Source organism: uncultured Streptococcus sp., assembly GCF_963536705.1.
Classification (GTDB): domain Bacteria; phylum Bacillota; class Bacilli; order Lactobacillales; family Streptococcaceae; genus Streptococcus.
In genome coordinates this window covers 1-103,906 of record NZ_CAUTAP010000006.1, presented here as the reverse complement: position 1 = coordinate 103,906, position 103,906 = coordinate 1, and the positions used below count along the sequence as shown (strand labels likewise).

Genomic DNA, 103,906 nt, shown 5'->3' with positions numbered 1-103,906 from the left:
ATATTAGTATATCACCTATACCCACCAACTGTCAATACCTTTTTTAATCTTTTTTCGTTTTTTTCTTGATAAAAAAACTTGATAGTCGAACCTGTTCTATTAAAACAGATTGTGACTCATCAAGTTTGTTCATTATAAAATCGTATTATCTTGAAAATCTTTTAAGTGATTTTTCAAATCTTTGAGCATAGCTCTTCTTCCTTTGAAGCGCTCATTGCTAATCAATCTCTGATAATTATCCAATCCAACATCATCAAGAGTCCTTTTATAATTACCAATTGCCTCTCTAAAAGCAACTAACTCATCTAGAAACAATTCTTTTGATTTCAAACGATGTCCAATCTCACTCACTTCTTCATAAGGCTGACGGTCCAATTTGCGCTTTTGGCTTTCTTGTTTACGAATTTTATCATGTATATGATTTCTGAATTTTGTTTTGAAATAACGATAGAGTTTTTCCTCATCGTTTTCAATTCCTTTTTCTTTAAGCAGAAGTTCGTATAAAACCAACATTCCTTCTTGCTCCCAATCACTATGTTCCCACAAATGAATATAATAGTCTTTCTTACACTTCCAAACTATCCATTTCACCTTCTCATAAGTAGTTCTAAAATCCATAGTTCCTCCTTAAATTTTACTTGGCTTAATTCTACTGTAAATAGAAAGCGAGGTGGGCTTTTTCTTCTAAAAAGCATCTTTCAGGAGCTCTTCTGACTCGAATAACTGTTTTTAAGTCATTTCAGGCGTACATTTAGTCATTTGGGAGGATTGTGCGAAGTATGAAAGCAAGAAAAAAATCAAATGCTTACACATTTGATTTTTTAAACCTAGCTCCGCCAGTAGGACTCGAACCTACGACATCATGATTAACAGTCATGCGCTACTACCAACTGAGCTATGGCGGATTATATAGTCCGTACGGGATTCGAACCCGTGTTACCGCCGTGAAAAGGCGGTGTCTTAACCCCTTGACCAACGGACCATTTTTTGTCCTTCTGCAGAACATATTCCATTATATCAGCTTTTCTTCCTTTGTCAATAATTATTTCAGAAAAAGAGAAAAAAGTTGGAATTTCTCCAACTTCTTCTACTCGGAACTTTTTTCTTCCATTTTCGTTTTAATTTCATCATAAGAAAGCGCATGAGCTTCTTTGTCTAATTCAAGTTCAGACTCTTCTGGCATTTTGCCAGTTTCATACAATGATTTAATCTGATTGCTATCCAAAGTTTCATATTTAAGAAGCGCTTCGGCAATCAATTTATGAGTTTCACGATGGGACTGAATAATCTCTGCAGCTTTGTTACGTGCTTCATTAAGAAGTTCTCTTACTTCTTCGTCAATCTCATATGCTGTCTGTTCTGAAATTGATTTTTGAGGACTGGCTGCACCAAACATAGCATGGTTTCCTTCGTATTGAACCGGACCAAGTTTTTCGCTCATTCCATACTCTGTTACCATACTGCGGGCCATCTGAGTTGCCTGTTCAAAGTCATTAGAAGCACCCGTTGTCTGCACATTAAATATAATTTCTTCAGCCACACGACCACCCATAAGACCAGCTAATTGCTCTTTCATATCTTCTTTAGATAGAAGCATTTGGTCTTCCTTGGGTAGGGCAATCATATATCCGCCAGCGCGCCCACGAGGTACGATGGTTACCTTATGTACGACACGCGCATTTGACAATACCAAACCAACAATAGTATGTCCAGCTTCATGATAAGCAACCATCTGACGATCACGTTCAGACACCATCTTATCTTTCTTAGAAGGTCCTGCGATTACCCGGTCTTCTGCTTCATCAATATCATCTGCGTCAATGACTTTCTTGTTACGACGAGCAGCAACCAAAGCAGCTTCATTCAAGACATTTTCCAAATCAGCACCAACAAAACCTGGTGTCTGCTGAGCGACTAATTTCAAATCAACATTTTTAGCCAGCGGCTTATTCTTAGCATGAACACGAAGAATAGCTTCCCGACCTTTAACATCAGGACGGCCGACCAAGACTTTTCTGTCAAAACGGCCAGCACGCAGCAAGGCTGGATCCAATACATCCGAACGGTTAGTAGCTGCAATGATAATGATTCCTTCATTGCCTTCAAAACCATCCATTTCAATCAAGAGCTGATTGAGGGTTTGCTCCCGCTCATCGTTACCACCGCCAAGGCCAACACCACGCTGACGACCGACTGCATCAATTTCATCGATGAAGATAATGGCAGGAGCTGCTTTTTTCGCATCTTCGAACAAAGAACGAACCCGGCTTGCTCCGACCCCAACAAACATTTCTACAAAGTCGGAACCTGAGATACTGAAGAAAGGAACACCTGCTTCTCCAGCAACTGCCTTAGCAAGCAAGGTTTTACCAGTTCCTGGAGGGCCTTCTAGAAGAACACCAGCAGGAATACGAGCACCTAGTTTGGTGTAACGTTTCCGATCTTTCAAAAACTCAACAACTTCTACTAGCTCTTGTTTTTCTTCTTCGGCACCAGCTACATCTGAAAAACGAACCTTAATATCTTCTTTGTTAGCAGCACGCGCCTTATTGCGGCCGAAATTCATGGCACCGCGAGCACCGCCACCACCACCTTGATTCATCATGGACATAAAGAAGAAGATGACAATCACAAAAGGAACGATGGAAGTGAGGATTGTAATCCACATTCCGCTTGAACTTTCGCGCTTTATGCTGATTTCAGTGTTATGCTCAGAGGCTAATTTTTGTAAATCAGAAATTGTAATATCTGACGGTAAAATAATACTTGTGAATTTCTCTACTTTAGAAATGTTTGGAGTGAAAAATAAAATCCCTGTATCTTCTTTTGATTCCTGAGGTGTTTTGTAAGTACCTGAAATCTCTACGACACTACCATTGGGCTGGTAGCTCATCTCTGTGACATTATTTTCCTTAATTTCCTTCACTAATTCTGTGTAATTGATTTGCTGACTGCGACCGCCAGTATCTCCTGAGAAGAAATACTGAAACCCTGTCACTAGGACAACGATAATCAGAATATAGAGAAATGGATTTTTTATAAAACCATTGTTTTGCTTATTTTTCATCTATTATATAGTAAACCTTTATTTTGTATAAACTTCTTCTTTCAAAATACCAATATATGGAATATTACGATAGTTCTCATTATAATCTAATCCATATCCAACAACAAATTCATTTGGAATTGTGAAACATGTATAATCTGCATCAATCTCAACAACACGGCCTTCTGGCTTATCCAAAAGTGTAGCAATTTTTACTGATGCAGCATTTCTTTCCTTAAACAAATTGCACAGATTTTTCAAAGTCTGACCAGTATCAATAATATCCTCAACAAATAGGATATCACGTCCTGTGATGTCTTGATCAATGTCCTTAATAACATTAATGACACCTGAGCTAGCAGTACCACCATGATAGCTGGAGACCAACATAAAATCAAGCTCAATATGTGTGTCAATATGCTTGATTAACTCAGCCATAAAAGGCACGGAACCTTTTAAAATTCCAACAAAAATTGGATTTTTACCTTGGTAGTCTTTGGTTAATTGCTGACCAAGCTTTTTTGCAGCATCCACGATTTCATCATGGGAAATCAATATTTTTTTGATATCTTGTTCTAGCATAATTTTACCCATCTATTTTCTGAATATAAAGTACAGTACTCATTATATCACTTTTTAATGCCTTACTCAAATCACTGATAGCAATATTTAAGATCGCTAAAATTTGATGATTTTGTTCAACTACTACAGATGAATTCCGTTCTTCAAAAGAAACCTTCTTATCAATAAAAAGACGACTAAGTTTCTTGTGATGATCATTCAGCAAAATACTATCTCCCTCTTTTCGGAAGCGAAGTGTCAGAGAAGTTTCACGCGAAACAAAAATTTTCTGAATATTTTCACCACTCAAAGGAATCCCAAATGAAAATCGATAATGCCCAAACTCAATCAGGTTCTCAAATTCTAACAAAATTGAATCCATTTTTAAATCGGGCTTACGACTGATTTTTCTAATTTCAAAACGCTGGTAATCTTTAACAAGCTCATAGTCTTTTTTCAAAGTGTGCTGATAATTGGCCTTAGTCCGCAGGATGTTTAAAACCTCCTCAAACTGCTTCTTGCTCAGATTCAGATCAGGAAAGTTTTCCAGATAGTTCTGCAATAGAAAACGTTGAACCTGAGGGATTTGCTGATGAAAAACTTGTACATTTTCTATATCTAAATCCCTGGTCAAGTGAGACAAAGCGGTCTGCCAATCTTCAATTTCCTTTCCCAGATACCGCAAAGAATCCTTAAATTGTGGATTTTCTTTTTCTAGATCCGGCAGATAAAGATTGCGAATTCGATTTCTGAGATAATCATTTTGAAAATTACTGCTATCTTCAAAATGCTGAATATCTGGAAAGTCTGACTTATGAAAAGTAAGCAAAGGACGAATCAGCTCCCCACAATCAAAAGGCTGAACAGCTTTTATACCAGACAGATGACGAAGTCTAGCTCCACGCAGCAGCCGCATAAAAACAGTCTCAGCTTGATCATCCGCGTGGTGGGCAGTTACCAGAGCTGTATAGTGCTCCTCTTGCATCACTTTCCCGAAAAAATCATAACGAAACTGCCGAGCAGCATTTTCTGAAAAATTACCAGAAAAACTTGATGTAAAAATCTTTACACCAAGCTGTTCCGCAATCTTTACTAATGCCTTTTCTTCTTGATCTGACTCTGGCCGCTGTTTGTGATTGACATGAGCAATCGCAAGCTCGATAGCCAGTTCTTTTTGAGAATGAATCAACAGCTGCAGCAACGTCATAGAATCCAGTCCACCTGATACAGCAACCAAAACTTTTTGATGGTCTTGGAAATACTTTTTCTCCTGCATTTTTTTAAGAAATTCTTGCTTAATCATTTCAGGACTCCATAGACATCATCTGCTATCTGAGAAATGTTATCGTAGTTTGAATTATTAGTAAAAATGACAATGATAAAAGGGGAATCTGCATAGACAATCGCTGCATCGTGCTTAAAATCATAAGCGTCACCAATTTTATGAGCTACTTTAACATCAATATTTTTAGAAATCCGCTGATTATCATAATTTGTCTGAGATAAGGCATCGATAATCATGCCATTTTGCTCATAGATAGCTTCCAAAACATTTCCAGCCATACGTGAAGATGCTTGTCTTTCTTCCACATCCCATTTCTTTCCAGCTATTTTGTTAATCGTCTGCTGAAAATTTTTATCAGATTGATTGGTCGCATAATAGCCTAAAATATTGTGGGCGACATTATCTGATTCTTTGGCCACTCGATTTATCAAATCCTGAACCGAATATTCCTTATCATCAGCCGATTTAGCAATACTGCCACTTCCTTCTGGTTCGTAAGCACCTGCAAAATCATTGACTGCTCCAATATACTTGAACTTCTGATCTAACGAAAGTTTTTTCTGATCCAGCTGTTCCTGCACATAGTAGAGATAAGGCAGTTTGGTAACGCTAGCCGAATACATCTCTTGATCTTGATTAATGCCTGCTTCTTTGCCTGTGTCCAGCTGTTTGACATAGATAGAGTAGTCTGCCTTGTTGTACTTACTGCTCAAAATTTCTTGAACCTTGTCCATTCGATTGTCAGTTTCATCCAGAAATTCCATAGAAACCCAGCCCTGTCCTTCAATCTGGGCATAAGTTCCTTTGACTGTCTGAACAATTTGGACAATGTTTACTTTTGTATATGGAGCTACCGTTGTATTGATTTTTTTAGCTCCGTTGATATTGGCTTTATCATAAAGAGTAAAGCCGGGTTTCAGCCACATTTCTTGATGGATATCTTGAATTGACTGGACAGTATCTTCGTAAATTGTATTTTTATCCGCTATCACAAACTGCCCATTTTTCAGTTTGAAAATCGGGACTTCTTCTTCATTTACATAAAATCCAGTTATCTGGATAGGCTGGTCTGGAACTAGCTTTCCAGCAGTCTTACTCAGAGTAGAATCTGTAAATGTAGGAGTTTCTTCATAAACATTAGGATTTGTCGGGATACTATCATAATAGCGTCCATACGTAGTGCTTGTAAAATGATATTTTTCATCCTCGTCTAATACGAAATCTTTTTCGGTACTAATAACTGTGATACTGCTAAATAAAGCTGGTAGCAAAAATATCAGTAACAAAAACTTACGCATGTTTTCCCCTTTCATCTTGATTTTCTTGAAGTTTCAAAGCTTGATTTTTTTTAGACAGTTCTTCCAATTTCTCATCTGAAAATTCCAAGAACTGCTCAATGGTTTTTAGTAAATCTTCCATAACTACTGTGGTAATAAATCTGGGATAGTATAAATGTACTCGCCCTCTTTTGAAAAAGAGTATTTAGCGCGTGCATACTTAGCAGCATAGCTGTCATCTTTTAACTTTGTTGCTATATCAGATTGATAGACCTTTTCTTCGCTGAGTGTCTGATATTTCTCCTGGAGTTTAGAATATTGTTCACGACGCTGCAGCAAGGTTTGATAACTCTGGTACAAATTATAGGTAGGTAAAATAAATAAGAGAATCACCAAAATCAGAACCCAGCCCATAAAACGGTTGCGTTTTCGCCGTTCCTGATCCACATATCTGCGGCGTTGATTTTCATCTTGAATAAAACGATTATTGAGTTGGACGATATTTTTAGGCATCTTCTTCTATCCTTGTTTCACTGACGATTTCGTACATTTTAGCTGCATCTTCTTTTTTGGTACTATCTTTCATCTCCAGAACCTTTACAGTCAAGAGTTTATTACCAAAGCGTACTTCAACCAAGTCATCTACTTTCAAATCTGTTGAGCTCTTAGCCAAGATACCGTTCACTTTTATCCGGCCCTTGTCAGCTACTTCTTTAGCCACTGGACGTCGCTTGATAATCCGTGACACTTTCAAATATTTATCTAATCTCATCCCATTACCTCATTTTCTCTTAATTTATTATTCTACCATTTTTTGAGAAAAATAGAGCTTAAAAAGCCAAACTTCACTGAATTGTAACCTTTATTCTGCCTTGCGCTGTTTAATTTCCAGCATCTTTTCTCCAAAATTAACTAGACCTTCTAAAATCTCATAATCTTTTTTGTTCCTCACATCAAAAATCACTTCAATCAAGCCATTTTTTTCACCAATTCGAGCCTTTAAATTCGTCATCGAAAGTGCTTCAAAATAGTCCTGCGTCAGATAAAGCTGCTGCGAAATTTTCTCAAAATGAATACTTACTGCATTCTGCTGGCGTTCCACTGACTTTACAAATACCTGATCTAAATAAGACTTAGCAAGTCCAATCTCCAACAGATAGGCTACAACATCAGGGTATTCACCAAAGCGATCAATCAATTCATTTTGCAGATTTTCATAGTTTACACGGCTGTCAATCTCACGAATTCTCTTGTAAATTTCAATTTTCTGTCTTTCATCAGAAATATAGTCACTAGGCAGATAGGCATCAATCTGCAGATTAATCTCTGCATTGCTCTTTTGACGCTTGTTTTCTCTACCCTGCTTTTTAGCAATGGCTTCTTCTAGAAGCTGTGAATACATTTCAAAACCAACAGAATCAATAAAGCCAGATTGCATACTTCCTAAAATATTGCCAGCCCCTCGAATAGACAAATCTCGCATGGCAATCTTAAATCCAGAACCTAACTCTGTAAATCCCTTAATAGCCTCTAGACGCTTTTCAGAAACTTCTGTTAGGATCTTATCTGGTCTGTACATCAGATAAGCGTAGGCAATCCGATTACTGCGGCCAACCCGTCCACGAAGTTGATACAAGGTTGACAGCCCCATATGGTCAGCATTTTCTACAAACAAAGTATTGGCATTTGGGATATCAACTCCAGTTTCAATAATGGTTGTGGTCACCAAAATATCGTATTCTCCATTGATGAAATCCAGTAAAGTATTTTCTAAACGAATCTCACTCATTTGACCATGAACATAGCCTATAGAAGCTTCTGGGATTAACTCTCTTAACTCTGAAACTTTCTGTTCAATTGTGTCAACCTTGTTGTAAAGATAGTAAACCTGTCCACCTCGGTCTATTTCACGTAAGACAGCTTCTCGAATTACTGTAGGATTGCTTTCTAAAACATAGGTCTGAACAGGATAGCGATTGGTAGGCGGGGTCTCAATGACTGACAAATCGCGAATCCCCAGCATAGACATATGAAGAGTTCGAGGAATAGGAGTTGCTGTCAAAGTTAAGACATCAACTTTCTTTTTCAATTCTTTTAATGTTTCCTTATGTTTAACTCCAAAACGCTGCTCCTCATCAATGATGATTAAACCTAAATCCGCAAATTCTACATCTTTTGATAAGAGTCGGTGGGTTCCGATGATAATATCAACTTGTCCCTTCTGCAGCTTCTCCAGAGTCTGTTTTTGTTCTGCTTTACTCCTGAAACGGCTGAGTACCTCGACATTAACCGCAAAATCATTAAAGCGTTCTTTAAAGTTAGTATAGTGCTGCTGGGCTAAAACCGTTGTTGGTACTAATACAGCCACCTGTTTATGATCGTTGACAGCCTTAAAAGCAGCCCGCATAGCTACTTCTGTTTTTCCAAAGCCTACATCACCAACTAAGAGCCGGTCCATTGGACGACTGCTTTCCATATCCTTCTTCACTTCCTGAATACTTCTTAGCTGGTCCTCTGTTTCAACATAAGGAAAATCATTATCAAATTCCTCTTGATTAGAATCATCCGCTGAGAAAGCAAAACCTTTTAGCTGGCTACGTTCAGCATATAGTTTAATCAAATCATCCGCAATATCCTGAACCTGATGCTGAACTTTTTGCTTACTCTTCTGGAAACGTCCGTCATTTAGCTTATTTACCTTAGGTGTTTTTCCATCGCTGGCAACATACTTTGATAGGAGATCAATCTGGTCAACTGGAATCGAAATACGATCAGAATTTTGATATTGAATCGTCAGATAATCACGGTGGACACCAGAAATTTCAATCGTTTCAATCCCCAGATAACGTCCTATCCCATGAATATTATGGACAACATAATCCCCTTTTTCTAGCTCATTATAATCTTTCAATCGTTCGGCATTTAAGATATTCTGTCGCCGGATTTTTCGTTTTATTTTCTTGTGAATAATTTCGTACTCTGTAATAAGAACAATTTTCTCATCTACGAAATTAAAACCCTGAACAAGATTTCCTTCTATAAGCTGAACTGCATTTTTGTGAATCTCAGCCTCTTTTATATAGTCTAAATGAATATCATATTCCTGTAAATTTTTATGTAAACTTTGTAAACCTGCCGAAGAATTTGCTTGTAAAATTATTGTATAGCCAGATTTTTTATAACGATTAATCTCTTCCTTGAGCAAGGGAAACTGACTGAAAAATTCTTGCATTGGGTACTGATTGAATTGATACAAAGCATCAAATTTCAGATTTCCCAAACCTTTTTGAAAGCTTGAAAAGAAGGTTGCTGGTTTATATTGACGATAATCTTGGTACTTATCTGCAAAATATTTCTGACTTGATAAAGCTTTACAATTTTGTAAATCATCTGTCAATAAACTAGCTGTTTCCAGTTCAAATTGAGCATGTCGATCCACAATTTTTTGAAAATCATCAAAAAACACAGGACTATGAACAGGCAAGTAGTCTAAAATAGTCCATTCTTTCTGATAAAAATAAGAAAGGAATTTACGAATATCTGCATGATGGAACTCCTCTTTGGCACTTATTAGTAGCTCTTCTAAGTAAGATTTCAAAGCAGGATCAACAGCTTTTTCTAAAATAGCTTCCAGATTTTCCCGTCCTCGAGCATAATCTTTCTCAGAAAGCAGGATATCAGAAGCAGGTTTAATCAAAATACTTTCTATGTTATCAATTGAAGTTTGATTTTCTGGATTGAAAATCCGAATACCATCAATTTCATCGCCAAAAAACTCCAGGCGATAAGGTGCCTCTGCTGAGCGCTCAAAAATGTCTAAGATATCTCCTCTTAGACTATATTCTCCCTGACTTAAAACTTGAGATACCTTCTTGTATCCTGATCTTGACAACATTTTTACAAGATTATTTAAGTCATATTCTTGTCCAACTGTCAAATTTATGTTGGTATATTTAAAATCAATAGGATCAGGCAAGAGTAATTTACTAGCCGCAACATTAGTAACTAGAATTCCAGACTTTTGATGGTCTATTAAAAAGTTCAGAGCATCTAATCTTGAAAATATTTTTTCCTGTGAGGCAAAAACAAATTCTGCTATAGGAGTATCATCTGCTAAGAAAGTATAGACCTTGTTTTCTCCCAGCAAAGAAATCAAATCGCTAGCCAAACGATCTGCTTCATTTTGACTAGAAGTCAGCACAAGGATTTTATCAGCTTCTTCTAATCCAGCCGCTATAGTAATCGCTTTTGTTGATGCAGACAATCCCATTATCAACTGTCTGCTGTTTTTATGGAGATTTTTCTTCCAATCTGAAATTTGCTGGTTTTGACAAAATAAGTCAATCAGGTTCATTTTATTATCCATTGTATTTCTGCATTGTTTGTTCAAAATTGCCTGACTGTAAATAATAATTTACAGCATTGTCAACTTTATCAAGAGTATTCAGAATCATTATATAATCATCTTTATCAAATTTTCCTAGAACGTGGTGGACCACTGTCATACCTTCTTTTGGACGGCCAATACCTATCTTTATCCGTTTAAACTCTTGACTTCCAATATGTTTGATAATAGATTTAATTCCGTTATGGCCGCCAGCTGAACCCTTGCTGCGCAAACGAATCTTACCAACTTCCATATCCAAATCATCATAGATGACCAATAAATCCTCTATATCTAAACCATAGTATGCCAGTAAAGCTTGAACAGCCTTTCCGCTCTCATTCATAAATGTAGTTGGTTTGACAAAATAAACTTTTTCACCATTTAGAAAAGTAGAGGCGATATCTGCTTGAAAGATTTTATCAGCTGTAAACTTTAAATCAAGGTCTTTACAAATCTTGTCAACTAGCATAAAACCAACATTATGCTTGGTTTCGATATATTTTTCTCCTGGATTTCCCAGACCGACTATTAACTTTACCATTTTTCTCCTTTATAAAAGCCAAAAGGGCTGGAAAAAATTTTCCAACCTAGAATTTTTAAACTTTACAAATACTTTACACATTAAATCTAAATTCCATAATATCGCCATCTTGAACGATATATTCTTTTCCTTCTTCGCGCAAACGTCCAGCTTCTTTAACTGCTTTTTCGCTACCATAGTGCACTAGGTCATCATAAGACATAGTGACTGCTCGAATAAAGCCTTTTTCAAAGTCTGAGTGAATAATGCCAGCTGCTTGCGGAGCTTTCATTCCACGCTTAAAGGTCCAAGCACGCACTTCCTTTTCACCAGCTGTAAAGTAGGTTCCAAGTCCCAACAGATGGTAAGCTGCTCTGGTCAGTTTATCCACACCTGATTCTGTCAAGCCGATAGCTTCCAGAAATTCTGACTTATCTTCATCGTCCAATTCAGAAATCTCTTCCTCTGCACGCGCTGAAATGACAACAACTTCAGCATTTTCTGTAGCTGCAAATTCACGAATCTGCTTCACATAGTCAATATTATCTGGATCTGCTACCTCATCTTCACTGACATTGGCCACATAGAGAACCGGCTTAGTCGTTAAAAGAAAGAGTCCTTTAACGATTTTTTGTTCTTCTTCTGTGAATTCAATTGTGCGAGCTGACAGACCATCTTCCAAGACAGGCTTAATTTTCTGTAAAACATTAAATTCTGCCACTGAATCCTTATCTTTTTGGGTCCGAGCCATCTTCTCTACACGCGCATAGCGTTTGTTAATACTTTCTAAGTCTGCTAAAATCAATTCTAAATTAATGGTCTCAATATCAGCCATTGGATCTACAAATTCAGACTCACGGCCCTGTTCCCGCATGACATTTTCATCATCAAAGGCACGTACTACGTGGACGATAGCATCTACTTCACGGATATTGGCCAAGAATTTATTCCCTAGTCCTTCTCCTTTTGAAGCACCTTTCACAATTCCAGCAATATCAGTAAATTCGAAGGTTGTTGGGACTTTCTTCTGTGGTTTGATGAGTTCTGTTAATTTATCCAGACGAGCATCCGGAACTTCTACCCGCCCGACATTTGGATCAATTGTCGCAAAAGGGTAATTAGCTGCTTCTGCACCTGCTTTTGTAATTGCATTAAATAAAGTTGACTTACCAACATTGGGTAAACCAACGATTCCTGCTGTCAAAGCCATTTTTATCTTCTCCATTCATCTTTTCAATCCAAACCATTATACCATAAATCCTTATCCTAAACAGCGGATTTAAGTTATTTTTTCTAGCTTTCTTTACAAAAATGTAAAATAAATTGAAGAAAAAAATGGTATAATATAGCTAATATTCTTATTAAAGGAGTCCCTAATGAAAAAGAATACTTTCAAAACACTTTTTCTTTCCTTCCTTGCGGTTTCCGCTTTGTTTGTTTTAGCTGCCTGCAGCAGTCCTAAAAAAGCTTATTTCCAGCTGATTGACCAAAATACTAAGCAAGATAGCCGCATCACTGTTGAATACAAAGGTGATGAGCTTCTTATAAACGAAACAAACAACACCTTCTACTATAAACCAGTTGGCTTGACAAAAGACACTGCTAAAGAGCAGACAGAAGCCTATGCTAAATCTATTGAGGGTATCAAAGGATTAACTCATAAAATCGAGTACAAAGATGATTATTTAACTGAAAAACTGACAATTGATTTCAGTAAAGCTGATATTGAAGAACTACAAAGTAAACAGCTTCTTCAAACATCTGGTAATCAAAAAGCAGATTATATCAGCTATAAAGAAACTGCTAAATTACTTGAAAAAGCAGGCTATAAAGAAGTTAAAGACGGTAAATTTGAAGAACTTAAATAAAAGCAAAATGGATAGGACTTAAAAAGTCCTATCCATTTTTGCTTGAAAAATTAAATCTAAATCTGATCTTCAGCAATGCAAATTAGTTTTCCACAATAGCATTTACGATGATTTTTAGTTCAATCAATTATTTTCTTCATTTTTCTTTCAAAATCGTGACGACTCATCATCACAAGATGTTCACAATTGGTGCAACGGATTTTGATATCTGCACCAATCCTTGTGATTTCCCAACGATTCGCCTTTTTCCCAGTCGCTTTAATGGTGCAGGCATGTGGCTTTTTCATTTCTACAAAATGACCAATTTCATACATTTTCTTTCTCCTTTCAAGGAACTATCATAGTCCAGGAAGAAATATTAAGCATCTATCATACTTTGTAAATGAAAAGACCTTAGGACCAAGAAGTAAAAATCTTTAACTTGGCCCACTGCTTTTCATCTTAATTAGTTCTGACAGGTGTAATTAGCTGAATAAAGTTTTCTGTGTCTTCACTCGGTACCAAGGTGAAAGGACGAACGGATGAGATAAAACTAATCGTTACTTTTTCACTGTCAATGGCCTTCAAAGCATCGATTAGATAAGTTGGATTAAAGCTAATGGTCAAATCTTCGCCAGTTACACTTTCTGTATCAATTTCTTCGTTAACACGGCCGACCTCTGGTGAATTTACATGGGCACTGACAACACCACCTGCAATCTCCAGTTTAACTGTTCCATTCTGTGTAGCATTAGACAAGAGACGAGCGCGTTCCATAGCTGCACGTAAATCAGAAGTATTAAAAGTAAGGACACTCGTAAATTCAGTCGGAATCAAACGATCTGTATCTGGATAATTTCCTTCTAAGAGACGGGTGTAAAAGCTGATATTTTCGCTTCTGAAAAGAATTTGATTGTTAGCAAAGAAAACCTCTACCGTTTCAATTTCATCGGTAAAAACAGCCGTAAATTCACGTAAAGAGCGACTTGGAATGACTACGTCAAAATTATCTCCGTTTTTCTCCAGAGTAATTTTCTTTTGACTCATTCTATGGGAGTCTGTCGCAACTGTTTTCAAAAACTGGTTATTTGTCAAAACAAAGTGAACACCAGTTAAAATTGGACGGCTTTCCTGAACACTGGCTGCAAAGGCTGTTTCGTTAATGACATCTTTTAGAATTTTTGTTTCAAGAACCAAGGGATTGCTGGCAGAAATTTCCTGAATTCGTGGATACTGGTCAGCGTCTTTTCCTTTCAGGGTAATCTCTGATTTGCCGCTCGTCAAGACGATTTGTTTTTGTTCAATTTCTTTAAAATCCAAAATAATATCTGGCAAGCTGGAAACAACATTAATAAAGAAGGTCGCTTCTAATAAAATTGAACCTGTTGAGTTGACAAGCAAGCCTGCATTTTCATTTTGAGTAGAAATAAAGTTTTCAATCGACACTTGACCATTCGAGCCGATTAAGGTGATTCCTTCTTTGGTAACATCGATTTTTACAGTAGAAAGAATAGGAATTGCATTTTTATGGCTGATAGCCCTTTTAGTGGTATTTAAAGCTTGTAAGAAGAGATTTTTATTAATAGAAAAATGAATCATGGGATCTCCTTTTTATTTATTTATGATTATAAGATTAATAGTAATAGTAGTTTGTGTGAATTATGTGGAAAAATAGCTTCATCCTTATTCTAACAAGTTTTGAGACCTGTTCACAAAGTGTGGATAAGTTTTGAAAAAATTCTGTAGTTTTCCACAAACTATTTAATTTTATTCTTGATGCTTTCAATTTCTAAACGTAAATTGTCGTCTGATTCAATCATGGTTTTGATTTTTCCATGTGCATGGATAACAGTCGTATGGTCTTTCCCGCCAAACTCACGACCAATTTTAGGTAGACTGTTGTCAGTCAGCTCACGAGTCAGATACATAGCTACCTGTCTAGCTAAAACGATATTTTGCACTCGACGGCTGCCTTTCATCTCTTTGACACTAACACCATAGAATTTCCCAACTTCAGACTGAATCTTATCAATCGGGATAACTGTTACCTGGCTTGAATCCTGTTTGCGTGCTCGAATGGCTTCCGCAGCGATATCAATAGTAATTTCCTTTAGATGACGAACTCTAGCGATGAGACTGATGTCATTCAAAGCACCTTCCAAGTCGCGGACATTAGAGTCGAACTGTCCTGCAAGGTATTCCAAGGTATCATTCGGGAAAATATAATCCAAATCTTCAATTTTGTTTCTTAGAATTGCAATTCGTGTTTCAAAATCTGGCGGTGTAATATTCTGAGTTAATCCCCATTTGAACCGTGTCACTAAGCGTTCTTCCAAATTATCCAGATGATCAGGACTGCGGTCGCTGGTTAAAACAATCTGTTTATTTTCACCATGAAGAGCATTGAAAGTGTTGAAAAATTCTTCCTGAGTTGAAACCTTTTTTCCTCCCAAAGATTGAATGTCATCAATTAGCAGAAGATCCAGACTACGATAGATTTTTTTAAAGCTATCCATCTCTCCCAATCTTAAATGTTCAAGGAAGTCGTTAATAAAGGTTTCAGCCGGTATATACTTGACACGCGCATCTGGAATATTTTCTAAAATTTGATTGCCAATAGCATTTAATAAATGAGTTTTGCCCAGGCCAGGTCCTCCGTAGATAAAAAGAGGATTATAGGTTGTGGCTAGATTCTCAGATACCGCTAAGGCAGCAGCTTTAGCCCAGATATTTCCGTCTCCCTGAACAAAATTATCAAAGGTATATTTTGACTTTAAGCCAGTATCAATAGGTGGCAAGCTTGGCTGAACAGTGCTGATTTGAGGACTGGTTACTGCAGATTTCGGAGTTTCAGTGTTAGTTTCTTCTTCAAAAATATATTTTCCAGCAATCTGATCATTAAAAATCTCAAATCCTGCAGTAAGAATAACCCCTACTAAGTTTTGCTCCCAAAATAGTTGTTTCACCGGACTATCCAAGAAAATAACAGCTTGCTTTTCTTCAACTTTGACAAGCTTGGCTTCAGCAACAAAGAAATCATAAGTTGTCTGTTTTAGCTGAGCATGAGCCAATTCTAAAATACGATTCCAAAAGTCCTGTTCTTTGGTCATAACTTCCCTCCTTTTCTATAATTTTCTGATTCATACGCATCTTATTTTATCATAAAGGTTCAAAGTTTTCCACAAGAACTGGAAAAGAATTCACATTGTTAGCTAAAGTTATCCACAGAATGTGAATAAAGCTAAAATTTCTTATTTTAATAGGCTTCCTAATTGATTTAACAGTGGATAATTTTGTTATTTTAAAAAAAGAAAATAACAGTTTTATTTAAAACTGTTTATAATTCTTTGATATTCTTCTTCGCTTTCAAAAGGAATAATCAGCTTTCCTTTACTCTGGCTTTTTAACTGAATAGAAACTTCCAGACCGAGAATTTTTTTAATTTTTTCCTCTTCAGATTTAGCAAACAGTTCTTTATTAGGTTTCTTTTTGAGACTCTTTTTTTGCTGGAGAAGCTTTTCAACTGCTCGAACCGATAAATCTTCTCGACAGATCTTGTTCAGCCATAGTAACTGTTCTTCTTCTTTTAAGGGGACTAGCAGGCGAGCATGTCCTTGAGATATCTCTTCTTCCTTGATAGCTTGGCGAACTTCTTTAGCCAGCTGTAAAAGTCTGACAATATTGCTGATATAGGGTCTAGATTTTCCCATGATTTTAGCAATTTCATCATGTGTCAAGCCTTTGTCAATCAAATTTTGATAAGACTCAGCCTCTTCTATAGGATTCAAGTCTTCTCTTTGAAGATTTTCGATAATGGCCTGTTTCAGCATTTCATCATCAGATAATTCTTTGACGACAGCTGGGATTGTTTCTAGGCCAAGAAAAGAGGTAGCTCTAAATCTCCGTTCTCCTGCTAAAATTTCATAACCAAAAAGTGAAGATTTCCGAAGAATGATTGGCTGAATGAGACCATTTTCTTTGATTGATGCTGCCAATTCTTCAATCTTTTTTTGTGAAAATTGTTTACGAGGCTGATAAGGATTGGTTCGAATGTCTTTAAGTGCAATATATTGAAAGTTTTCCATTTGTATATAGAATAACACACCTTTACGATTGTGTAAAGGTGTGTTGACAATCTTGTAAATAGGTTAATTTGAGCTTAACTCTTTTGTTGATTTAGTGAGTTTGATTTTGACTGTTTGAGATTTACCATCTCGATAATAAGTAATCTCTACCTCATCTCCAATGCTATGCTTGTAGAGAGCAGACTGAAGGTCACTAGTGGATTCCACATCTGTGTTATCTACTTTTGTAATGACATCATTTTTTTGAAGTTTGCCATCAGCAGGCATCCCTTGCTGAACAGAGCGAACAAGAATACCTGATTTCACTGAAGAAGGAAGATTTAATTTAGAAAAATCAGAAGTTGTCAGATTAGATAAATCCATCATTTGAATTCCTAAAGCAGGACGTGTGACTGTTCCATTTTTTTCAAGTTGATTGATAATATTTACGACATCATTAGACGGAATCGCAAATCCCATCCCTTCAACAGAGGTTTGCCCATTTGTTGAAATCTTACTTGAAGTAATCCCAATAACTTGTCCTTGGATGTTAATCAACGGGCCGCCAGAGTTACCAGGATTGATTGCAGCATCTGTTTGCAATGCAGTTGTTGAAATATTTTCACCATTTTCAGATTGTAACGTAACGTTTCTGCCTAAACTAGAAATAATTCCTTGTGTTACAGAGTTAGCGTATTCTGTTCCAAGAGGGCTTCCGATGGCGATTGCTGTTTCACCAACTGTCAGAGAACCAGAATCTCCAAATTCTGCGACATCAGTTACTTTTTCAGAGCTAATTTTAACAACAGAGATATCTGAATAAACATCTGATCCAACTACTTCACCTGGAACCTTGTTTCCATCAGCTAGCAAGATATCTACATTGGTTGATCCGTTAAGAACGTGGGTGTTGGTTACCAGATAGGCTGATTTTCCGTCTTTTTTATAAATTACGCCAGAACCTTCACTGGAGATTTGTGATTCATCGTTGGAAGATTCATCATTGATAACGCTGCTAGAAGATTCAGCATAAGTAATTACTGAAACAACCGCATTTTGAACCTTTTTCACAGCTTCTGAAATGTCTGTAGAGTTTTTATATGAATTAGATACACTAGTTGGTGAATTTCCATTCATTTTTACACGTGAAGTTACTAATGTAGTAACATAATTCCCTAAACTTCCGCCGATAAAACCTACAATTAACACTGCAAAAAGCAATAAAGCCTTTTTGATGGCATTTGAAGAGTTTTTCATGTTTTCCTCCTTGAATTACAATTGATGAAATTATAGTTAGCTAAACTTAATTATAACTTAAATCCTCTAAGTTTTCCACACCTTGTGGAAAACTTAGAAAAACTGTTGATAGGCATTAGAAAATACACAGATTAACCGATTCCCAGATAAATTTTACTTGTTAATAAAGTGTGAAGTATAGATGAATATGATAGAATAAACTTATGAAAATAAAACTTGTAACAGTTGGAAAACTGAAAGAAAAATATTTAAAGGATGGAATTGCTGAATACATGAAGCGTCTCAATCGATTCTGCAAGGTGGAAATGATTGAGCTAGCGGATGAAAAAACACCTGATAAAGCTAGTGATTTAGAAAATCAGCAGATTCTTGAAAAAGAAGGAAATAAAATTCTGGCTAAAATCAATGAGCGTGAATTTGTTATTGCTTTGGCAATTGAAGGAAAGCAATTTCCGTCAGAAAAGTTTAGTCAGCTCATGATGGATACTACAGTGCATGGCTTTTCTGATATCACTTTTGTTATTGGCGGAAGTTTAGGTTTATCTCCTGCAGTAAAAAAACGGGCAAATCTTCTGATGAGTTTTGGCAAATTAACGCTACCTCATCAACTGATGCGCCTTGTTTTAATAGAGCAAATCTATCGAGCTTTTATGATTCAGCAGGGGAGTCCTTATCATAAGTAATCTTGACGGCAATCCTATTTTCTGATAGAATGAGATAGTATTGGTCTCATAGCTCAGCTGGATAGAGCATTCGCCTTCTAAGCGAACGGTCGCAGGTTCGAATCCTGCTGAGATCAGAAAGGTAAAAAAATGCGAAGTATTTTACAATATTTCGTGTTTTTTTCTTCTATTTTTTTGGTATAATGTCATTTTGGGGATAAAAAATGACATTTCAGGGAAAATTGTCACTAACTCTTTCTATTTTTCTATAATGATAAATGTAAGGTGACTTACAAGATAAAAAGATAGGAGATATTTATGAAAATCTATTCTTTTCAAATTGCTGCAAATAGCAATTCACTTGTTCAAACCTTTTGGGATATAAGAGGTATTCCAAATCCATGGGATTGGATTTTTGGAAGATAAGAATTTTAAAGTTTAGGGGAGAAATTTATGTCACTTGAAATAATAGGATTAATTGTTCATCCTTTTATTAATGTAGCTGCATTTTTAGTGATTTTATCAAAAATCACTAAAATTAAGCATACTTACTTTTTTGTAGGTGTTTGCTTTGGTCTTGAGATTATAATTCCGTTTATAATTGCTTTTTTAGGGCATGTGTTTTCATTTGAAATCTCATTTCCATCATATGCACTGTCATTTTTTCTCCCTCTATTTATAGTTTGGTATTTTTGTAGAGTTGAAAAAATTAAAAAATATCAATCTTTCTTACTTTCCTTCTTTTTATGTCTGTCAATTGATAGTTCTACTACTTTCTTTTCAGTTATTATTTCATCTGTTTTAGGAGATGATTTTGTAGCTCAGTACATGGGCTTGTTTCTGACATGTATCAACTTAATATCCTTGTTCTTTATGGTAAAGGTTATTGATATTTTTGATTTCAGAATAGATTATCTTAAAAGAAGTTTCTTTAAATCTCAGATCCTGATGATTAGTAGTTTATATGCAATGAATTGGCTGATTTTAAATCTCTCTCACTGGATTAGTAATATAAAGCATTTCAACAGTTTTAGCAGTATGATTGCTACTATTTGTTTCTTGGCCTTTCTTTCTACCTTGGTGACATTCAAGGACAGCCGTGAGAAATACGAAAAAGAAGAGCGTTTGCATCAAAAAGAGTCTGAACAGCTTCGACTTCAGGAATATACTGATGAAATTGTGAGATTGTACTATGAAATCAAAGGATTCCGTCATGATTATGCTAGCATGTTGACAAGTATGCAAGTGGCTATTCAAACTGGAGATATCAAGGAAATTGAGCATATTTATCAAGAGGTCTTGGCTGATGCAAATTTGAACCTGCGTTCAGATAAATATACAGTTTTTGATTTGAATAATGTAGGAGATTCAGCTTTAAGAAGTGTCATGACTGAGACAATCTTTCTAGCGCGTGAACATCAGATTCAGCTGACTTTTGAAGTTAAGGATAAAGTAGAACGCCTTCCAATCAAGTTGTTAGATCTTGTGAGAATTTCTAGTATTTTATTAAATAATGCTATTGAGAGTGCTATTGACAGCCTGGAAAAAATTGTCCATGTTTCTCTGGTTCAACTGGATGATAGAACCATTTTTGTTGTTCAAAATTCTCGTAAAGAAGGAAAATTGGATTTGGAAGAACTCTATCAGCCAGAATTTTCAACTAAAGGAGAAAATAGAGGCTACGGATTAAATAACATCAAGGAAATTTTAGATAGGTATGAATTTATCACCCTTGATACACAAATCGAGCCAAGAAATTTTACACAGATTTTAACAATTAGGAGATAGAATTTATGAAAGTGTTAGTTTTAGAGGATACCGTATCTCATCAAGTTAGGATGGAAACGACATTAGCAGAAATTGCTGAGGAACTTGGAATTGACATCCAGGTTCAGGTTACAGGAAAAATCAAGGAATTCAAAAAATATATTGAAAATGGAGATGTTAACCAGCTTTATTTTTTGGATATTGACATTAAGGGGGAGGAAACAAAAGGGCTGGAAGTAGCTCAATTTATCCGTCATCATAATCCTTATGCCATTATAGTTTTTGTAACCTCAAAATCTGAATTTGCCACTATGACTTTTAAATATAAAGTATCAGCACTTGATTTTATCGATAAAGATATCAACAATGATGCTTTTAAAAATAGAATCAAAGACAGTATTCTTTACACTAAGAGTACACTAATTGAAAATACCAATATGGTAGATTATTTTGAATATAGTTATCGTGGCAATGATGTTCGAATGCCTTATAACGATATTTTGTATATCGAAACGACAGGGAGCTCTCATAAACTTCGGATTGTCGGTAAAAATTTTCTCAAGGAGTTTTATGGAACGATAACAGATATTCAAGAAAAAGATCAGCAATCTAAACGATTTTTTTCACCCCATAAATCTTATCTGGTTAATATTGGCAACATTGTTGATTATGACAAGAAAAATCGAGAAATTATTTTTTACGAAAATCATCGCTGTCCGGTTACTCGTTTAAGAGTGAAATATCTGAAAGATATTTTTGAAAATAAAGGGAAAAGAGTTGACAAAGCTTAAAAACCTGATATAATGGAATATGTTCTGAAAGAGAGCATACCATATGGTCCGTTGGTCAAGGGGTTAAGACACCGCCTTTTCACGGCGGTAACACGGGTTCGAATCCCGTACGGACTATATTATCCGGCATAGCTCAGTTGGTAGTAGCGCATGACTGTTAATCATGATGTCGTAGGTTCGAGTCCTACTGCCGGAGCTAGAGACACTCCTAGTGGGTGTTTTTTTATTGTTCAAGAAAAGGCCTTCACTAGCATTTTAATGAAGAGCCTTATTTTTTATATATTTACATTCTATGTCGTTTCCTACGTAGAAAATTATAGCAAACAAATAAGATTATGCCAGATATGAAGGCAATGCCACCTTCTTTCAGTCCATTAGGAATGAAAGTGAGGACAACTTTTCCTTCTCCTTTTTTCACATCTAATTTCATAAAACCGTTTTGAGCTCGTTTTAGTGTGACAGGCTTCCCATTAAGAGTGGCTGACCATCCCTTATCATAAGGAATGGTAAAGAATAATGAAGTATCCTTTTCCGCTCTATAATTTGTTTTTACTGTGTTTAAATCAGTAGTTGTGGAAACGGGCTGCTCTTTTAATTTTTGAATGACATTTTGATATTGCTCAGTATTAACGGCAAAAAATTCTGGCGTATCAAATGAAACTGTCGAATTGTCTGGGAATGTAAAGCGAATAGACACTGTCTGACTTTGACTGAAATAGCCAGCATTAAAGAAAGGAAAGACATTATTAGTTGTATAACGTTCTGTAAAGTTATTGACAGTAATGTCAACATCTGTCTGATCATCATTACTAAAATCAATCCCAGCAATATTAACATATAGTTGACTGTTAGCAGGTACATTGACAGTATAGACTACACTAGCAAAGCTTGTATTATGCTCTCTGTCAACATCCACAGTCACTCTGTTACCAATTTGCTTGACATTTTCATTAGTAGTTATAGCATCTACTTTATCATAATATTTAAAATCAAAGCCAGTTAATTGATTCAAAAATTCTGTCTGATTATCTAAAGTCAAATTTGTAAACTTGACATCATGGTAAACATCATTGGTCAGAAAAGCTAAACCAAGAGCAGCATCATTTTGGTAGAGAGACATTTCTTTTTCAGTTTTCTCAGGAAGAAAACCAAATTTTTGAGGATCTGTTTCAGATAGATTGTAGCGAACACCAAAAATACTGTCCATCAAAATACTATTGTTTTGATAACGGAGATTCAGATTTGTTCCTGCTGATTTAAAACCAAGTTTATCTAAAGTAGAACTTGCCTGAGTATTTCGAACAGATGAGAACTGGGAAATTCCATTGTAGTTGAATTTCATACTGTCATTGCCCGTTTGTGGATTCAATCTTTCTGTTCTAAAAAAGTTAATATTGTCCTTTTTGGAATAATTGACAAGCTTGTCAATCTCGTCAAGGTGACTGGCATAAGATGAACGAGTGGCAAATACCCATTCTTTAGCAATTCCTCCAACTTGATAATAGGAATTAAGCGACAATTCAAAAGTAACAAAGAAGAGCAAGACAGGGAGAATGATTTTTGGTTGAATAGAAGATTTTGCTAAGACAAAATTAATCAAGAGATAAGCAAGCAGGAATTCTAATGTTAGAATATAGTTTTCAGGACCCAAAAAGTCATAATGTTTTCTCTGAATAAAAGTAAGAATGAATCCGAGGCTGAGCAAAGTGAAACTAATGGCAACATTCATCAATTTCACGTCTTTCCAACGATTTAAAGTCTCAGCAGCCATATAGATAACTACCAGAGAAAATAGCCAAGAATAACGGTGAAGAAACATGTTCGGTGCATGCATTCCCTGCCAAAGTAAGTCTAAATATTGAAGATAAAAACTAGCTATGAAAACTGCAATGAGTAAAAAGTAGCAAAGTTTCACGTGAAACTTAATAGATTTTAATGTGAAAAATAAGATAGCCAGAATCAAGGGGAAGGTGCCGACATAAATCATAGGGATAGAACCATACTTGGTTGTATCAAAACTGCCAATAAAATTTTTAGCAAACACATCTAAGAACCAACTTTTTTCTGTCAATAATGACGAAACTTTTGTTAAGGTTTCACCATGAGTGCTTATGTCCAAGTATGTTGGTAGAATCATGATTAGGCTAGTCAGACCTGCTAAAGCAGATACGACTGTAAAGTCAAATAAACTTTTAATTCTATTTTTGAAATCCCAAGATAATTGAAGAAGGTACCAAAAGACCAAAAAGATCGCCATCATATATCCAAAATAATAATTTTGGATGAAGAGAATTGACAATGTTGTAAAGTATAGTACTCTGCCTTTTCCAGTTATCAACCTATGTAAACCTAGGACTATCAAAGGTGCAAGGATAAACACATCTAGCCAGGTTTTAATTTCCAATTGACTGACTGAAAAACTCATTAAAGAAAATGAAGTTGAAAGAGTGATGATGAGTAAAGTTGGAATCTTTTTAAATATTCCTTTGATATTGATAAAGGTAGAAAGTCCAATTAATCCAAACTTGATTAAGGTAAATAGATAGACGGCATCTGGCATTGATTTCAAATCAAAGAAATAAACCAAGGGAGATAAGAAGCTACCTAAATAATAACTGGATAAAGCATAGAAATTCTGACCAAGTCCACTAGAGAAAGTATAGAAAATACTATCTGTGCCATGGAGGATATTTCTTAGGTTAGTATCAAAAATGACATACTGATGAAAACCATCACCAAGCAAGGGAGACGTTTCGCTATTCCAGTAAATTCCGTACATCAAGTAGACAAAGAACATGATGAAAAATGGAAGAAAGAAGGCACAAAAATAAGGCCAATTTTTTTTAAAATATTCTTTAATGTGATTCATATTTCTTATATAGAAAGAGGCAGAAACGTTGTTTCATGCCTCTGTAAAGCTTTGTAAACGTAAATTGACAAGGAATTAATCTTTCCAAAGTTCCTTGACTTTTGCCTGAACTTCTTGATTTTCCAAGAATTCATCATAGGTTTCGTCAATGCGGTCAATGACACCATTTTTAGACAGGACAATGATATGGTTGGCCAAGGTTTGAATAAATTCATGGTCGTGACTGGCAAAAATAATAGATCCTTTGAAGTTTTTTAAGCCATCATTTAAGCTGGAGATTGATTCCAAATCTAAGTGATTAGTTGGATCGTCCAAGACTAAAACGTTGGATTTAAGCAACATTAACTTAGATAGCATAACCCGAACTTTTTCTCCTCCTGACAAGACATTGACAGACTTGTTAACCTCATCTCCAGAGAAAAGCATGCGTCCAAGGAAACCTCGGAGGAAGGTGTTGTCATCCTCTTCTTTGCTAGCAAATTGACGCAGCCAGTCAAGGATTGATTCACCACTAGCGAAGTCCCGAGAATTATCTTTTGGCAGATAAGATTGACTGGTTGTGACACCCCACTTGATAGTTCCTTCATACTCAATATCACCCATCAAAGCACGAATCAAAGCTGTTGTTTGGATGTCGTTTTGGCCAATCAAAGCTGTTTTATCGCCAGGACGTAAAATGAAGTTGATATTATCAAGAATAGTTTCTCCGTCTATCTTGACAGAAAGGTTTTCCACTGTCAAGAGATCATTACCAATTTCACGTTCTGCTTTGAAGCTAATAAATGGGTATTTACGGCTAGATGGAACAATTTCTTCTAACTCAATCTTGTCAAGCATCTTTTTACGGGAAGTTGCTTGTTTTGATTTTGAAGCATTGGCAGAAAAGCGAGCAACAAACTCTTGAAGTTGCTTGATTTTTTCTTCTGCTTTGGCATTTCGGTCAGCTAGAAGCTTAGCCGCTAGTTCACTTGATTCTTTCCAGAAATCATAGTTTCCGACATAGAGCTTGATTTTTCCAAAGTCAAGGTCGGCCATATGAGTACAGACTTTATTCAAAAAGTGACGGTCGTGAGATACAACAATAACTGTATTGTCAAAATCGATAAGAAAGTCTTCCAACCAAGTAATAGACTGAATATCCAAACCGTTAGTTGGCTCGTCCAGAAGTAAGACATCAGGTTTACCAAAAAGGGCTTTAGCTAAGAGTACTTTAACCTTGTCTCCGTTAGAGAGCTCACTCATATTTTGGTAGTGAAGATCTTCTGGAATATTGAGATTTTGCAATAATTGAGAGGCTTCACTTTCAGCTTCCCAGCCACCTAGTTCAGCAAACTCACCCTCAAGCTCGGCCGCACGTACACCATCTTCATCAGAAAAATCAGGCTTCATATAAATAGCATCTTTTTCTTTCATGATGTTGTAGAGATGTTCATTTCCCATGATTACAACATCAATAGCCCGTTCTTCTTCATAGTCAAAGTGGTTCTGGCGAAGGACTGAAAGACGTTCATTTGGTCCTAGAGAAATGTGGCCTGTTGTTGGCTCGATATCACCAGCTAAAATTTTTAAAAAGGTTGATTTTCCAGCGCCGTTAGCTCCAATCAATCCATAAGTATTTCCTTCTGTAAATTTGATGTTGACTTCATCAAACAATTTTCGGTCACTGAAACGCAGTGATACATCTGATACTGTAAGCAATGTCTTTCTCCTATATATATAATCTTCTTCATTTTACTAGAAAACAGAACTTTTTTCAAATAATTCTGAGATAAAAAGAAAAAATCAAAGCAGAAAGAAAAAAGGAGAATAGAATGAACTAAGACTTTTAGGTTTTACAGCCAGAATAGTTTGTCAATTAAGTTTACAAATGTTGTAAAGGCTTGTCAATAAAGTTGTAAAAACTGGATTTTTTGCTTTTTTCTAGAAACTTCTTTCTCATTTTCATTGAAAATGATATAATGAACTCATTATAAATTGAGGAGTAATAAATGACTAAACCAATTATTTTAACAGGAGATCGTCCGACAGGAAAATTGCATATTGGTCATTATGTAGGAAGTTTACGGAACCGTGTGCTTTTGCAGGATCAAGGTAAATATGAGATGTTCGTATTTTTGGCTGATCAGCAAGCTTTGACAGATCATGCAAAGGACCCCCAAACAATTGTTGAGTCCATTGGTAATGTAGCTTTAGATTATCTAGCGGCTGGATTGGATCCTGAAAAGGTGACTATTTTTATTCAAAGTCAGATTCCTGAGTTGGCAGAGTTGTCAATGTATTACATGAATTTGGTGTCATTGGCTCGTCTTGAGCGTAATCCTACTGTCAAGACTGAGATTGCGCAAAAAGGATTTGGTGAAAGTTTGCCGACTGGGTTTTTAGTTTATCCTATTTCTCAGGCAGCAGATATCACTGCTTTTAAAGCTAATTATGTACCAGTAGGACATGATCAAAAGCCTATGATTGAGCAGACTCGGGAGATTGTTCGTTCTTTTAACAACGCTTACCAGACAGATGTTTTGGTAGAACCGGAAGGAATTTATCCTGAAAATGAAGCAGCTGGACGTTTGCCTGGTTTGGATGGCAATGCTAAGATGTCTAAATCTCTCAATAACGGTATTTATCTGGCAGATGATATGGATATTCTGCAAAAGAAAGTTATGAGCATGTATACAGATCCTAATCATATCAGAGTGGAAGATCCTGGAAAAGTTGAGGGAAATATGGTCTTTCACTATCTGGATGTTTTTGGCCGCCCAGAAGATGCTGCTGATATTGCTGCAATGAAAGAGCATTATCAAAGAGGTGGTCTGGGAGATGTCAAAACCAAACGCTATCTGTTAGAAATTTTAGAGCGAGAGTTGGGTCCGATTCGTGAGCGTCGTGTGGAGTTTGCTAAAGATATGGGACAGGTCTATCAGATGCTGCAAGAAGGATGTGATAAGGCTCGTCAAACTGCCGCTCAGACTCTTTCAGAAGTGAAGTCTGCGATGGGGATTAATTATTTTAAATAACGAACATTATTGATTGTAAATCACAAAAACTATCGTTTTTAGTTTTAAAAATGATGGTTTTTATTTTTTGTATAATAATGATTGACAATTTCCTATAGAATGGTATGATATTAACAACAAAAAAACCAGCTCTTATTCAAAGAAAACTGAACTTCAATTTTCTTTGGGTATTAGTTCAAATAAGAAGGAAAAGAGGAAACTGTGGATGTCTAACTGGGACACTAAATTTTTGAAAAAAGGTTTTACCTTTGATGATGTGCTTCTGATTCCAGCTGAAAGCCATGTACTGCCCAATGATGCTGATTTGAGTACCAAGCTTGCTGAGAATTTGACCTTGAATATCCCAATCATTACTGCCGCTATGGACACTGTTACAGAGAGTCAGATGGCTATCGCTATTGCCCGTGCTGGCGGTCTTGGAGTTATCCACAAAAATATGTCTATTGAGCAACAGGCCGATGAAGTTCGAAAGGTTAAACGTTCTGAGAATGGCGTTATTATTGATCCTTTTTTCCTAACGCCAGAGCATACGATTGCTGAAGCAGATGAGCTAATGGGACGTTACCGCATCAGTGGTGTTCCTGTTGTAGAAACTCTTGAAAATCGTAAGTTAGTAGGGATTCTAACTAATCGTGATTTGCGTTTTATTTCTGACTATGACCAACCTATTTCTCGCCATATGACCAGTGAGAATCTTGTAACGGCGCCTGTTGGAACAGATTTAGGAACTGCAGAGCGCATTTTGCAGGAGCACCGGATTGAAAAGTTGCCTTTGGTTGATGATAAGGGCTGCCTTTCAGGTTTGATTACCATTAAAGATATTGAAAAGGTTATTGAGTTTCCAAATGCTGCTAAAGATGAGTTTGGCCGTCTCTTGGTAGCTGGTGCTGTTGGTGTTACTTCAGATACTTTTGAACGTGCGGAAGCTCTCTTTGAAGCTGGTGCAGATGCGATTGTTATTGATACTGCTCATGGCCACTCAGCTGGAGTTTTGCGCAAGATTGCTGAGATTCGTGCTCATTTCCCTGATCGCACCTTGATTGCTGGAAATATTGCAACTGCTGAGGGTGCACGCGCTCTTTATGAAGCAGGCGTGGATGTTGTTAAGGTCGGAATTGGCCCAGGTTCTATCTGTACAACCCGTGTCATTGCTGGTGTTGGTGTTCCTCAAGTAACTGCTATTTATGATGCAGCTGCTGTGGCGCGTGAATATGGAAAAACCATCATTGCTGATGGTGGGATTAAATATTCTGGAGACATTGTTAAGGCCTTGGCTGCAGGTGGAAATGCTGTTATGCTGGGTTCAATGTTTGCAGGAACAGACGAAGCACCAGGCGAGACAGAAATCTTCCAAGGTCGGAAATTTAAGACTTATCGTGGTATGGGCTCTATTGCCGCTATGAAGAAGGGCTCTAGTGACCGTTACTTCCAAGGGTCTGTTAATGAAGCTAATAAACTAGTTCCAGAAGGAATTGAAGGCCGTGTGGCGTACAAGGGAGCTGCTGCAGATATTGTCTTCCAGATGCTGGGTGGTATCCGCTCTGGAATGGGCTATGTTGGTGCTGCAAATCTGCAAGAACTTCACGATAATGCTCAGTTTATTGAGATGAGTGGCGCTGGATTAAAGGAAAGCCACCCTCATGATGTGCAAATTACTAATGAAGCCCCTAACTATTCAGTTCAATAAAAAAATAAAACGAGGTCGGGAATTTTTCCTAACCTCGTTTTAAATTTACGATTTAAATTGACATATATTTACAATTCAAAAGGCTATAATAGCTGTTCTAATAACAATTCGATATAATTCGTTTACATTATAAGCAATATTATGTAAATTAAATTTACAAAAACGTAAATCTCATGTAATGCTAGGATTGAGATACAATTTGGCCTTGCTGGATGGTGAAAATTTTTATATCTTGTGGAAGGTTCTTTAAATGTTCTAAAGTTGTTGTTGTGATGAAAGTTTGGATATCCTGAGAGATAGTTTCTAATAATTTCAGTTGACGGCTATTGTCAAGTTCGCTCATTACATCGTCAAGCAACAAAATAGGGGTCTCCTTTGTAATGCTTTCTATTAACTTGATTTCGGCTAGTTTCAGAGATAAAACAAGACTGCGATGCTGACCTTGACTACCAAAGTTGGCATCCATTTGATTGATAAAAAAAGCAATATCATCACGATGGGGACCAACGCCTGTATTTTTTTTGAATAGGTCGCGTTTACGACTGCTTATTAGGGAAGAGCGGTAAGTTTCTTCTAAAGTGTCAATTTGGTGTAAAGGAATAGATGACAGATACTTGACAGTCAATTCTTCCAAATTTTGAGAGATGTCCCAGTGCTTGTCTTGGGCAAAGCTTTCTAATTTTTGCAAAAAATCCAACCGATGCCTGATTACACGACAGCCATAGTCAACCAGCTGCTCATCAAGGACAGTCAAGAAGGTTTCATCAACTTTGTCATTAGCTTTCAGATAGGCATTGCGTTGTTTAAGGACATGATTATAATTGAATAAATCTGACAGATAGACAGGCTTGATTTGTCCAAGTTCCATGTCTATAAATTTACGGCGTAGACTGGGAGAACCTTTAATCAACTGTAAATCTTCAGGAGCAAAAAGAACAACATTCATAGTTCCAATATAGTCTGATAATTTACTTTGTTTCAAGTGATTGACTTTTGTGATGCGACCTTTTGGTGTCAAGTTAATGTCAAGGGGAACTTTACCAGTCTTTTTTTCTAATATGCCAGAGACAAGGAGATCATTTTCTGTAAAATGAATCAGATCCTTATCTGAGCGTGTACGGTGGCTTCTTGTCAAGGCTAGGAAATAAACAGCTTCTAAAATATTGGTTTTACCTTGTGCGTTCTGGCCTAGAAAGACATTTAAACCAGGATGGAAGTCAATATCAGCTTCCTGATAATTTCGGAAATGCTTGATTTTTAATGATTGCAGCCACATGATTAGATACCAGGGAAGCGAACAGGGCTTTTAGTAGTTTTCTGCTTTTTAGGTAACCCTGTATTCTTACGCTTTTCTTTTTTAGAAGTCTGCGATTTTTTTAAATCCTTGTTCATGGCTTTGACAAGTTCAGCAACTCGTTTTTTTTCTGCGATTTCTTTTTGGTGTTGCAGAATTTCTTCTTGACTAGGAGCTGTCAGATTAATTTCAATTCCTTGCTCGGGAAGGGAAATCCTGTCATTGACACGGAGTTTTTTTCCCCGGCGGTTTTCTGGCTCACCGTTAAAAAGGACTGGATATTCACTTAGAAATGTTTTAATTGCTCCGCCGCTTTGGATAATTCCTGTTTCTTTTAAAAGTGCTTGTAGCGTGATGTAGTCATCAAATAATTTATATTCCATATTTCACCTCAACCCTGTCATTATACCATATTTGTTAGTAAAAAGTGCTGAGGTGCTTTGTATAAAATCGGAAATTTTCTCCTATTATCAGAAAACGTTTTAATCAGCAAAAAGCTTGGTGGAACAAACAAATCAGAGGCATTTCATGATATAATAGTAGTCTATATTATTCAGTATGAGGGGCGTCATGGAAATCACTAAAGGAGTTCGTCTCCATTTTATTCAATCAAAAAAATTTAAAACAAACAAAATTAGGGTTCGTTTTTCAGCGCCTATGTCCAAAGAAACAGTAGCTGGTCGGGTTTTAACAGCAAGCATGCTAGAAACTGTCAATGCTGTTTATCCTACTTCGCAGGCCTTCAGAGAACGTTTGGCCAATTTGTATGGTGCTGATTATTCAACGAGTCTTTCAAGGAGAGGATTGGTCCATTATTTAGATATCAATCTTTCTTTTGTGCGGGATAAATTTTTGAGTCGTAAAAATGTCCTGACAGATGCCATGCTTGATTTTTTGAAAGCCAGTTTGTTTTCTCCATTGGTAAGTCAGGACGCTTTTGATGAATCTGCTTTTGAAATTGAGAAGAAAAATATCTTGAATGATTTGGAAGCTGAAATTGAGAATCATTTTTATCATGCTCATCGAGAATTAGATAAACTCTTTTATGAAGAAGAGGAAATGCAGATGCCTCGTGTTGGGACGATTGAATTAATCCAGAAAGAGACCGCTGCAAATAGTTTTGCTGCTTTTCAGCAGATGCTTCAGGAAAATCAGATTGACTTTTTCTTTATTGGGGATTTTAATGAAGTGGCTGTTCGGGAGAAAATTCAATCTTTCAATTTTGCACCTCGCCAGCAAGAACTTCAGCTAGTTTATCAGCAAGAATATTCCAATGTTTTGCGAGAAGGACTGGAGCAGAAAGATGTCCATCAGTCAATTATTGAGTTGGCCTATCACTTCCCTATTCAGTACGGAGAGAGTGAACACCTGCCTTTGGTCGTTTTAAATGCTTTGCTAGGTGGCTTTGCCCATTCGAAATTATTTGTCAATCTTCGTGAAAAGGAAGGGCTGGCTTATACAATTTCTAGCAATTTTGATATTTTTTCAGGAATGATGCGGATTTACGCTGGTATTGACCGCGGTAATCGGACCAGAACAATTGCTTTAATCAACCGACAGATTGTTGATTTGAAGCGTGGGAATTTTAGTCTGGAAGAACTGAATCAAACCAAGAAAATGCTGAGAAATTCAGTATTGTTAGCTCAGGATCGACAGAATACAATCTTAGAGAGAGCTTATATGGCTTCTGTTTTAGGGAAAAAATTCTTATCTCTTGAAGCTTGGCTGGAAGCTTTGGAACAGGTTCGTAAGGATGATATTATCAAAGCAGCTGGTCTCTTAAAATTACAAGCTATTTACTTTATGGAAGGAAAATAATGCAGGGAGAAGTGCTAGAAAAAATCAATTATTCAGCAGTGGGAGAAACTGTCTATCAGACAGTATTAGCAAACGGTTTACGTGTTTTTCTTCTGCCTAAAAATGATTTTAATGAAACTTATGGGATTATCTCAACTAATTTTGGTTCAGTGGATACTGGGATTGTTTCACGTGAAACCAAGCAGGTCACTCAATATCCGGCTGGAATAGCTCATTTTTTGGAACATAAGCTTTTTGAAGGCCCGCAGGGAAAGGATCTGCTGCTGGAATTTACTAAGCTAGGTGCTGAGAGCAATGCCTTTACAAGCTTTACTCGGACCAGTTATCTATTTTCTGCAACGGATAATATTTCAGAAAACCTACAGCTTTTGCAAGAACTTGTGCATCAGGCTGATTTCACAAAAGAATCCATTTTGCGAGAACAGGATATTATTGGCCAAGAAATTGAAATGTATCAGGATAATCCGGATTATCGTCTCTTTTTTGGAGCCTTGGCCAATCTCTATCCTCAAACATCTCTGGCAGAAGACATTGCAGGAACGAAAGAGTCCATCTCTGAGATAACCGTCGAAAATTTGAAGGAAAATTTCAAGAACTTTTATCATCCTTCTAATATGACTTTGTTTGTGATTGGTAATTTTGATTTGGAACAGATAGCTGCAGAGATTGCAGAACAGCAGGAAAAATTAGTTTTTGCTGGGAGTTCGGAACCGATTGAAAAAATTCCTGTTAGCCTTCACCCAGTGGTATCAACAGATACCTACCGAATGGAGGTGGCTAGTCCAAAACTGGCAGTTGGGATTCGAGGTACAGACTTTGTTGATGAATCGGAGTTGTATCGCTATAAAATCACTTTGAAACTTTTATTTGCCATGATGTTTGGCTGGACTTCCAAGCGTTTCCAATCCCTCTATGAAAGTGGGAAAATGGATAATTCTTTAACGTTGGAAGTGGAAGTAGAAAAAGATTTTCACTTTGTCATGCTGACGATGGACACTCAGGAGCCGGTGGGACTTTCTCATCAATTTCGCTCAGCCATCAAGAATTTTGACAAGGATTCGGATGTGACAGAAGAGCATTTGGATACGATTAAAAGTGAGATGTTTGGTGATTTTCTGCACGGTTTAAACTCACTTGAGTATATTGCAACCCAATATGAACCGCATTTGACGGGTGAGAATCTGTTTGATTTGCCGAAAATTTTACAGGATATCAGCTTGAATGATGTGATAAAACTAGGTCATCGATTTATCGATCAGTGTGATATGACAGATTTTACTATTTTTCCAAAATAATTCCAGAATCGTTTTTAAAATTTTGTTAAAATAGTGAAGAATAGAAATAAGGGAAAAGTACGTATGAGAAAAAAAACGATAGGAGAAGTGTTGAAGCTTGCCCGGACCAATCAAGGGCTGAGCTTAGAGGAATTGTCAAAAAAGACAGATATCCAGCAGGATTTGCTGGAAGCGCTGGAACGAAATGACTATGATTTGCTTCCTAGTCCCTTCTATGCCCGCAGCTTCTTGCGGAAATATGCTTGGGCTGTAGATTTGGATGAATCTATTATTCTGGAGGCTTACGAAGCTGGTAAGATGATTGTCTTTGATGAAGTGGCACTGGCAGCAGATGAGGAATTCAGGAGCAGAAAAAATAAAAATAAAAGCTCTTTTCTGCCCTTGTTCTATTTTCTCTTATTGGCTTCAGCTATTGCAGCTTTCGTGGCATACTATATTTGGAGCTATGCTCACACCAATTCGGTAAGTTTCAAAGCATCTAACAGCAATTATAGTCTGGTTTCCTCTACAAGCATTAACAGTCAGAAGAGTTCCTTTTCTTCAGCTGATTCTAAGTCAGTTTCTTCCTCAGCTAGCAAATTGACAGTTAGTGGAAGCGGAGATAATTTGATTGCTGAGTATAGCGGAGCAAGTCAGCCTGTCAAAGTGACCGTTTCTGTGGAGCAAACAACCAATTTGGTAAGCATAAGCGATTCAGAACTAGCCGAAGGTATCACCTTATCTCCTGAAAAATCAAGCCAGACGGTTGCTCTTGAGCCAGGCAATAAGTATCTTATTACGTTAGCACCTGTTAAAGGAGCAACTGTGACGATAGAGGGACAAAAACTAGATACTTCGGCTTTGACTAGCGATAGTGGAACCATTAGTTTGAACATTACGAAAGGATAAAAACGAAGGGAATCCCATGAAAAAAGAAAATATTCCAAATGCCTTAACTCTTGTCAGGATTGCTTTAATCCCTGTATTTGTTGTGATTTTAACATTCGGTCATTCTTACACCATGCATATTTTATCGGCTTTTATCTTTGCTTTTGCCAGTATAACTGATTATCTAGATGGTTATTTGGCTCGAAAGTGGGAAGTAGTAACAAACTTTGGTAAATTTGCTGATCCCATGGCTGATAAGCTTTTAGTGATGTCTGCCTTTATCATGTTGATTGAGATGAAAATGGCTCCTGCCTGGGTTGTGGCTATTATTATTTGCCGAGAATTGGCAGTAACAGGTCTACGCTTGCTTTTAGTGGAAACAGGCGGTACAGTCTTAGCGGCTGCTATGCCTGGTAAAATCAAGACCTTCACGCAGATGTTTGCTATTATTTTTCTACTGATTCATTGGACTCTCTTAGGGCAAATCCTTCTGTACATCGCTTTAATCTTTACGATTTATTCTGGATATGACTACTTCAAGGGAAGTGCCTATCTCTTTAAAGATACCTTTAAATAATATGGAAAATATCATCGAAGTAAGAAATCTTAAGTACAAATACGATAGTGAGTCTGAGAATTACACTTTAAACGATGTCTCCTTTCAAGTAAAAAAAGGGGAATGGCTGTCTATTGTCGGTCATAATGGGAGTGGAAAATCAACCACAGTTCGTTTGATTGACGGTCTTTTAGAAGCGGAAAGCGGAGATATTATTATCTCAGGCGATAAGCTGACAGCTGAAAACGTCTGGGAAAAGCGTCGACAGATTGGCATGGTATTCCAAAATCCAGATAATCAGTTTGTCGGTGCAACTGTAGAAGACGATGTAGCCTTTGGTTTGGAAAATCAAGGGCTGGACTATGATCTGATGGTAGAGCGAGTCCAGCAGGCATTAGAGTTTGTCGGCATGCAGGATTTTAAGGAGCGTGAACCAGCTCGTCTTTCTGGAGGCCAGAAACAGCGGGTAGCTGTTGCAGGTGTGGTAGCTCTGAGACCGGATATTATTATTTTGGATGAAGCAACTAGCATGCTAGATCCAGAGGGACGTTTGGATCTTATCCAGACCGTGAAAAAAATTAAAGATAGTAATCAACTGACCGTCATTTCTATCACTCATGACCTGGATGAAATAGCCTTAAGCGACCGTGTTTTGGTCATGAAAGAGGGTCAGGTTGAATCTACCGCTACCCCGAGAGAACTTTTTTCTCGAGAAGATTTAGAAGAGCTAGGATTGGATCAGCCATTTGTTAATCAGGTAAAGACTGCTTTGCGTCAGTCAGGGCTTCCTCTGCCAGACTCTTACTTAACAGAAAAAGAATTGCAGGATCAACTATGGGCATTACTCTCAAAAATGTAAGTTATACTTATCAAGCTGGCACCCCTTTTGAGGGACCAGCGCTTTTTGGGGTGGATTTGGAGATAAAATCCGGCAGCTATACCGCTCTTATCGGCCATACAGGAAGCGGTAAGTCAACCATTCTCCAGCTTTTAAATGGCTTGCTGGTTCCCAATCAGGGCAGTGTTGAAGTAGGCAGTACAGTCATCACAGCTGATTCCGTCAATAAAGACATTAAACAGGTACGCAAGAAGGTCGGTCTGGTCTTTCAATTTCCAGAAAGTCAAGTTTTTGATGAAACAGTTTTGAAAGATGTGGCTTTTGGTCCTCAGAATTTTGGTGTTTCTAAGGAAGAAGCGGAAGCTTTGGCGCGTGAAAAGCTGCACTTAGTCGGAATTTCTGAGGATTTGTTCAATCGCAGTCCTTTCGAACTTTCTGGTGGCCAGATGCGTAGGGTGGCCATAGCAGGTATACTGGCTATGGAGCCTGATATCTTGGTTTTGGACGAGCCGACAGCAGGACTTGATCCATCTGGTCGAAAAGAACTGATGAGGCTCTTTGAAGAGCTGCATCGTGCCGGTATGACCATTGTTTTGGTAACACACCTAATGGATGATGTAGCCAACTTTGCTGATACAGTCTATGTTTTAGATAAGGGCAGAGTAGTCAAGAGCGGTCAGCCTGCTCAGGTCTTTCAGGATTTGGATTTTATGGAGAGTATTCAATTGGGTGTTCCTAAGATTACAAAATTTGCTCACGAATTGGCGGAAAAAGGGATGACCTTCTCGCACTATCCTATTACAATTGAAGAATTCAAGGAGATCTTGCATGGATAAGTTGATTTTAGGTCGCTATATTCCCGGAAATTCAATCATCCATCGTTTGGATCCGCGGAGCAAGTTGCTGGCGATGTTTCTTTTTATTCTATTAATTTTCTGGGCTAATAATCTTGTGACCAATCTGCTGTTGTTTGTTTTCGTTTTTAGTTTGGTCTTGCTGTCCAAGGTTCCATTGAAGTTCTTTTTAAAGGGTATCCAGTCCATGGTTTTTATCATAGCTTTTACTACCTTGTTCCAGTTGTTTTTGACCTCGGGAGGGGCCACAATCTTTCGATTCGCTTTTGTCAGAATTACAGAACTAGGACTGTCACAGGCTGGCATTATTTTTAGCCGCTTTATTCTGATTATTTTCTTTTCTACTCTTCTGACTCTGACAACGACACCCTTAAGCTTGTCTGATGCCGTGGAGTCTTTGCTGAAGCCTCTGAAGGTTTTCAAGGTGCCAGCACATGAGATTGGTCTGATGCTCTCTATGAGCCTGCGCTTCGTTCCAACTTTGATGGATGATACTACTCGGATTATGAACGCCCAGAGGGCGCGTGGTGTTGACTTTGGCGAGGGAAAGCTTGTTCAAAAGGTTAAATCTATTATTCCCATTCTAATCCCTTTGTTTGCTTCTAGTTTTAAAAGGGCAGATGCTCTAGCTATTGCCATGGAAGCTCGTGGTTATAATGGAGGTGAAGGTCGGACACGTTTTCGCCGCTTAGCATGGAAAAGAAATGACAGCTTGGCTATTATTAGCTTACTCATATTAGGTATTCTACTTTATATATTGAAAAACTGACCTGCTGTTTAAAGTGTTTTTAGAGAATAGTATAAGTTAAACTTGTCTATTTTTTGCTTGGTCAAAGAAAATATTTGACAAAAAAGCTCTAAAAGTCTGTTTTTAACGTCTAAACTAAATGTTCTTGTAACGTTTGACTTGGTAATGTAACTTTTTGGTAATATTTTATGTGTAAGATAGTATTATCACCGAAAGGAGAATTACATTTTAATGAACAAAAAAACAGCAAAATGGACTTTAACAGGTGCAGTCGCTGCAGCGGCTTTCTTGGTTTCAGGTATTGCAAATGCTGAGACCTATACAGTTGAAGCCGGTGATACTTTATCAGCTATTGCTAACGAAAAAAATACAACTCTTGAGAAATTAGTAGAGTTAAACAAGATTGCAGATCCAAATCACATCCGTGTTGGTCAAATCTTGGAACTTGGAAATAGTGCCAAAACGTCTGAAACAAGCGTAGCAGCAACTGCAACTCCCGTTAATAATTATGCAGCACCTGCAGCAACAGCTAATTCAGCAGCAACTTCAGGGGGCCTTGTACTTAGCAATGGTAATACCGCTGGTGCAACTGGTTCTTATGCAGCATCACGTATGGCAGAAATGACAGGTGTTCCTGCATCAACTTGGGAAGCTATTATTGCCCGTGAATCAAATGGTCAAGTAGATGCTTACAACCCTTCAGGTGCTAGTGGTCTTTTCCAAACAATGCCAGGTTGGGGCTCAACTGCTACTGTTGATGATCAAATCCAATCAGCATATAGTGCCTACAGTGCTCAAGGGCTTTCAGCTTGGGGCTATTAAGATAGAAACTAAAAAACCACAGATTTCTGTGGTTTTTTAGTTTACATAAAGTTGACAATTTATAAGCAGAAAATGATAGTGTAGATAAAGATTTAAAGGTAACAATCTTATCTAGATTAACAAATGTGTAAAGTTATAAAAAGTGTTCGTTCAATATTTTTAAAATATGCTTGGGAGAATTAGCCAGCAAATCTGCTCCATTTTCTAGTAACTCTCTTTGGCTGCCAAAGCCCCAAAGAACTCCTAGAGTTGAGATTCCTACTTCTTTACCGCCAATTATATCAAACTTTGTATCACCTATAATTATGGTTTCTTCTGGATTTGCATCTAGTGTTTGCAGAGCTCGGCGCAGAACATCTGCTTTGTGAAATGAATCTGGCAGTGAGCCAAAAATATCATCAAATTGCTCAGAGATAGCTAGATTTGCTAATAGATCTTGTGCCGTAGGTTGATTCTTACTCGTTGTTACATAAATTTTATAACCAGCTTCTTTTAACTGTGTCAGTAATTCTGGTATCCCTTCATAGAGGCGAACGCCCCAGATGCCTTTTTCCTTATAGAAGCTACGATAATAGTTAATCGCTTCTGGAACTTGCCTTTCTTCAAGAACGGAGGCGAAGCTTACTTCCAGAGGCGGCCCCATAAAACTTTTGATAATACTTTCTTCAGGGCACACTTTTCCAAGTTGTTTGAAGCTGTATTCAAAAGATTCTTGGATGCCCTTTGAACTGTCAACTAAAGTTCCATCCAAATCAAAGAAGATATATTTCAAATGATTCATCTTGTCTCCTTGTTTACTATCTAGTAAATCTACTTGACAAATTTGTCAAAGTTATTCTCCAAAGATTTCTTTTGAAAGTCTGCGTCCTGTAGGTGTTGTAGCTAGTCCGCCTTCAGCTGTTTCTCTGAAAGCAGTAGGCAGACTTGACCCGACTTGATACATAGCGTCAATGACTTCGTCAACAGGAATTCTAGACTCGATTCCTGCAAGAGCCATATCAGCTGCAATAAATGCGTAACTGGCTCCCATAGCATTTCGCTTGACACAAGGCACTTCCACCAGACCAGCTACTGGATCACAAATCAAGCCCAGCATGTTTTTAATGACAAAACAAATAGCTTGACTGGCTTGAAAAGGTGAACCTCCAGCAGCCAGAACTAAAGCAGCTGCACTCATAGCTGAAGCGGAGCCAACCTCAGCTTGACAGCCACCTTCAGCACCCGAAATTGAGGCGTTATTTGCAATGACTAGGCCAAAAGCGCCTGCAGCTAATAGAAAGTTTAGCTGTTCTTCTTCTGAGAGGCCTAATTTTTCGATAGCTGATGTAAGGACAGCAGGCAGACAGCCAGCGCTGCCAGCCGTTGGTGTAGCACAAACCAAGCCCATTTTAGCATTGTGTTCATTTACAGCAATAGCATTTTTTGCAGCAGTCAGCACAGTGTGGTCTGATAAAGTCTTTCCCGACTGGATATAGCGGTCAAGTTTTGCTGCGTCTCCGCCAGTCAATCCGCTGCGAGACTTGCTCTCATCAAGTCCAAGAAGGACAGAGGCTTTCATGACTTCCAGATTGCGATGCATCAGTCGCAGGACTTCATCTCTTTCGCGACCAGTCAATTCATACTCGGTAGTAATCATCAATTCAGCAACATTTCCTTGGTAATCCAAGTCAGCTTGCTCTACCAATTCTTTGATGGAATAAAACATATTTTCTCCTATTTAAAGAAATTCACATTATGCAGATGAGGAATATTGCGGATTTCATCGATGGCTTCCTCACAGCTGCGGCTGTCAACTTCAATAATCATAATTGCTTTTTCTCCAGCCTTCTCACGGGTGACATTCATCTGAGCTATATTGATATTGTAGCGTGATAGAGCTTCTGTGACATGAGCAATCATACCTGGGACATCCTGGTGGACGATAATGATGGTCGGAGTATTCATGCTCAGAGATACTGAAAAGCCATTCAACTCTGTTACTTGAATGTTGCCGCCACCGATAGAGACTCCAGTCACACTGATTGTTTTATGGTCATTTTTGACAGTAATCTTTGTCGTATTTGGGTGAGGTGCATTGCTATCCTTTTGAATGGTCCAGACAATCTTGATACCGCGTTTATGGGCGATTTCAAGACTGTTAGGAATCTCTGGATCATCTGTATCCATACCTAAAATCCCTGCTACAAGAGCCAAGTCAGTTCCGTGACCTCGGTAAGTTTTGGCAAAAGAGTTAAAGAGCTGGAATTCTACTTCTGTAGGCTCATCGTTAAAAATAGAGGAGACAATTTTTCCGATACGGACGGCACCTGCTGTATGACTGCTTGATGGGCCTATCATAACGGGTCCGATAATATCAAAAACAGATTGAAATCTTAGTGAAGTCATGATTTCTCCTTGCGGCTAATTTATTATTTTCATTATAACAAAGTTAAGGGCTTTCTGCTGATTTTTTAAATGAATTAAAAGTGGATATTATAAAATTTCGTTAGATAGGAAAGTAAACGAGAAAATCAATAACTTTACAACGTTGTAAATATTCTTTACAGATAATAAATTTAGTTGAATTTCTGATTTGTTTTCCTAGTCCTTTCGTGCTATAATAGGCCTTGCTCAAGCGACCTTCAATCGTTGAAAGCACAGCACGACCTTCAATCGTGAAATAACGAAAAGATGGGAGAACACAATGAGTGATAACTCTAAGACTCGTGTCGTTGTTGGTATGAGCGGAGGCGTCGATTCATCAGTAACTGCTTTGCTCTTGAAAGAGCAAGGTTACGATGTGATTGGCATCTTCATGAAAAACTGGGACGACACAGATGAATTTGGTGTCTGCACAGCTACAGAGGACTACAAGGATGTAGCTGCTGTTGCAGATCAGATTAGCATTCCTTACTACTCTGTCAACTTTGAGAAAGAGTACTGGGAACGTGTTTTTGAATACTTCTTGGCGGAATACCGAGCAGGTAGGACTCCAAATCCAGATGTTATGTGTAACAAGGAAATCAAGTTTAAAGCCTTCCTTGACTATGCCTTGACACTGGGTGCAGATTACGTTGCAACGGGTCACTATGCTCAGGTGAAGAGAGACCAAGAAGGCGTGGTTCACATGCTGCGTGGCAAGGACAACAATAAGGATCAGACTTACTTTTTAAGTCAACTATCACAGGAACAACTGCAAAAGACTATGTTTCCTCTGGGTCATTTAGAAAAGCCAGAAGTTCGAGCAATTGCTGAAAGAGCTGGTTTGGCTACAGCCCAGAAAAAAGACTCGACAGGTATTTGCTTCATTGGTGAGAAGAATTTTAAAGAGTTTCTGAGTCAATATTTACCAGCCCAGCCGGGTCGCATGATGACCTTGGAAGGCCGAGATATGGGCCAGCATGCTGGCTTGATGTATTATACTATTGGTCAGAGAGGTGGTCTTGGAATTGGTGGTCAGCACGGGGGAGATAATGAGCCTTGGTTTGTGGTTGGAAAAGATCTCAGCCAAAATATTCTTTATGTCGGTCAGGGCTTTTACCATGACAATTTGATGTCAACCAGTCTTGACGCTAGTCAGGTTCATTTTACAAAAGAAATGCCAGAAGAATTTACTATGGAATGTACAGCTAAGTTCCGTTATCGTCAGCCGGATTCCAAGGTGACAGTTACTGTAAAGGGTGACAAGGCTGTTGTCAACTTTGATAAACCACAAAGGGCTATTACTCCAGGTCAAGCAGTCGTCTTCTATTATGGAGATGAGTGCCTGGGTGGAGGCTTGATTGACAGAGCTTATAAGAATGGTCAAGTCTTGCAGTACATTTAGATTGACAATTCAGCTCAATCTGCTAAAATAAGATAAGCAATACCTATGATGGTCAAAGCTCATGGATGTTGCAGGCTTTTTTGTCCTGCACTTCTAGAGACTTGGCCTTTTTTGGTGAAAAAATGAAGGAAAAAGAAATGTCACACAATTTTACTGAAAGTTATGATATTATCGTGATTGGAGCAGGGCATGCTGGGGTTGAGGCATCGCTTGCTGCTAGTCGAATGGGTTGTAAGGTTCTTTTGGCAACCATCAATATTGAGATGCTGGCTTTTATGCCCTGTAATCCCTCTATAGGAGGCTCTGCGAAAGGCATTGTCGTTCGTGAAGTAGATGCTTTGGGCGGAGAGATGGCCAAGAATATTGACAAGAGCTATATCCAGATGAAAATGCTCAATACTGGTAAAGGACCCGCTGTTCGGGCTCTTCGGGCGCAGGCGGATAAGGAAGTCTACTCCAAAGAAATGCGGAAGACTGTCGAAAATCAAGAAAATCTGACTCTGCGGCAAACCATGATTAATGAAATCTTGGTAGAAGATGGTAAGGTCATTGGGGTTAAGACAGCGACGCAACAGGAATATGCAGCTAAAGCTGTCATTGTTACCACTGGAACAGCCTTGCGGGGAGAAATTATCATTGGTGATCTCAAGTATTCATCTGGTCCAAACCATAGCTTGGCAGCCATTCCTTTGGCAGATAATCTGCGTGATCTAGGTTTTGAAATTGGTCGTTTTAAAACCGGAACGCCTCCGCGTGTTAAGGCGTCATCTATCAATTATGATGTGACCGAGATTCAGCCAGGTGATGAAAAGGCCAATCATTTCTCTTACACGTCTCGTGATGAGGACTATGTGAAAGATCAAGTTCCTTGCTGGTTGACTTATACCAATGCAGAAAGTCATGAAATTATCCAAAACAACCTGCATCGGGCTCCTATGTTTTCTGGTATCGTTAAGGGAGTGGGGCCACGCTATTGCCCGTCTATAGAGGATAAGATTATCCGTTTTGCGGATAAGGAACGCCACCAGCTTTTCTTAGAACCTGAGGGTCGTGATACAGAAGAAGTTTATGTGCAGGGGCTGTCAACCAGTCTGCCAGAAGATGTACAAAAGGACTTGGTTCACTCTATCAAAGGTTTAGAAAATGCTGAGATGATGCGGACAGGCTATGCCATTGAGTACGATATGATCATGCCCCACCAGTTACGGGCAACCTTGGAAACCAAGAAAATTTCAGGGCTCTTTACAGCAGGTCAGACCAATGGAACTTCTGGTTATGAAGAAGCCGCTGGTCAAGGGATTATTGCTGGGATTAATGCGGCCTTAAAAATCCAAGGGAAGCCAGAGTTGATTTTGAAGCGAAGTGATGGTTACATTGGAGTCATGATTGATGATTTGGTCACCAAAGGAACCGTAGAACCTTATCGACTCTTGACTAGCCGAGCTGAGTACCGTTTGATTCTCCGCCATGACAATGCCGATATGCGTTTGACAGAGATGGGACGGGAAATTGGTCTGGTAGATGATGAGCGCTGGGCTCGCTTTGAGATTAAAAAGAATCAGTTTGACAATGAAATGAAGCGTTTGGAATCTATCAAACTAAAACCTGTCAAGGGAACCAACGCTAAAGTAGAAGAGCTTGGCTTTAAGCCTCTGACGGATGCAGTGACTGCCAAAGAATTTATGAGACGTCCAGAAGTGTCTTATCAAGATGTGGTTCAGTTCATTGGTCCGGCTGCAGAGGAGCTTGATGAAAAGATTATCGAGCTAATTGAAACAGAGATTAAGTATGAAGGCTATATTTCCAAAGCTCTTGATCAGGTTGAAAAGATGAAGCGCATGGAAGAGAAGCGCATTCCAGCTAATATTGACTGGGATGATATTGACTCGATTGCGACAGAAGCACGACAGAAGTTCAAGAAAATCAATCCAGAAACAATTGGTCAGGCTAGTCGTATTTCTGGTGTCAATCCAGCAGATATTTCTATTTTGATGGTTTACCTAGAAGGCAAGTCCAGAAGCATTTCTAGAAATCAAGCGAAGTAACTCTTGTAAAAGGCTGAGTTTTCCTTAGGAAGCAGCCTTTTTGTGTAAATTTACAATAGGTTTACAAAGTTGTAAACTTTGAAAGACTATTTTTCACTTCCTTTACCATTGTTAAATGCTTTGATTATTGGGAGAAATTCGCTTTTTTCTAGGATTTATGGTAAAATGGCGGAATAAGAGGTCTATGATGAAAAAATTTCGTTTTGCCCCAATTCACTTGGCGATGGCGGGTCTAATTTCCTTTATAATTTTAGCCATCTGTCTGAGGCTTTTTGGTGATAGTTTGGCCATGCTAGCTGCTCTTATGCTTGTGCTGGCTCTTTTGATTGTGCTTTTTATCCAGCAACAGAGAGTATCCGAGCTAGATGAGATTGAGCAGATTCATTATGTCAATCATCAAGCAGAAGGAAGCCTCGCTTCCTTGCTGGATAAGATGCCAGTTGGTGTCATTAAAATCAGTGAAGATAATGGTGATGTAGAGTGGTTTAATCCCTATGCAGAACTGATTTTTACAACTGAAGATGGTGATTTTGATGCTGATATGCTGAAGAATATCATGAAGGCTGCTTATTCAGACTCTGGTCATTATGCTACTGTTGGAGACAAGAAATATTCGGTTTACTTGGACCGTGCATCCAGTGTGTTTTATTTTTTTGATGCATCCAATGAATACGAAGCCACTGTTGGTCTGGTAACAACGCGCCCTGTGATCGGAATTATCTCGGTGGATAATTATGATGATTTGGAAGATGTCGTTTCAGACACGGATATCAGTCATATCAATAGCTTTGTGGCTAACTTCGTAGCAGAATTTTCTGAGCAGTTTCATATGTTTTACCGTCGGGTTGGCATGGATCGGTTCTATCTTTTTACGGATTACACAGTGCTGGAACAGCTGATGGAAAATAAATTTTCTATCATTGATCAATTCCGGACGGAAGCTAAAAATCGAGAGCTGTCGCTGACACTCAGTATGGGCTTTTCTTATGGTGATGGCAATCATGATGAAATCGGTCGGGTCGCCCTGCTTAACCTCAACTTAGCTGAAGTTCGGGGTGGGGATCAAGCTGTCGTCAAAGAAAATAATGACAACATGAATCCAATCTTCTTTGGTGGAGGAACGGCGTCAGCTGTTAAGCGCACGCGCACCCGTACTCGGGCTATGATGACTGCAATCTCTGATAAGATTAAGAGTGTGGATCAGGTCTTTATAGTCGGACATAAAAATCTGGATATGGATGCCTTGGGGTCTTCTCTTGGTATGCAGCTCTTTGCTAGTAATATCATTGAGAAAGCTTATGTGGTCTATGATCCGTCTCAGATGGCTTCTGACATTGAGCGGTCCATTACAAAGCTCCAGCAGGAAGGGGCTGATTATCTGGTGCCGCTTTCTGAAGCAGTAAATATGGTGACCAATCGGTCGCTCTTGATTATGGTTGACCACTCCAAGATATCTCTGACTCTGTCTAAGGATTTCTTTGATCAATTCAGTCAGATTATCGTAGTCGACCACCATCGCCGTGATGAAGACTTTCCGGAAAATGCTGTGATTGCCTATATCGAAAGTGGGGCTAGCAGTGCCAGTGAGTTGGTAACGGAGCTGATTCAGTTCCAGAATTCTAAAAAGAACCGTCTCAGTAAGATGCAAGCCAGCATTCTCATGGCGGGGATTATGCTTGATACCAAAGGATTTTCATCTCGAGTCACCAGTCGGACCTTTGATGTGGCCAGCTATCTACGAACTCGGGGCAGTGACAGTGTTGTGATCCAGGACATTTCAGCTACGAATTTTGAGGAATATCGTGCGATTAATGAGCTGATTTTAAATGGCAAGAAGATATTGCCTAATGTCATTGTAGCAGCTGGTCCAGAGGAGAACACTTATGATACGGTTGTCATCAGTAAGGCAGCTGATACCATGCTCTCCATGTCAGGAATTGAAGCTACTTTTGTCGTGAGCAAGAATACCAAAGGCTATGTGTCTATTTCGGCTCGCAGTCGTAGCAAGATCAATGTTCAGCGAATTATGGAAAAGCTGGGCGGTGGCGGTCATTTCAATCTGGCGGCAGCTCAAATTGAAGGCAAAACAGTTTCTGAGGTCCTTCAGTTGCTGAATCAAGAAATTATGGACCAAGTCATTAAAGAGGAAGTAATAATAGACGAGGAGAAAAAAGGATGAAAGTAATTTTTTTAGCAGATGTAAAAGGCAAGGGCAAAAAAGGCGAAATCAAGGAAATGCCGACTGGCTATGCTCAAAATTTTCTGATTAAGAAAAATTTGGCCAAGGAAGCAACAGCGCAGGCTATCGGTGAACTGCGCGGTAAGCAAAAGTCTGAAGAAAAAGCTCACGCAGAACTAGTGGCAGAAGCTCAAGCTATTAAAGCTAAGTTAGCAGCAGAAGCTACTCTTGTTCAATTTACTGAAAAAGTTGGTCCGGACGGCCGTACCTTTGGATCTATTACAAGTAAGAAAATAGCAGAAGAGCTGCAGAAGCAGTTTGGTATCAAAATTGACAAACGTCATATTAAGGTTGACTCACCGATTCGCTCCATTGGTCTGATAGATGTTCCAGTGAAAATTTATCAGGATATAACTGGTGTGATTCGTTTGCGGGTTAAAGAAGGATAATAGTGATTTGAAGGAAGGATTTACCGATGGCAGAGATTGATGAACTCCGAGCTCAGCCTCAGGATATTTTAGCTGAGCAGTCTGTCTTAGGAGCCATTTTCATTGATGAGAGCAAACTGGTCTTTGTTCGTGAGTATATCGAGCCTGCTGACTTCTTTAAGTATGCCAATCGCTTGATTTTCAAGGCTATGATTGACTTGGCTGACCGCGGCGATGCCATTGATGCAACGACTGTTCGCAATATTTTGGATAGTCAGGGTGATTTGCAGAATATCGGCGGTCTCAGCTACTTGGTGGAAGTGGTCAATTCTGTGCCAACCTCTGCCAATGCTGAATACTATGCTAAAATCGTTGCAGAAAAGGCCATTCTAAGGCGGCTGATTTCGCGTCTGACAGAGTCTATCAATCAAGCCTACGATGGTGACCGTCTGTCAGAGGAAATTATTGCCGGAGCTGAAAAAGCTCTGATTGATGTCAGTGAGACGGCCAATCGCAGTGGCTTTAAAAATATCCGTGATGTGCTGAACCTTAATTTTGGCAATCTGGAGGCTCGGTCTCTGCAGACATCAGATATCACCGGAATTGCGACTGGCTATCGTGAGTTGGACAAGATGACGACTGGTCTGCATGAGGAAGAATTAATCATTTTGGCGGCCCGACCAGCGGTCGGAAAGACAGCTTTTGCCCTTAATATCGCTCAGAATATCGGAACCAAGCTGGATAAGACTGTAGCCATTTTCTCTCTGGAAATGGGGGCGGAGAGCTTGGTGGACCGGATGCTGGCTTCAGAAGGGGTGATTAATTCTCATTCCATTCGTACGGGGCAACTGACAGATGAAGAGTGGCAAAAATATACCATTGCGACAGCTAATCTGGCTAACGCTAGTATCTATATCGATGATACACCAGGGATTCGGATTACAGAGATTCGCTCGCGGGCTCGAAAACTGGCCCAGGAAACGGGGAATCTAGGGCTGGTTTTGATTGACTATTTGCAGCTGATTACGGGAACTGGGCGTGAAAACCGCCAGCAAGAGGTTTCGGAAATTTCCCGGCAGTTGAAAATCTTGGCTAAGGAGCTCAAGGTGCCGGTCATTGCGCTGAGTCAGCTCTCGCGTGGCGTAGAGCAGCGGCAGGATAAGCGACCAGTGCTGTCTGATATTCGGGAATCAGGTTCCATTGAGCAGGATGCGGATATCGTTGCTTTCCTTTACCGGGATGATTATTATGATCGAGCCGGTGAGGAGGAAGAAGGCATTCCCAACAACAAGGTCGAAGTCATTATCGAGAAAAACCGGAGTGGGGCGCGTGGTACAGTTGAGTTAATTTTCCAGAAAGAGTATAATAAATTCTCAAGTATTTCCAAAAGAGAGGACGAATAAAGATGAGTGATGCATTTACAGATGTGGCAAAAATGAAAAAAATCAAAGAAGATATCAAGGCGCATGAAGGACAAATCGTTGAGATGACGCTGGAAAACGGTCGTAAGCGCCAAAAAAGCAAGCAAGGCCGTCTGATTGAAGTCTATCCGTCTTTGTTTATCGTGGAATATTCCAATGAAGGCGGTCAGCCAGGGGAAATTTCCAATACCTATGTGGAGTCTTATACTTATTCTGACATTTTGACAGAAAAGAACCTCATCCGTTATTTTGATGAATAGAAAGGTCCAGTGGGCCTTTTTACTTATATTTGAAGCAATTCCTCAGTCAAATCGACTTATATAGAGGATGATAAGCAAAGAAAACAGGTGGTCATCATGATTAAAAATTTGGTTTTTGATTTGGGCAATGTTCTGATTGAATGGAATTCTGAGAAAATCTTGACATATTTTGAACCTGAGAAAGAGCGGCGGCAGGTTCTTAGGCAGGCCATTTTTGAGTCGGGTGTCTGGCATCAGACAGACAAGGGGGAGCTGAGTTTGAAAGAAGCCTGTGAGGAAGTCCTAGCTCAGCTGGACGCTTCCTATCATTCTGCCGTTAAGAATATCTTTTACCATTGGTACGAAGTCGTGCATGTTTACAGTGATTTACAGGAAAGGATTCGGCTATGGGCTAATCAAGGTTATCGAATCTATATCTTGTCAACCACTTGTGAGATTTTTTATCATATTGAAAAAGCTGGTTTGTTGCCCATTTACCCACTGCTGTCGGGCTATATCCTTTCCTCAGAGGTCGGGGTTGTCAAGCCGGAAGCAGAGATTTACCAAAAGCTCTTTAAAAAATATAATCTGAATCCAGTGGAATCCGTCTTCATTGATGATATTCAGGCTAACTTAGATACGGCAGCTGAATTGGGCTTTGAAACCATCTTATCCACAAGCGAGACAGAGAATATCAGTGCTATGGAGGATTTGCTGGCTGCGAAAGGAAAGTTTGACTGATTGATGATCGTTTGCTTCACTTATCGTTGAAAAGGAGTAAGTCTAAGCTCAAACCTTGACATTTGCTGATGATTGCGCTATCATAGTCCTATATATGGGAGTCTGTGTACAGTCTGAGAGGAAGTGTAAGCTTCGACCGCACCTGATCTGGGTAATGCCAGCGTAGGAATCATACCGAAAATAGTGGTATTTGTGCGCCTTTTCCATATATGGAAAAGGCCTTTTCTTTTATCATCTTTATCGATGGTGATATCTTGAAGAATTGTAGCGTTAAAAATGCAGGAAGGGAGGAAAATAGTTCTAATGAAAGCACTACAAAGGCTGATGCGGCAGCAAATCGGTCTCTTAGGTATGCTGGGTGTACTTGTCATCTGGCAGGTCATGGGCTGGCTCAAGCTCTTGCCCAAGTTTATCCTGCCGACACCTCTGGAAATCGGTCAGGCCTTTATCAGAGATGCTGGATTTCTAGCAAGTCATAGCTGGGCGACCTTAAAAGTAGCCTTGCTGGGTTTAGTCTTGGGCGTCATCTTGGCCTGTATACTAGCTATACTCATGGACAGCATGAGCTGGCTCAATGATCTAATCTACCCCATGATGGTCGTGGTGCAGACGATTCCGACCATTGCTTTGGCGCCAATCCTGGTTCTCTGGCTGGGTTATGGGATTTTGCCCAAGATTGTGCTGATTATTCTGACGACGACTTTTCCGATTATTATCAGTATTCTGGATGGTTTTCGGCATTGTGATCGGGATACTCTGACTCTCTTTGAGCTTATGCAGGCCAATCGCTGGCAGATTCTCTGGCATTTTAAAATTCCAGCTAGTTTGCCTTATTTCTATGCGGGTCTGAGGGTGAGTGTTTCCTACGCCTTCATTACGACTGTGGTTTCTGAATGGTTGGGTGGTTTTGAAGGCTTGGGTGTTTATATGATTCAGTCTAAGAAACTTTTCCAGTACGATACCATGTTTGCCATTATCATATTGGTTTCGGTTATCAGTCTTCTGGGGATGAAGCTGGTGGCTGTCAGTGAAAAATATATCATTAAGTGGAAATAGGAGCTCAGCTCTGCTATTTTCCAAAGAAAGAAAAGAGGATAATGATGAAAAAAAGTTATAAAATGTTGTTGGCGGGTTTGGCTACTGTGTCAATCATCGGCCTAGGGGCCTGCGGTCAGTCGAAATCTACGTCTGAGAGCAAGGATAAAAAAATTGATTTTATCCTAGACTGGTCACCAAACACCAACCATACCGGCCTTTATGTGGCTCAGGAAAAAGGCTACTTCAAGGAAGCAGGCATGGATGTGGATATCAAGTTGCCGCCTGAAGATAGCAGTTCGGATTTGATTATCAACGGCAAAGCTCCTTTTGGAATTTATTTCCAAGATTCTATGGCTAAAAAACTGGATAAGGGCGCAGAAATCACAGCTGTTGCCGCTATTGTAGAGCACAATACTTCGGGTATCATTTCCAAGAAGTCTGCAGGGATTACTGGACCTAAGGACCTAGCTGGGAAGAAATATGGCACCTGGAATGATCCAGTGGAGCTAGGCATGCTCAAAACTTTGGTTGAAAGCCAAGGCGGCCAGTTTGATGAAGTGGAAAAAGTTCCCAACAACGATTCCAACTCTATTACGCCGATTGAAAATGGTTTGTTTGATGCAGCCTGGATTTATCATGGCTGGGACGGCATCATGGCTCAGACTCAGGGCATGGATACTAATTTCTTTTACATGAAAGACTATGTCAAGGAGTTTGACTATTATTCTCCAGTGATTATTGCTAATAATGACTATCTCAAGAAGAATCCGGACGAGGCGAAAAAGGTCTTGCAGGCTATCAAGAAAGGCTATCAATATGCCATGGAGCACCCTGAAGAAGCGGCGGATATTTTAATCAAGCATGCGCCAGAGCTGAAGAACAAGCGTGACTTTGTCTTGGCTTCTCAAAAATATTTGTCCGAGCAATATGCATCGGATAAGAGCAAGTGGGGTCAGTTTGAGGCTAGCCGCTGGAATGCCTTTTACAAATGGGCCAAGGATAAGAGCATCGTGGACAATGACTTAAGTGACAAGGGATTTAGCAACGATTATATAAAATAATGACAGAAATTAAACTTGAAAATGTAAGCTATGCTTATGATGAGCAGCAGATTTTGAAAGATATCAGCCTAGAGGTGGAAGCTGGCCAGGTCGTAGCGATTTTGGGACCAAGTGGAGTCGGGAAAACGACCCTCTTTAATCTAATTGCTGGGATTTTAGAGGTCCAGTCGGGCAGGATTGTCCTAGACGGGCAGGAAAATCCCAAGGGCCGGGTGAGTTATATGCTGCAGAAGGACTTGCTGCTGGAGCACAAGACGGTGTTGGGCAATGTCATCTTGCCCTTGCTAATCCGAAAAGTATCCAAAAAGAAAGCGACAGAGCAGGCAAGTCAGATTTTGAAGGAATTCGGGCTCTTTGATGTAGCAGACAAGTATCCACATGAGCTGAGTGGGGGGATGAGGCAGCGCGTGGCTCTGCTGCGGACCTATATGTTCGGCCATAAGCTATTTCTTCTGGACGAGGCCTTTAGTGCTTTGGATGAATTGACCAAGATGGAGCTGCACGCTTGGTATCTGGACATTCATCGTAGGCTGGGTCTGACGACCCTTCTCATTACTCATAGCATCGAGGAAGCTCTGGCTCTCAGTGACCGTATCTATATTCTGAAAAATCGGCCTGGGCAAATCGTGGCAGATTTCCAACTGACTTGGTCAGACAGCGAGGATAAGGAACTGCAGAAGCTCCGATATAAGCAGGAGATATTGAGGATTTTGGGAGTGTGAAATAGTTGCCTGAATTCCTTTGCTTTCAAGAAATAACTTCAATCAAGCCTTTTGGCTTGATTTTTTGGATGAGCCCCTTTACTTTTGACTTTATTCGTGGTACAATAGCTTTTGTGTGAAATAGCAGCAGGAAAGCATGGAGCTCGTCAACAGAACATCAGCTATAAAAGTAGCCTTAGCTGTTTGGGCGAAAATGTTCTGCACGAATCAGGGCTTTCTAAGTGACTATTTCCTCAAAAATATTTTACAGGAGGACATTTTATGTCACGTTATACAGGACCATCTTGGAAACAAGCTCGTCGTTTGGGTCTTTCTCTTACTGGTACAGGTAAAGAATTGGCTCGCCGTAACTATGTACCTGGTCAACATGGACCAAACAACCGCAGCAAATTGTCAGAATATGGTTTGCAATTGGCTGAAAAGCAAAAACTTCGTTTCACTTACGGTGTAGGTGAAAAACAATTCCGTAACTTGTTTGTTCAAGCTTCAAAAATCAAAGAAGGAATCCTTGGTTTCAACTTCATGCTTCTCTTGGAGCGTCGCTTGGATAACGTTGTTTACCGTCTTGGTCTTGCGACTACTCGTCGTCAAGCTCGTCAATTCGTAAACCACGGTCACATCCTTGTTGACGGCAAACGCGTTGATATCCCATCATACCGCGTAACTCCAGGTCAAGTGATCTCAGTTCGCGAGAAATCATTGAAAGTTCCAGCAATCCTTGAAGCTGTTGAAGCAACTCTTGGACGTCCAGCATTCGTATCATTTGATGCTGAAAAATTAGAAGGTTCATTGACTCGCCTTCCAGAGCGCGACGAAATCAACCCAGAAATCAACGAAGCACTTGTCGTTGAATTCTACAACAAAATGCTTTAATTTGTATTTGTTCAGAAGTCGGTTTCCCGGCTTCTTTTTTAATATTCTCAGTGAACTAATAAAGCTGATTTTAACTAAAAAGGTTGACGAAAACTTGAGTTTGCTCAATTTTCTATAACTCTAAGAGCAAGGAAAAGGAGACAGATATTTTTCAGAAATTTAGTGATTTCTTTCTGCTCCTATCTAATCAGGTGAGACACTCTGTAAAGATTTTTTCCAGCTTTTTTACGGAAGATTTGCTGAAATGGTGTATAATGAGGACAAGACACAAACAGAAAATTATATGAAAGGAGTAGCGATGAAGGTTCTAGTGACAGGAGCGACTGGCTTTCTAGGAAAGTATGTTGTTGAAGAGCTGGCTGAACAAGGCTATCAGGTGCGGGCTTTTGGTCGTAATCTGAAGGCTGGTCGGCAGTTAGAGGGTCCTTTAGTAGAGTTTTTTGCTGGAGATTTTACCAGAGAAGAAGAAATTTTTGCAGCCTGCGAAGGAGTGGATGCAGTGGTGCATGCTGGTGCCCTTTCAACGATTTGGGGACCCTGGGAGCAGTTTTATCAGACTAATGTAGTAGGAACCAAACTGGTTATGGAAGCCTGCCGACATTTTGGAGTGCAACGACTGGTCTATATTTCCTCTCCAAGTGTTTATGCTGCTGCGCGTGATCAACTTGATATTAAAGAAGAGGCTGCTCCTCAGGAAAATGAGCTGAATTTTTATATCAAAAGTAAGCTCATGGCTGAGCGGATTGTCCGAAGTTATCCTCAAGTTCCATCGGTTATCTTGCGTCCAAGAGGGCTTTTTGGTATTGGGGATACCAGTATCTTTCCTAGGATTCTGCGCTTAAGCCAAAAACTGGCGATTCCACTCATCAGAAATGGCCAGCAAATGATGGACATGACCTGTGTGGAAAATGTGGCCTTTGCTGTTCGACTGGCTTTGGAAATGCCAGAAGCGCAAGGACAGGTTTACAATATTACCAACGGAGAATCCCGTAGTTTCAAGGATATGCTGGATGAAGCTTTAGATGGTTTACAGGTTCGTAAACGTTATATTAAATTACCTGCTGTTTTTCTAGGATTGCTGGCACAGGGATTTGAAAGCTTTTATCGCTTCTTTAACATTGAAAAAGAGCCACCTCTGACTCTTTACACTTATTACTTAATGCGTTACAGTCAAACGCTGGATATATCAGCAGCAGTAAGGGATTTGGGCTATCAACCCAAATTGACAATCAGTGAAGGGATTGCAAAATATGTCCAACATTATCGAGAAAATTGAGTATCTTCAGCCTGGGCGCTGCAGCAGTCACTTGCAGCAGATGTTTAAGGGAGTTGCCAAGAAAAAAATTATTTTTCCAGCTGGTGTTTTCCTCTTGAAGCATCGTGAGAAAGGCTATATTCTCTACGACACTGGCTATTCTCCAGCTATTCTGAAGCCCAACTTCAAATACTGGCTTTATGGTCTGGGAACGCCTGTTGATATGTCAGAAGAGGAGCGTGTAGACCGGCTACTTGAGCAAAAAGGAATTGCACCAGAAGATATTTCTTATGTCATTTTGTCGCACTTACATCCAGATCACATCGGCGGAGCCGCTTTCTTTCCCAAGGCCCGTTTCATTCTGACCAAGGCCGTCTTCAAAACTTATCAGCATGCCAAACTGAATGATTTGATTTTCAAGGAATTTCTTCCGCAGGATTTTGAGAGTCGGTTGGAAGTAGTGGAACCTCAGCAGGTGCAAGCAGCATTCCTCTATCGCAAGACAGTCGACTTGTTTGGGGATGGCAGTATATATCTGGCCTCAGTTGATGGCCATGCTGCTGGTCAAGCGTGTCTCTTTTTGCCAGATTATCATCTGTTTATCGGAGCTGATTTGTGCTGGGGCGTGGATCTGTTGTCTTATACGGAGCAGATGCGTTTCTTGCCGTCACTGATCCAAGATAGCAAGGAAGAATACATGGCCGGTGTGGCCTTGCTTCGGCAGTTACTTGCTGTTGGCTATCAGGTGCTAGTCAGTCATGATCCGGCTGAGAGAGCGGAGCAGATTTTGTATGAAACTAGGAACATTTCTAAAAACCTTTAGCGTCATGCGCTGGGGGCATCGATTTAAGGATCGACAGGCCTTGGAACGCTATCAAATCAAGGCTTTAGCAGCCTATCGGGAATTTCTGCAGCAGGAATCACCTTATTTTAAATCAGGTATTCCAGCAGATTTTAAGATGAATAAGGCCTTTATGATGGAGCATTTCAATGAGCTCAATACTCAGGGGCTGGATCGAGATGAGTTGTTAGCCTTGGCTCTGGAGAGCGAGCGGACACGTGATTTCAGCCCCATGATAGGAGAAATTGCTGTCGGCCTGTCTTCTGGGACATCTGGTCACCGAGGTTTATTTGTTACCACTGAAAAGGAGCGCAGTATGTGGGCGGCAGCCATCTTGGCCAAGATGCTGCCTCCAGGCAAACTCTTTGGACATAAAATCGCCTTCTTTCTTCGGGCAGACAACCAGCTCTATCAGACTGTCAATTCAGGCTTGATTTCTCTGGAGTACTTTGATACTTTTCAGGGAGCCGAAGAGCATGTAGAGCGTTTGAATGCTTACCAGCCAACGATTTTGGTAGCGCCAGCATCAATGCTCTTGGAGCTAGCTAAACAAGTCCAGGCAGGGAATTTGCAGATTGCTCCTAGCAAAGTCGTATCAGTGGCAGAAATTTTGGAAGAGCCGGATCGGCAGAGGATTCAAGCAGGATTTGGTCTGAAAAAGGTGGACCAGGTCTACCAAGCGACCGAGGGCTTTCTAGCTTGCACTTGTGTCCATGGGAATCTTCATCTAAACGAAGATATTGTCCATGTAAATAAGTGCTACTTGGACGATAGACGCTTTTATCCAATAATTACGGATTTCAAGCGGACTTCTCAGCCAATTTTTCAATATGAGCTGAATGATATCTTGGTGGAAAATCCTGAACCTTGCCCCTGCGGCTCGGTCTTTACACGGATTGATAAGATTGAGGGGCGCTCGGATGATATTTTCATTTTTGAAAATGCTGCAGGTCAGTCGGTGGAGGTCTTTCCAGACTTTATTCGCCGTTGTCTGCTCTTGGTTGATGGGATTGGAGAATATCAGGTGGCTCAGGAACGGGATTATTCGCTGACCATTGCTATCGAACATCGTAGTCAGCAGCGAGAAGACGAGCTTGTCCAGCAGTTTCAGAACTTGGCGACTGATAAAGACTTTCTTATACCGGCTATTTCTTTTGAAGATTACCAGCGGGACAGAAGCCGTAAGTTGAAACGTATCTATCGGACTTAAGAATGCTCCAAGTGGAAAAACATATGAATCAGAGGCTGAAGCGCTTTGGCAGTTTACCTAGCTATTGAGCAGCCCCAAGTCTGACAAGAAGGAGTTTAATATGACAGCAGTAAAGAATCATATAAAGATTGTTGGTTATGGTACGCATCTACCTAGAAATACTGTGACTTTTAAGGATCAGACCCGGTATCGGGTGGTGGAAAATGAAGAAACCCAGCTTTCCATGGCGGTTAAGGCGATTGAAAAAGCCCTAGAGCAAGCGGGCTTGACAATCAAAGACATCGATTGTATCGTGTCAGCCAGTGCGGTGGGCGTCCAGCCTATTCCTTGTACTGCTGCCCTGATTCATGAGTTGGTAGCCAAGGGCTTGTCCATTCCAGCCATGGATATCAATACGACTTGCACCAGCTTTATCTCGGCTTTGAGTCTCATGTCTCATTTGTTGGAGGCTGGTGAGTATCATAGGATCCTCATCGTATCTAGTGAGGTTGGAAGTTTAGGGCTTAATCCCAATCAGAAAGAAAGTTTTGAGTTGTTCAGTGACGGTGCGGCTGCTTTGATTTTTGAAGCAACAGAGGAAGAGAGAGGTGTCATCTCCAGCCTGCAGCGGACTTGGTCTGAGGGAGCTCATGATACAGAGATTCGTGGTGGTTTGACATCTTTTCAGCCTAAGGAGTACTCGGACGCTACCAAGACTCACTACATGTTTGACATGAATGGTAAGAAGATACTCTTGCTCTCTGCCAGAAAAATTCCGGAAATGTTTAAAGAATTTAAAGAAAAGAGTGGTCTCAGCCTGTCTGATTTGGATTATATCATTCCGCATCAGGCGAGTCGTGCTCTGCCAATGGTCATGCGCAGCTTGGGTATTCCTGATGATAAATACCTTAATATTGTGCAAGACTATGGTAATATGGTGTCAGTAGCAGTGCCCTTTTCTCTCTGCTATGCTCTGGAGCGCAATCTAGTCAAGGAAGGAGACACCATCGCTCTGATGGGAACAGCAGCTGGTATGACAGTCAATATGCTGGCTATGAAATTATAATACAATAAAAATAGGGTGTACAGAACCAAAAGAGGTTTTGTACACCCTGTTTAATTTTTCAAAAATTTGAGTAGAAGTGTGCCCGATGGGCTTAAGCAACTTCTTATATCATTTTTAAAAGAAATTCTGCTATTTGTTCAGGACTTTCTTTTTTCCCTCTGGAAACCCACATCTGGCAGACGCCGAAGAAGGCATTAGAGAGAAAGACCCGGCTGTATTCTTTTTCAAAATGATTGTAAATGCGATTGCTAAAGCGATCCTGAAGGCTATCAGCTAGCATCATCTGCAGCTTATGGCGCAGGAAATTTTGAATTTCTTTCGTTCCGTTTTCCGTCAGAAGAGCAGCTAAAAGCGGCTCTAGCTGGAGGAACTGAAAGACCTCCGTAATCGCGGTTTGAATATCCTCCTGATTGTTATCAAAAATATACCCCAGTTGATGAAAGAGGTTTTGCTGATAACGTTCAATCATATCGTACTTATCCTTGTAGTGAGTATAGAAACTACTACGGCTGATGCCAGCAGCTTGAGCTAACTGAACAGTAGTGATATGGTCGAAGGACTGCTGATGCAGTAGTGTAACCATGGCTCTCTCAATAATAGCCTTGGTTTTTCGGCGTTTATTGCTTTCTAACATAAAATCTCCCTTTGAGGCTAAGCCTCAGTCTGCTCTTCAAACTAATAGCTATCATAGCAAACTACTTTTTCTTTTTCTCCATGTACTATTATATCAAATGTTTTTCAAGTGGAAAAGAGTTAAATTCCGAAAATAGGCATAGATAGGCAAAATTTTATTTTATTAGGTTTCTTAGACTGGTAAAATAATAAAGCCAAGACTTAAAGTAAAGTCTTGGCCTTCGTTTTGAGCATTATTTAAAGTAGAGGTAGTCGGGGTCGGGAGTGACGTAAAGCAACTCACCCTCTTGCGAAAAGATAATAGAAATTTGCTCATTTTTATAAGAGTAAATTGTATAGGTGTTTTGTAACCTTGATGCTTGAGAAATATCAACTACACCTGCTAAGAAAGCACGCGCTTGTTCAGTGTTGATTTTTTGCTCTTGAACCAGCCTCTTCAGATTTTCTAATTCTTTGTTTTGGAAGGCTTCGTATTCAGAAGCGAGGTCGGTGCTTACTTTTTCTGGCTCGCCGAGAATACTTTTAACTTTTTCTTGGGTATATCCTTTAAATTCAGGAATTTGAGCTTCAAAACCGCCAGATTCATAGGATTGGTAATAAACCTTGGCATCGCTAGTCGCATAAATCTTATCTTTCTTAGCATGATCGGCATCTTCTGGAAGACCATCTGTGGTTTTTTCTATATCCTTACTAGAACTACTATTTTCTTTACTAGAACTTCTGGAAGAACTACTGCTGCTAGAGGAGCTGCTTTTGCTTTTGGAAGATTGCTTTGATGAGCTTGAGGAATCCTTTAAACTAACTTTTTTTCCTGATTTATCTGAATTGGAAGAGCGAGTGGTTGAATCTGAGTTAGATGGTACAAGGAAACGGCAGGCTGATAGCAGAAATAGTGCTGCAACTAGAGCAAATAAGCTAAATGGTGTTCTTTTTTTCATTTTTTAAAACCTTTCTTTAATGCTGCTCAACACAATTGAGCTTCTGTAGTGTGAGGCATCTGCTGGCAGCGGTGTTTCACATGGAACCCTATCATCAAGTTAAGTGCTCGATGCTTGACTCCATTTACCTCGCTTATCATTCTAACATAATACTGATTTTCTGTGTAGCTACCTGTGGAAAAATACCTTTTGTTTACAGATTATTCAGGGATTAAAGACACTAGGGCTAACTTATTCCGCTTCCCTACAATCTTTTTGAACAAAATTGGACACGGTGTCTAATTTTCAAAGAATAAACTTGTAATAATTTTCGATTGGTGTATAATCAATTTTATTGAAATTTGGACACTGTGTATAATTTTGGGAGATAGACATGTTAAGAGAATGGAAAGCTATTTTAAAAAAGCCGACTTTTATCATTGTGATGTTAGGAGTCTCTTTGATTCCTGCCTTGTATAATGTTATTTTCTTGAGCTCCATGTGGGATCCGTATGGAAAGGTATCGGACTTGCCAGTGGCGGTCGTCAATCAGGATAAAGCTGTAACTGCTAGTGGCAAGACCTTGTCTATAGGTGAGGATGTTGTTTCCAGCCTCAAGGAAAATAAAAATCTAGATTTTCACTTTGTCAGTAAAGAAGATGCTCAAAATGGTTTGGAAAAGGGTGATTACTATATGGTTGTGACGCTTCCAAGTGATTTATCTGAACGTGCAGCTAGTATTTTGACCGATAATCCTAAGCAAATGAAGATTGACTATCAAACGTCTAGCGGCCACAGTTTTATTGCTGGTAAGATGAGTGATTCAGCCATGGCTTCTTTGAAGCAGACGGTGGCGCAAAATGTGACGGATACTTATACAAGCGCCATATTTAAGAATATGGGAGATCTAAAAACGGGATTGGTTAAGGCATCTGATGGTGCTCAGCAATTAGCATCTGGCAGTCAACAACTAGGTTCAGGCAGTCGGACAATTGCAGATAACTTAAGAACTCTGAATCAAGCTACGAGCAAATTATCGTCCGGTGCAGCTCAATTTAATACAGGACTACAGACTTATACTGGGAGTGTTGCACAAGTATCGTCTGGACTGGGTAGTTTGTCAAACGGGATACACACTTATGCAAATGGTGTAAGTACTGTGGCCGCAGGTGCAAATCAGCTGTCGGGTCGATCAGCAGACTTATTGGGTGGAGTCCAACAGCTTACTCAGTCAGGAGATGGAGTTCAGGCCTTATCAACAGGTGTAACGAATCTGAACACTGGCTTGGCTACATTAAAGTCATCGGTAGATACAACCTTAGCTAACAATCAGCAAAACGTGAATGATTTGGCAACTGGCTTGACTCAGTTGAATGCTAGTATTCAAGCTGCAGCAAGTGACTCAGCAGTGTCGACAAACAGCATTGAAGCTTCACTGACTAGCATAGCAGCATCCGCTCAGGCTATTATCAATAATAATCAAGACGCCAAGGCTGCAGCTTTGGCAAGTGTCCAAGGGACCAGTGCATATCAAGGCCTTTCTAGTGAGGCTAAGGCTGAGATTGATACAGCAGTCAGTGCTAGTCAAGCAGGAAGTGATCAATCTGCTCAGGCAATTTTATCAGAAGTTGATACAATGAGGACTTCTCTTGAAACGATAAAAGGCGCTAGTCAAACAAAACTAAGTCAGTTAGAAAGTGCATCAAATCAAGTTCTGCCACAGGCATCTAGCATGATCAATGGCCTTTATAATGGCTTATCAACAGTGAGTACTAGCCTCGGTTCAGCAAGCGGAGGAGCCAATCAACTAGTCGCAGGTGTAGATACCCTAAATGAAAAATTAACGACTGGCGCGACACAATTGGAACAAGGGGTGACAAGCTATACCAATGCAGTCGGTCAGCTATCTGAGGGGACATCAGCTTTGGCAAGTAAGAATCCTGATTTGCTAGCAAATACAACAAAATTAGCAAACGGGGCAGCCCAATTAACAGACAAATCTCCAGAATTGACCTCTAGTTTTGAGAAATTAGCAGATGGAACCAATCAATTAGCGAGCGGAACAGAGAAGCTGGCTGATGGTAGCAGTGCTTTAACAGATAATCTCTCTAAACTTACTGTGGGAACGAGCGATTTGTCCAATGGCCTCTCAGATGCAGGCGATAAATTGTCGACTGTTTCTACTAAGGAAGACAATGCAAAAACTCTGGCAGATCCTCTGACACTGAGCAAGACAGATGAGAATAAGGTAGAAAAAAATGGCATTGGGATGGCGCCTTATATGATTTCAGTAGCTTTATTTGTGGCAGCTATTTCAACCAATATCATCTTTAGCACACTTCCATCGGGTCAAGAACCTAAGACGAGACGAGACTGGCTGAAGGCTCGTATAGAGGTAAATGGAGTCATTTCTGTCGTAGCGGGTGTCTTGGTCTATGGTGCTGTGCACTTGATCGGCTTATCTGCAAACCATGAGTGGGCAACCCTTGGTTTGATTGTCCTAGCCAGCATGACCTTTATGGCTCTTGTGACGGCTTTGGTTACTTGGGATAGCAAGCTCGGCGCCTTTGCTTCTCTGATTCTCTTGCTTTTACAGCTGGCTTCTAGTGCAGGAACCTATCCGCTGGAGCTGACTAGTAAGATTTTCCAAGTTATCAACCCTTGGCTGCCAATGAGCTATTCTGTATCGGGCTTACGCCAAACGATTTCTATGAACGGTCAAATTGGTAGTCAGGTCCTCTTCCTTGCTTTTGTTTTAGTTCTTTTCATGGCACTTGGTACTCTGGTCTATCGAACAGATAAAAAACAGCTAGCTTAGGGTTCTTATTCTTATGAATCTGTAAAAATGTAGATGAAAAGTCTATCTGTAATTCGTTTACTTTATATCTAATCAACATCTCCTGAAAAGGGAGATGTTTTGTTTTCTTTAAGTTTTCTTTATCTTTCTTTTAAGTTTTCATCTTTAAAATTGCATTACATTCAAGAAAGATAGAGAGGTGAGAAGCCCATGGCAGAAAAATTTTTTCAACATCATTTTCAGCGCTTTGAAACCAAATACATCATTTCCAAGGAAACCTTGCTGGATCTATTGCTAGAGTTTGAAGGACATCTGGTGGAGGATGAGCGAGCTTATTCGACCATTAACAATCTCTACTATGATACGCCGTCCTATCAGTTCATTCGTGAGTCTTTGGAAAATCCTCACTTTGATGAGAAAGTTCGCTTGCGGACCTATCAAGAGCATCCGACCGAGGATAGTCAAGTCTTTTTAGAAATCAAGAAAAAGACGGAGAATCTGGTCACCAAACGCCGGCTTGCAGCAGATTTGCTGACAGCGGAAGCCTATCTGGACGGTGATTACAGTCAGCTGACTGACCTTCAGATAGATACGGAAATGGTCTGGCTGACCCAGCATTTTGGCCATATTCAGCCTATGATGTATATCGGCTACAATCGTTATTCAATGAAGGGGATTGAGGATGAGCGGATTCGGATTACCTTTGATCACGGCCTGACCTACCGTCCTTATGATCTGAGTCTCTTAGCCGGTCGCCATGGGGATCATCTCCTGCCAGCCAATCACGTGATCATGGAAGTTAAGATTCCAGAAGCTTGTCCGCTATGGCTAAGCGAGATGATGGATCGCTACCAGCTGTCTCCAAGCTCTTTCTCTAAATATGGTTTTGCCTACAAAAAGTTAAACTGTATCAGCAGCAAATAAAATAGATAGGAAAAGAAAAATGAAACAATCAACATCAACCCTTAAAAAAATTAAATTAATGATTCCACTGGTCTTGATGACAGCAGTGCTGGGAGCCTGCAGCGCAAACGCCAGCAGCTCTACAACTTCAAGCAGCATCCAAGCTGCTAATGCTACCAGCACTAGTCAGACTAAGACCAATACTTCTGATTACTTTGCTTCAGAAGACTCAGACGCTTCTTATGATGAGTCCAAGGCGACGACCATCAGCCTGAGTGGCTCCAGTGCTAAGACCTCTGGTGACGGCGTTAGTGTCTCCGGCTCTACTGTGACAATCTCTGAGGCTGGGACCTATGTCGTTTCCGGAACGAGTGAAAATGTGCAGATTGTCGTCAAAGCAGGTGATAGCGACAAGGTCCAAATCGTCCTAAATGGCGTAACCATGAGCGGGACAGATGCAGCTATTCTAGTAGAAAATGCGGGTAAAACAAGCCTGACTCTGGCTGACGGCAGCCAAAACACTATCTCAGACTCATCAAATCACAGCAATACGGATGCAGATGCAGCTATCTATGGTAACTCTGACCTGACTCTCAATGGCTCTGGAAGTCTGACAGTTGATGGCAAGTATGAAACAGCGATTAAGTCTGAGCAGACCTTGCGGGTGACAGGTGGCACTTATACGCTCAAGGCAGCTAAGAATGGTCTGTCAGCAGCTTCAGCCATTAATATCAAGGATGCTACTATTGACATCACAGCGACAGAAGATGCTATCCACGCAGACAATGATGAAGATACTTCTCTGGGGAATCTCTATATCCAGTCCGGCACCATCACGATTAATGCTGGTGATGATGGTCTACACGCTAGCAATATCGCTTTGATTGATGGTGGGACAATTACGGTTTCCAAGAGTGTAGAAGCTCTGGAAGGAACCAATGTTACCATTAACGGAGGCAAGCTGAACCTTTATGCGACAGATGATGGTATCAATGCAGCTAGTGATGTAACTGGAGCTGATATCTTTATCAAGATTACTGGTGGCGATATCAAGGTCGAGGTCGGTGAAGGCGATACCGATGCTATCGACTCCAACGGCGATGTCATTATGTCAGGAGGAAACTTGGATATTACTTCTACGGTATCTGCCTTTGACTTTGATGGAACGGCTACCTACACTGGCGGCACCATCACGGTCAATGGTGAGAGCCGAACAGAAATTACAGCAGACGGACCTGGCGCTGGTGGACCCGGTGGCGGCGGTGCCCCGGGCGGCCAAGGCGGTTTTGGTGGACGATAAGAAAATAAGGCAGTTCAAATTGAACTGCCTTATTAATTTATGAAAAAGACGGGGATGCAACTATGTTTCTGCAAAGCAATCTTTTATAGAAGACTTAAGAGGGACGATAAATTTTCTATAGTGAAATCAGGTTTTTCTTCTAGTCGTTGGGGTTGGTAATAAGCACTAAAACCTTGTTTTAACCAGATAGTTGTCATTCCTAGTGCTTTAGCAGGTATGATATCATTGTCTATTCGATCACCAATCATAATAGCTTGTTTAGCAGGGCAATGAGCTTTCTCTAAAGCTAAAGTGAAAATGGCAGGGGAAGGCTTGGCAAGTCCGAGCTCTGCAGAAGAGACAACTAAATCAATCCATTGATATAGTCCCATTTTTTTCAAACGTTCTTTTAGGCCAGGTAGTTGGTTGGCGATGATTCCGATTTTATATCGGTTGTGCAATTCTTTTAAGACCACTTGGGCATCTGGGTATAATTTCTCCAAATTAGAGTTCCAAATGGGACGTTCTAAGTTAAATTCTTTTATTGTCTCCAAGTCTCCCTTTTTGCCTTCTTTAAACAGTTCAACCATACGAGCATAAAAAATATCGTAGTTAATATTTGTCTCTGTAATTGCTCTCCTAATTCTATCTTGATAGGCTTCTTTTTCATCAATCAAAGTAGAGCCAACGTCAAAAAACAACCATTTATGAGCTGACATTTTACTACCTCCACAATAATTATGATATGTCTTACTCATCTATCTTAATCAACATCGTCTCTGTATCCACGGTCACTTGAGCACCGATGGTAATGGTAAAGAGTGGCTGAGTATGGGCAAAGTCCAAGTCATAGAGGACGGGAATCGTCTTTAGAATTGGATGTTTATCCAAGATATAAAGGAGCAGCTCCTCTGTCATCTGGCATTCTTTTGGAAAGCGGCCGATGAGAAGGGCCTGCGGGTTAGGATAGGCCTGAAGGAGGGCAGCTAGATTGCGTTCAAACTCCACATAATGATCTTCCTCCGCCTCTTCAACAAAGAGGACATAGTTTTCATCTGTCGGAGCATAGGGAGTCCCACGCAGGAGCGAGAAGGTGGAGAGATTGCCGCCAATAACAGTGGCTTGGGCTTGCCCGTGATGATAAACTTTCCACTCCGTTTCATGGAAGGTCAGTGGGGCATCAGGTAGATACCAGGCATTGTCGCCCCATTTTTCACTAGGAGTTAATTCATAAGAAGTCTGGCTGACGGCCTTGAGCCAGCTCTCGGTCTGATAGTCCTGCAGGGCATCCATCTTAAAGCTAGAGTAAGACGGTCCCATGTAGGTTTTCATGCCGGTCTTGCTATAGATGGCGCTGAGCAAGGCTGTCGTGTCTGAGTAGCCGCAGAAAATCTTAGGATTGCTGGCTATCAACTCAAAGTCCAGATAGGGCAGGAGCTCATTGCAGTTAAAACCTCCGATGGTGGCCAGAATGGCATCAACGGACTCATCCGAAAAGGCAGCATGGATGTCTGCCACTCGGCTTTCGATGGAGGCAGAGCCTAGTATATCATTTTCCAGATAATGCTCCGAAAAAGACACGGTAAATCCTAGCTTTTCCAAGCGCTCCTTGGCGGTTAGATTGGCCTCAAAGCCACCGATGTGTTCGATTGACGCTGAGGGGCTGACGACCCGAATGTGCATACCAGGTGTGAGTTTTTTCATAGGGACCTCCTTGTGATAAATTTTTATAGAATATCATAGCACAAAGCCCAAGGCCTGTAAAGCAATCTTAGGGGATTGCGGGATTTTTCATCAAAAAAGGAGTCGCTGAGGACTCCCTGATTGTATATATTCTTTTCTATGATTTATTCGCTGAGCTTAATGCTGCCGCTTTGGGCGCTGGCAGAAAGTGTAGTTGTCGGATTTTCGACTTTACGGATGGCAGAGCCGCCAAGTTCATCGCCTTTGGAGTGCTCTACATTTATACCACTAGGGATATCAATTTCACCTAGATCCGTTTTCAGATCAAAGGATAACTGCGACAAACTGCCAGAAACCAGATGAAGATTAATATCGCCCAGTTGGTCAGTGATAGAGATTGTACCAGCTAATTCCAACTGTTCAGAGTTCAGTGAGCCGCTTGAGATTTTCAGAGTGCTGTCGGAGATTTTGCTCGAGTTTAGATTGACCTCTCCCAGAGAGTTTGCTATTTCGCCCGATGCGAACTGGCTGTTGCTCAGAGTGATGGTACCCGAAGAAGCATTGATTTTTCCAGAGCTAATCTGACTGTTATTAAAGGAAATCTCTCCCAGAGAGTTCTTAAATTTACCAGATGCGAATTGGCTATCATTCACGGTCAACGAGCCATTGGATAGAGAGAAGTCAGCATTTTTGGATGATAGATTGGACAGCGTAACATCTCCTAGTAACGAGCTGCCGCTGAATGTCTCAAGTTTAGTCCCCTTAGGTAGGGAAAGCTGCACAGTACGCTCTCCCTGAGATTCTTGGTCAAATAAGCTGAGTAAGGAGCGGATTCCAGTGCTTATGTGGAAGGAGCCTGCATCTTCTTCCTTGATGTTTAAGTTTCCGTTTTCAGAACTTGTCGTGATTTTTCTAAGCGCGTCTCCATCAATCTTATAGTTGCCGTCGATTTGGTAATAGGTCAAGTGAGCCTTGTCATCAGGAGATTCGCTGATGACGAGGTTTCTAGCCACTAAGTTAATATTTAGGGAAGAAAGATCAGAGAAGTTTTCTTCTTTTTTCGTTACTTTTACCTTGCTCTTGGCAGAATTGACCAAGTCGTTGACACCGCCTGTAGTGGAGCCGATAGTTGTCAAGGCTCCACCAAAGAGACAGGCTAAAATAGCTGCAGATAAAAGAGGTTTTTTAAATTTGATGTTAGCCATGACGTGCTCCTTTCTTTGCGAAAAGTTGAGCTAGTTTGACAAAGCCGGCCTTGCCAAACTGAGCAACAGGAGAAATGCCTGAGTAGAAGATGCCTGACAGTCCCAGAGATAGGATACTGAGACCTAGGGTGAACAGGAGGGCTGGGACAGATGTCGTCAGTCCTAGGGTTAGAGTATCCCAGATCAGGCTGATTCCAAAGATAAAGAAGGCAAAGGCACCCGTAGCCATAAATATAATAACGTTAAAAATTAAGAGGAAGAAAATAATAATCAAAAGTGCTGCTACTATAAAGAGCGGAATAGCCAAGGGTGCTGCCAAAATGGATAGGATAGCAATCTGGACGATGTTCTTAGTGTTTTTTGATGAACTGCTGTCTTGATTATCTTCCTCGACTTTTTTATCCAAAAGATTCAACATAATCTCGTGGGCTGCTTCTTTAGGGCTGCCTAGCTCAGCAATAGCTGCTTCCTCCCCCTCTGGACCTACCTCGTTGAAGTACTCAGTGAAGTAATCCATAGTTTCTTCATAGTCCTTGCGTGGCAGTTTTTTTAGATATTTTTCTAGCTCAGCTAGATACTCGGTTCTTGTCATGACGGATGCTCCCTTCTATGATACCGCTGATGGTCGTGGTATAAGTTTGCCACTCTTCTTTTAGAGTGAGTAGATGTTCATGCCCGTAGGCAGTGAGTGAATAGTATTTTCGTTTTCGTCCTTGGTACTCCTGCGAATAAGTCGTGAGGCAGTCATTTTGCTCCAGCTTCTTCAGAATGGGGTAAAGTGTTGATTCTTTGATATTGGCAATCAGCTTGATTGTCTGGCTGATTTCATAACCGTAGGAATCGTCTTTTTCAAGGATGGCTAAGATGAGAAACTCAATCAAAGCCGATGATGTGGGGAAAGACATAGGACCACCTCCTTGTGTAAAATATTTATATATAATCTTTCTATATATAGTCTACAACCTCTTAGGGAAAAAGTCAAGCAAAATATATAAAATTTTTATATATTTTTTGAAAAAGTCTTTTAATGGCTGTTTATAAGGCACATCAAAGTAACTTTCTTCCTTACAAGAACTTTACACCTTCCTTAGCTTTTGTGTTGAAAACATCTTCCATAAAATGGTAAAATGGTGTAAGTCTAACTAAAAATATAAGAGAGATCAATGAAAAAACATCAAACCCTATATAAGTTTTTGGGCCAAACCCTACTATATTTTGTTATCTTTCTGGCCTTGCTTTATTTCTTTAGCTATCTGGGTCAGGGTCAGGGTGGCTTTATCTATAATGAATTTTAATGTGAGAGAGTAGGAAATAATGTCAAATAAAGTGATACATGATATGATTGAAGCGATTGAGCATTTTGCTCAGGTGCAGCCGGATTTCCCGGTTTATGATATTTTAGGTCAAGTTCATACTTATGGCGATTTAAAGAAGGATTCCGATTCGTTGGCGGCTCAGATTGACCGTCTGGGACTTCCTGACAAGTCTCCGGTTGTGGTCTTTGGCGGTCAGGAATACGAAATGCTGGCTACTTTTGTGGCCTTGACCAAGTCTGGTCATGCTTACATTCCTATCGACAGCCACTCAGCCTTGGAGCGCGTGGCAGCGATTGTGGAAGTTGCTGAGCCAAGCTTGATTATTGCTATCAATGATTTTCCGCTGGCAGATGTGGCAGCGCCTATTTTCAGTGCGGAGCAAGTTCAGACGGCTTTCAGAGAGGGAGCATCCTATGAGCTTAGCCATCCGGTGCAGGGAGATGATAATTATTACATCATTTTCACATCAGGAACAACTGGCAAACCTAAGGGAGTACAGATTTCCCACAATAATTTGCTCAGCTTTACGAATTGGATGATTACAGATAAGGAGTTTGCGACTCCAGATCGTCCTCAAATGTTGGCTCAGCCTCCTTATTCTTTTGATTTGTCGGTCATGTATTGGGCACCGACTTTGGCCTTGGGAGGGACTCTTTTTGCCCTGCCTTCGGCTGTGACTCAGGATTTCAAGCAGCTGTTTGATACGATTCTCAGTCTGCCTATTGCTATCTGGACGTCGACGCCTTCTTTCGCGGATATGGCCTTGCTGTCGGATGACTTTAACAGCCAGAAGCTGCCTCAGCTGACGCATTTCTACTTTGACGGCGAGGAGTTGACGGTCAAGACAGCTCAGAAGCTGCGCGATCGCTTCCCTCAAGCTCGCATTATCAATGCATATGGCCCGACTGAGGCAACAGTGGCTCTGTCTGCAGTAGCAGTAACAGATGAGATGCTGCAAAATTGCAAGCGCCTGCCGATTGGCTATACCAAGGCTGACTCTCCGACCTTTGTCATTGACGAAGAAGGGCAGAAGGTACCGAATGGCCAGCAGGGAGAAATCATCGTCTGCGGTCCAGCCGTATCCAAAGGCTATCTGAATAATCCTGAGAAGACAGCGGAGGCCTTCTTTGAATTTGAAGGCCTGCCAGCCTATCATACAGGAGATGTCGGCTCGATGACAGATGAAGGCCTGCTGCTTTACGGCGGCCGGATGGACTTCCAGATCAAGTTTAATGGTTTCCGTATTGAGCTGGAGGATGTGTCTCAGAATCTGAACAAATCGAAATACATTGAATCTGCAGTGGCAGTGCCCCGCTACAATAAGGACCACAAGGTCCAAAATCTGCTAGCCTATGTCATTCTCAAAGACGGTGTGGCTGAACAGTTTGAGCGGGAAATCGATATTACCAAGGCAATCAAGGAAGATCTGCAGGATATCATGATGTCCTATATGATGCCGTCCAAGTTCCTCTATCGAGAGACCCTGCCTCTGACCCCGAATGGCAAGATTGACATTAAGGGGCTGATTAGCGAGGTCAATAAGCGATGATGGATTTTTTGAAACAGCTGCCTCACTTGGAACCCTATGGTAACCCAGTTTACTTTGTCTATATCGTTCTGGCAGTTCTGCCAATCTTTGTCGGACTTTTCTTTAAGAAACGTTTTCCCCTTTATGAAGCCTTGGTCAGCTTGGTCTTTATCGTCCTGATGCTGACAGGTCCTAGTCTGGCGCAGCTTTGTGCTTTGTTAGGCTATGTCATCTGGCAGATAGTCTGGGTTTATTCATACAAGCTCTATCGCCGGTCGCGGGATAGCAAGTGGATTTTTTATCTGCATACCTTGCTGGCGGTTCTGCCGCTTGTGCTTGTTAAGGTAGAGCCCGCAATCAGTGGCCATCAGTCTCTCTTTGGCTTTTTAGGGATTTCCTATCTGACCTTTCGCTCGGTAGGGATGATGATTGAGATGCGGGATGGAGTTTTGACAGAGTTCACGCTCTGGGAGTTCCTGCGTTTCCTGCTCTTCATGCCGACCTTTTCAAGCGGTCCTATTGATCGTTTCAAGCGTTTTAATGAGGACTATTTGAACATTCCTGAGCGCTATGAGCTGCTGGATATGCTGGAGCAGTCTGTTAAGTATATCATGCTAGGCTTCCTTTATAAGTTTATCCTGGCCCATATCTTTGGACATCTGCTGCTGGGTCATGTCAAGACCTACGCTCTCTATACCGGCGGTTTCTTTAATCTAGGAACTCTGGGCGTTATGTATGTCTTTGGTCTGGATCTCTTCTTTGACTTTGCCGGTTATTCGATGTTTGCGCTAGCTATTTCCAATCTCATGGGAATCAAGAGCCCTATCAACTTTGATAAGCCTTTTCTCTCACGAGATTTGAAAGAATTTTGGAATCGCTGGCACATGAGTCTGTCCTTTTGGTTCCGTGACTTTGTCTTTATGCGGTTGGTCATGGTCCTGATGCGCAATAAGGTCTTTAAAAACCGCAATACGACCTCTAGTGTAGCCTATCTGATCAACATGCTGATCATGGGCTTCTGGCATGGAGTGACCTGGTACTATATCGCTTACGGTCTCTTTCATGGAGCTGGGCTGGTCGTCAATGATGCCTGGCTGCGCAAGAAGAAAACCCTAAACAAAGAGCGCAAGGCTAAGGGGCTTCCGCCTCTGCCAGACAATAAATGGACTCAAGCTTTGGGGATTGTGGTGACCTTTCACGCAGTCATGTTCTCATTTTTGATCTTTTCGGGATTTTTAAATGAGCTTTGGTTTAAAAAATAAAAATGAATGAGGAAGAAAAATGGATATAAAAGCAGAAGTAATTGAAATCATTGAAGAACTATTTATGGAAGATGTGTCAGACATGATGGACGAGGATTTGTTTGACGCTGGTGTCCTAGACAGTATGGGAACGGTCGAGCTGATTGTTGAGCTGGAAAACCGTTTTGACATTCGCGTGCCAGTGTCAGAGTTTGGCCGTAATGACTGGAACACAGCCAATAAAATCGTTGAAGGCGTAACGGAGCTTCGCAATGCTTAAACGACTCTGGCTGATTCTGGGGCCAGTTTTCTGCGCTATGGCCATGGTTGCCCTGCTCTTTTTCTTCTATCCGCTTGATAAAAAGCATGATATAGAAGCGGAGAAGCGCTCAGCAGTGACCCTGACAGCAGAAAACTTCAAGAGCCGCAGTAAGAAGGTGACAGCCTTAACCGATAAGAAGATGCGTTTTGTTCCCTTCTTTGGATCTAGCGAATGGTTGCGCTTTGATAGTATGCATCCGGCAGTGCTGGCTGAGAAATACGACCGCTCCTATCGTCCCTATTTTCTAGGCCAGCGCGGGGCAGCATCATTTAATCAGTACTTTGGTATGCAGCAGATGTCCTCTGAGTTGGAGGGACAAACGGCGGTTTATGTGGTGTCGCCCCAGTGGTTTACCAAGACTGGCTATGATGCTTCGGCCTTTCAGCAGTACTTCAACAGCGATCAGCTGACGGCTTATCTGTCTCAACAGCAAGGAGATGCGGCGGCGCAATATGCAGCCCAGCGCCTCTTGCAGCTCTATCCAGATGTCGCTATGGCAGAGAGCGTCCAGAAGCTGTCTGAAGGTAAAAAGCTGAGCAGCTTTGAAGAGCGTCATATTGAGATGATGGCTCATCTTAATGAGCGCCAAGATGCTTTTTTCAGCAACTTTGCTGCCCTCAATAATGAAAATTATGACCAGCGAATTTTACCTTATATGGCTGATCTGCCAGATATCTTCTCTTATCAGGCTTTGGAAGAGATTGCCACAGCAGAGGCCAAGAAGAAGACCAATAACAATCAATTCGGCATAGACAATCATTTTTACAAGACCCGTCTGGCCGGCAAGGTTGCCAAGCTCAGAGGTTTTCAAACCAAGCAATCTTATGAAAAATCCCCTGAGTACAACGACTTGCAGCTGGTTCTGGACCAGTTTGCCAAGTCAAAGACCAATGTTATCTTCATCATTCCACCGGTCAATTCTAAGTGGATGGAGTATACAGGTCTCAGTCCTGAAATGTACCAGCGGACAGTGGCTAAGATTCGTTACCAGCTGGAAAGTCAGGGCTTTACCAACATTGCTGACTTTTCTAAGGACGGCGACAAGCCTTACTTCATGCAGGACACTATTCACATGGGCTGGAATGGCTGGCTGGCCTTTGATAAGGCGGTTGATCCTTTTGTAGCCAATCCACAGCCGGCGCCAAACTACCAGATCAATGACCGTTTCTTCACTAAGGAATGGTCTCAGTATACTGGCAAACCAGAAGAATTCAAATAAGGTTGGGATTTTCCAGCCTTATTTTTATAAAGGAGGAAAGATGAAAATTCGTTTGTCCCAAATAGAAGATATCCCAGCCATTATGGCGATTTATGATGTGGCCCGTCAGTTCATGAAAGATCAGGGCAATCCAACTCAGTGGGATGGAGGCTATCCTAGCGCAAGCTTGATTGAGGATGACATTGCGGCTGGCCACTCTTTTGTTGTCGAGGAAGAAGGGCGACTGGTCGGCACCTTTGCCTTTATCATTGGAGAAGACCCGACCTATCAGGTCATCGAAAAAGGGGTCTGGCATTTTGCAGAGCCTTACGGCACCATTCATCGCATCGCTTCAAATGGCCAAGTTAGAGGCCTATCCCGTCAGGTCTTTGATTTTTGCTGCCAGCAGATTCCCTATTTGCGCATCGATACCCATGCGGACAATCAGCCTATGCAGACAGCTGTCCTGAACTACGGCTTTAGGGAATGCGGCATTATTCATGTGGCAGACGGTAGTCCTCGCCTGGCTTATGACTATCATCAATAAAAAAATCTGCCTTTGAGCAGATTTTTTACGTTATAGTAAAACATACTTTTCGACAGCTTCCGCGACCCCGTGCTCATTGTTGCTTTTGGTGACGGCTTTTGCCTCGGTTTTGACTGCTTCAGGGGCATTGCCCATAGCGACTCCAAGTCCAGCCAGGCGCAGCATAGGAAGGTCATTGAAGTTGTCTCCGATTGTCATGACCTGCTCTAGAGGCACTTGATAGTGCTGGGCAATTTCGTACAAGGCTTGCTCCTTGGAGACATGCTTGGCCGTGACTTCCATGTAGTTGTCCTTAGAAAGGTAGAAGGATGTCTTGGGAAAGCCTAAGGTCTGTAGGTAGTCATGGAGTTTCTGGATGACAGGCGCTTGATCAATCAGGAGTAGCTTGTGGACGGGCATTTGCGCATTCAGCACTGGGATTAGCTCATTCTGAATCATCGGTCGCTCACCTGTAATAGCTGCCTCTATCTGCACCCACTTATCCAGACAGTCAGCAATCCAATCCTTACCGGAATAGAGATTGATGGACACACTAGGAAATTCAGCCTTGACAAGTTCCAGAAAAGTGCGGATTTCTTTCTTATCCAGAGGATGCTCGATAATAGTTTCATAAGCTTGCGGGTCGCCCTTGATGACCAGAGCGCCATTGTAGCAGGCTAACGGATTATCTCTCAGTTCCAGCTCACACGCAATGGGCTCCATGCCTAGAGGAGAGCGGGCAGAAGCGAGAACGAAAGGGATTTTTTCTCGGCTTAGCAGGGGAATCATGTCCTTGAGTTTAGGATCTACTTGGTGCTGGTCATCCAAAATGGTGCCGTCAATGTCGCTGATAATCAGGCGAATCGCTTGGTTTGTCATAGCTCTTCCTCCTTTGTGTCTAAAAGATCGATTTAATAAATTATTTTAACCTTGTCTCCGAGCAGTTTTTGGACTTCAGGGCTGGGCTCTTGGTTCGTAATCCAGTAGTCAAAGTCGCTGACAGGACCCAGGATGTACTTAGATTCTTTCTGCCACTTGTCTTGTTCGGCCAGCAGAATCTTAGTCTTGGCGTGCTTCAAAGCCAGTTTTTTCAGGTGGGCATCAGCTTCGTCTTCAAAGCTGACTAGGCCATCAGAGACACTGGCTGCCCCGATAAAGGCAATGTCAAAGGAAATTTGCTCCAGCAGCTCTGCTTCATTGAGCGCGTAGTAGAATCGGTTTTTGGGATAAAATTTCCCGCCTAAGAGGTGAAAGTTCACTTTGTCCTGACTGCTCAGCATGATTGCATTATCCAGAGAATGGGAATAGATTGTCATAGGCTCCTTGATGCGCTGAGCCAGATGGAGAACGATGGTTGAGACATCAAAGAAAGCAATCTGCTCCGGCTTGAGAAAGTCATGAGCCTTCTGAGCAATAGCCTTTTTTTCTTGACTTAGTTGGCTGATGCGGTCGTTAAAGGAGGGGATTTGCCGGCTAGTGTCTAGCGGGATAATACCTCCGTGGGTGCGTTGCACAAGCCTACGCTCGCTTAAAATTGAAAAATCTCGCCGAATAGTATCTTTAGAAACCTGAAAATGCTCAATCATATCCTTGGCTGACAGCTGTTTTTTCTCAGCTAAGAGCTCTAAAATTTCAGCTAAGCGTTGTTCTTGGTACATGCTTGTCCCTCCCTACTTTTCTAGATAGAGTATAACACAATTGATAAGTTTTTAAAAGCATTTATAATCATTTGTAAGTCATTAAGAATTACATTGGAGAAAATCAAAAAACCGAGCAAATCTCGGTTTTCATGATTTATAATAATTGAAAGACTTTTTTCAATTAAGGTGTTTGGATATTGACAGATCCATCGCTGCCGACCTTAACATCAACACCGCCGCCTTGAACATGAACGCCATCTTCATTTACGCTAACACCAGCGTTGTCAGTTTGTACATTAGCACTACCGTCTCCGTTAGTTTCAACAGAAGCACCTCCGCTTTCGTCTCCGCCATTTACATTAACGCTAGCATCTCCGCCATTTACGTTGACTTTGGCACTACCGCTTTCTTCAGATGTGCTGCTAGAGCTTGTCTTAGCCTTAGATGAAGAAGATACGCTTGAGCTTGAGCTTTCTTCAGTCTTCTTATCTACAGAATTTCCGCAAGCTGCCAAAAAGAAAAGTGCAATTAGTGGTAATAAAAATAAAGAAATTTTAGATAATTTTTTCATCTTACCCCTCCTTCTAGTATAATATTAAACAAATATTTCATTTGAAGCAATGAAAAACCGGATTGATACATAAATAACATACTCTGTTAATAAAAATGTTACAAAATATATGTAAGATAAATAGAAAACATACAGATTTTAAAAGGCTTTTCGCACTTTCTGGGCTATTTGCGTTGTAATTATTTCGTAACAAATGATAAGTCTATGAGAAGGAGAAAAATAACATTTTTGCAACATTTCTTTTCCTCTGTAAATGGAGAAATCATGCTATAATCAACCTATGTTATCAAGAAATTTTCAGAAACTAATCGAGACAGACACAGTTGCAGCAGCGCGAGCTTTGTTAGGTATGCAGCTGATTCTAAATGGCCAGAAGTTAGGCCGGATTGTCGAAACAGAGGCCTATCTAGGAAGTCAGGACAGCGCCTGTCATTCAGCTAGAGGGCGCCGCTCCCCTAAGAATGAATCCATGTATCTGCCAGCTGGTCACTGGTATGTCTATCAGATTCATGGTCATCAGATGCTGAATCTGGTTACCAAGGCTGAAAATGTGGCCGAAGCCGTACTGATTCGAGCCTTGGAGCTGCCGGATGGCCGTCTTTTAGCTAATGGTCCTGGTAAGCTAACCAAGTATGCTGGGATTGATAAGCGCTTTGATGGACAGAGTTTAGCGACCTCCAGTCTGCAATTAGCCTATGACCTGACTCCGAATCAGATTGCCAGCCGTCCGCGGATTGGCGTGACCTGCACAGATGTCTGGCGGGAGGAGCACTTGGGCTTTTATGTGGCCGGCAATCGTCATGTCTCAAAAATGCCCAAGCGAGGCCTGCTGGATGATGAGGACACCTGGAAGAAGGAATAAAAGATGAAGAAAACAGAGATTTTTGACCAAGTCGTAGAAATTATGCGAGAGGATTCCTCTACAAAGAAAGACATCAAGGATGCAAATCCCGAAGAATATCGAGCGCGTATCACAGACCAGATGAGCCAAGAGGACTTTCTTTACCAGATGCATTGTTATATAGCTAGTTTTGGAATTTTGTCTCATGTTTGGTTTGGACTTAAGGAAACGCAACCGCCCGGCTTTAAAGTTAGATACTACCAAGACTGCCTCTACGTCCTGCAGGCAAATAGCGATACAGAGCTGAAACGTGGAGACCAGATTCTAGCCTTGGATGGGAAACCTTTGCCCCAGGTTTATCAAGAGCACAAGGATTATTTTGTCAGTGCTACACCAGAGCGACAGCACAAGGAGTGGGCTTACTTTGTGGAGCATGCTGGAGAAGTTACGGTGGTACGCAATGGCAAGGAAGAGCAACTGCATATTCAGCCGACTGCCCACCCAAAGAAGCCACCGCAGTTTGAATGGCGCAGACTTTCTGAGGATGTCGTCTATCTTAAGTTAGAAGATTTTACAGATGAGGCTGCTATCGGTCAGCTATATGCAGACAGTCAAGCAGCTATTGAGCAGGCTAAGTATTTAATCATTGATGTTCGAGTCAATTATGGTGGGACGGACTCGCTTTATTATCCACTTTTCAAATATACTCTCCCTCAGGGAAAGGCCTTCAGTGACTTAAATTTGCCAAGCGACGATGGGATGGAGATTCTCTATACTGATAGAAATGTTGATTTGCGTCAGCAACTGATGCAAAATATCCTAAAAGATCCAAACTTGTCAGCAGAAACTCACCAGATTCTCAAAGAATTTCTAAAAGAGCTAGAAGAAAATCGGGGGAAAGGGTATGTTCTTTATGGCGATGAGGACAGCAATCAGAACTTTTTGCCAGACGTTCTAGGCCTAGCTCGACCTGAAAAAGTCTTTGTACTAGCAGATGTTACCTGTGGGTCTTCAGGTGATAATTTTGTTGATACCATGAAGAAGATGCCCAAGGTTACGGTCCTAGGGCGTCCGACTATGGGAATTTTAGATTATTCCAATTGCTGCGTGAAGGATTTTGGTGACTATGAGCTCCTGTTTCCCACTTCACGTGACACTAGGATTGATCAAGGAAAGGGCATGAATGATAAGGGAGTTGAACCGGATATCCTGATTCCTTGGACACCAGAGCACTTAGAGCGGGATGTGGACCTGGAAGAGTGTCTCAACTATTGCAAAAACGCTTAGGATTTCTAAGCGTTTTTTCGTCTATATTAGATCTTGTCAAACTTCTCAATGTAAAAGAGAGTTAGTGTCACGATGGCAGCCAAGCCAATGAGAATGAGGATGGCTGGAGTCCAGGAATGGAATAAATCAAAGCTGTATCCAAAGAGGCTAGGTCCAAAGGCGGCCAGAATATAACCACCAGTCTGGGCTAAGCCAGACAGCTGAGCGGTTTGCTCAGGAGTACTGGTTTTCAGCGAGAAAGTAACCATAAGGTAAGGGAAGAGGGCGCTGACGGACATACCAATCAGAAGATTGAGGATGAGCCAGTAGACAAAGGAATCTGTCCTGACCAGCAGCATGCCCAGACCAACCATACCAGTTACAGAAAAGAGAGCAATCATCCCCAAGCGTTTTTTAGCGGATAGACGCGTTGTCAGACTAGGTATCGTCATAGCCAAAGGAAGGCTGATAATTGAAAAGATAGAGGCTAAGAATCCAGTAGCATCATCGGAAAGTCCTGCCAACTGGCCAAGAGTCGGCAGCCAAGTGATAGCCGTATAAAAGAGTAAGGACTGCAGGCCACCGAAAACAATCAGAGCCCATACTCTAGGATTTGTTAGCAGAGAGCCCATTTGCTGTTCACGATTTTTACTAGTCAGCTTGTGATTGTGACGGCTGTTAGGCAGCCAGATTAAGTAGGCCAGTAAGGAGATGAGGGTCAGGACGAGAATTAAGCCTTTCCAGCCAGCTAAGCGGACAATAGGCGCAGCCAAGGGAGACATGACTGAGATAGCCAGTCCCATAGAAGTGATATAAAGCGTGGTTAAAAATCCAATTTTCTCTGGCTGATTAGCCTGAATGACATTGGGCAGGAGCACATTTAAGACAGCGATGGCAGCCCCTAGCATGATTGTACCTGCGTAGAGTAGAGGCAGGTTAAAGATACGAATAAAAGAGCCCAGAGTCAGCACAATCATAGCCATGGTAAAGAGCTTTTCCAAACCGACCTTTTGAGCCAGGCGTGGGGAAAAGGCTGAGCAGAGTGCAAACATGATCAAGGGCAGGCTAGTCAGCAGTCCCAGAGAGTTGACGGGAACTTGCAGTCCCTTAGCAATATCGCCCAGTACAACAGGCAGCACTGCAAAAGGCGCCCGTAGGACAACCCCTACCATCAGAATACCTGGAAGTAGAAATTTCGAATGTTGCTTTTTCATAAAGTTAAGTTTCCTCCTATATAAATATCAAAATAAAATCAGTCCATCAAATCCAGAAAATACTGGCTGATAACTGTTTCTGGCAATGTTTTCTTCTGCTGGAGCCACCAGCTGACCGTCTCCACAAAGGTAGAGGTCACGTAATTTCTCAGAAAGGGTTCTGGTAGCTGAGATTTTTTTCGCAGGAGCTGTTCCTGAATCATCGGAAAGAGATAGTTTTCCAGCTCAATCTTTAAGCGATTGGTGAAATAGATATTTTTCGAAAGCAGCAAGGTTGCAATCTTGTCCTGATTCTTTTGGAAATGCTTGAAAATGTGGGTGGTTGCTTCAAAGAGTTCCTTGCCGTCGTCGCGCTCAAGAAAGGTATGCTGAAAGAGGTCTTGGCAAACCTCCTCTAGCAAGGCTTCCTTAGTATCGAAATGGGCATAAAAAGTCGACCGGCCAACGTCTGCCAGGTCGATGATTTCTTGCACGGTGATGTTTTCATAGCTTTTTTGATGCAGCAGGCTGATAAAAGCTTGGTAAATAGCTGCGCGTGATTTCTTGACTCGTCTGTCCATAGCATTTCGGAACAAAAGAGCAGGATTGTTCAGTAACAGACAAAGCCCCTCAATTGCTTCTTGTTTCCTTTCTGAGAATAAGGGATAATAAAGATGAAGAAAAACTGAACAAGGTGTTCCGTTTTGATTACATTATACTATAAAATTTGCTAAACTGAAAGGGGGCTGCCGTGAAATCTAGTAAAAATATGACTATTGCCTTTCTGTTAAACTTTTCCTTTGCCATTCTTGAGTTTATCTTTGGCTTCATGTTCAATTCCAGCGCTGTATTAGCCGATGCCGTGCATGACACAGGAGATGCGATGGCCATCGGACTTTCCACCCTTTTTGAAAAAATTTCTAATAAAAAAGAAGACAAGAAATACACTCTGGGCTATAAGCGCTACAGCCTTTTGGGAGCCCTGCTGACCTCGGTCATCTTGCTGGTCGGCTCGACCTTGGTGATTATCGAAAATGTACCCAAGGTCTTTGCGCCTGAAAAGGTCAATTATGACGGCATGCTGGTGCTGGGTATTTTCGCCATTATAGTCAATCTAGCAGCCAGCAAGGTGGTCGGTCATGGACATAGCCATGGACACAGTCATAATGAGTCTATTCTCAGTCTTCATTTTTTAGAGGACATTTTGGGTTGGGTGGCTGTTATTCTGGTCTCTATTGTTTTGCGCTTTACCGATTGGTATTTTCTAGATCCGCTGCTCTCCCTGCTCATTGCAGGCTTCATTCTTAGCAAGGCCCTGCCTAAGTTCTGGGAAAACATCAAGATCTTTCTGGATCACATCCCAAGCGATATTGATTTGAGCCAGCTTTATCAGGAAATTCTGGCGGTTGAAAACGTTCAGACTATTACTCAGCTCAATGTCTGGACTACAGACGGTTTGGAAAAATTTGCCATGATCCATATCTGTCTTGAAAATCCAGAGCTGCTGGCCGAGACCCAAGCCACCCTGCGTCAAGAACTGCAGGCCTATGGCATCACCAAAATCACTATCCAGACGGATAGCAGCTTGGAAGAACATGAAGAGTGGTGTATAGGTGGAGAAGGCGATTTAAAACTTCATACTTAAATAGTGCTACTATAAACTATATCTCTGCAGTCCGATATTTCGGGCTGTTTTTTCGTTTTACAGTCTAATTTTCATCACTTAACTGGTTCTATTTTTATGATTTTCTTCTTATTTAATTCCTCTATTTCCCTGTCTGAAAATTCTAGCTTTTTGATTTTGTGATTTTTCTATAAAAAATAGACAAGCTAAACACTCTGTGCATTTTTAGGGTGGTTTTACCTCTTAGAAAATGCAAATGTATTGACAATGCATTTTCTTTAGCATATACTATTGAGTAGGAAGAAACAGGCAAAGCTTGCTAAGCCTTGTCCTGAAGCGCCTTTCCTAAGCATATCGACTACCGATTAGAAGAAGACAGATGCTGTCACACTGTCCATCTGAAGGTTGAAAAAGTAGTAGTAAAGGGGAGAAATTCCCTTAAAAATTTTGCTGTTTTTTAAACTTTGAAAGAAAAGAAGCTATTAAAAAAACGTTAGAAACGTTGATATAACAAGCTTTTATCAAAATTAAACATTTTTTTAAATGCAATCATTTTTTTCGAGGCAAACCTGTTGACAAGATGTCAATTATGTCATATACTGTGATAGGTAAATGTTTTTTAAAGCAAATAAAGCTTTTGTTCCTAGCATTTCCTACCACAATATGCATATCGGTAAAAAGAAAAACCATAAGATAAGAATTCTTATCTTATGGCACTGGCTGCTTGATGATTCGGGTTAAACCAACTTCACACACACACGGTTTAACCTGCATCTAAAAGCATGAGAAATTTTGCAAGAGAACTTGCTTTGTATAGTATTTAAGAACGCAAGAACAAATGTTTTTGGCATCTGCTTTTTTGCGCCCCTTTTGACAAATCTAAAACGCCCCTTATCAATCCTAGGATTGTTTTAAGGACTGTTTGCTAGGTTTATCAAATGGAGATACTGCTCAAAGCATCTAACTTAAAACATTAAGTTTGGTTCTATTGGTAAATTTTCCATGTACTAGCCTAACTTAAAAAGCTTAAAGAAACCTTAAAGGAAGCTTTAAGCGAGGGAGATTTTTTTAAGAAAGCTGTTATCTATTAACGCATAGAAAGAATTGAAGGATTTTTACAAAAAAATCACAGACAGGAGAAACAAATGGCACTAATCGCTATATTGGTTCAATTCAATCTGATAACGGCAGCTCAAAAAGAAGAAATTCTTCAAGATATGCCACAATCAAACATGCAGTTAGAGAGATATCTAATCAGCAAGGGCTATGTGACAGAAGAAGATATGCTGAAAGTCATGAGTTACTACTATCGTGTACCTCATGTCAATCTATCACAGTTTGTGATAGAAAAGGAAGCTGTCGAGAAGGTTTCAGAAAAAGTTGCTAAACGTCATGGATTGATTCCGATCTCTTTCACAGATGGAGAAGAGGGAGAAGAACCCAAGTTAATAGTTGCGATGGCAGACCCAAGCAACTATATCGCCCTAGATGACGTTAAAATCGTCTCTAAGATGGCGGTAGAACCTTATGTAACTTTTCGGGATGATATTGAGAAGTATATCGATCAATACTATTCCAAAGGAGAAGAAGCCCAACAGGCAGCGACCGAAATTGAAGGTTTTAATGTGGATGAAGAGATCGTTGAAGAAGATCTCGAAATCAAAAACGCTCCGGTTGTACGTTTGATTGACTCGATTATCAGTCAGGCAATCAAGACGCGGACCAGCGATATCCATATTGAGCCCTTTGAAAAAGTTGTTCGTGTTCGTTTCCGGGTTGACGGGACCTTGGTGGAAAACATGCAGTTGAAAGCCAATGCTCACTCAGCCATTGCGACACGGATTAAGATCATGAGTGGTCTGGACATCGCTGAGCGGCGGATTCCTCAGGATGGACGGATTGAGACAACCATCGACGGCAAAGAAGTCGACATGCGGGTTTCAGTCTTGCCTACTGTATTCGGTGAAAAAATCGTTATTCGGATTTTGAGCCGGAATGCAACCCTCCTCAGTAAAGAGGAGTTGGGATTCTCGCCGACCAATCAGAAACTCTTTGAGGATATTCTTAAGGCGCCAGAAGGCATCATCTTGCTGACCGGTCCTACAGGAAGCGGAAAGACGACCACTCTCTACACAGCGCTCCGTGAGCTCAATGATGTAGGAAAAAATATCATCACTGTTGAAGATCCGGTTGAGTACCGATTGGAAGGGGTCAACCAAGTTCAGGTAAATAACAAAGCTGGACTGACCTTCGCGAGTGGTTTGAGAAGTATCCTGCGTCAGGATCCGGACATCGTTCTCTTGGGGGAAATTCGGGACGAAGAGACAGCTAGTATCGCGGTTCGGGCCGCTATCACTGGTCACGTCGTTCTCTCGACTATCCACACCAATGACACAGCTAGTACAGTCAACCGTTTGGTCGATATGGGCATCAAGCCTTATCTGGTCTCAACGGCGACTGTCGGTATTATCGCACAGCGCTTGATTAAGCGCATCTGTCCTAAGTGTAAGACTGAATATACTGTAGAAACAAATGAACATGCAGGTATCGGTATTCACAAGGGAGACACCTTGTATCGCGGACGCGGCTGCAACTACTGCAGCGGTACGGGATACTATGGACGTATAGCTATCCACGAAATCATGGCAGTGACAAGGGAGATTAAATCACTAATTAATGATGGTGGAACAACGTCACAGCTTCGGGCAGAAGCTAAGAAAAATGGTATGCGAGACTTGGCGGAGGAGGCCATTGATATCGCAAAACAGGGGACTACAACGATTGAAGAAGCAATGAAGATTGCCTTCAGTCTAGAAGGGGAAGTTTAGGATGAATTTGGATGAGTTAATTAAGCAGGCGATTGAAGCGGGTGCATCAGATATCCACTTCACGGTTGGCGCTGAGCCAAGCATGCGTCTGCACGGGAGGTTAACACAACTCAACAATACAATTTTGACCAACGAAGACACGGTTCGCTTCACCAAGCATATTTTAAATGAGAAGCAGATTGCTCATCTTTTAGAAGTCGGTGAAGTGGACTGTGCCTACGAGGTCGATAATGGCTATCGCTTGCGGGTCAATATCTTTAAGCAGAAAAACAACTGTGGGATTGCCTTGCGGGTCATTCCCAAAGATATTCCATCTATGGAATCTCTGGGATTGCCACCAGTTATCAAAAAGCTAGCTGAGAAACGCCGGGGTCTGATATTGGTTACCGGACCAACAGGAAGCGGAAAGTCAACGACCCTGGCAACCATGATCAACTACATGAACAGCTTGCGGGACGAGCACATCATCACGATTGAAGATCCGATCGAGTACATGCACACGCATAATAAGTGCTTGGTCAACCAGCGTGAGCTGGGAGCGGATACGCAGAGCTTCGGCAATGCCCTCCGCGGTGCACTTCGTCAGGACCCGGATGTCATCCTAGTCGGTGAGATGCGGGATAAGGAAACGATTGAAATCGCCCTGCGTGCGGCGGAAACAGGTCACTTAGTCCTGTCAACTCTCCACACGGTCGGTGCCGTAAACACCATGGACCGGATTATTGACGTATTTCCAGCCGAGCAGCAGGAGCAGATTCGTGTGCAGCTTTCCGCCGTTATGGAAGGGGTTGTATCGCAGCAGCTTATGCGTACAGCGACCGGCAAAGGTCGTGTGGCTGCCTTTGAAATCATGCTGGGAACACCCGCTATTCGCAACCTCATTCGCGAAGGGAAGACCCACCAGCTGCTGACGCCAATCCAAACAGGGGCTCAGCTAGGCATGATTACTATGGACACTTCGCTCATGGGACTCTACCGTCGCAATGTCATCGATCAAAGAACACTGCTGTCCTACTCAGTAGACCGCGCTCAAGTTGAAAAATCCCTAGGAATAGTGGGGTACTAGAGCATGACAGTATATGTTTGTAAATACTTAGACACTCGGCAAGGGGTCGTCACACTAGAGGTAGATGCTCCTAACCGGACTGACGCCGTCAATCGGATCCGTCTCAAAGGGAAGCCAATCAGTGTCGAAGAAAAGGTCATGGGCTCTAAGGAGATTGTCCTTTTCCAAAGCAAGAAGATCAAGCTCAAGGACATATCGCTTTTCTGTAAGCAGATGTCAGTTATGCTGGAGTCAGGGATTCCCCTCAATAATGCAGTGGATATCCTAGAGCAACAGGCTACTTCAAAGAATCTCAAGTCCAGCCTTAAAATCGTCAGCAAGAGCCTAAAAGAAGGTAGTCAGCTGTCCAAGGCCATGCTGGATCAGGAAGGGATGTTTCCCGATCTCTTGATTCGTATGGTGCAGGCCGGTGAAAAGACTGGTAAGCTAGACGAGGTACTGGAAAAGATGTCTGAGCACTATAATAAAGAGCTCAAGACCAGTCGCCAGATTCGCGGAGCTATGATCTATCCCGCAGTCCTAGCCTTTCTAGCTGTAGGAGCAGTCTTGGCCTTACTCTATATCGTTATCCCAAGCTTCTCAGGAATCTTTGAGCAGAGTGGGATGGCCATGCCACTGCCAACGCGTATCGTACTAGCAGCTAGTAACTTTGTCCGCTCTTCATGGTACATCCTCTTCGGTGTGGCAGGGATTCTGGTCTTCCTCTTCCTGCGCTATCGCAGCACAGAGGCAGGCCGCTACCAACTGGATCGGCTCAAGCTTAATCTGCCGGTCATCAAGGGGCCAATGCAGAAGATTGTTACTGCTCGCTTTGCCAGTACCTTGGCTATCCTGACCAGTGCAGGTATCCCTCTGGTCGAGGCTATTGAGTCTGCTGCTGCGACAACCAACAACGCCGTCGTCATTGAAAAGATGAAGATCGCTAATGAAGGTCTGCAAAAAGGGGAACGTCTGACAGGGATGATTACCGCAACCGGTCTCTTCCCACCCATGATGCTCTCTATGGTCAAGATCGGTGAGGAGTCCGGGTCTCTGGAGTCCATGCTGGTCAAGACATCAGATTATTATGAAGAAGAGCTTGAAACAGCGATCAAGCAGCTGCTCTCACTCTTGGAGCCAGCCATGATTATCGTTATGGGGGTTATCATCGGAGGTATCGTTGCCTCAGTAATGTTGCCAATGTTTGAGCTTGCTCACGCTGTGGATGCAGGTGCTGGAGCTGATCAGTAAGAAGGCGCTTCAGAAAAGTTTAGGAGATAGCAGGGTAACTGCTCTGCACAAAAAGTTAGGAAACCGTTCTGATGTTGGGAGTTTGTAGGGTCTCCCAGCTAGGAACAAAACAAATGCCCCTGTGGGCGAAAATAGTAAAAATTATGAAAAAACAGGAGATCTATTCAAAATGTTAAACAAATTACAAAAATTCCGTCAGGACTTGAAGAAAAAAGGTAAAGGTTTTACCTTGGTTGAGTTGATCGTGGTAATTATCATTATCGCTATCATCGCAGCTGTAGCTATCCCAGCTATTACTTCCTTCCAAGATAACGCTCGTAAGAGCCGTATCCAATCAGAACACCGTGAGTTGGTATCAGCTATCCAGTCTTATATCGGAGCTCAGGACGACCCAACCAATCCAGGTGAAATCACTTTGGCAAAATTAGCTCCATACATGTCTAAAAATGCAAAAAATCAAGACGGTATTGTAAACACACTGGCTAAAGATAAAAGTGGAGATTCTAGCACAAGTGCACCAGGCTCTGCTCACCAAATCGATTCTGCTAACCATAAATTGATTTCTACCTTTACTCCAAGCAATGGAGGAAATGCTACTACTTTGACCTACGACTGGTCGAATAAAGGTGTAAACTCAAACTAATTGTCAAATCATCTAAATAAGATGTAGTAAAACCCTGCATTTGAGAAAAATAAAAAAGTTAGAAACTATGCTTCAGTTAAGCTGCTATATTATAAAAACATTAGGAGAAAATACATATGTTAAACAAATTGCAAAAATTCCGTCAGGATTTAAAGAAAAAAGGTAAAGGTTTTACCTTGGTTGAGTTGATTGTAGTAATCATCATTATCGCCATCATCGCAGCTGTAGCGATCCCAGCTATCACTTCCTTCCAAGATAACGCTCGTAAGAGCCGTATCCAGTCTGAACACCGTGAGTTGGTATCAGCTATCCAGTCTTATATCGGAGCTCAGGACGATCCAACTAACCCAGGTGAAATCACTTTGGCAAAACTGGCACCATACTTGTCTAAAAATGCCAAAAATGAAGATGGTATTGAGAAAGCGCTGGCTAAAGATAAAAATGGTCCAGCTCACGTCATTGATCCAGCTAAACACACACTAACTTCAACCTTTACTCCAAGCGATAGCAAGGCTAAGGCGACAGTTTTAACGTACAACTGGACTGAAGCTGGTGCAAATTCAAACTAATAACTTGAATTAATTTGAGTAATTCGTTAGAAAATTAACTCTTATCCGACTACCTTTGTAGTCGGATATTACCAAAGTAGTTGTCAGACTATGACAACTATTTTGGCAATATCAAAAGAGAAAACTAGGAGATATTATCAATGAAAGGGAAAAAAAGACAAGGGTCTACTTTGCCCATGGTTATTGTAACCATTGTGCTGTTGGTAGCTATGATTGGGATTTTGGCTTCTATCGTAGATACAGGGCAAAGCCAGACTCAACGCATGTATAACTATCTCAAAGCTAAGTACACAGCGACTTCTGGAACGCAGTTGGCATGGGGTGCCTATCTAGACCCTGTTGATGGCAATCCTTCATCGGTTTATGCAGAGTTTGACGAGAGGGCCCATAACGTGGATCCTTCAACAGAGCCGATTAAGTCAACCCACACTTTTAAGGATGGCAGTGTAGCAGAAATCGAGATGAATGGACAGCTTGTAGATGGTTTGACTGGTCCAGAAAATTATAATATCACGATTAAATCGAAGTCAAAATTAGCTGGCAGTAATGACTATTACGAGCATATTGTAACCTTCAACTTTGACACAAAAGGAATTCGCTCGGAAGAAGGACATTTGAGATCGGCGCAGAAGTAAAAATAAATTAGGTAGGAATGATGAAACAAATACAAAAAGGTTTTACCCTAGTCGAAATGGTTATGGCTATCATGTTGATGAGCATGATAGCACTCATCATTGGTGTTATATTTAACACCATGTTTTCCAGCCGAGAATTGATCGAGCGTGAAGCAAGTATCCAAGCAGAAATGCGAACCTCCATGCAGTATGTGGATCGAACCGTTGGTAAGGCAACTTCAATCTTTGTCTTGGATGACAGCAAGTTCAAAGGTTCCAAGCAAGGACTAAGCAGAGAATGGAGCTATATCGGCCTATCTGCGGATGGCAAGAAGGTCATGAACTATGTCTGGAACAAGCAAAAACAGGACTGGGATGTCAGCGAGCTGGGAACCAAATCTCTCTACAATATGAAGTTGGACTTGGAGTTTAAGACAGAGGGCGCTTATCAAGACAACCGCTTGATTAGCTATAATCTGACAGGGAAATATCCAGATACCAATAACAAGTTAGGCATTGATACAGCTATATCAGCTCTTAATACTAAGCAGGTCTTCTCTAAAGTTGCTAAAGGCAAGAAAGGGATTGCTATTGCTTATCGAACTGACCCTATTCAAGGGCAGATGAATATTGCCGTTTCTTTTGTTTTTGATACATCTGGTTCCATGGATTGGGATTTGCAGGGAAGAAATGTTAAAAAAACTGGTAATGAGAGTCGTATGGATATTCTACGAAAGAAATCCGTAATCATGATCAAGGACCTTGCGGAAATTGGGAATATTAGTGTGAACTTAGTGGGCTTCTCTACTTCAGCAAAATATATTCAACAAAATTTTTCTAATTTAGATAACGGTACAAATACTATTATAAACACCATAACTAAAAGTGAAAATTTAAACCCGGATGGTGTTACAAATCCAGGGGACGGACTTCGCTATGGGATGATTAGTCTGCAGTCTCAACCAGCTCAGCTTAAATATATAGTTCTATTGACAGATGGCATACCTAATGCTTATTTAGTAGATTCAAGGGCCTTGTACGCTGGCAATAGAGTAGATCTTAGCCAGGGAGCTGGTCGTGTAACTTTTAACAATCCTATTTATGATCTGTCCCCAACTTTAGGGTATGAGTATAGTCGTCTGGGTTATGATTTGTATTCTAGAGACTCCATAACGCGTGAAAACTCTATTGCTTATGCTGGAGAAGTGTCTAAAAAATTTGGCCTTGGTGTTAAGCGGGTCAATGTGATTGGTTTTTCTGGTGTGAACCATGAAATCGCTTATGGTCAAAGCTTGACAGATAGGATTGGCGAGGGTGGTATGGAGACTAAATATGTATCAGCTACGAATGAAGAAGCTTTGCAAAAGACCTTTTCTGACATTAAAAAGCAGATTCAACAGGATTTGTGGTTTGTATCAGGGCCGTAGAAAGGAGCAGAGATGAAAAGATTAAAGAGACACAGAGGGATTACACTGGTCGAAGTCTTGATTTCTCTGATTCTGATTGGAGTTATTGCGGCAGGGTTCTTGACCTTCTTTTCTGGGAGTTTTAATAATATTCTCCGTCAGCGAAGTCAGAATGCTATCAACTTTGATATTCAGGAGTCTTTCGAGAGACAACTGGCAGAAAGCAAGAAACACGAAGGTACGGGAACGGATGTTGAAACCTTTACCTACCAAATCGGCAATGGAACCAAGCAGAGTATTGATGTAAAAGGTACAAATCTGTCTTATAATGATAGAATCAAAAAAATCCATCTTTTTGCTGCTAATGCAATCGAAACCCCGCTGGGACTTCCTGATATGAAGGTTACTATCCCTAATGGGAAAAGGTATTATTATGCTGGTATGGGGATAACGACTCCCGGCGGTAAAGTAGATATAGCTGATAGTAAGAAAAAGAGTAAAACTAGGATTTACACAGAATCTGGATGGTTTCTAAGTGATCGTGCTATAGGACAAGGGGTGTCTGGCATTGTCCCAGTGGGAACGATAGGTCAAAAAGGTGACGGCACTATATCTCAGACGCTTTTTCCAGAAATGCCGACAGATTTTAAACAATTATCAAAGTTAGAAACCGGGATACATATTACAGATGATATGAGAGGGAAGTACCTGACTTTTGCTGCTCGAGCCATTAACTCTTATGGACGGGTAGGAAATTATCAGGAAGCTGACCGTATCTGGATTATGGGTCTGCCAGTTACACAAAACTTGCGTCTTCATACGGATGCTGACTTGGCTCTGTTAAAGAATGGGAATACTACCTCGCTTATACCAACTGATAATCAGTCACATACTAATACAGAAGTAAGAGATTATTTTAATGATGTTGTTTATGGTGCGACCATCCCTGTTCTGAATTACAAAGAGCCTGCAATTAACCAAGCTCGACAGCTAATTGCACTTGATGGTCGTACGATGCAGTTTAGTAATCATAATTTTAATAATGGCTATACGACTTCTGTATTGATTGGGAATCGTCAGCAGACCGGACCGCTTCTAACCTATAAACTAGATGATACACTAACTTGGGGGATTAATCTGGAAAACGATGGTAGAATTGCTATTAAAACAGTAGATACAACTACAGCTAATAACGGTGGTCAGGAATATATACAAAATGTTAAGTTAGACTATAGTAATGATAATTCTATACAAGTGCGTAGTGCTGCGAAGAATGGCTCTTTAGGGATTGAAATTTTTATCAATGGACAATCAGTCTATAATAAAACAGTTTCGCTGACTAGAAACAGAACGACGCATAATATTAGTAGTGGTCAGATTATCTTTGGTGGCAATACTTACATTAATGAGTTTGCAGTTTATACTGAAAGTCTGAATAACAGCAATATACAAAAACTTGCTGAATACTTCCGCGATAAGTATAAGGCGAGCCAATAGGGAAATAGTTTTTAGGAAAAATAAGGGAGATTAGGAGATTATGGCAAAAAATATGTTTTCGTCCAAGGGGCGCAGAAGAGCTTTGGACGAAGAAGATAATGAGAAAAAAGGCTCATTTTTAGGAAAATTAAATAAACCGCTCTTCTCATCAAAAGGGAAACATAAAGAACACTTATCTATTCAAGGAGTTCAGATCAAGTCAGATCGTCAAGAAGACTTTGACGATGAGGAAAAGTCAACAGCAAAAGGGAGCTTCTTAACCAAGCTCAACAAGCCGCTCTTTTCTAAGAATAGTGACAGTGATGACATGCCTGCTAAGTCTGGTAATCGTTCGCTTTTTGCTAAGAAAGGCAGTGGTGCGGCGAGCCAACCGGTCACTAGAATGCATGCGCCTTACACTATGTTTGGTAAACCAATCAAGGGTAATCTGATGGCCATTGACTTCACTGACGAATCAGTCTATCTGGTTGTTGCTAGACAGAAGCGCAATGAGCTGGAGATTATCAAGATGGCATCTGCCAATCTGCCAGAAGGCGTTGTACTGAATAGTGAGATTATCGACCCGATTACTCTCAAAAATATTATCAGCGACTTGATGGAGCAGCATGCGATCACTGCTAAGTACGCTTTCTTTGCTCTGGGCAATACCAATATCATCGCCCGTTCGGTTGATGTGGCAGCTAGTGTGCAGAATGATGAGGATATTGAGGGCTTGGTATCTTACGAGCTCCAGCAATATCTGGATATTGATCCGACTTCTTATGTTATCCAGTTCCAAGAGCAGGAGTCTAATTCAGCCTTTCCGCTTGATGAAGATACTCGCTCACTCATGGTCTATGCTGTGCCAAAAGGCGTGGTAGAGCAATATCTGGGCTTGGCTGAGAATTTGAAGCTAACACCTTATGTCTTTGACCTTCAGTCTAATACCTTTGAAAAATGGCTGGAACGCGTTCAGGCGGTTAACAATCGCGCCAAGAAGCTGACCAAGGAAAATGTCGGCATGGTACATCTGAGCAAGAGCTTCATCGGTGTTTATCTCTACTCAGAAGGCAAGTTTGTGACCAGCAACTATCTCAATCGTGGCTACAAGGACATCCTGAGCTATGCAGACGATGCTAGTCTTTTGCAAAAGCTTCCAGCAGTGGCTTCAGATGATCTGGATACAGGTCTCTTGAAGAGGGCCTTGGATGAGTGGGTGGCTGATGCTAAGAACCACATTCTCAATACTGAAAACTTCTTTAGCGGATCAACTGGCCTTAACATTGACAGTTTCTATGTCTTTGGAGACCAGGACATTTGCTGGCAGTTGGCAGCTATTCTGAAGCAGACCATGAATCGGGAATTCATCTCAATTGATAATGTAGATTATGAGAATGTACTGTGGGACGGTTCTGCCGAGTTTAATGCGGAGTTCATTCCGGCTACAGCCATGTTGATTAGGAGAGCAAACTAATGCGGAGAGATTTAAACTACTTTTCAAAATATCATGTGGCACCGGCTAAAACCAGTCCACTGAAACTTGCTGCTATTTCCGCTTTTGCAGGGATTGTAGCGATTATGATTGTGCTGATTGGCTTCTTCCAGTTTAGCGCTATGCACCTCCAAGGCGAGATTGACCGAGCGGAGCAGACACTCAAGAGTCCAGAGATGGCTCAAGAGCTGAAGGCAGTCTCTGAGACTGAAGATAAGATTGTTACGGTCAAGAATGACGAACTTCTCTTTACCAGCCTAGAAGGCGACTTCCGCCGCCTGCACCGAGTAAACAAAGCCTTTATGGACTTCCTTAATAAAAATGTGACAAGAAACTTGGTCTTTGACGATATCAAGATTAATAACGACAATGTAGAAATCAATGGTTCGTCTCAAGAGCATCTTTCTATCGCTAAGTTTGAGGAAGAGCTTCGTAAGTCTGAGAAGTTTAACCATATTTTTGTGGACAACATTACTCGCGAGGAAAAGGATAACAATACAGTGTACAAGTTTAACATTAAAATTTTGACGAAGGATGTAGATTTCAATGAAGAGCAAAAATGAGAAAGAAAAGAAAAAAATCCTGAGTAATTTAAATGAGCGTGACAAGAAATTGTTGGCCTGTGTTGGAGGAGTAGCGGTACTTGCTGGTGGTGGGTATCTGGTAACAAATTCTTATACACGGATGGCGCAGTTAGCTGAAGAGCATGCAACTATCTCGACAGAGTTGGAAGGCAAGAATGCCAAGATTAGTCAGAGGAAGTCTCTTACCAAACAGCTCCAAACTCTGAATGCTAAGACTCTGGATCAGGCTAAGAAATACTATGGTACGACCAATCAAGGGGAATTCATCTTCTTGATTGACAAGTTGGTCAACGAAAGCGGTATTAAATTCAAGTCTGTCAACTACACTGAGAGCACAGAGTTGGAACTCCAGAAGGATGGATTGGCTGCGACTTCGTCCAAGGGGCAAAACTCCAACTCTTCTGGTACGACTGGCAGTTCAAGCTCGAGTGAGACGTCTTCTTCATCCAATACGACTTCTAGCTCGTCTGGTACATCGTCCTCATCTTCATCTAGCAGCAGCTCTTCATCAGATGCGAATACTGCAACAACAACTGCAGCTAATACAGCGACACCAGGGAACGGAACGACCAATAATACCAACATCACGCAGATGACAGCGGACATTGAGTTCGAAGGAACTTATACACAGGTTCTGAAATTGCTGGAATTAATTGATGGCAATCAACAAAAAATCGTTTCCAGCGAGCTGGAATTGGGCGGAAAGAAAAGCCTGTCTAGCACGGAGGAAAACAAAAATCCTGATCTAACCAGCGGTAAAATCAAGCTGCGTTTCTATCAGGTTAAAGATGTCGAGCGCTATGTGACCTTAGAGAGCAATGTCGATAAGACACCTATTCAGTTTGCTAATTGGGAGTCTCCATTTGCGATTCCGACTTGGCAGGCAGGCTCTATATCTGTAACAACAGCTGGTGGCGGCACAGATGCAACTGGCAATAAGGGCAGTTTGGGGGCCGCAACAACCAATACAACTAGCAGCGCGAATGCTAACAGCAGTACCAATCTAGCTCCATCTTATCTGGAGCAGCTTAGCACTCAGTCTAGTCGGAACGATGGTCTGTCAGCTTATTACAATTCATCAACTATCTACCGCTTTGAATCACCACTGAAGCTGATTCAGTCAGGCGGCAGCAATCAGTATGATGTGACGGTTGACAATACGGACTTCCTTGAGGGTTCAGGTTCCAATGTAGTTAAGATTCCAGCAACCAAGTCTTCTACTATGTATGAAATGGAATTTGCAGCACCGTATGTATCCTTGAACAATAAGCCGGATGCTATCAGCTTCTCCCTATCTCTGTCTAATCAATGGCAGGGCAAGATTGGCTTGATTGTCAAGAATGCCAGTGGGCAGAAGATTTACCTTCACGTCATTCGTCCCAACAGCTGGACTGGCTGGCGCGAAGTTAGCTTCGATCCTGAAAACATTCCAGGATTCAGCTATCCAATGACTATTGTGGGTTACTACTTCGAAACTCCAAGCGGAGAAAGCCCTGAAACGACTATGAAGCTGGATAACCTATCTGTGAACAACTTGGTGGTTAGCTAAAACACTTTGAAAAAACACCAAATAAGTCTATGGTTTAAAATTTCAAGAGCATGAGTAAATTTTTCTTAAAAAAATGCTAAAAACCAAGTTATTAGACTAGTATTCACGGTGCATTTATAGTAAACTAAAACATAGAGATATTTGAAGTATAATACAAGCAAACTCAGAATAGACGCCCGAGTCTATTTTGGGTTTTAATGGAGTTTATGGAAAAACAAAATCAAGTCTGGTTTTGCATTGAAAAAGTTTAATATCATTTAGAAAGTGGGGGGTGTCGAAAATATTCAAATGGCATATTTTTTACCTTTTGGAGCAGGGCTTATAGCGCTGCATACGATTAGCATTTTATTTGTTTCTAGGATTTCATTAATAAAGCGCCTTTTTCTCGTAGTATGGGTCATGCTATTTGCGATTGGTGCTCCATTCCTCTTTCAACAAGTTCCCGGCATAGCCTTTGTTGGGCTCTGTGCTTTGGCCTTGGCAGTCTATATGGTGCTGCTCTTTTCACAGGAGCTAGCTCCAGTCAAGAAGAGAGCAACTGCTTCAGCGCGAAGCAGAAGCCAGAAGCATGCCAAGAGCACACGCAAGAAAGCGGAAGCGACGAGCGCAGGCTTGTCATCTGCTAGGGATTTGAACTTCTCCAATGCTTCAACCGGTAGGATGAGAAAGGAAAGTAAAGAAAGGGTTCAGGCTGAGGAAAGTCCGGCAAGGCAGAGGGTATCTGCTTCTGGTCGCACCCTAGCAGACCGTTCTATCAAAAAGGATATGACAAGATTTGAGAAAGTAAAACCTCTCTACCCTGTTGATAACTTGGCTACAGCTCCTGCCTTTGGAGAATACGAGCCAAACAGTCAGCTAGCGGCAGCTGAGGTCGGCATGGTGGGTATGGACCACAGCGCACAAAAGGCCAATGATGAATTTTTGCAGTCTCTGCTTCATCACCGCAAGGGCTCTACTAAGATTAAGGTAGCCAACTCTCTGATTCAGCCTACGGAAGCAAATGCAGCCGGCAATCAAGGCTATACAGATATAGATGATCCAGCCTTTGAAACAGCTGTTCTGTCTAAGATTAGACCGATGTCCTATACGGAGTCTAGCTATGGCAACTTCAGACCGCAAGCAGTTGAGGTAACAGGTGTTGTTTCTCAAGATGAGGAAGAATTCTTCACTGAGCAAGAACAAGCTCAGCAGCCAGTGGCAGAAGAAGTAGGAGGCAACAGCCTGGAAGATGTTTTTGCTGCTACGGGAGATATCAAGCCAGTTAGAGCAGAAGAGTCGAGAGCAGCAAACAGCTTAGAATCTCTCTTCTTTGCTGACTCAGACACTGAGCCACAAGCTAAGATGGATTCCGCCTTCAGTCAAGCAGCTGCAGAGCCAGAATTTTCTGCTACTGAAGAGTCTATGGTTAGCCGTGATCGTGCTGATATTCAGGGTTATCAAGATATTCTCAGCCAGATTCAGCACGATTTGTTGGGATCTGAAGAGGAAGATTTGACTGCTGAAGTGGCAGAGGCTTGGGAGGAAGAAAGTAGCATCGAACCTGCAGCTGAAACGTTTGAATTTGAAGAAGCTGCTGAACCAGCGGTTGTTCAATCAGTTTCTGAAGACACTCTTTGGACACAGGCTGAGGCTGTTCAAGAAGCAGTTGCAGATGAGACAGAAGAAGACCTGCTCAAGGGAATTACAGACATCCTCAAAGCTGAGGAAGCACAAGTCAAAGCAGCTCCGGTCGTTCCAGCTGCAGATGAAACAGAAGAAGATTTACTTCAGAAAATTACAGACATCCTCAAGGCTGAGGAAGCAGCAGAAGCACAACCAGCTGCAGCAACTGCGGGAGATAAAGAAGTCTATTTCCAATTCCTCCTACTGGAAAGTCAGGAATTATTGGCTTCTAATGCAGTTCAAGAAGCTGAGAGCTACCTGAAAGAGATTGTCCAAGGCAGCTCAGATCAAAATCTTCGACAAGAAGCGTTCAACATGCTGGACAAAATCGGGAAAAATTAATACTATATAAACATACAATTGATAGTAATCAATTAGAAGGGTTTTAGGGGAAATTATGAAAAGTTGTAAAACAATCACAGGGACCGTTGTCATTGAGATTGAAAAAGGGATGGGACTGGGTGAAGTCCATGAAGTCTTTGTTGACGAGGGAGTCAATCTGACTTTTGTCATTAAGTCAAAGCAGTCTGAACAGCCTTTTGCCTTGCTGTCTAGCAAGAACATCCAAGGTATCGGTGACTTTGCGGTCATGGTAGAAAACAGCTCAGTCTTTCAAGAACTGCAAGAAGCTGACCTGAAGGTCTTGAACGACAAACAGGGCAGTATCTTTGACGAAATCGTCATTACCATTGATGGAAACAAGGTGGGAACTGTTGTTGACTATCACATTGACGAAAAGAATGAAATTGGCTACTTGGTGGTTAATTCTGAAGATGCCAGCGAGGAAATTCAGATTCCTAAATCACGCATCTTGATGATTGGTAAAGAGTACATCATCCTCAATGATGAAAAAAAGACAGCTCCTCATCTTGAAGCAGATGTAGAGATGGGTCGTCTGGCTGCAGCAGATCTGCTCCATGAGACTGAAGCTGCAAAACCTGCCGAAAAAATTGAGGAAGTAGTTGCTGAAGCACCTGTATTCGAGCCAGTTGTAGATGAAAAAGTGGATGTAAAAGAAGAAGCAGCGACAGATTTGACAGAGGCCTTGGCTGCTGTAGGTCTGGGAGCTGCTGCTTCTGACTTGGAGTTTTCTGAAGCGGTCGTAGAGACAGCAGAAGAACCAGAAGTCCAAGATTTGGTACAAGAAATGACAGCTCCAGCTGAAGAAGAAGTTGAAGAAACAGATGCAGCACTGAGTCTGGATGCTGCTTTGGAAGAAGTATTGGCAGCCCCTGCTGAGGAAGTAGAAACAACTATCAGCACAGCGCCAGTTGCTGAGGAAGACTCTGCAGCAAAGAAAGCTGTTAACGACTTTATCGATCAGCAAAAACGTCTTCTGGTAGGCAAAACACTGCAAAAAGATCTTGTTAATGCAGATGGAGGAGTTATCCTGAATGCCGGAGATACTGTTTCTGATGACATCATTGATTTTCTTCGCCGTATCGACCGTAAATTCCTTATCCGCTTAGCTGAATGCGTAGTATAAGGTTGGGATGAGATTCATGTCAAGAAGAAAAAGAAAGGTTTCATCAAAATATCAAAAACTACTTCCAGCAGCGACACTTGCTGCCTTTCTGCTGGGTAGTTTATTTTATGTCATTTTTGTCTTTAATCCAACGATTGACCTGAGTATCAATGGCCGTCCCTCTATGAAGGTTCGCTCTCGGAGCGAAGCTGAGATTGAAGTTTACAGAGAACTGCCCTATAAGGCGACTTTTCAGCTGACTACTGGGCAACACTTCTCTGTAGATATGCGCTTTTTAGGACTGAGCTATTTCACAGAAGAAGAGCTCAAGCGGCTGGATAATATTTCAGCCAAGACAGTTTGGGATAAGTTTACACCGTTTTTCGATACCAAGGAAAATCTACAGATTTCCATCTATCCCAATCGACTCTTTTGGCTTAGACCTTTAAACGATGTCTTAGCTGCCCATCCTGATGTTCTCAGTCAGCTTCCAACGACCAATCATCTGGTCATGGACGGCGAGTCTAACGTAAAGGTGGGAGACAAGTCTAATGGCTATAAGATTGACCCTGCTGCTTTTATCCAAGCATCTGAGGAGATTGCCAAGACTGGTAAATTTGATGATGTCAAGGTTGAGAGTACGCCTGTCGAAGCAGAAGATCAGAGTGAGCTTCTGAGCCAATATACGCACTTTATAGAGCGTAAGGAAGTACCACTGCCGACCAACGCTGCCCAAGCTCAAAACATGAAGACAGCCTTTTACAAGCTGCAGAATGTTTACTTGGCTCCTGGCGAGACCAAGTCTATCTCAGAATTGCTGGGCGCTTTGAATGCAGAGTCTGGATATCTGCCAGTCAAGGGCAAGGATAATAAAGAAGTTTACGGTCAGGGTGCTGAGCAGATTATAGATGCCATTCAGCAGCTCGCCTTTTCACGGACCAATGTTATTTCCTATCGAGGACAGTATTTCAACGTCGGAACGCCGGCTGAAGGTTTGACCGAATTGACCATTCAAAACAATACAGAAACAGATATGGTATTTTCATTAAGTTTGGAGGAGGGGCAAGTATCCATCATTCTGGCATCTAAGTGATACTCAAGGGAAGTCGAAGTTTGACATCGTCACCTGAGATTTTCAAAGAGTATAAAAAGGGAAAAATTATGATTGCAAGTTTAGTATTTATATTAGGTGTCGTATTTGGGAGCTTTTTCAATGTCGTCATCTACCGTGTGCCACTGGAAAAGAGCATTGCCAAAGGTCGGTCTATGTGTCCGTCCTGCGGCCATGTCTTGACTTCGGTGGAGCTGATTCCGGTTGTGTCGATTATCATGCAGGGCTTTAAATGCAAGCACTGTAAGGAGCCGATTTCACCGCGCTATCTCATTGTGGAGCTCCTGACGGGTCTGCTCTGGCTGGCCTCTTATCTGATCTTTCAAGATCAGGGGCCATGGATGGTTGCTTCAGCCTGTCTTTTGGTGTCACTTTGTCTCATTATCGGTTATATCGATTTTGATACTCAGTACATCTCGGACTCGGTTCTGCTGGTTTTCTGGCTGGGCCGTATGGCTGTTACGTTTTTTACCAATGAGTTCAATTGGGAACTGCTCTTTTCGCTGCTAGTCGGCGCTGGTCTCTACTCTCTCATTTATTTTGGGGCCAAGGCTTATTACAAGAAAGAGGCCTTCGGGATGGGAGACATTCTCTACTTAGCTGCCCTGAGCAGTTGGTTTAGCCCCTTGAATACGCTGATTTTGGGATATGGTTCTTTCTTTGTGGCTGGAGCGATTCTCTTAATCGCAACCATCTTTAAGAAATTCAAATTTAAGTTGAAAGAAGAAGTCCCTTTTGGTCCTGCTATGAGTATCATGGCGGTCATCCTATATTTCTGGGGAGGAATCTAGGAAACTAAAAGCGACAATAGAAATGGATAAAAAAATGTTTAGGAAGAAAAAAGTTATCATAGCATTAGCGACAGCTACTGTTCTTTCAGGCAGTGTACTGCCTGTCAGCCACCTAGCGGCAAATGAAAAGGCCAGTCTGGATCCGTCTTTAGTGCAGGTATCAGATCAGTTTCAGGCCAAGAAAACAGGAGCAGTCGTCTTTTCAGAAGATGTAACAGTGCCAAGCACAGTGTCAGCCGATTTCATTGATAGTCGTCTGGCTGGCACACCGATGGCTGGATTGGGAAAAGCTTTCAAAAAAGCAGAGAAAGATCATGGAGTTAATGCAATTTTTCTCGTAGGGCTGGCTATTCACGAATCGGATTACGGCCGCAGTCAGATTGCTCAGGCCAAGCACAACCTGTTTGGTTTCATGGCTTATGACTCCAGTCCTTTTTCCAGCGCAGGAAATTTCGCAACATTTGACGATGGTATAGATACCGTTGCCCGCTATCTCAGCGAGCACTATCTCAAGCCTGGCGGTCAGTTCTACAATGGTAAGAGCATGGCTGCTATCAATGTAAGATACGCATCTGACAAAACTTGGTCAAGTAAGATTATGATTCGTATTCGAAATTTTTTGAAAAAAGGTTAAGGCGGCTGGGACAATCGTGTCTCAGCTTGCTTTATTATAGGAAGAATTTCTTGGTGAGGCGATTGACGGAGTTTTTGCTGCTCTCTGGGGCTCTAAAAATTCCTAATCATCCTCTCGGGATTAAAAAACAAAAAATTGCTTCTGTGACATCTACATCGTCTTTTCTGGCGAAAAATGACTTAATTAGGGGATTTATGAAAAAAAAGTTTGACGTAAGCGATGTGTTAAAGGAAGCCTGGGGACTGACTGTTGATTACTTTTTTGTATGGACAGCAGGGCTTGCTATCATTCAACTGCCATTTTTTATTCTGGGGCTGTTAATTCTATTTTTTTCTCCATGGACTTCTACATTTCTTCCAAGTATAATTCTGCTGGGATTTCTATGCTCTTTTGTGATTGCTTATATCCATAAGTTTTCCTTGACCATGGTTCGTAATCCGCAGATGGTGCGAAGAAACTTCTGGAGGGCTGTTGGCTACAGTATTTCTGATGGCTTTTTTGGGCGTTTGCTTTCTATGTCTATTTATGTCTTCATCTTTTTCTTGGCTATATTACTTCTTTTTGTATACTTTTATAATGTCTTGATGCCAGATGCAAATTTTCGAGAGAATATGGGAACTTGGATGATTTGGGTTGCAAAAAATCAAGAGAAGATAGCTAGCATGCTCTTCCTGCTTTTTTTAATAGCACCAATGTTTAACTTGGTATTCCATTTGTTTTACAGTTATTTTATCGTCTCTCACTTCTTCTTGTTGCCTTATATTATTCAGGATACCAACTCCTCTGATAACCTCTTGCGTCCTCTGTCAGCCTTTGGCAGCTTGGGCAAGTCCTTTTCTCGTATGAATGGTCAGAGGGGGCGTTACTTACTGGTAGAGCTTGTCTTAAAGCTTATTCCTGTAGTATTGGGTCTAATAGAAGTTTTGAGTTTACTTTTTGGCGATGGCGTGTCTAATGTTGTGGGAATGATTGTTAGTATGATAAATGGCTTTTTGCTGATTTATGCCTTGGCAGCTCGCTCGGTTATGGCCGACATCCTGATGTCTTATGATCGGGAAATAGTTAATTTTGGAGATTAATATTTATGAAAAAATTAGAAAGGGTTTTAGGATTTAGGATAATGAACGATGAATGATGTAAAAGTAACAAGGGTTTTCAGAGAAGCTTGGATTTTTGTTACAGAATATTATTTTGTCTGGCTGAAAGGCCTTTTGCTGGTCGGAATCCCGCTTGCAGTGCTGGGCTGGTTTCTTTTTCCGCTGGTTTCGAGTTGGTCTTACCGGTCCATTTTAGTCTTGACTTGTTTGGCATTTATAATTGCCTTCGGTTTTGCTTACGTCAATAAATTTGCCTTGACAGTGATACGAAATCCGCAGATGGTTAAGCTCTATTTTGGCTATGCAGTTTGGTACAGTATCTCAGATGGCTTGCTTACTCGCCTCTTTTATTCCTTCATTGTCAGTGCAGTCCAGGTTCTGATTTTGTACATGGGTTGGTCGGCAATCGGCATCAATCTTGGGGTGGCTAGTCTCTTTGCCTTTTATCGGAGAGCAGTAAGTCCAGAGGCCATTGTGATTTTCCAGTTTCTCTTTCCTTTCTTGTTCATGGTTTTTTACCTGCTCTTCACTTATCTGGTTGATTCGCACTTCTTTTTGCTGTCTTATATCATTCAGGATACTAGCTCAAGAGACAATCTGGCCAAGCCACTTTCTTTTTATGGCTGTTTGAGAAAGTCAGTCCTGCTGATGAAGGAGCGCAGGGGTCGTTATGTTCTGCTCAGCTTTTTTCTAGCTTCTTTTGGTGGGCTGATTGGCTTGGGCACTCATCTCCTGATGGATCTGATAAGGCAGTATATTGGTCCCTTGCTGGGTGAACTGGATGATTTACTTGGCCTGATCCAGATGATTCCTGTCCTAGTTTTCAGTAGCTTTTACTGTGTATTTGTTCTGGTTGTTCGGACAGTTTTTGCCGATACTCTGATGGAAAATGATGCAGAAGTGGTGGATTTTGGTGATTAATTTAGGAAGTAGCAAGACCAGACAATACTTGATAGAAACAAGAGGAAGGATATGAAATCAGTAACAAGAATCTTAATAACAGCTTTGGTGCTAACTGGGATTGGCTTTATTCCTCTCCCTTATGAATTAGAGACCGTGAGGCCGGCTTTGAATGCCAAAGACTTTGTCCAAGTTCAAGGAGGAACTGATAAAGGAAAAGGTAAAATCTATGTCATGGCTGTCGGTGTTTCCGATGCCCGGGTGTTCAGCCTCTTTTTAACTTTGCTGCCTAATTATAGGCTGGAAACAGAGTATGTCTCTGTACCTGAAAACTATTTTGATAAGGAGAAGGGACGGGAAGAGCGAGAGAACAGCACTATGGGGTCTTCCCATCTCAATGCCTTGCAGGTAGCTTATCAAGCAGCTGGTCGTACTGTTGAGATTAGACATAAAGAGATTTTCGTGGATGCTGTCAGCCAAGAGACGCCGTTAGCTCAGGAGCTGCAGAAAGGTGATGTGATTTTAAAGATTGACAATCAGAGTTACACTAGCCCATACGACATTGTCGATCAGATGGAGCAGCGGCCAGTTGGCGATGTGGTATCAATTGAGTACAGCCGTAATGGTGTAATCGGTTTGGCTAGCGGTCCTGTGATTGTGGATGAGACAACTGGTAAGCCTGGTTTGGGGATTGCATTAGGTTCCAAAGCCAGTGTTGCCATGAATCCTCTGACGAAGTTTAAGAGCAATGGTGTAGCAGGTCCCTCTGGTGGCCTCATGTTCAGTCTAGAGCTGTACAATCAGCTCGTGTCTGAAGATATTACCAAAGGAAAAGCTATTGCTGGTACTGGAACGATTGACCACAAGGGAAATGTTGGCCGGATTGGTGGGATAGAGATGAAGGTTATGGCTGCAGATAAGGCAGGCGCTGAGATTTTCTTTGTTCCTGATGATACCATTGACGCCGATATTGCCCAGTACAATCCCAAGCTGCGTTCTAACTACCATGAGGCACTTCGTGCTTCTATCAAAATCAAGAGTAAAATGAAAATCGTCCCTGTCAAAACCTTCAACGAAGCTTTGAACTATCTCAGAGAGATGGAATAAGAGACTTTACTACTCTATGAATAGTCAATAGAAACACAAGCTCCTGCTAGTTATTTATCTGGCGAGGGCTTTTATTATAGAATTTTTTCAAATAATTGCCACCTTGGCACATAAATTCTTGCTTTCCAAATTGAAGTGTGATATATTTATAACATAAAGAGTGTTAAATATTTCTAACACAAGGAAAGGAGTCTATCATGAAAAAAGGTCAAAAAACGGGTGGCCTCATTGCAATGATTGCCGCAGCTCTCTTTATTGATTTTACTGTTTTATTTGGTTCTAATCTTAGTTGGGGACCCAAGTTAGTTATTGCTGGTATTTCAGTGTTAGGTCAGATTGTAGCTATTTGGGGCTGGCTGCACATGAAACCATGGCCTCATAAGAGTCAGAAAGGTAAGGGAAAGACTATTTTTGACTTGTCTGCTAAGCTTTACACGATGCTTTTGTTTGCAGCAACCATTTTTTATACAGTAGGGATTTGGGTTGCGACCCCAAGCGAAAGAACGGGCATTAAAGAATGGATTTTGGGAGTTGGCCTCGTTATTGAAGCGATTGTATTTGGTTTTTTCTCTTTGAAAAATGTCAAGGAAACTCCAGACGAACGCTTCTATGCTAATCTAGCTAAGGCAGCTAGCTTGATGTTTGTTTTTATACTAGGTGCACTGATGATCCTAGCAGTTATCATTGGGTACATGGGTTCTCTCACTCTTTACATGGGGCAGATCTTTATTAGCATAGCTGCCTTGATTTGCATCTTTGCGGTTGTCTATCTTATCTTAGAACGGAGAGGATAACCATGGCCAAAGAAAGCAAGATTATCACCAATCTCAAATCTGTTCGTGAGTCCATGGGCATGACCCAGCAGGAGCTAGCCGACCGCATCGGCATGCGGCGAGAGACAATTCTGCACTTGGAAAATAACCGTTACAATCCTTCGCTGGAAATGGCTCTCAAAATTGCTCAAGTCTTCAATCTGAAAGTAGAAGACCTCTTTGAACTCAGACAGAAAGAGGAGGCTTAATTCTTTTCGAGACCTGCTAGTGACATAAACGAGAATACTCTAGGCAGTTTGCTGCTTAGAGTATTCCATTTGTAAATGAATCAGCGTTTTTATCTTTTTCCAATAAATGCTATAATATGAGCAAGTATGTAGATTATAGAGGTATTAGGTTGGAAAATTGTGTTTATATCATTTCGGGTCCTCCAGGTGTTGGAAAAAGCAGTGTCAGTAAAGAATTAGCCTATTCTTTTGACAAGAGTGCTGTGATAGAAGGCGACATGATTTATTTAATGGTTAAAAGCGGCTTAGTAGCACCTTGGGAAGACGATGGCTACTATATGGATTTATTCTGGGATAATATCATTAGCCTTACCAGTAATTTACTTGATAGAGGTATGACAGTCATCATAGAATATGTCATCTTTGAGGAACAAATCAAAAAAATTACAGATTTTTTAAAGGCTAGACAAACAAGATTAAAATACTGTGTATTGCTGGCAGAAGAAGAAAGGCTTAAAGAAAGGGATCTATCTAGAGAGGAAATAGAAAGAACGGGTGACTTATCAATCAAATCTAGAAATGAGTTTCTAGCCAAAAATATTAATCCAGACTATTTACTTTATACGGATCATTTAGATATCAAAGAAACTGTGAATCTCATAAAAACAGAAGATAGATTTTTAGTTTAAATGTCAATAAAAGAAAAAAGCCTTTGAAATACTGATTTCAAAGGCTTTTCTTTATCTCAATTATTTCACTTCTATCTACAGTTTCTAAATCTCTAAATATAATAGAGCTGAAGCAGTGGTAAAACAAATCATCAACAAACTTGGTAATATCTTAGAAAATAATTTCTTTATAGTCCAAGTCGGTTTGCTTTAAATTATACTTTTTTCTTAAACATTTGCTACGAGTAGGTCTTTCTTGTGAGTAATTTTCATCAAAAAATTTCATAGATAAGTCCTATATA

99 protein-coding genes, 5 tRNA genes and 1 riboswitch are annotated in these 103,906 nt (G+C 41.0%); of the genes, 67 read left to right on the top strand and 37 right to left on the bottom strand.

The window, feature by feature from the left end; translation table 11 throughout:
• Nucleotides 1-132: 132 nt before the first annotated feature.
• The 13 genes from RWX26_RS05345 to ychF all read right to left on the bottom strand — a co-directional run bounded on the left by RWX26_RS05345 (nucleotide 133) and on the right by ychF (nucleotide 12,286).
• On the bottom strand, nucleotides 133-618 hold the full coding sequence (locus RWX26_RS05345) for a sigma-70 family RNA polymerase sigma factor (protein ID WP_314579900.1): 486 nt from the start codon (nucleotides 616-618) through the stop codon (nucleotides 133-135).
• 213 nt (nucleotides 619-831) lie between these two features.
• A tRNA-Asn gene (locus RWX26_RS05340) sits at nucleotides 832-905 on the bottom strand.
• A gap of 5 nt (nucleotides 906-910) precedes the next feature.
• Nucleotides 911-982: transfer RNA gene (locus RWX26_RS05335), tRNA-Glu, on the bottom strand.
• A 105-nt stretch (nucleotides 983-1,087) separates the two neighbouring features.
• Complete coding sequence (ftsH, locus tag RWX26_RS05330) at nucleotides 1,088-3,067, bottom strand: ATP-dependent zinc metalloprotease FtsH (protein WP_002894312.1); 1,980 nt, start codon at nucleotides 3,065-3,067, stop codon at nucleotides 1,088-1,090.
• Nucleotides 3,068-3,085: 18 nt separating this feature from the next.
• Nucleotides 3,086-3,628: a hypoxanthine phosphoribosyltransferase gene (gene hpt / locus RWX26_RS05325; RefSeq protein WP_032908267.1), complete on the bottom strand. Its 543-nt coding sequence runs from the start codon at nucleotides 3,626-3,628 to the stop codon at nucleotides 3,086-3,088.
• A 4-nt stretch (nucleotides 3,629-3,632) separates the two neighbouring features.
• The gene (gene tilS / locus RWX26_RS05320) at nucleotides 3,633-4,910 is read right to left on the bottom strand and encodes a tRNA lysidine(34) synthetase TilS (protein WP_314579895.1); all 1,278 of its coding nucleotides are present in this window, start codon (nucleotides 4,908-4,910) and stop codon (nucleotides 3,633-3,635) included.
• Nucleotides 4,907-6,190, bottom strand: a complete 1,284-nt coding sequence (locus tag RWX26_RS05315) for a serine hydrolase (protein WP_268689638.1) — start codon at nucleotides 6,188-6,190, stop codon at nucleotides 4,907-4,909. Before RWX26_RS05315 ends, tilS begins: the two co-directional genes overlap by 4 nt.
• Entirely contained in the window at nucleotides 6,183-6,311 is a 129-nt protein-coding gene (locus RWX26_RS05310; protein WP_268689639.1) for an SP_0009 family protein, read from the bottom strand. The genes RWX26_RS05315 and RWX26_RS05310 overlap by 8 nt, the downstream gene beginning before the upstream one ends.
• A 2-nt stretch (nucleotides 6,312-6,313) precedes the next feature.
• Nucleotides 6,314-6,682 (bottom strand): septum formation initiator family protein, encoded by a 369-nt coding sequence (locus RWX26_RS05305; protein WP_002899511.1) that lies wholly within the window; start codon nucleotides 6,680-6,682, stop codon nucleotides 6,314-6,316.
• Nucleotides 6,675-6,941, bottom strand: coding sequence for an RNA-binding S4 domain-containing protein (locus tag RWX26_RS05300; RefSeq protein ID WP_002894302.1), 267 nt, complete (start codon nucleotides 6,939-6,941; stop codon nucleotides 6,675-6,677). The genes RWX26_RS05305 and RWX26_RS05300 overlap by 8 nt, the downstream gene beginning before the upstream one ends.
• 90 nt (nucleotides 6,942-7,031) lie before the next feature.
• Nucleotides 7,032-10,535 carry a transcription-repair coupling factor gene (mfd, locus tag RWX26_RS05295; RefSeq protein ID WP_314579889.1) on the bottom strand — a complete coding sequence of 1,168 codons (3,504 nt, stop codon included), beginning with the start codon at nucleotides 10,533-10,535 and terminating at the stop codon, nucleotides 7,032-7,034.
• Nucleotides 10,528-11,097 (bottom strand): aminoacyl-tRNA hydrolase, encoded by a 570-nt coding sequence (gene pth / locus RWX26_RS05290; RefSeq protein ID WP_002908365.1) that lies wholly within the window; start codon nucleotides 11,095-11,097, stop codon nucleotides 10,528-10,530. Before pth ends, mfd begins: the two co-directional genes overlap by 8 nt.
• A gap of 73 nt (nucleotides 11,098-11,170) precedes the next feature.
• Nucleotides 11,171-12,286, bottom strand: coding sequence for a redox-regulated ATPase YchF (gene ychF, locus RWX26_RS05285; RefSeq protein WP_032907115.1), 1,116 nt, complete (start codon nucleotides 12,284-12,286; stop codon nucleotides 11,171-11,173).
• A gap of 166 nt (nucleotides 12,287-12,452) precedes the next feature.
• Here ychF and RWX26_RS05280 point away from each other — a divergent pair, with 166 nt between their 5' ends.
• A complete protein-coding gene (locus RWX26_RS05280) occupies nucleotides 12,453-12,944 on the top strand; it encodes a DUF1307 domain-containing protein (RefSeq protein WP_002920034.1) in 492 nt (163 codons plus the stop codon).
• A 119-nt stretch (nucleotides 12,945-13,063) separates the two neighbouring features.
• Here RWX26_RS05280 and RWX26_RS05275 read toward each other — a convergent pair whose 3' ends face one another.
• The 5 genes from RWX26_RS05275 to RWX26_RS05255 all read right to left on the bottom strand — a co-directional run bounded on the left by RWX26_RS05275 (nucleotide 13,064) and on the right by RWX26_RS05255 (nucleotide 18,244).
• The gene (locus RWX26_RS05275) at nucleotides 13,064-13,258 is read right to left on the bottom strand and encodes a DUF951 family protein (protein WP_314579881.1); all 195 of its coding nucleotides are present in this window, start codon (nucleotides 13,256-13,258) and stop codon (nucleotides 13,064-13,066) included.
• 127 nt (nucleotides 13,259-13,385) lie between these two features.
• A complete protein-coding gene (gene dnaN / locus RWX26_RS05270) occupies nucleotides 13,386-14,522 on the bottom strand; it encodes a DNA polymerase III subunit beta (RefSeq protein WP_314579878.1) in 1,137 nt (378 codons plus the stop codon).
• A 158-nt stretch (nucleotides 14,523-14,680) separates the two neighbouring features.
• Nucleotides 14,681-16,033 carry a chromosomal replication initiator protein DnaA gene (gene dnaA / locus RWX26_RS05265; protein WP_009659520.1) on the bottom strand — a complete coding sequence of 451 codons (1,353 nt, stop codon included), beginning with the start codon at nucleotides 16,031-16,033 and terminating at the stop codon, nucleotides 14,681-14,683.
• 213 nt (nucleotides 16,034-16,246) lie between these two features.
• The gene (locus tag RWX26_RS05260) at nucleotides 16,247-17,008 is read right to left on the bottom strand and encodes a ParB/RepB/Spo0J family partition protein (RefSeq protein ID WP_314579876.1); all 762 of its coding nucleotides are present in this window, start codon (nucleotides 17,006-17,008) and stop codon (nucleotides 16,247-16,249) included.
• Nucleotides 17,009-17,071: 63 nt separating this feature from the next.
• Nucleotides 17,072-18,244, bottom strand: coding sequence for a S1C family serine protease (locus RWX26_RS05255; RefSeq protein WP_004190460.1), 1,173 nt, complete (start codon nucleotides 18,242-18,244; stop codon nucleotides 17,072-17,074).
• Nucleotides 18,245-18,447: 203 nt separating this feature from the next.
• Here RWX26_RS05255 and rlmH point away from each other — a divergent pair, with 203 nt between their 5' ends.
• From rlmH to RWX26_RS05220, 7 genes are all read left to right on the top strand, one after another.
• On the top strand, nucleotides 18,448-18,927 hold the full coding sequence (gene rlmH / locus RWX26_RS05250; protein ID WP_002920030.1) for a 23S rRNA (pseudouridine(1915)-N(3))-methyltransferase RlmH: 480 nt from the start codon (nucleotides 18,448-18,450) through the stop codon (nucleotides 18,925-18,927).
• A 42-nt stretch (nucleotides 18,928-18,969) separates the two neighbouring features.
• Nucleotides 18,970-19,043: transfer RNA gene (locus RWX26_RS05245), tRNA-Arg, on the top strand.
• 181 nt (nucleotides 19,044-19,224) lie between these two features.
• Nucleotides 19,225-19,332 (top strand): hypothetical protein, encoded by a 108-nt coding sequence (locus RWX26_RS05240; RefSeq protein WP_032909851.1) that lies wholly within the window; start codon nucleotides 19,225-19,227, stop codon nucleotides 19,330-19,332.
• A 27-nt stretch (nucleotides 19,333-19,359) separates the two neighbouring features.
• Nucleotides 19,360-20,694: a competence system sensor histidine kinase ComD gene (gene comD, locus RWX26_RS05235; protein ID WP_314579868.1), complete on the top strand. Its 1,335-nt coding sequence runs from the start codon at nucleotides 19,360-19,362 to the stop codon at nucleotides 20,692-20,694.
• 5 nt (nucleotides 20,695-20,699) lie between these two features.
• Nucleotides 20,700-21,464, top strand: coding sequence for a competence system response regulator transcription factor ComE (comE, locus tag RWX26_RS05230; RefSeq protein ID WP_002899424.1), 765 nt, complete (start codon nucleotides 20,700-20,702; stop codon nucleotides 21,462-21,464).
• 45 nt (nucleotides 21,465-21,509) lie between these two features.
• Nucleotides 21,510-21,581: transfer RNA gene (locus RWX26_RS05225), tRNA-Glu, on the top strand.
• Between the two features lie 5 nt (nucleotides 21,582-21,586).
• A tRNA-Asn gene (locus RWX26_RS05220) sits at nucleotides 21,587-21,660 on the top strand.
• Nucleotides 21,661-21,747: 87 nt separating this feature from the next.
• Here RWX26_RS05220 and RWX26_RS05215 read toward each other — a convergent pair.
• Both RWX26_RS05215 and RWX26_RS05210 read right to left on the bottom strand, forming a co-directional pair.
• Nucleotides 21,748-24,333: a YfhO family protein gene (locus tag RWX26_RS05215; protein WP_314579864.1), complete on the bottom strand. Its 2,586-nt coding sequence runs from the start codon at nucleotides 24,331-24,333 to the stop codon at nucleotides 21,748-21,750.
• Nucleotides 24,334-24,408: 75 nt separating this feature from the next.
• A complete protein-coding gene (locus tag RWX26_RS05210) occupies nucleotides 24,409-26,031 on the bottom strand; it encodes an ATP-binding cassette domain-containing protein (RefSeq protein ID WP_314579861.1) in 1,623 nt (540 codons plus the stop codon).
• 290 nt (nucleotides 26,032-26,321) lie between these two features.
• Between RWX26_RS05210 and trpS the strand changes: the two genes are divergently transcribed.
• Nucleotides 26,322-27,347, top strand: coding sequence for a tryptophan--tRNA ligase (gene trpS / locus RWX26_RS05205; protein ID WP_314579860.1), 1,026 nt, complete (start codon nucleotides 26,322-26,324; stop codon nucleotides 27,345-27,347).
• A 205-nt stretch (nucleotides 27,348-27,552) separates the two neighbouring features.
• Complete coding sequence (gene guaB / locus RWX26_RS05200; RefSeq protein WP_002910933.1) at nucleotides 27,553-29,034, top strand: IMP dehydrogenase; 1,482 nt, start codon at nucleotides 27,553-27,555, stop codon at nucleotides 29,032-29,034.
• 181 nt (nucleotides 29,035-29,215) lie between these two features.
• On the opposite strand, the gene recF is transcribed toward guaB, so the two are convergent.
• Nucleotides 29,216-30,310, bottom strand: coding sequence for a DNA replication/repair protein RecF (recF, locus tag RWX26_RS05195; protein WP_314579856.1), 1,095 nt, complete (start codon nucleotides 30,308-30,310; stop codon nucleotides 29,216-29,218).
• A 2-nt stretch (nucleotides 30,311-30,312) separates the two neighbouring features.
• Nucleotides 30,313-30,711, bottom strand: coding sequence for a S4 domain-containing protein YaaA (yaaA, locus tag RWX26_RS05190; protein WP_223312487.1), 399 nt, complete (start codon nucleotides 30,709-30,711; stop codon nucleotides 30,313-30,315).
• A 187-nt stretch (nucleotides 30,712-30,898) separates the two neighbouring features.
• Between yaaA and yfmF the strand changes: the two genes are divergently transcribed.
• The 8 genes from yfmF to RWX26_RS05150 all read left to right on the top strand — a co-directional run bounded on the left by yfmF (nucleotide 30,899) and on the right by RWX26_RS05150 (nucleotide 38,126).
• A complete protein-coding gene (gene yfmF / locus RWX26_RS05185; protein WP_314579849.1) occupies nucleotides 30,899-32,146 on the top strand; it encodes an EF-P 5-aminopentanol modification-associated protein YfmF in 1,248 nt (415 codons plus the stop codon).
• Nucleotides 32,146-33,441 (top strand): EF-P 5-aminopentanol modification-associated protein YfmH, encoded by a 1,296-nt coding sequence (gene yfmH / locus RWX26_RS05180; protein ID WP_314579845.1) that lies wholly within the window; start codon nucleotides 32,146-32,148, stop codon nucleotides 33,439-33,441. The genes yfmF and yfmH overlap by 1 nt, the downstream gene beginning before the upstream one ends.
• A gap of 33 nt (nucleotides 33,442-33,474) precedes the next feature.
• Nucleotides 33,475-34,329: a cytoskeleton protein RodZ gene (gene rodZ / locus RWX26_RS05175; protein ID WP_314579842.1), complete on the top strand. Its 855-nt coding sequence runs from the start codon at nucleotides 33,475-33,477 to the stop codon at nucleotides 34,327-34,329.
• Nucleotides 34,330-34,345: 16 nt separating this feature from the next.
• Nucleotides 34,346-34,885 carry a CDP-diacylglycerol--glycerol-3-phosphate 3-phosphatidyltransferase gene (gene pgsA, locus RWX26_RS05170; protein WP_002905673.1) on the top strand — a complete coding sequence of 180 codons (540 nt, stop codon included), beginning with the start codon at nucleotides 34,346-34,348 and terminating at the stop codon, nucleotides 34,883-34,885.
• A gap of 1 nt (nucleotide 34,886) precedes the next feature.
• Nucleotides 34,887-35,723, top strand: a complete 837-nt coding sequence (locus RWX26_RS05165) for an energy-coupling factor ABC transporter ATP-binding protein (protein WP_314579839.1) — start codon at nucleotides 34,887-34,889, stop codon at nucleotides 35,721-35,723.
• Nucleotides 35,699-36,538, top strand: coding sequence for an energy-coupling factor ABC transporter ATP-binding protein (locus RWX26_RS05160; RefSeq protein WP_002908343.1), 840 nt, complete (start codon nucleotides 35,699-35,701; stop codon nucleotides 36,536-36,538). Before RWX26_RS05165 ends, RWX26_RS05160 begins: the two co-directional genes overlap by 25 nt.
• Nucleotides 36,531-37,325, top strand: a complete 795-nt coding sequence (locus RWX26_RS05155; RefSeq protein ID WP_002905670.1) for an energy-coupling factor transporter transmembrane protein EcfT — start codon at nucleotides 36,531-36,533, stop codon at nucleotides 37,323-37,325. Before RWX26_RS05160 ends, RWX26_RS05155 begins: the two co-directional genes overlap by 8 nt.
• Nucleotides 37,326-37,535: 210 nt before the next feature.
• Complete coding sequence (locus RWX26_RS05150) at nucleotides 37,536-38,126, top strand: LysM peptidoglycan-binding domain-containing protein (RefSeq protein WP_002894257.1); 591 nt, start codon at nucleotides 37,536-37,538, stop codon at nucleotides 38,124-38,126.
• Nucleotides 38,127-38,259: 133 nt separating this feature from the next.
• On the opposite strand, the gene RWX26_RS05145 is transcribed toward RWX26_RS05150, so the two are convergent.
• From RWX26_RS05145 to sdaAB, 3 genes are read right to left on the bottom strand one after another with little or no spacing between them, the layout of a single operon-like run.
• Nucleotides 38,260-38,907, bottom strand: coding sequence for an HAD family hydrolase (locus RWX26_RS05145; protein WP_314579834.1), 648 nt, complete (start codon nucleotides 38,905-38,907; stop codon nucleotides 38,260-38,262).
• 51 nt (nucleotides 38,908-38,958) lie between these two features.
• Entirely contained in the window at nucleotides 38,959-39,831 is an 873-nt protein-coding gene (sdaAA, locus tag RWX26_RS05140; protein WP_004189348.1) for an L-serine ammonia-lyase, iron-sulfur-dependent, subunit alpha, read from the bottom strand.
• An 8-nt stretch (nucleotides 39,832-39,839) separates the two neighbouring features.
• Complete coding sequence (gene sdaAB / locus RWX26_RS05135; protein ID WP_002899403.1) at nucleotides 39,840-40,511, bottom strand: L-serine ammonia-lyase, iron-sulfur-dependent subunit beta; 672 nt, start codon at nucleotides 40,509-40,511, stop codon at nucleotides 39,840-39,842.
• Nucleotides 40,512-40,785: 274 nt separating this feature from the next.
• Here sdaAB and mnmA point away from each other — a divergent pair, with 274 nt between their 5' ends.
• From mnmA to RWX26_RS05060, 15 genes are all read left to right on the top strand, one after another.
• A complete protein-coding gene (gene mnmA, locus RWX26_RS05130; protein ID WP_314579905.1) occupies nucleotides 40,786-41,931 on the top strand; it encodes a tRNA 2-thiouridine(34) synthase MnmA in 1,146 nt (381 codons plus the stop codon).
• 137 nt (nucleotides 41,932-42,068) lie between these two features.
• Nucleotides 42,069-43,976 (top strand): tRNA uridine-5-carboxymethylaminomethyl(34) synthesis enzyme MnmG, encoded by a 1,908-nt coding sequence (gene mnmG / locus RWX26_RS05125; protein WP_314579830.1) that lies wholly within the window; start codon nucleotides 42,069-42,071, stop codon nucleotides 43,974-43,976.
• A gap of 157 nt (nucleotides 43,977-44,133) precedes the next feature.
• Nucleotides 44,134-46,155, top strand: coding sequence for a DHH family phosphoesterase (locus RWX26_RS05120; RefSeq protein ID WP_185755071.1), 2,022 nt, complete (start codon nucleotides 44,134-44,136; stop codon nucleotides 46,153-46,155).
• A complete protein-coding gene (rplI, locus tag RWX26_RS05115; protein ID WP_002918016.1) occupies nucleotides 46,152-46,604 on the top strand; it encodes a 50S ribosomal protein L9 in 453 nt (150 codons plus the stop codon). Before RWX26_RS05120 ends, rplI begins: the two co-directional genes overlap by 4 nt.
• A 26-nt stretch (nucleotides 46,605-46,630) precedes the next feature.
• On the top strand, nucleotides 46,631-47,986 hold the full coding sequence (gene dnaB / locus RWX26_RS05110; RefSeq protein WP_002894241.1) for a replicative DNA helicase: 1,356 nt from the start codon (nucleotides 46,631-46,633) through the stop codon (nucleotides 47,984-47,986).
• Nucleotides 47,987-47,988: 2 nt separating this feature from the next.
• The gene (locus RWX26_RS05105; protein ID WP_002894239.1) at nucleotides 47,989-48,264 is read left to right on the top strand and encodes a Veg family protein; all 276 of its coding nucleotides are present in this window, start codon (nucleotides 47,989-47,991) and stop codon (nucleotides 48,262-48,264) included.
• Between the two features lie 96 nt (nucleotides 48,265-48,360).
• Nucleotides 48,361-48,984, top strand: a complete 624-nt coding sequence (locus RWX26_RS05100; protein ID WP_314579827.1) for an HAD family phosphatase — start codon at nucleotides 48,361-48,363, stop codon at nucleotides 48,982-48,984.
• Between the two features lie 84 nt (nucleotides 48,985-49,068).
• Nucleotides 49,069-49,170: riboswitch (TPP riboswitch) on the top strand.
• Nucleotides 49,171-49,260: 90 nt separating this feature from the next.
• Nucleotides 49,261-50,040: an ABC transporter permease gene (locus RWX26_RS05095; RefSeq protein WP_314579824.1), complete on the top strand. Its 780-nt coding sequence runs from the start codon at nucleotides 49,261-49,263 to the stop codon at nucleotides 50,038-50,040.
• Between the two features lie 41 nt (nucleotides 50,041-50,081).
• Nucleotides 50,082-51,083, top strand: coding sequence for an ABC transporter substrate-binding protein (locus RWX26_RS05090; protein ID WP_314579820.1), 1,002 nt, complete (start codon nucleotides 50,082-50,084; stop codon nucleotides 51,081-51,083).
• Complete coding sequence (locus RWX26_RS05085; protein WP_314579818.1) at nucleotides 51,083-51,805, top strand: ABC transporter ATP-binding protein; 723 nt, start codon at nucleotides 51,083-51,085, stop codon at nucleotides 51,803-51,805. The genes RWX26_RS05090 and RWX26_RS05085 overlap by 1 nt, the downstream gene beginning before the upstream one ends.
• 261 nt (nucleotides 51,806-52,066) lie before the next feature.
• Nucleotides 52,067-52,678, top strand: a complete 612-nt coding sequence (gene rpsD / locus RWX26_RS05080; RefSeq protein ID WP_314579816.1) for a 30S ribosomal protein S4 — start codon at nucleotides 52,067-52,069, stop codon at nucleotides 52,676-52,678.
• 244 nt (nucleotides 52,679-52,922) lie between these two features.
• Complete coding sequence (locus RWX26_RS05075; RefSeq protein ID WP_314579814.1) at nucleotides 52,923-53,954, top strand: NAD(P)-dependent oxidoreductase; 1,032 nt, start codon at nucleotides 52,923-52,925, stop codon at nucleotides 53,952-53,954.
• Nucleotides 53,929-54,756, top strand: coding sequence for an MBL fold metallo-hydrolase (locus tag RWX26_RS05070; protein WP_223322126.1), 828 nt, complete (start codon nucleotides 53,929-53,931; stop codon nucleotides 54,754-54,756). Before RWX26_RS05075 ends, RWX26_RS05070 begins: the two co-directional genes overlap by 26 nt.
• A complete protein-coding gene (locus RWX26_RS05065; RefSeq protein ID WP_314579811.1) occupies nucleotides 54,725-55,984 on the top strand; it encodes a F390 synthetase-related protein in 1,260 nt (419 codons plus the stop codon). Before RWX26_RS05070 ends, RWX26_RS05065 begins: the two co-directional genes overlap by 32 nt.
• Before the next feature lie 100 nt (nucleotides 55,985-56,084).
• Complete coding sequence (locus tag RWX26_RS05060) at nucleotides 56,085-57,029, top strand: 3-oxoacyl-[acyl-carrier-protein] synthase III C-terminal domain-containing protein (RefSeq protein ID WP_002894224.1); 945 nt, start codon at nucleotides 56,085-56,087, stop codon at nucleotides 57,027-57,029.
• A 103-nt stretch (nucleotides 57,030-57,132) separates the two neighbouring features.
• Here the strand turns inward: RWX26_RS05060 and RWX26_RS05055 are convergent, their stop codons facing one another.
• Nucleotides 57,133-57,663 carry a TetR/AcrR family transcriptional regulator gene (locus RWX26_RS05055; RefSeq protein WP_314579808.1) on the bottom strand — a complete coding sequence of 177 codons (531 nt, stop codon included), beginning with the start codon at nucleotides 57,661-57,663 and terminating at the stop codon, nucleotides 57,133-57,135.
• Nucleotides 57,664-57,895: 232 nt separating this feature from the next.
• Nucleotides 57,896-58,600: a DUF4947 domain-containing protein gene (locus RWX26_RS05050; RefSeq protein WP_314579806.1), complete on the bottom strand. Its 705-nt coding sequence runs from the start codon at nucleotides 58,598-58,600 to the stop codon at nucleotides 57,896-57,898.
• A gap of 373 nt (nucleotides 58,601-58,973) precedes the next feature.
• On the opposite strand from RWX26_RS05050, the gene RWX26_RS05045 reads away from it, so the two are divergent.
• The 3 genes from RWX26_RS05045 to RWX26_RS05035 all read left to right on the top strand — a co-directional run bounded on the left by RWX26_RS05045 (nucleotide 58,974) and on the right by RWX26_RS05035 (nucleotide 63,579).
• The gene (locus tag RWX26_RS05045) at nucleotides 58,974-61,397 is read left to right on the top strand and encodes a YhgE/Pip domain-containing protein (protein WP_314579803.1); all 2,424 of its coding nucleotides are present in this window, start codon (nucleotides 58,974-58,976) and stop codon (nucleotides 61,395-61,397) included.
• Nucleotides 61,398-61,586: 189 nt separating this feature from the next.
• On the top strand, nucleotides 61,587-62,300 hold the full coding sequence (locus RWX26_RS05040; RefSeq protein ID WP_314579800.1) for a polyphosphate polymerase domain-containing protein: 714 nt from the start codon (nucleotides 61,587-61,589) through the stop codon (nucleotides 62,298-62,300).
• A 19-nt stretch (nucleotides 62,301-62,319) separates the two neighbouring features.
• Complete coding sequence (locus tag RWX26_RS05035) at nucleotides 62,320-63,579, top strand: carbohydrate-binding domain-containing protein (protein ID WP_314579798.1); 1,260 nt, start codon at nucleotides 62,320-62,322, stop codon at nucleotides 63,577-63,579.
• An 83-nt stretch (nucleotides 63,580-63,662) separates the two neighbouring features.
• Here RWX26_RS05035 and RWX26_RS05030 read toward each other — a convergent pair whose 3' ends face one another.
• The 5 genes from RWX26_RS05030 to RWX26_RS05010 all read right to left on the bottom strand — a co-directional run bounded on the left by RWX26_RS05030 (nucleotide 63,663) and on the right by RWX26_RS05010 (nucleotide 67,351).
• The gene (locus tag RWX26_RS05030; protein ID WP_125402656.1) at nucleotides 63,663-64,316 is read right to left on the bottom strand and encodes an HAD family hydrolase; all 654 of its coding nucleotides are present in this window, start codon (nucleotides 64,314-64,316) and stop codon (nucleotides 63,663-63,665) included.
• Nucleotides 64,309-65,262, bottom strand: a complete 954-nt coding sequence (locus RWX26_RS05025) for a S66 peptidase family protein (RefSeq protein WP_049547770.1) — start codon at nucleotides 65,260-65,262, stop codon at nucleotides 64,309-64,311. The genes RWX26_RS05030 and RWX26_RS05025 overlap by 8 nt, the downstream gene beginning before the upstream one ends.
• 143 nt (nucleotides 65,263-65,405) lie before the next feature.
• Nucleotides 65,406-66,446, bottom strand: a complete 1,041-nt coding sequence (locus RWX26_RS05020) for a DUF4097 family beta strand repeat-containing protein (RefSeq protein ID WP_125402654.1) — start codon at nucleotides 66,444-66,446, stop codon at nucleotides 65,406-65,408.
• The gene (locus tag RWX26_RS05015; protein WP_314579796.1) at nucleotides 66,439-67,038 is read right to left on the bottom strand and encodes an HAAS signaling domain-containing protein; all 600 of its coding nucleotides are present in this window, start codon (nucleotides 67,036-67,038) and stop codon (nucleotides 66,439-66,441) included. The genes RWX26_RS05020 and RWX26_RS05015 overlap by 8 nt, the downstream gene beginning before the upstream one ends.
• Nucleotides 67,013-67,351, bottom strand: a complete 339-nt coding sequence (locus RWX26_RS05010) for a PadR family transcriptional regulator (RefSeq protein ID WP_002913906.1) — start codon at nucleotides 67,349-67,351, stop codon at nucleotides 67,013-67,015. The genes RWX26_RS05015 and RWX26_RS05010 overlap by 26 nt, the downstream gene beginning before the upstream one ends.
• Nucleotides 67,352-67,609: 258 nt before the next feature.
• On the opposite strand from RWX26_RS05010, the gene RWX26_RS05005 reads away from it, so the two are divergent.
• Genes RWX26_RS05005 through RWX26_RS04980 form a run of 6 tightly spaced genes read left to right on the top strand, consistent with a single transcriptional unit; the run spans nucleotide 67,610 to nucleotide 72,598 of the window.
• Nucleotides 67,610-67,741: a teichoic acid D-Ala incorporation-associated protein DltX gene (locus RWX26_RS05005; protein WP_002894209.1), complete on the top strand. Its 132-nt coding sequence runs from the start codon at nucleotides 67,610-67,612 to the stop codon at nucleotides 67,739-67,741.
• Between the two features lie 19 nt (nucleotides 67,742-67,760).
• Nucleotides 67,761-69,311 carry a D-alanine--poly(phosphoribitol) ligase subunit DltA gene (gene dltA, locus RWX26_RS05000; RefSeq protein WP_023917120.1) on the top strand — a complete coding sequence of 517 codons (1,551 nt, stop codon included), beginning with the start codon at nucleotides 67,761-67,763 and terminating at the stop codon, nucleotides 69,309-69,311.
• Complete coding sequence (gene dltB / locus RWX26_RS04995; RefSeq protein ID WP_101772013.1) at nucleotides 69,308-70,552, top strand: D-alanyl-lipoteichoic acid biosynthesis protein DltB; 1,245 nt, start codon at nucleotides 69,308-69,310, stop codon at nucleotides 70,550-70,552. Before dltA ends, dltB begins: the two co-directional genes overlap by 4 nt.
• A 19-nt stretch (nucleotides 70,553-70,571) precedes the next feature.
• Nucleotides 70,572-70,811 (top strand): D-alanine--poly(phosphoribitol) ligase subunit DltC, encoded by a 240-nt coding sequence (gene dltC / locus RWX26_RS04990; protein ID WP_023917116.1) that lies wholly within the window; start codon nucleotides 70,572-70,574, stop codon nucleotides 70,809-70,811.
• A complete protein-coding gene (gene dltD, locus RWX26_RS04985; protein WP_314579785.1) occupies nucleotides 70,804-72,072 on the top strand; it encodes a D-alanyl-lipoteichoic acid biosynthesis protein DltD in 1,269 nt (422 codons plus the stop codon). Before dltC ends, dltD begins: the two co-directional genes overlap by 8 nt.
• Nucleotides 72,073-72,112: 40 nt before the next feature.
• Entirely contained in the window at nucleotides 72,113-72,598 is a 486-nt protein-coding gene (locus tag RWX26_RS04980) for an N-acetyltransferase (RefSeq protein WP_314579782.1), read from the top strand.
• A gap of 30 nt (nucleotides 72,599-72,628) precedes the next feature.
• Here RWX26_RS04980 and RWX26_RS04975 read toward each other — a convergent pair whose 3' ends face one another.
• From RWX26_RS04975 to RWX26_RS04965, 3 genes are all read right to left on the bottom strand, one after another.
• The gene (locus tag RWX26_RS04975; RefSeq protein WP_314579780.1) at nucleotides 72,629-73,456 is read right to left on the bottom strand and encodes a Cof-type HAD-IIB family hydrolase; all 828 of its coding nucleotides are present in this window, start codon (nucleotides 73,454-73,456) and stop codon (nucleotides 72,629-72,631) included.
• Nucleotides 73,457-73,488: 32 nt separating this feature from the next.
• Nucleotides 73,489-74,235, bottom strand: coding sequence for a DeoR/GlpR family DNA-binding transcription regulator (locus RWX26_RS04970; protein WP_314579777.1), 747 nt, complete (start codon nucleotides 74,233-74,235; stop codon nucleotides 73,489-73,491).
• 163 nt (nucleotides 74,236-74,398) lie between these two features.
• Nucleotides 74,399-74,788, bottom strand: a complete 390-nt coding sequence (locus RWX26_RS04965; RefSeq protein WP_314579774.1) for a hypothetical protein — start codon at nucleotides 74,786-74,788, stop codon at nucleotides 74,399-74,401.
• Nucleotides 74,789-75,068: 280 nt separating this feature from the next.
• On the opposite strand from RWX26_RS04965, the gene RWX26_RS04960 reads away from it, so the two are divergent.
• Both RWX26_RS04960 and RWX26_RS04955 read left to right on the top strand, forming a co-directional pair.
• Entirely contained in the window at nucleotides 75,069-75,650 is a 582-nt protein-coding gene (locus RWX26_RS04960) for a DNA-3-methyladenine glycosylase (RefSeq protein ID WP_314579771.1), read from the top strand.
• 3 nt (nucleotides 75,651-75,653) lie between these two features.
• The gene (locus tag RWX26_RS04955) at nucleotides 75,654-76,916 is read left to right on the top strand and encodes a S41 family peptidase (protein ID WP_314579768.1); all 1,263 of its coding nucleotides are present in this window, start codon (nucleotides 75,654-75,656) and stop codon (nucleotides 76,914-76,916) included.
• Between the two features lie 26 nt (nucleotides 76,917-76,942).
• Here RWX26_RS04955 and RWX26_RS04950 read toward each other — a convergent pair whose 3' ends face one another.
• Nucleotides 76,943-78,109, bottom strand: coding sequence for an MFS transporter (locus RWX26_RS04950; RefSeq protein ID WP_314579766.1), 1,167 nt, complete (start codon nucleotides 78,107-78,109; stop codon nucleotides 76,943-76,945).
• 38 nt (nucleotides 78,110-78,147) lie between these two features.
• A complete protein-coding gene (locus RWX26_RS04945; RefSeq protein ID WP_314579763.1) occupies nucleotides 78,148-78,669 on the bottom strand; it encodes a TetR/AcrR family transcriptional regulator in 522 nt (173 codons plus the stop codon).
• Between the two features lie 170 nt (nucleotides 78,670-78,839).
• Here RWX26_RS04945 and RWX26_RS04940 point away from each other — a divergent pair, with 170 nt between their 5' ends.
• From RWX26_RS04940 to RWX26_RS04830, 23 genes are all read left to right on the top strand, one after another.
• Entirely contained in the window at nucleotides 78,840-79,733 is an 894-nt protein-coding gene (locus RWX26_RS04940; protein WP_314579761.1) for a cation diffusion facilitator family transporter, read from the top strand.
• A gap of 1,124 nt (nucleotides 79,734-80,857) precedes the next feature.
• Complete coding sequence (locus tag RWX26_RS04935; RefSeq protein ID WP_002928468.1) at nucleotides 80,858-82,540, top strand: GspE/PulE family protein; 1,683 nt, start codon at nucleotides 80,858-80,860, stop codon at nucleotides 82,538-82,540.
• 1 nt (nucleotide 82,541) lies between these two features.
• Entirely contained in the window at nucleotides 82,542-83,606 is a 1,065-nt protein-coding gene (locus RWX26_RS04930; RefSeq protein ID WP_011837691.1) for a type IV pilus twitching motility protein PilT, read from the top strand.
• 3 nt (nucleotides 83,607-83,609) lie between these two features.
• The gene (locus tag RWX26_RS04925; protein ID WP_314579758.1) at nucleotides 83,610-84,836 is read left to right on the top strand and encodes a type II secretion system F family protein; all 1,227 of its coding nucleotides are present in this window, start codon (nucleotides 83,610-83,612) and stop codon (nucleotides 84,834-84,836) included.
• Between the two features lie 169 nt (nucleotides 84,837-85,005).
• Entirely contained in the window at nucleotides 85,006-85,479 is a 474-nt protein-coding gene (locus RWX26_RS04920) for a prepilin-type N-terminal cleavage/methylation domain-containing protein (protein ID WP_314579756.1), read from the top strand.
• Between the two features lie 116 nt (nucleotides 85,480-85,595).
• Nucleotides 85,596-86,048, top strand: a complete 453-nt coding sequence (locus tag RWX26_RS04915) for a prepilin-type N-terminal cleavage/methylation domain-containing protein (RefSeq protein WP_002899600.1) — start codon at nucleotides 85,596-85,598, stop codon at nucleotides 86,046-86,048.
• Nucleotides 86,049-86,188: 140 nt separating this feature from the next.
• Nucleotides 86,189-86,683, top strand: coding sequence for a hypothetical protein (locus RWX26_RS04910; protein WP_002899602.1), 495 nt, complete (start codon nucleotides 86,189-86,191; stop codon nucleotides 86,681-86,683).
• 17 nt (nucleotides 86,684-86,700) lie between these two features.
• Nucleotides 86,701-88,089, top strand: coding sequence for a VWA domain-containing protein (locus tag RWX26_RS04905; protein WP_314579751.1), 1,389 nt, complete (start codon nucleotides 86,701-86,703; stop codon nucleotides 88,087-88,089).
• Nucleotides 88,090-88,101: 12 nt separating this feature from the next.
• A complete protein-coding gene (locus RWX26_RS04900; RefSeq protein WP_314579749.1) occupies nucleotides 88,102-89,565 on the top strand; it encodes a type II secretion system protein in 1,464 nt (487 codons plus the stop codon).
• Between the two features lie 40 nt (nucleotides 89,566-89,605).
• Entirely contained in the window at nucleotides 89,606-91,018 is a 1,413-nt protein-coding gene (pilM, locus tag RWX26_RS04895; RefSeq protein WP_314579746.1) for a pilus assembly protein PilM, read from the top strand.
• Nucleotides 91,018-91,599, top strand: a complete 582-nt coding sequence (locus tag RWX26_RS04890) for a PilN domain-containing protein (protein WP_002908286.1) — start codon at nucleotides 91,018-91,020, stop codon at nucleotides 91,597-91,599. The genes pilM and RWX26_RS04890 overlap by 1 nt, the downstream gene beginning before the upstream one ends.
• On the top strand, nucleotides 91,583-93,169 hold the full coding sequence (locus RWX26_RS04885; RefSeq protein ID WP_314579743.1) for a hypothetical protein: 1,587 nt from the start codon (nucleotides 91,583-91,585) through the stop codon (nucleotides 93,167-93,169). Before RWX26_RS04890 ends, RWX26_RS04885 begins: the two co-directional genes overlap by 17 nt.
• A 264-nt stretch (nucleotides 93,170-93,433) precedes the next feature.
• A complete protein-coding gene (locus tag RWX26_RS04880) occupies nucleotides 93,434-95,173 on the top strand; it encodes an MFS transporter (protein ID WP_314579741.1) in 1,740 nt (579 codons plus the stop codon).
• Nucleotides 95,174-95,228: 55 nt separating this feature from the next.
• Nucleotides 95,229-96,317, top strand: a complete 1,089-nt coding sequence (locus RWX26_RS04875) for a hypothetical protein (protein WP_125348693.1) — start codon at nucleotides 95,229-95,231, stop codon at nucleotides 96,315-96,317.
• A 7-nt stretch (nucleotides 96,318-96,324) separates the two neighbouring features.
• On the top strand, nucleotides 96,325-97,389 hold the full coding sequence (locus RWX26_RS04870; protein WP_314579736.1) for a hypothetical protein: 1,065 nt from the start codon (nucleotides 96,325-96,327) through the stop codon (nucleotides 97,387-97,389).
• The gene (locus tag RWX26_RS04865; protein WP_314579733.1) at nucleotides 97,386-98,198 is read left to right on the top strand and encodes a prepilin peptidase; all 813 of its coding nucleotides are present in this window, start codon (nucleotides 97,386-97,388) and stop codon (nucleotides 98,196-98,198) included. The genes RWX26_RS04870 and RWX26_RS04865 overlap by 4 nt, the downstream gene beginning before the upstream one ends.
• Before the next feature lie 34 nt (nucleotides 98,199-98,232).
• Nucleotides 98,233-98,832, top strand: a complete 600-nt coding sequence (locus RWX26_RS04860) for a glucosaminidase domain-containing protein (RefSeq protein ID WP_125338610.1) — start codon at nucleotides 98,233-98,235, stop codon at nucleotides 98,830-98,832.
• 164 nt (nucleotides 98,833-98,996) lie between these two features.
• The gene (locus RWX26_RS04855) at nucleotides 98,997-99,911 is read left to right on the top strand and encodes a hypothetical protein (RefSeq protein WP_314579903.1); all 915 of its coding nucleotides are present in this window, start codon (nucleotides 98,997-98,999) and stop codon (nucleotides 99,909-99,911) included.
• Nucleotides 99,912-99,959: 48 nt separating this feature from the next.
• A complete protein-coding gene (locus RWX26_RS04850; RefSeq protein ID WP_002894163.1) occupies nucleotides 99,960-100,850 on the top strand; it encodes a hypothetical protein in 891 nt (296 codons plus the stop codon).
• A gap of 51 nt (nucleotides 100,851-100,901) precedes the next feature.
• A complete protein-coding gene (locus tag RWX26_RS04845) occupies nucleotides 100,902-101,936 on the top strand; it encodes a SepM family pheromone-processing serine protease (RefSeq protein WP_314579728.1) in 1,035 nt (344 codons plus the stop codon).
• Nucleotides 101,937-102,133: 197 nt separating this feature from the next.
• A complete protein-coding gene (locus tag RWX26_RS04840; RefSeq protein ID WP_314579725.1) occupies nucleotides 102,134-102,730 on the top strand; it encodes a DUF3796 domain-containing protein in 597 nt (198 codons plus the stop codon).
• A gap of 2 nt (nucleotides 102,731-102,732) precedes the next feature.
• Entirely contained in the window at nucleotides 102,733-102,957 is a 225-nt protein-coding gene (locus RWX26_RS04835) for a helix-turn-helix transcriptional regulator (RefSeq protein WP_002894155.1), read from the top strand.
• A 149-nt stretch (nucleotides 102,958-103,106) separates the two neighbouring features.
• Nucleotides 103,107-103,625 carry an AAA family ATPase gene (locus RWX26_RS04830; RefSeq protein WP_314579722.1) on the top strand — a complete coding sequence of 173 codons (519 nt, stop codon included), beginning with the start codon at nucleotides 103,107-103,109 and terminating at the stop codon, nucleotides 103,623-103,625.
• Nucleotides 103,626-103,906 lie beyond the last annotated feature (281 nt).

Excerpts from the sequence above, each read along its gene's own strand:
- RWX26_RS05345 (WP_314579900.1), bottom strand. The coding sequence starts at position 618 with ATGGATTTTAGAACTACTTATGAGAAGGTGAAATGGATAGTTTGGAAG.
- ftsH (WP_002894312.1), bottom strand. The coding sequence starts at position 3,067 with ATGAAAAATAAGCAAAACAATGGTTTTATAAAAAATCCATTTCTCTAT.
- hpt (WP_032908267.1), bottom strand. The coding sequence starts at position 3,628 with ATGCTAGAACAAGATATCAAAAAAATATTGATTTCCCATGATGAAATC.
- tilS (WP_314579895.1), bottom strand. The coding sequence starts at position 4,910 with ATGATTAAGCAAGAATTTCTTAAAAAAATGCAGGAGAAAAAGTATTTC.
- RWX26_RS05315 (WP_268689638.1), bottom strand. The coding sequence starts at position 6,190 with ATGCGTAAGTTTTTGTTACTGATATTTTTGCTACCAGCTTTATTTAGC.
- RWX26_RS05310 (WP_268689639.1), bottom strand. The coding sequence starts at position 6,311 with ATGGAAGATTTACTAAAAACCATTGAGCAGTTCTTGGAATTTTCAGAT.
- RWX26_RS05305 (WP_002899511.1), bottom strand. The coding sequence starts at position 6,682 with ATGCCTAAAAATATCGTCCAACTCAATAATCGTTTTATTCAAGATGAA.
- RWX26_RS05300 (WP_002894302.1), bottom strand. The coding sequence starts at position 6,941 with ATGAGATTAGATAAATATTTGAAAGTGTCACGGATTATCAAGCGACGT.
- mfd (WP_314579889.1), bottom strand. The coding sequence starts at position 10,535 with ATGGATAATAAAATGAACCTGATTGACTTATTTTGTCAAAACCAGCAA.
- pth (WP_002908365.1), bottom strand. The coding sequence starts at position 11,097 with ATGGTAAAGTTAATAGTCGGTCTGGGAAATCCAGGAGAAAAATATATC.
- ychF (WP_032907115.1), bottom strand. The coding sequence starts at position 12,286 with ATGGCTTTGACAGCAGGAATCGTTGGTTTACCCAATGTTGGTAAGTCA.
- RWX26_RS05280 (WP_002920034.1), top strand. The coding sequence starts at position 12,453 with ATGAAAAAGAATACTTTCAAAACACTTTTTCTTTCCTTCCTTGCGGTT.
- RWX26_RS05275 (WP_314579881.1), bottom strand. The coding sequence starts at position 13,258 with ATGTATGAAATTGGTCATTTTGTAGAAATGAAAAAGCCACATGCCTGC.
- dnaN (WP_314579878.1), bottom strand. The coding sequence starts at position 14,522 with ATGATTCATTTTTCTATTAATAAAAATCTCTTCTTACAAGCTTTAAAT.
- dnaA (WP_009659520.1), bottom strand. The coding sequence starts at position 16,033 with ATGACCAAAGAACAGGACTTTTGGAATCGTATTTTAGAATTGGCTCAT.
- RWX26_RS05260 (WP_314579876.1), bottom strand. The coding sequence starts at position 17,008 with ATGGAAAACTTTCAATATATTGCACTTAAAGACATTCGAACCAATCCT.
- RWX26_RS05255 (WP_004190460.1), bottom strand. The coding sequence starts at position 18,244 with ATGAAAAACTCTTCAAATGCCATCAAAAAGGCTTTATTGCTTTTTGCA.
- rlmH (WP_002920030.1), top strand. The coding sequence starts at position 18,448 with ATGAAAATAAAACTTGTAACAGTTGGAAAACTGAAAGAAAAATATTTA.
- RWX26_RS05240 (WP_032909851.1), top strand. The coding sequence starts at position 19,225 with ATGAAAATCTATTCTTTTCAAATTGCTGCAAATAGCAATTCACTTGTT.
- comD (WP_314579868.1), top strand. The coding sequence starts at position 19,360 with ATGTCACTTGAAATAATAGGATTAATTGTTCATCCTTTTATTAATGTA.
- comE (WP_002899424.1), top strand. The coding sequence starts at position 20,700 with ATGAAAGTGTTAGTTTTAGAGGATACCGTATCTCATCAAGTTAGGATG.
- RWX26_RS05215 (WP_314579864.1), bottom strand. The coding sequence starts at position 24,333 with ATGAATCACATTAAAGAATATTTTAAAAAAAATTGGCCTTATTTTTGT.
- trpS (WP_314579860.1), top strand. The coding sequence starts at position 26,322 with ATGACTAAACCAATTATTTTAACAGGAGATCGTCCGACAGGAAAATTG.
- guaB (WP_002910933.1), top strand. The coding sequence starts at position 27,553 with ATGTCTAACTGGGACACTAAATTTTTGAAAAAAGGTTTTACCTTTGAT.
- recF (WP_314579856.1), bottom strand. The coding sequence starts at position 30,310 with ATGTGGCTGCAATCATTAAAAATCAAGCATTTCCGAAATTATCAGGAA.
- yaaA (WP_223312487.1), bottom strand. The coding sequence starts at position 30,711 with ATGGAATATAAATTATTTGATGACTACATCACGCTACAAGCACTTTTA.
- yfmF (WP_314579849.1), top strand. The coding sequence starts at position 30,899 with ATGGAAATCACTAAAGGAGTTCGTCTCCATTTTATTCAATCAAAAAAA.
- yfmH (WP_314579845.1), top strand. The coding sequence starts at position 32,146 with ATGCAGGGAGAAGTGCTAGAAAAAATCAATTATTCAGCAGTGGGAGAA.
- pgsA (WP_002905673.1), top strand. The coding sequence starts at position 34,346 with ATGAAAAAAGAAAATATTCCAAATGCCTTAACTCTTGTCAGGATTGCT.
- RWX26_RS05165 (WP_314579839.1), top strand. The coding sequence starts at position 34,887 with ATGGAAAATATCATCGAAGTAAGAAATCTTAAGTACAAATACGATAGT.
- RWX26_RS05160 (WP_002908343.1), top strand. The coding sequence starts at position 35,699 with ATGGGCATTACTCTCAAAAATGTAAGTTATACTTATCAAGCTGGCACC.
- RWX26_RS05155 (WP_002905670.1), top strand. The coding sequence starts at position 36,531 with ATGGATAAGTTGATTTTAGGTCGCTATATTCCCGGAAATTCAATCATC.
- RWX26_RS05150 (WP_002894257.1), top strand. The coding sequence starts at position 37,536 with ATGAACAAAAAAACAGCAAAATGGACTTTAACAGGTGCAGTCGCTGCA.
- RWX26_RS05145 (WP_314579834.1), bottom strand. The coding sequence starts at position 38,907 with ATGAATCATTTGAAATATATCTTCTTTGATTTGGATGGAACTTTAGTT.
- sdaAA (WP_004189348.1), bottom strand. The coding sequence starts at position 39,831 with ATGTTTTATTCCATCAAAGAATTGGTAGAGCAAGCTGACTTGGATTAC.
- sdaAB (WP_002899403.1), bottom strand. The coding sequence starts at position 40,511 with ATGACTTCACTAAGATTTCAATCTGTTTTTGATATTATCGGACCCGTT.
- mnmG (WP_314579830.1), top strand. The coding sequence starts at position 42,069 with ATGTCACACAATTTTACTGAAAGTTATGATATTATCGTGATTGGAGCA.
- RWX26_RS05120 (WP_185755071.1), top strand. The coding sequence starts at position 44,134 with ATGGTAAAATGGCGGAATAAGAGGTCTATGATGAAAAAATTTCGTTTT.
- rplI (WP_002918016.1), top strand. The coding sequence starts at position 46,152 with ATGAAAGTAATTTTTTTAGCAGATGTAAAAGGCAAGGGCAAAAAAGGC.
- dnaB (WP_002894241.1), top strand. The coding sequence starts at position 46,631 with ATGGCAGAGATTGATGAACTCCGAGCTCAGCCTCAGGATATTTTAGCT.
- RWX26_RS05105 (WP_002894239.1), top strand. The coding sequence starts at position 47,989 with ATGAGTGATGCATTTACAGATGTGGCAAAAATGAAAAAAATCAAAGAA.
- RWX26_RS05100 (WP_314579827.1), top strand. The coding sequence starts at position 48,361 with ATGATTAAAAATTTGGTTTTTGATTTGGGCAATGTTCTGATTGAATGG.
- RWX26_RS05095 (WP_314579824.1), top strand. The coding sequence starts at position 49,261 with ATGCAGGAAGGGAGGAAAATAGTTCTAATGAAAGCACTACAAAGGCTG.
- RWX26_RS05090 (WP_314579820.1), top strand. The coding sequence starts at position 50,082 with ATGATGAAAAAAAGTTATAAAATGTTGTTGGCGGGTTTGGCTACTGTG.
- RWX26_RS05085 (WP_314579818.1), top strand. The coding sequence starts at position 51,083 with ATGACAGAAATTAAACTTGAAAATGTAAGCTATGCTTATGATGAGCAG.
- rpsD (WP_314579816.1), top strand. The coding sequence starts at position 52,067 with ATGTCACGTTATACAGGACCATCTTGGAAACAAGCTCGTCGTTTGGGT.
- RWX26_RS05075 (WP_314579814.1), top strand. The coding sequence starts at position 52,923 with ATGGTGTATAATGAGGACAAGACACAAACAGAAAATTATATGAAAGGA.
- RWX26_RS05070 (WP_223322126.1), top strand. The coding sequence starts at position 53,929 with ATGTCCAACATTATCGAGAAAATTGAGTATCTTCAGCCTGGGCGCTGC.
- RWX26_RS05065 (WP_314579811.1), top strand. The coding sequence starts at position 54,725 with ATGAAACTAGGAACATTTCTAAAAACCTTTAGCGTCATGCGCTGGGGG.
- RWX26_RS05060 (WP_002894224.1), top strand. The coding sequence starts at position 56,085 with ATGACAGCAGTAAAGAATCATATAAAGATTGTTGGTTATGGTACGCAT.
- RWX26_RS05055 (WP_314579808.1), bottom strand. The coding sequence starts at position 57,663 with ATGTTAGAAAGCAATAAACGCCGAAAAACCAAGGCTATTATTGAGAGA.
- RWX26_RS05050 (WP_314579806.1), bottom strand. The coding sequence starts at position 58,600 with ATGAAAAAAAGAACACCATTTAGCTTATTTGCTCTAGTTGCAGCACTA.
- RWX26_RS05045 (WP_314579803.1), top strand. The coding sequence starts at position 58,974 with ATGTTAAGAGAATGGAAAGCTATTTTAAAAAAGCCGACTTTTATCATT.
- RWX26_RS05040 (WP_314579800.1), top strand. The coding sequence starts at position 61,587 with ATGGCAGAAAAATTTTTTCAACATCATTTTCAGCGCTTTGAAACCAAA.
- RWX26_RS05035 (WP_314579798.1), top strand. The coding sequence starts at position 62,320 with ATGAAACAATCAACATCAACCCTTAAAAAAATTAAATTAATGATTCCA.
- RWX26_RS05030 (WP_125402656.1), bottom strand. The coding sequence starts at position 64,316 with ATGAGTAAGACATATCATAATTATTGTGGAGGTAGTAAAATGTCAGCT.
- RWX26_RS05025 (WP_049547770.1), bottom strand. The coding sequence starts at position 65,262 with ATGAAAAAACTCACACCTGGTATGCACATTCGGGTCGTCAGCCCCTCA.
- RWX26_RS05020 (WP_125402654.1), bottom strand. The coding sequence starts at position 66,446 with ATGGCTAACATCAAATTTAAAAAACCTCTTTTATCTGCAGCTATTTTA.
- RWX26_RS05015 (WP_314579796.1), bottom strand. The coding sequence starts at position 67,038 with ATGACAAGAACCGAGTATCTAGCTGAGCTAGAAAAATATCTAAAAAAA.
- RWX26_RS05010 (WP_002913906.1), bottom strand. The coding sequence starts at position 67,351 with ATGTCTTTCCCCACATCATCGGCTTTGATTGAGTTTCTCATCTTAGCC.
- RWX26_RS05005 (WP_002894209.1), top strand. The coding sequence starts at position 67,610 with ATGAAAAAACATCAAACCCTATATAAGTTTTTGGGCCAAACCCTACTA.
- dltA (WP_023917120.1), top strand. The coding sequence starts at position 67,761 with ATGTCAAATAAAGTGATACATGATATGATTGAAGCGATTGAGCATTTT.
- dltB (WP_101772013.1), top strand. The coding sequence starts at position 69,308 with ATGATGGATTTTTTGAAACAGCTGCCTCACTTGGAACCCTATGGTAAC.
- dltC (WP_023917116.1), top strand. The coding sequence starts at position 70,572 with ATGGATATAAAAGCAGAAGTAATTGAAATCATTGAAGAACTATTTATG.
- dltD (WP_314579785.1), top strand. The coding sequence starts at position 70,804 with ATGCTTAAACGACTCTGGCTGATTCTGGGGCCAGTTTTCTGCGCTATG.
- RWX26_RS04980 (WP_314579782.1), top strand. The coding sequence starts at position 72,113 with ATGAAAATTCGTTTGTCCCAAATAGAAGATATCCCAGCCATTATGGCG.
- RWX26_RS04975 (WP_314579780.1), bottom strand. The coding sequence starts at position 73,456 with ATGACAAACCAAGCGATTCGCCTGATTATCAGCGACATTGACGGCACC.
- RWX26_RS04970 (WP_314579777.1), bottom strand. The coding sequence starts at position 74,235 with ATGTACCAAGAACAACGCTTAGCTGAAATTTTAGAGCTCTTAGCTGAG.
- RWX26_RS04965 (WP_314579774.1), bottom strand. The coding sequence starts at position 74,788 with ATGAAAAAATTATCTAAAATTTCTTTATTTTTATTACCACTAATTGCA.
- RWX26_RS04960 (WP_314579771.1), top strand. The coding sequence starts at position 75,069 with ATGTTATCAAGAAATTTTCAGAAACTAATCGAGACAGACACAGTTGCA.
- RWX26_RS04955 (WP_314579768.1), top strand. The coding sequence starts at position 75,654 with ATGAAGAAAACAGAGATTTTTGACCAAGTCGTAGAAATTATGCGAGAG.
- RWX26_RS04950 (WP_314579766.1), bottom strand. The coding sequence starts at position 78,109 with ATGAAAAAGCAACATTCGAAATTTCTACTTCCAGGTATTCTGATGGTA.
- RWX26_RS04945 (WP_314579763.1), bottom strand. The coding sequence starts at position 78,669 with ATGGACAGACGAGTCAAGAAATCACGCGCAGCTATTTACCAAGCTTTT.
- RWX26_RS04935 (WP_002928468.1), top strand. The coding sequence starts at position 80,858 with ATGGCACTAATCGCTATATTGGTTCAATTCAATCTGATAACGGCAGCT.
- RWX26_RS04930 (WP_011837691.1), top strand. The coding sequence starts at position 82,542 with ATGAATTTGGATGAGTTAATTAAGCAGGCGATTGAAGCGGGTGCATCA.
- RWX26_RS04925 (WP_314579758.1), top strand. The coding sequence starts at position 83,610 with ATGACAGTATATGTTTGTAAATACTTAGACACTCGGCAAGGGGTCGTC.
- RWX26_RS04920 (WP_314579756.1), top strand. The coding sequence starts at position 85,006 with ATGTTAAACAAATTACAAAAATTCCGTCAGGACTTGAAGAAAAAAGGT.
- RWX26_RS04915 (WP_002899600.1), top strand. The coding sequence starts at position 85,596 with ATGTTAAACAAATTGCAAAAATTCCGTCAGGATTTAAAGAAAAAAGGT.
- RWX26_RS04910 (WP_002899602.1), top strand. The coding sequence starts at position 86,189 with ATGAAAGGGAAAAAAAGACAAGGGTCTACTTTGCCCATGGTTATTGTA.
- RWX26_RS04905 (WP_314579751.1), top strand. The coding sequence starts at position 86,701 with ATGATGAAACAAATACAAAAAGGTTTTACCCTAGTCGAAATGGTTATG.
- RWX26_RS04900 (WP_314579749.1), top strand. The coding sequence starts at position 88,102 with ATGAAAAGATTAAAGAGACACAGAGGGATTACACTGGTCGAAGTCTTG.
- pilM (WP_314579746.1), top strand. The coding sequence starts at position 89,606 with ATGGCAAAAAATATGTTTTCGTCCAAGGGGCGCAGAAGAGCTTTGGAC.
- RWX26_RS04890 (WP_002908286.1), top strand. The coding sequence starts at position 91,018 with ATGCGGAGAGATTTAAACTACTTTTCAAAATATCATGTGGCACCGGCT.
- RWX26_RS04885 (WP_314579743.1), top strand. The coding sequence starts at position 91,583 with ATGAAGAGCAAAAATGAGAAAGAAAAGAAAAAAATCCTGAGTAATTTA.
- RWX26_RS04875 (WP_125348693.1), top strand. The coding sequence starts at position 95,229 with ATGAAAAGTTGTAAAACAATCACAGGGACCGTTGTCATTGAGATTGAA.
- RWX26_RS04870 (WP_314579736.1), top strand. The coding sequence starts at position 96,325 with ATGAGATTCATGTCAAGAAGAAAAAGAAAGGTTTCATCAAAATATCAA.
- RWX26_RS04860 (WP_125338610.1), top strand. The coding sequence starts at position 98,233 with ATGTTTAGGAAGAAAAAAGTTATCATAGCATTAGCGACAGCTACTGTT.
- RWX26_RS04850 (WP_002894163.1), top strand. The coding sequence starts at position 99,960 with ATGAATGATGTAAAAGTAACAAGGGTTTTCAGAGAAGCTTGGATTTTT.
- RWX26_RS04845 (WP_314579728.1), top strand. The coding sequence starts at position 100,902 with ATGAAATCAGTAACAAGAATCTTAATAACAGCTTTGGTGCTAACTGGG.
- RWX26_RS04840 (WP_314579725.1), top strand. The coding sequence starts at position 102,134 with ATGAAAAAAGGTCAAAAAACGGGTGGCCTCATTGCAATGATTGCCGCA.
- RWX26_RS04835 (WP_002894155.1), top strand. The coding sequence starts at position 102,733 with ATGGCCAAAGAAAGCAAGATTATCACCAATCTCAAATCTGTTCGTGAG.